Source organism: Ruegeria sp. AF3 (assembly GCF_056536285.1).
In genome coordinates this window covers 2423676-2512500 of the sequence record NZ_JBQFJM010000001.1, presented here as the reverse complement: position 1 = coordinate 2512500, position 88825 = coordinate 2423676, and the positions used below count along the sequence as shown (strand labels likewise).

Genomic DNA, 88825 nt, shown 5'->3' with positions numbered 1-88825 from the left:
GTTCAACATTCCCCGGCTGCAAAGCCTGACCCCCATGGTGCCGGAAGGCGCTTTGGTTCTGGCGATCTCGCAATTTGTTCTGTTTTCCGGGCCGACACCAACCGGGTGGCGGCATATCGGACAGACCGCCTTTCGGTGTTTCCGCCCTGAAAGGGCCGAGGCCTTTACCCTTAGACCCGGCGATGAGCTGTTGTTCAAGCCCGTTTCCCGCGACGTTCTGGAACACATCAAGGCCAACAACGAGGACGGCACAGGCGGCGCAACCTGTGAGGAGATTGCACCATGAGCCTGATCGTCCACCGGATTGGCCCGGCCTGCACCATTCAGGACCAGGGGCGCACAGGCTATCTGGATCAGGGGCTGTCCCGATCAGGGGCCGCGGACATTCTGGCCTTGCACGAAGGGGCGGCGTTGCTGGATCAAAGCCCAAACCTTGCGGCGCTGGAAATGGCCGGGATGGGAGGCGAGTTCGAGGCGACGCATAACATGCGCATCGCCCTGACTGGCGCGCGGATGCAGGCCAGCATTGATGGCGGCCCTGTGGCCTGGAACGCGTCGCACCAACTGATCGCCGGGCAAAGGCTGGTCATCGGGGCGACGCTAGCTGGAAACTATGGCTATCTGCATCTGGGCGGAGGTATCGATGCCGAGGTTTTTCTGGGGTCCCGCTCAACCCATCTGACAGCGCGGATAGGCCGGGCGCTACAGCAGGGTGACAGGCTGACCTGTGGACCGGATGCAGGCAACAGCGGGATGAAACTGGCTGCTGCCGAGCGGTTTTCGGGCGGGGTGCTGCATGTGATTGCCAGCTTTCAGACCCCTTTGTTTGATGGCGCAACACTTGAACGGTTTGCCCAAACCAATTTCCGGCGCGGCGCACGCGCCAACCGGATGGGCATGCAGCTGGACAGCGACGGCGACGGCTTTGCTGCCTCAGGCCAGCTGAATATCTTGTCCGAGGTGATCACCCCCGGCGATATCCAGATGACCGGCACTGGCGACCCGTTCATCCTGTTGCCGGAATGTCAGACCACAGGCGGGTACCCTCGTATCGCGACCGTTCTGCCATGCGATATGCCCCGCGCGGCACAGACACCCGCAGGCGGCGACATCCGGTTCGAATTTGTCAGCATGGAACAGGCAGAAGAAATGCACAAAGCGTTCCTGTCAGACCTTGCGCGTCTGCCCTCAAAAGTCGAGGCGCTGGTGCGTGATCCCCATGACATACCGGACCTGTTGTCCTACCAATTGATCGGCGGAGTGATCTCTGCCACAGACTAAGGAGATGTGCCAATGCCAAGCGTCGATCTGAATGCCGATATGGGGGAAAGCTTTGGCCCCTGGAAAATGGGCGATGACGAAAGCCTTTTGAAAATCATCACCTCGGCCAACATCGCCTGTGGGTTTCATGCCGGTGATCCGGATGTGATGGCATCAACGATGAAACTGGCGGCTGAAAACGACGTCGGCATCGGCGCGCATCCCGGCTTTCCCGATCTGCAGGGATTTGGTCGGCGGAACATGAAGCTGCCCCATGACAACCTCCGCAATCTGGTCCGGTATCAGTTGGGGGCCGCAATCGGCATGGCCAACGCGGTTGGCACCAAAGTACGGCACCTGAAACTGCACGGGGCGCTGGCCAATATGTGTTCAGCCGATATCGATATGGCGCGCGCCTGTTATCAGGGCGCATTGGATGTTGATCCCGATATCATCGTCATGGTGCTGGCCGCGACAAAACAGGAAGAGGCCGTGCGTGAGCTCGGGTGCAGCTGGGTGGGCGAGATTTTTGCCGACCGTGCATATAATGACGACGGAACACTGGTTGACCGCAGCCTGCCCGGCGCCGTCATCCACGATGCCGAGGTCGCAGGCCCGCGCATCCTGAACATGGTCCGCGAAGGTGCGATCATCACCGAAAGCGGCAAGCGGCTGGAAACATCCATCGACACGATCTGCCTTCATGGAGACGGCCCGACCGCGGTTCAAATCGCTCGCTCGGTTCGCGACAACCTGATCGGGGGCGGTGTCGAGGTCACGAAATTCACCCGCTGAACATCATGCGTTAACGTCGGCAACCCAATTTCACGACTGTTGCCCGTACAGCTCTCAGCGCCTAGCATGACGGGCAAGCACATGTTCTAAAACCTACAATTTCAAACGATAGCTCGCCCCGGTCGGGGTTCCGCGCAAGGAGGTAGTCGAATGTCCTTTGATCTGATGTCCTATCAACCCCGGGGCGACAAGAAGAACTCGGACTTCTTTGCGCAATACCTTCCGAAAATCTACGAGCGCCGGACAAGTTCGGGCATCGCCGATCAGGTCGGGCCAATGCGCGCAATCTGTATGCAGATCGAAACCGACGCGCTGTTCGATACCCTCGTCGAGCTTTACGTGATGACACCCTATCGCCACACCGCCAGCTATCTGGGGCAGACCCACAAATTCTCGATCCTGCATTCGCATCCCGACTATCCCGCACTGATCGTGATGGCCCCGCTCAGCCCGGGTTTCGAAGACTTTATTCCCCGCATCAATCGCATGTACCCGCTGGCCCGCAACACACCCCAAACGCGGTATGTTGGCGAGGTTTTCGCGGCCAGTGATCTGAAGGCACTGACCGGGACGCTTGAGGATCAGAACATCCGCTTCGAATATGCCGGAGACACCGAAAACCCGTTCTACACATTGAACGGCTTCCGGTTCACGACCCCTTCGGATTTCACCTGCAACCGGGTCGGATATTCGACACATGATTTCAACGACACAGACAGCCTGGGCCTTGGTGATCGCGTGTTGCTGAGTGACGCGGAACAAGCCCGGCTGGATCAGGCCGCCGCTTTCGGATCGGATAGCAAAATCGCGCCTTTGATGCTGGGCATTGATCATCTGGCGACGCGCGTGCTGGCGGGTGAGCGCGAGGATGCGATCCTCGAATTCCTGACCATGGTGCCCTACTATTTCTGGGGGGCCTACAACATCTTCGACATGAACTCGTCCACCAACGTGAACCGCAACGCCAATGTGGATGATGACAAGAAATCCCCGGCCAAGGTTTTCACGGCCAATAACACGCCGTCCTTCGTCAACTCATTCGCCAAGCTGCCGATGCCGACCGAAGATTTTGTGCGCAATTTTGGCCGTCGCCTGCATCACATGGCAGTCGAGATCAAGGATGGCGATCATGGCGCCGGGGAAAAGAATGTTGACTTTGTCGTGAACACGCTGAAGGACAAGGGCGTGCCGTTCCTGGCGCATGTAGTGGGCGAATGCAAAGACGACCCGAACCTGAAGCAGATCTTCTCAAAACACTCGAAGAACACGCTGCTGATCACCGAATATATCGAGCGGTGTCACAAGTATGACGGGTTCTTCACCAAGGACAATGTCGCCGCCCTGACCGCCGCCGCGGGACAGGACGAGCAATATCAGCACGGTCACGTCTTCGATTAAAAAAAGGCTGCGGATGACCGCAGCCCAGACCCAACAGGAGAGAATATGCCGGACCTTATGATGGCCCGATCATGAAACAGGTGACATTGCGGGCTTGCAGGCGGCGACACGCCAGATCGGCCTGTTCCCGCGTCATGCCTTGGAATGTCGCGTCAAAGCCGCGCGAGCTCTGACTGACCTTGCGCAGACTGCCATCCAGCGTGGTCATCTCCGACAGCGCCGTTTTCAGCAGAACCTTCTCGGCCTCGTATCGTGTGGTGTAGCGGCCCACATTGACCCCCCACAGATGCCCACCGGACGAAGACAGGCGGGTAACCACTTCCTGCTCGGGCTCTGGCTGGCTGACGGGCTCGGTCGAGGCCAGCACCAGATTGTCCGGGCGCAGCGCCGGTCGGGTATCGGATGTTTCAACTGGTGGGGCGGCTGGGGTTATATCCGCTTCGGCAATCGCTGCGGCAATGCCGCTGCTGATACGGTCGCTGTTCTGGTCTGCCGATGCCGCAACCGCACTTGCAACCTGTGTCGCGGCGCTGGGGCGCCCAAGCGGGCGCAGGCTGGATTTCGGTGCGCCGCTCAGCGCTGCGACCTGGGTATCGCCCCCCAACCCGGCATTGCCCGCATAAACCGGGCGCTCAGGCTTGCGAATGGGTGCGCGCGACGGGGCAAGGCGAAACCCCAGATCCAGCAGTTCCGCAACCTTGGCGTTCCGCGACTCTCCGGATTTTCCGCCAAAGACAGTTGCGATGATACGCTCATCCTTGCGTTTGGCCGACGCCACCAGGTTGAACCCCGCCGCACGTGTGTATCCGGTCTTTATTCCGTCCGCACCCTTATAGGCTGCCAGCAGGCGGCGGTTGGTGTTGGGAACAGTCTTGATACCGGCATCCGTCGATTGGCGCGAGAACAGGTTATAATACTGCGGGTAATCATACAGCAGATGCCGTCCCAGCGTGGTCATGTCGCGCGCGCTGGACAGGTGCCCTGCCTCAGTCAGACCATGCGCATTCTTGAAGGTCGTGCGGCTCATGCCCATCGCTTTGGCGGTTCGGGTCATGCGGCGGGCAAAGGCCGCTTCCGAGCCACTGATGGCAATGCCGATCGCCGTGGCCGCGTCGTTGGCCGATTTTACCGCAGCAGCACGGATCAGATAGCGGAACGCAATCGTCTGGCCCGCGCGCAGGCCCAGTTTCGACGGGGGCTCGGCCGCTGCCTTCTGGGTAATCCGAACGGGTGTATCCAGCGTGATCTCGCCGTTTCGCACCGCCTCAAACGCGATATACAGCGTCATCATCTTGGTCAGCGAGGCCGGGTGCAAGCGCGCATCCGCATTGCGTGAATGCAGCTCCTCGCCAGTTCGGGCGTCGATCACCATAGCTGCATAAGGCGCCGCCATGGACCTGAGCGGCGCAAACGCCAGCACACATAGCAACGCTATAAGGAAAAAGCCCATTCGGGCCGGAACTGTCCGCCGAATCTGCACGATCTTTGCCTCTGTCTGCCTCGCGCTGCCGGGTTTTCCCGGTCAGCAAAAATTATTTTATTGTCCCCAAGGCTATCACAGCGACCCAATGAAATAAACCGAAAGCTGAGGTTTTCGCAGTTTCGATTTGCTTCTGGGCTGAGGCTATATCTTGCGAAATTCCCCCTCAGAACCACCAAATGCGCGATAAAGGCGAAACTGCGTCAGGATGCGGCAGGGTTTATGTGAAACTGAGGCGAAAAGGCAACATCACTTCAGGTTGCCCAGCAGATCGGTCAGATCGCCCAAATCTCTCAACTCGCGGAATCGGGGGCTGTCGACAGGGGCTTCGGCATGTTCCACCTCCCAGACCAGACCGTGGGGCACGTAGACGCCCCAGCACCCGGCCTGAATCGGGGCTACGACATCTGACCGCATCGAATTGCCGATCATCATTGCGGCAGTCGGGCCATCACCATGACGGTCGAACACGAACCGATAGGTTTCGGGCGTCTTTTCGGAAACGATTTCCACACCATCGAACAGATCACCCAGCCCGGATTGGGCCAGTTTGCGTTCCTGATCGATCAGATCACCCTTGGTGATCAGGATAACCCGATACGCATCGGCAACACCTTCGACAGCCTCGCGGGCATGGGGCAACAGCTCAATCGGATGGGCCAACATCTCTTGCCCTGCTTCGATCAGCTGCCGGATGACCGACGCAGGAACGAGGCTTTCGGTAACTTCGATCGCAGTTTCGATCATCGACAGGACAAACCCCTTGATGCCATACCCATATCGCTGAATGTTGCGTTTTTCAGCAGCAAGAAGTCGCTCCATCAGGTGATCACGATTGGCATGATCGGCCAAGAGTTCAGCAAAACGAGCCTGCGTCAGCTGAAAAAACCGTTCGTTATGCCAAAGGGTATCGTCCGCATCGAACCCGATTGTCGTCAGCTTGGTCGTCATCCTGTTTACGTCCGCTTGCTCTTTTCACCGGCCATGCACACGTTATATAAGCGCCAAGATAAACCCCAAGCCTGAATCGGACAGTTGCACACGATGCTTGAAATGACCTGGATGATGTCTGACAAGCCGGACGACGACAGTGACGCGTCCGTCCTGGTACAGACACGCCCAAAAACCAAGCGTCCGCCTTTATACAAGGTCCTGTTGCTGAACGACGACTATACACCGATGGAGTTTGTGGTGCATGTACTTGAACGCTTCTTCGGCATGACCCATGCACAGGCGTTCGAGATCATGCTGACCGTTCACAAGAAAGGTGTAGCCGTTGTCGGGGTTTTCAGCCACGAGATTGCCGAGACCAAAGTTGGTCAGGTGATGGATTTTGCCCGCAGGCACCAGCACCCTTTGCAATGCACAATGGAACGCGAAGAGTAAGGCCTTTGGCCTGACGTTTTCCCTTCACTCAGCCGGAATTGCCCATGTCCCCTCGTCTGGAACTTGCCTTGCAAAACGGCCTGACGCTGTCCCCCCCTCTTAGTGTGATCTGCCCCACGCCCGACCATGATCTGTCTGCTCTGGGGGACGGTGCGCAGATTGTGCAGCCCTTCAAACCCTTTCACGACCATTTCGCCGCGCAGGGTTTTGCAACGGTGCCCGACGCGGACGGTCCTTGTCAGGACGCCATTGTCTTTCTGCCCCGCGCCAAGGCACTGGCACGGTCGCTGATTCAACAGGCCTGTGCGCGGGCGAGCGGCCTGGTTGTCATCGACGGTGCCAAGACCGATGGTGTGGACAGCATATTGAAGGATGTGCGCAAGCGGGTTCCGGTCGAGGGACCGATTTCCAAAGCACATGGTAAGATTTTCTGGTTTCAGGCCGATGATCTGGCCTTTGTGGACTGGGCCGCGCAGAAACAGCAGATGGTTGGCGGATACTACACGGCACCGGGTGTGTTTTCAGCGGACGGAGTTGATCCTGCCTCAGCCCTGTTACTGAAGACCTTGCCTGACCGGCTTGGCCCCCGCGTGGCGGATCTGGGGGCGGGATGGGGATATCTGTCTGCGGAGATCCTGAAACGCGGCGGGGTAACCTCGCTGCATCTGGTCGAAGCGGACCATGCGGCGCTGACCTGCGCGCGGCTTAATGTCACCCAATCCCAGGCGCATTTTCACTGGAGCGATGCCGTATCCTGGACCGCGCCGGAGCCTATCGACACCGTTGTGATGAACCCGCCATTTCACACGTCACGCAGCGCGGATCCCGCCTTGGGGCAAGGGTTTATAACCTCCGCCGCCCGCAATCTGACACGCAACGGAACCCTTTGGATGGTCGCCAACCGGCACCTTCCCTACGAAGCTACACTGAACGAACATTTCGCTCAGGTCGGTGAAATTGCCGGCGACAACCGGTTCAAGGTATTCCAGGCCTCTCGCCCTCGGCGTTAAGGCCCGTTAACCTGCGCCCCAATTCAGGAGGATTCGGATGTCCTTTTCCATCGCTGGCAAGACAGCAATCGTAACGGGCGGGGCAAGTGGCATCGGCCTGGCCATCGGGCGGCATTTCGCGGATGCGGGCGCAAATGTCATGTTTGCCGACATAGACGAAAAACGCCTGATCGACGAACTTGGAGAACAAGCCGAAGACAGCAATATCCGATATTTTGCGGGCGATCTGCGCGAAAAGCTGACCATTGCCAACCTGTTATCTGCGACGCTGGATGCGTTCGACCAGGTGGATATTCTGGTCAACGGTGCACGGCAAGTGATCCCGTCTGATCCGCTGGATCCGGATGACGATTCGATGCGCACCCTGCTGAACCAGAACCTGATGCCCGCCTTGCGGCTCAGCCAACTGGTTGCAAAGCGCATGATCAAGCAGGCCGACGGCGATCTCGAAAACCCGGCAGGGACGATCATCAACCTGTCCTCGATCGCAGCCCGACGGACCCACCCCGATCTGATGGCCTATTCCGTCTCGACCGCAGCACTGGACCAGTTGACCCGATCCCTTGCGGTCGCGCTGGCTCCGAAGCGGATCCGCGTCAACTCGATTGCGCTGGGTTCGGTCATGAGCGCATCACTGCAATCGACCCTCAAGGACAATCGCGATTACCGCGTCGATATCGAAAAGCACACACCCCTGGCCCGTATCGCCTCGGCCACGGAACTGACGGAAACCGCGCAATATCTTGCGTCTGATGCCGCCGGTTTCGTCACCGGGCAGATCCTGACAATCGACGGTGGCCGTACCCTGCTTGACCCGGTCGCGGCCCCTGCACATTAAGACCCATGTTCAAAACAGAAAAATCTACCGCCTCCGCCTGGTTTCGCCAATTGCGCGATGACATCGTTGCAGCGTTCGAAGCCCTCGAAGACAGCCACACCAACGGGCCGTTTGTCGATGCCGCACCCGGGCGGTTCGAGGTCAAGGAAACCAAACGCCAGTCGGACGATGGGTCAGACGCGGGCGGCGGGTTGATGTCGGTCATGCGCGGCGGGCGAGTGTTTGAAAAAGTAGGTGTCAATGTCTCGACCGTCTACGGCACGCTGGGCGAACGTGCGCAACAGGCAATGGCGGCGCGCAAAGGCATCCCCGGAATGACCGAAGACCCGCGCTTCTGGGCGTCGGGGATCAGCCTTGTGGCCCATATGCAGAACCCCCATGCCCCGGCGGTCCACATGAATACACGCATGTTCTGGACACCCCATGCCTGGTGGTTCGGTGGCGGCTCGGACCTCAACCCCTGCATCGAGTATGACGAGGACACCGCGCATTTCCATGCCACGCAAAAGGCGCATCTGGACCCGCACGGACCCGCCCATTACCCGCGCCTCAAGGAATGGGCTGACGAGTATTTCTATATCCCTCACCGCAAACGCGCGCGTGGCGTCGGCGGGATCTTCATGGACGACTATTGCACCGGTGACTGGCAGGCGGATTTTGCCCTGACACAGGATATTGGCAGGGCCTTTCTGCCCGCCTTCCTTCCCTTGGTTGAAAAGCGCCGCGTTCAGAACTTCTCAGAAGCGGACAAGACCACCCAACTGGTGCATCGCGGCCTTTATGCGGAATACAACCTAGTCTATGACCGGGGCACAAAGTTCGGTCTGGAAACCGGGCATGACCCGGATGCCGTTCTGATGAGCTTGCCGCCGATGGCAAAATGGGTCTGACGATCAGAACGGGTCCGTGATGAAATTGTCGTAGCAGTAGTTCTGCGCCGACACCGCCGACATGTTTGCTCCGACTTTCTTGACCGTGATCGAATAGCCGGGTTTCGTATCGACCCCCGGCGGCGGGGTCATGGAGAACTGCACTGTTCGCACGCCGGGTTCATACGCCCGCCAGATATAGATCCTCTGCGAGTTTGGAACGCCAAGTGTGCGAATGGCATAATCTCCGATCCCGCACCAATAATTGACAGGCGCGGATGATCCGACAGCCTTCACCTCGTAAACGCCGTTCGGCAAGGGCGTGATCTCGGTACGGAACTGCGGCCGGACTGACAGGCCGAACCCAACGGCCCCGGCCACCGCAGGCGCTAAAATAAATGTGGCAGCGATGAATGGCTTGAGAAAACGCATGATCCAGATATCCCAAAACAATGGCACCAATACCGATAGCATAACCACGACACCCTGCGAGTAAAGTGGGGCACACCAGCTACGCGGACACAGTTTTTTGGGGAATTCCCACTATTCATATCGCCGGAAACGAGTACACTACCCGAAAGCATTTATAACACATCAAACTATCGGCAATTCCGTTGACCAAGAGCTTTCCAAAAGACTGGTTCGATTTCCCGCCTGAGAAATATGCGGATCTGGGTGCGATGTTCTATCTCGCGGGGCTTACGAAAACGCACCAGAAACGTAATCTTGCGCAGGTTCTTTATGCGTTCGAAACCCCGTTTCGTCTGGGCCAATACCAGATCTTCAGACAGAATGGCTTTCCCCGCGGATTTGTCACTTTTGCCGGTCTCAGCCCCGAGGCCGAGTATCGCTATGCGGTGAAAGAAACCTCTCTGACGGACAAGGATTTTACCAGCGGGTCATCCTTTTGGATCATCGACCTTGTCGCGCCGTTTGGACAGACCAGTCAGATTGTTGATATCCTCAAGCAAGAGATCCCGCATCCGCGCGTGCGCACCAACCGAATGGACAGCGACATGACACGCAACCGGATTGTCGAATGGACGCGGGACGAAGCAGGCGAGGTTCATATGCGCCTGTACCGAAAAAAGGAATTTGAGCGGGTGTTGCAACAAGGCGAGGTCTAGTTGGTTTCAGTTCCGATCACTGGTGAATTGACCGGCGACGTGACCGGGTCCCCACCCAATGTGGCGATGGGGCAACCCACCCTGAACAACGGAAACTTCACGCCGCTGACCCAAACCTGGACGATTGCGACACCTCCTGCCAACGGCACCGCGACGATAGACCCAAATACCGGAGAGTGGACCTATACGGTCGATCCGACGTATTTCGACAGCCTCGACAATGGTGAAGTTGTCTTTGACTCCTTCTTCATCAGCGTCTCAGGGACAACGCAAACCGGTCCTGTCACACTTCCGTTTACCGGCTCTCCGGATCCGGTCGAAGTGGTCATAAGGATCGAAGGCGTCTGTTTCGCAGCTGGAACCCTGATCGAGGCTGAGGACGGTCCCCGTGCCATCGAGTCCCTGAACGTCGGGGACAAGGTGGCGACAGCCGATCACGGGTTGCAACCTGTTCGTTGGATCGAAAGCAGCACGATCCCGCCCGACCGATTGCGCACCGAACCTGCGATACGGCCCGTTCGCATCTCGGCAGGCAGTCTGGGGCCTAACACCCCCGCGCGAGACCTGCTGGTGTCTCAGCAGCACCGTATTCTGGTGAAGGGCCCCTGGGTTGAGCTGCTTTTCGGAACCGCCGAAGCGCTGGTTGCCGCCAAGCACCTGTGCCGATGGCATGGAATAGGGCTCGATACCTCGGTTGAAACGGTCGAGTATTTGCACATCCTGCTGGATCGGCACGAAATCCTTTCGGCGGATGGAGCACAAGCAGAAAGCCTGTTTCTGGGGGAAGAGGCGCTACATACACTTTCATCCGACGCGCTTCAGGAACTGGCCGCAATATTTCCCGACCTTCCCTCCTCTGGCTATCAGGGGTTTGGACGCGCCGCGCGCCTTATCCTGCTGGAACACGAAGCCCGCGCACTTGCCTGAGGTCAGGTGCCGGTCCCGATGCGGCCACCGACATTCTGCGGGGCCAGCGCAACCGTCTTGATCACGGCATGGCATGTGCTGCCGGGCTGCAAGTTCAACGCCGCAACCGACCGGCGCGTTACCCGCGCCAGAACAGTCCCCGCCGGTGTCCTGACCGACACGATCGCACCGGGACCTTCGCCCGACCGAATCGAGTCGACCGTCCCGCTGAGCACGTTCAATGCCGACAGACCCTCGGGCTTTTGGACGGACAGGATCACTTCCTGCGCCGGAATGCGAATTCGCAGATGGGCGCCGACCTCCTGCCCGATACGTGGCAGAAACAGACGCGCGCCATTTGCGTTCAGCTCGGTCAACCCGTCGGTGTGGTGCTTCAGCACCTGCACCTCCAGCACGGCACCGATCGCGCGCACACCTGCCGGTGCCACAGTCGGGTCAGACAGAACCTCGGACGCGGGGCCGTGGCGGACGACCCTGCCATCCTGCAAAGCGACAACCGATGTGGCCAGACGGGCCACCTCGTCGGCCGAGTGGGTCACATACAGGATCGGGACAGACACCTCATCCCTGAGACGCTCGAAATAGGGCAGGATCTCCGCCTTGCGGGCCTCGTCCAGCGCCGCAAGCGGTTCATCTGCAAGGATTAGTCGCGGGCTGGCCAGCAACGCCCTGCCTATCGACACTCGCTGTTTTTCGCCCCCTGACAACCCGGCTGGACGGCGGTTCAGAAGGTGGCCGATCCCCAGCATCTCGATGACCTTTTCCGGATCTTCACGCCGCGCGCTTTTGGGGGCGAACCAGCGGCCATAGGCAAGGTTCTGGCGCACGGTCAGATGCGGGAATAACCGCCCCTCCTGAAAAATATAGCCCAACCGCCTCCGGTGCGGCGGCAGCCAGTGCCCGCGTTCGGTGTCAAACAACACCCAGTCATCCACGGCCACCCTGCCCGCGCGCGGCCGCAGCAATCCGGCCACCGCGTTGACAATTGTGGTCTTGCCCGACCCGGAGCGCCCGAACAGCACGGTCACACCGGGTGGGGCGTCAAAACTAACCTCCAGATCGATCCCCGGCAGCTGATGGTGCAAACGAACAGACAAGCTCATGATCCGGCCACCCGCGCGGCGGCGCGCCGTCCCACATATTCCGACAGCAGCAACGCGCCCATGGCGATGACGATCGAGATCAGGACCAGCCTTGTTGCAGCAGCCTCGCCCCCCGGTACCTGCAAAAAGGCGTAAACAGCCGATGGCAATGTCTGCGTCTGTCCCGGAATATTCGACACGAATGTAATCGTGGCCCCAAACTCACCCATGGCCTTGGCAAAGGCCAGGATGGCCCCGGCGATGACACCGGGCAGGATCATCGGCAAGGTTACGGTCAGAAACACCATAGGCCGCGACGCCCCCAGCGTCGCCCCAGCCTGTTCCAGCTTCGGGTCAACCGCCTCGATCGACAGACGTATCGCCCGGACCATCAGCGGAAACGCCATGATACCTGCGGCCAGCGCGGCCCCAGTCCAGCGAAAGGCGACCACAATGCCGAACTCGGCCAAAAACCGCCCCAACGGCCCCTGAATGCCGAAAGTCAGCAACAGAAGATACCCCGTCACTACCGGCGGCAGGATCAAAGGCAAATGCACCAGACCATTCAGAACCTGCCGCCCGGGGAACCGCCAGCGGGCCAGAATGTAGGCAACAAAAATGCCGAACGGCAAAGTGGCCAGCGTCGCCCAGAACGACACGCGCAGCGACAGCTTCAGCGCTTCAGCTTCGGCGGGGCCCAACCACTCCAACGCGATCACCCGCCCGGCAGGGAAAATCCCTGCTCCTGAAAAATTGCCAAAGCCGCATCGCCGTGCAGATGATCCAGAAAAGCCCGCGCCGCACCTGTGGCATTACCTGTCATCGCCGCCGGATAGATGATCGGAGGGTGCAGGTCGGTGGGAAAACTGGCCACAACACTGACCCGCTGTTCCGCCTGCGCATCCGATCGATAAACGATCCCCAGAGGCGCGGCACCCGTTGCCACAAGGGCCAGCGCAGCGCGCACATTGTCGGTTTGTGCCACTCGGTCCTGCACCGCCTCCCACTGGTTCAGCCCCTGCAAAGCCGCCTTGCCGTAGATACCGGCGGGCACCGCATCGACCAGCGCCATGGCCAGAAAGCCTTCGCCCAGCACGGCCCTGAGGTCATGAACCACCCGAATGTCACCCAGAACAGGACGCCCCGCAGCGCCGATCAGAACCAGACTGTTGCCCAGCAAATCCGACCGTGTCCCTGGCCGCAACAAACCCTGCTGTTCCAGATAATCCATCCAGTCGGCATTGGCCGAGATGAACACTTCCGCAGGCGCACCCTGCTGAATCTGCCGCGCCAGCACCGAAGACGCTGCGTAAGACACGGTGACATCGTGACCCGTCCGCTCTGTGTATTCCGTCGCGATTTCGTCCAAAGCGGTCTTGAGGCTGGCTGCGGCAAAAACCAAAACCCCTTCTGCCCCGGCCCGGACCGGAGCCAGCACAAATGCGCCAAGGACCAGTGCCACCATCCAGATACGGCAGGCGAAGGGTAGGATCATGTGTGCTCCCGACCGGAAAGTTGCAGTCTCTTCGGGCATATCGGAGGCCATAGGGCGCTTGCAAGCGCCTTTGATCTTTTACACCCGCTGATCCAGATCAGGCGCTGGCAACGCACCCCGGCCAGCCTCGTCAACCTGTAGTCACCCCAGGCACGCGTTGATGGGGGCGGCATTTCCTATCCGCAACCCATCGCGGAATAAAAATCTCACAGACCCTCTTGCGCACGCCCGCTGGCTTGGCTACATGCAGCGTCACGGGTGATTAGCTCAGTTGGTAGAGCGCTTCGTTTACACCGAAGATGTCGGGAGTTCGAGTCTCTCATCACCCACCATTCCCTTTATTTTCAATGGTTTACTCAGGGTCTTGTAACGAGAACTTGGAGACCATTTGAGGATGAATGTAAGGGAATCGAAACCTCAAAACCGTGTTGGATTACCCAGAGGATTGTTCCTTAGAGGTAAAGGATACGCTCTTAGGGTAGCTGTACCGACTGAGTACCAAGACATTGTTGGCAAACGAGAGATCGTCCGAGGATTAGGAACTCAGGACCTAGCCGAAGCAATGAAGCGCCGTCCAAGAGTCCTTGAGGAAATCCTTGAAGCGATCACCGAAGGACAAACACCGTCTCAAGCAATTCGCCCAAACCTTCCGAAACAAGAGAATACTGTGAGAGATACCGCCGACAGGTGGTTAGCTGAATCGGACGGGATAAATAGCAGTACAAAGGTTAGATACCGCCAACACCTTAGGACATTTGAGGCGTACTCTGGAAACATACAGGTCACAGACATTAACCGCTCTCTGGCACTGGGCTTCATTGAGCACCTTAAGGCCACTCCCTCAAAGCGAACTGGGCAACCACTCTCGGGCCGCTCTCTTCAATCATGCCAATCTTGCTTAGCTTCTTATTGGCGTGTGCTGGACCACTGGGGGTTGGTTGATCCCGATATGCGGAACCCCTTTGGCTCTCTACTGAGACGTGTAGCCGGTCAAAGAAAGAAGAAGGACCCACGGGTTAAGAAACTGAGGCCTGTCACTAGAGGTGAAGCTCAAAAGCTGCTGCAGTACATCGCTCGCAATAATGGCCTCAAATATCAGTTCGAGATGTACGTCACAGTGAGACTGCTTTGGGTTACTGGATGCAGACTCAATGAAATCTGCTCGAGGTACTTAAAGGACATTGAGGACAGAGGGGATCACATCAAAATCAGCATCCGTCAGAGCAAGACAGAAGCCGGAATAAGGGATGTAATGATCGTTGGTGCTGAGGATTGTCAGCTACTCCGGGAAGCTACCAGAAGGGCAACGATAGTAGAGCCAAGCTGCCAAGAGAATGTCGGCAGATTGTTCCCTCGTATTGCTTTGGGTGGCTACGATAGACACCCCAGTCATTACCTTGGGAAAGCGCTCGAGAAAGCCCGGAAGAACCTTGAAGGCGATAATTCCAATTGGGATATGCACTCGTTCAGGAGGTCTGCTGTTTCGTCTCTAGTGAATGCTGGGGTCTCCCGAGAAGCAAGAAATCTCATCGTGGGTCACTCCAACAAAGACGACATCGGCATAAGTGTTTATGCGAAGAGAGCAGAGCTAAACGGGATTATAAGGAATACGTTCGAGGTGCTGTATCTGGAGCTTGGAGGGAGTCTCTCAGGGGCAGCTCCTTTGGACTGATCCAAGGCAAGCGGCCTTACACCGCCCCCTTAAAGAAAGCGTATCCGAATTTCGTTCGCCTACAGCCCCAGTCGGGCTTGGAGACAAATCTTCTGTCGGTGATAACGCGTTCGGAACACAGCTCTAAGATGACAAAACTTTGGGTCGCCGTGGAAATCACTGGCGGCCTTTTTTTGCACGCTTCAACAGGCAGGGGTCTCCAACTGTACCCTTGAGGAGCCGAAGCAGCTTCGACCGATGAGCGCCGACTCAGTCAGCCTTAGCAACCCCTCTAAATTAGCGAGACATTAAACCATGAGGCATGATCCTCTACCTTTTCACGATTCTACATCCCCAGTTCGTCCTGTTGTCATCTTTGATCGACCATGTGGTACCGGGAAGACAACTGAGATGATCAAGTCATTTGAACACCACAAGCATTACCTGATCATTGTCCCACTGCTTACTGAATGCGAACGCATCATAGAGGCAGCACAAAACCGGGGGATAACCTTCGAGCAACCCACAGCCGAAAAAGACACTGTATTCGATGACAGTGGACAAGAGATAGTCACCACTAGGAAAATCCACTCCCTACGGCGTCTGCTGGCTGAAGGCCAAAACGTAGTCACAACTCACGCGATGTTTGATACGCTGTCCGATGTCGTCTCAGAGGGATTATTGGATTCGTACGACATTCACATTGATGAAGTTCTCTCGGTCATAGATGCTAACTTCCATGTCCAATCGGAAGCATGGGATCGTCTCTTTATCGAGTCCGGACTTTGCACGGTGGACCCTGAGACATCAAAGGTATTCCCCACAGATGCTTGGGATACAGAGTATGCTGCTCTTGAGAAACACGTTTCCCTGAAGTTCTACAAGGCTGCCAAGTCTGGACGCCTCTTCAATGTCCAAAATGGCTTCAATGTAGCCGTACTTCCGGAGAAGCTCCTCAAGGTGGGGAAGTCTCTGAGGATTTACACCTATAAAGCTGAAGGGTCTATTATCGCTGCGTACCTAAGACACATAGGGATAACCACAGAACACAATAAGTTGGACAACACAGCCGAAAGTGAATTCGTCCGAGAAGTCAGAGACCTGATTACCGTTAAAGGAATTAAATCTCTCGATCAGCTTTCATTCAGTCACACAGATCAAACAGACAAAACCTCTGGCTCACCCGAAGTCTACGATAATCTGGTCCCTAAAGCGCTGTATACGTTGGCACGAAATGCACTTAAGGACGTCCCTCTTGAAAACATCTTACTAACTTGCCCAAAGGTAAAATGGTTCGCAGGCGGCAAAAGCCCAACAGTTGGTTCAGATGGGTTAGAAAAGGGAAAGTACAGTCCCGGCCCATACGCTAAAAGCTCTCGGCTTCAGGGCAGAAGTGGCCGTGTTCATTGGCTACCCAATACGACAAGAGGCACGAACAACTATAAAAACGCAACGCACCTGATCTATCTCTACAATCAGTTCTTGAATCCTAACATCCTGAGATTTCTCGGCAAAGAATTAGTTAGTCAGGACGACTACGCGCTCACCGAGTTAATCCAATGGGTTTGGCGATCTCAGATCAGAGACGGGAAACCGATCACTGTTTATCTTCCTAGTCGAAGAATGCGAAATCTGTTTCTCAATTGGCTATGGGAAGGAGACATCCCAACCCATGTATTACGCGGTGCATTCTGAGTGTCGTGATTATTGCAACTGAGGGAACACGTAACCAGTAGAAAGCACTTTTATATTGGAAGAGATTATCTTTGGAGAAGGTGAGAATGAAGCTGCTTAAACGTGATTTCCTCGGTTCCCAATGGCTCTTAGTCTTTGCCACTAGGAAGCGGCAAGAGGTTGTAAATTATTCTTATTTTATAGGTATTTAGAGCCTAATTGTTAATAAACTTCTTTATGTAACAATAAGTATGACCGAGGAACTTCCAATACAGAAGCTGTATATCAATTTCATTCTCGGAAACGTCAACCATACGACGTAGAGTTGCGCCCAACGCTGGTCACAGTGTTATTTAAGAGAACACAATAGAAGCTGATCCACTTCCATCTACTAAAATGCCCCCCAATTGCACCCCCAGTGTTCTCTCAGTAAGGCTCAACGCCCACCTGTTATCACCTGAGAGCACCAATAGGTGCTGCATCTAAAATGAGTTCCTCAGCATCACTTCTTTAAATGCGTGAGAGATATATTTCGTGACGCAGCTTGGGCTTTTTAAGTATCACCTACTAATAGGCGGTTCTACACGCGTGGCTGATTGTCTAGCTGCCCTTCTTGAGGCCCGTTTTTCTTTGAACTTGCGGTAGTCGCTCTTCATGCCAATGTATGCCCAACGCAATACAACTATCGGGAGTGACACAACGGCAGCGGCTCCAGCACCGAGTATTCCCTCACCAACGGCTTGCTTCCAATCCATGTAAATTTCTCAATATTTTTGGTGGCTTGCTGCAAAGTTAGCCAACACACTCAGGTTTGTCGAGCACAAGCTTACGGAGATCGGATGGTATCCTCTTGGACTCAAGGACGGTTTCTTTAGGGGCTAAGGGACCGCTTTTCAGAGGCAATAATAAGAACAATAAACCCCCTCCTTTTTGAAGTCGGTTTCCCAACCCCCCCACCCCTTCGTTTCCAACTAAAAACTCTGCCAATAGGCCACGGTCTATCGGCAGCGGTTGGGAAGCCCTTTTGCGCTGGGCAGTTGGCCAGAGAGAATTCATTTCAGAATGAAGAGGGGGCGGGGGTTCGGAAGGTAACAACAAAAAACGGCGGTAATGAGCGTTATTATTGTTGTTGTTTGGAAGTCGGCCACCTCACAACACATCGGATGGAAAGTTGACGGCAATGGTCGGATGACCGCTGTCAGCCCTATGTTGACGTCAGCGTAACACGCAGCACACGCCACGAACGCAGTTTCATGCCTTCGCCGATAGATGCAGCTTGGTCACTGATGGAGGGAGCGGGTAATTGGAGCACCACTTAGAAACACCTTGAACGAAGCTTATTGACTTCAGCATTGTTCAAGCAAAACGATGCAGAGGGAAAAGTTCAGATGGCAGCAAGTTCGAGAGCGTGGAGCGTCGTAGGTTGGAACGGCACCAAGAAAATATATGAGCAAACTTTTCGGCACTCTGAGTTTACGGACAAGCAAATGAAGTTGCTTCTTCAAAGATTGTTATGCCGGCAGTTGAGTGAGCAGGAAATCGTAAATGCAACCATGCGTCGCCGGAAGGGCGAGGGTTATGGTGTTCTGGAAGTGCAATCAGAGCGGACCAGTGATCGCTTCATTTTAAGCGTTGGCGATACGCCTCATTTTACTGCTGTAGTTTTAGATATTGATACTTGAGGTCATTGCGTACATTGGGTGCAGCGCGAAAGTGGCGGGAGGCGTTTTTTGTTCAGAAAGCTAAAAGTTGATCCTAATAAAAATTGGTGGGAAGTGCGCCGAAATTATTCGTTTTATATTTTTAAGCAGGTTGCTTTTGCTCTGAGGGGCAAAGAATTGGCATTCTTCATCGAACATCCTCTTGAATTAGTCTTTAGCTGGAAGGACCTAGACAACTGGCTGAAGGACCATGGCGTCCGTTTGGACGGCCCCTCTCAGTTCAATGGCATTATGCATTTTGATGGATTGACCGATGAAGCAAAGGACACGTTTCACTTTCGTGAAACAAGGGCATCTGCAATCTATGCCCTTCAGATGTGGTCTCATTTTCGTGGAGACAAACGAATGATCGGCACCATAGATAATTCAAAGATTGGATCTGAACTTTTGGGCTCCGATGGACAAACCTATCGCTGGCAAAATCCCAACTACAAGTATGTAGCGGACACCTATGATGGTCGGGTTGAATGGATTTATGGAAATGCCAAAATTTCTGATCCTCCGCTCACGGAGTACTTTGTTACAAAAAGAGACGACCTCTCCGCCTACTGGAAAAGAACTAGGTACGAGTTTGACCATGATCGGAGCAAGCTCACGGCTACAGGCGGCTGGCTAGGAGAACGTGATTGGCCAGCATTGAACTTGATTTTTCAATTTCCGCGAAATGCCAAACAGTATTCAAAATTCTATGATTGATCATTTCGCCTTGTCTCTAATTCTTCTTCTGACTGGGGACCCGACTTCTCTCCTACTTCTGGCGTAAGCCTCCAGTTGAGTTCTGGCCCCCTGCGGCGCTGTTTACACGCGTTTAAGGCAATAACCGCTTTGTCCGCTTTGCAGTCATTCCGATGGCCGCACAGCTCAGGTGCGCTCAGGCAACCCGAAGTTCTCTGTGACAGCATTTCCACTGCGTCTGCCATATGGGCAAGGTTCTGTGTCCATATGCTGAGGGTGGCGGAAATGGTGGCAATGAAGTCGATCTCGGCTTTTGGCAGGCAACTGCCTCAACGTCTAAGAACCTAAAGGATACCACCAGCATGATTATCGGATACGCAAGAACTTCTACACTGGAGCAACAAGCCGGACTTGAAGCCCAACAGACGACACTCTCGGAAGTTGGATGCGAGAAAATTTACTCAGAACAAGTCTCCTCTATTGCCCGTAGAGAGGCGCTCAGTGAAGCTCTCAGCTACTGCAGAGAAGGAGATGTCCTCATTGTCACTAAGCTTGACCGCCTTGCTCGTTCAGTCAGGAATTTAGGCGAGATCGTGGATGAGCTCACAAAGAGAGGCGTCGCACTGAGGGTACTCGATATGTCCCTTGATACGTCCACAGCTACAGGGAAGCTCATGTTGAATGTGCTCGGGTCCATCGCTCAGTTCGAACGAGAGATGATGCTGGAACGGCAGAGAGAGGGGATAGCCAAAGCTAAAGCTGAGGGTAAATACAAAGGTAGAAAACCAACGGCACGTATGAGGGCCTCTGAGGTTCTTCAGCTACTAGGGCAAGGCTACAAGAAGCACGAGATCGCCCAGCGCTTAAGTATTTCTCAGAGATCGGTCTATCGGATCGTTAATGAGGCTCATCAGTCAGTGGTTGTGGAAACCAGCTGCTGAAATGGACGCTAGTACAAACAGCTCTTGGTCGTCAGAACAGGCTTTCAATACCAAGGGCTGTTATTGCTTGGATGCAAGGAGAAACGTGACAAGGTTGCTCAGGTAGCGTCACGTTCAAACTCTTCTCCGGTATGCGTTGTTGATCTTTGTTTCTAGTTCCCGCTGCAACAGATCATATTGCCCTTTTGATCTACGTCGCGCTGTTTGCAGCCACGGCGTTTCCTTAATCTCCAATAGACGCGAGAACACTGGGGCCGCCGCCAAAACTTCCTGCTGTCGCTCTATGATCTCACGGACATTCTGCTGCGATGTTCTTTGGCTTTGACCCATACGAATACGGTGGCAGACTTCCTCATTTAAAAGCTCGTTCTGATCCAATATGTGCTCGTAGTCCACCTGCCGGTTCTCACCCGCTGTGTTAATGGCCAAAACACTGTTGTGGCCCAAGTGAATTGCGGTTTCTAGCAAGAACTGTTTTCGAATGTATTCGTTGCTTTTGTCCGAAAACAAAGCCTCCACCGTTTGGTGCTTTTGCAGGAATAGTTCAGTATTGGAAATAGCGCTGAAAGCGACAGCGCGTACCTCCATGCTCTTGTGCTGACAGAGCTTTAGTATGGTGTTCGAAATGTACTCATCTTTGGGGAACAGGTCACCCGCCACCTTAACGAACGCTCGTACTACATGCGGATCGTCTAGGTGGAAAGCCAAGAAATCGGATACGACGGACTTCAATTCTCGACTGTTCGCCGTGAGCTTTCTGAGATGGTAGAAAAGCGTTGTACGTTTTGTAAGATCGATTTTATCGGTGATTAGTTTTTTGCATAGAACTGTCGCTTCTTGTTCTGACAAAGCGTTACGGAAACGCTTAGCAAGACCTTCACTGCGATCAGATATCCACGCTGAAACGGCGTACGTGTCACCTTCCTTGAGCAGCTTATATATCTTGTTCGCTTCTTTGTTTCGAGACAATAATTCGTTTTCTTGAGTTCGTTTCTCAAAAATTGACTCTACAAGCGTCGCACCGGTGAAGACAGTTGTGTCATCCAACAGAACATCCATACCGGACGTATGACTCAGATCAGCTCCAGTAAAGTTGAACCCACGCAAATCGGAGTATGAGAAATCAACGTTCCGAAGGTTGCTGTGTCGGAAGTCAAATTGGGGGTCGAGGCCGATGGCAACAGCCATATCAGAAAAACAGCCTTCGAATTCTAGGATGCGATCTACACCATCCTGAAACTCATCGTCGAGCAGTTCGCTAAGGATAAAATCATTCTTCATCCGAAAGCTCGTGTTCAAACTCTGCTAAAACTATTTCGCCTGCGTACCTGCGATCTGTATAGGCCAAATTACTGAGCGATTTGCTTATGAAGATGTCGAGCATTCGTTTCTGATTTTCATTCATTCTGCCAAAGAACCGCTTTGACTTTTGATCGGCGAACATACCGTTTATGGCCAGATCGCGCTGCTTGACTTTTAGGCTCAGGACAGAGCGATTTCTGTTCGCTTGTTGAAGCAGCTTCGCTGAGAAAAGCACGTGGCCACAGAGATACGTGTCGTCCAAAATTTGCTGAGCTGGCTCGGCCACTTCCCATCTATCGTTTGGTCGCGCTTTCACTCGCAAATGTTGCCCGTCTTCTCGATACCTTATTGAGTTTGTAGTCGCTTTTTCAGACTCATGCCCTAGCTGACCTGCAATATGGGGTGTTTTGTTTGAGGAAGCATGTAACGCCCAACCAGCACTTCTCTTACCTTTATCAACGACGGTGGTTTCATTTGTCAGTGGGACAGTATTTTTCTTGCGTGGTTCGCCGAAGCGACTTTGGGTTAGAATTTCTAAACCCTCATTATCCACAGAGATAGTCAGTTTCCTAAAAGCAATCTCACAGTACTCATCCCCCAGCGGAACCTCATCGCTGGTCACACGCAATTCGACGATGCAATCAACACAACCCACTGAATCCTGAGAGGGATCAAAACGGACTTTGAACTCGCAAACTTGCTGGAAATTATTTGACACGGCAATGAACTGACATTCTGTTTTAATCGACCATACGCAGCTCTACTTTAGGCTGCAAGACCGCCTTGCTCATTACCAGCGACCGTCTAGGCGATAGTTGTTTATTGGTTAGCGAACTCTGCAACGGTCTGGCATCACCATTTCTAGCAACTCGCCAGAACAGTAAACTTGGAGTCTAGTGGTGGCTGAGACAGCATGACAATCCTCGGCGCGAAGACTTGGCAGCAACGAAAGTCGTCAAAATTAATAGTCCCATAGCGTTAAATCCATCAACGGCTTCTGTCCGGCCTAACCCAAACTCCCCTACCCGTACATGTAACAACTTGACCTCCGATTCCGTTACAGTAAGTGTCGTACTCGAACCACGAGGGTTCACCTGAGAAAACCGCAGTTGATGCTTTGGGAAAACACGCACAATCCGTCACGGGTGATTAGCTCAGACAGCGGAGCGTCTGTGTAACAGTTGGTAGAGCGCTTCGTTTACACCGAAGATGTCGGGAGTTCGAGTCTCTCATCACCCACCATCCTTTCCCCACAATGTATCAAGGTCTTACGCGACTGGCATCTATTGCTATGCTGCGCATGAAACCGTGTCCGCTGCGCATTGATCGCCCGGCAGTGTAAATAGCGTTTTCTTGATTAGTGACGCGTATCTCAGCATGATCCAAATATGTCGGTTGAAATGGACACGTGGCTTTACGACCTCGGACTAGGTCAGTACGCAGATGTTTTTGCGGTAAACGACATTGATGCGCGGGTTCTGCCACTGCTGACAGGCGACGACCTGAAAGAGCTTGGGGTAAGTCTTGGTCACCGAAAGATCATCCTTGCGGCAGTTCAGGATTTGGTTGGCTCTGGTCACCTGCCTTCATCAGCGCCTGCCGCAGGGGAGCCAACCCGCGAGAATACTCGGCCATCCGCCGTTGATGTCGTGCAGGGCGAAGCTGCACCGACGAAAAAGCCCATCGCGCCCGCGGCTGAACGGCGTCATCTGACAGTCTTGTTTGCGGATCTGGTCGGCTCGACAGAGCTGACCAACCGTTTTGATCCCGAAGACATGCGGGATCTGCTACAGAACTATCAGGATACCGTCGCGGGGGCAGTGAGCAGGTATGGTGGCTATGTCGCGAAATACCTTGGCGACGGTCTTCTTGTGTTTTTCGGCTGGCCAACAGCCTACGAAGATCACGCCATTCGCGCGATAAAGGCGGGGCTTGAGTGCGTCCACCGGGTTGAAGAGCTCAACACTCCTGACGGTGAGCGTTTGTCGGTCAGACTGGGTATCGCGAGCGGCGATGTCGTGGTCGGCGACACGATCGGCGAAAACTCGTACGAGGAAGGTGCCATGACCGGGCCGGCGGTCAATCTGGCGGCGCGGATACAGGAACACGGCCTGCCGAACTCGGTGGTTTTGTCTGCGGAAGAAACCGAAGCCGCCTTGCACAGGATATTCGAGTTCGAGACCCTTGGATCAACTCAATTGAAGGGGTTCAAAGACCCTCGGACCTTGTTGAAGGTCGTATCGGAACGCAGCGCGGAAAGCCGGTTTCGCGCGTCGTACAAGGATGACGCCGACAGTACCATGATTGGCCGGGACTACGAAAAGGGGATCCTGTTGCAATCGTGGCAGCGCGCCCAAAGCGGTCATGGTGAGGTCGTTCTGCTGTCGGGTGAGGCTGGAATAGGAAAATCGCGCCTGACTGAGGGGTTTCTTGCGGATGTCACGGCAACCGGACAGGCCGATGTGATAAGGCTGAACTGCTCTCCCTATCTGACCAGCAGTCCCTTTCATCCGGTCACCCAGCGAATCTCGCAGGATGCAGGTGTTGAACCGGATTTTGATGACAATCAAATTCTGGAGCATGTCAGGAAGCTGCTGGAAGGCCGGGAAGGTCTGGACTGGGAACAGGTTCTGCCTGTCTTTGCGGCGCTGGTCGCGCCGCGCAGCGCACTGGCTCGTGAAGTTCTCGAGATGTCGCCGCAGGAGCAACGCGACATAACGATCCAAACCCTGATCCATACGGTGCAGGTCCGGGCAAGCGTGCGCCCGGTTATTCTGTGTGTTGAGGATGCACATTGGATCGATCCCTCGACGCAAGCCCTGCTGGAGCGGTTCAAGGCGATTTGCACCGATCTTCCCCTGATGATCCTGATGACCCACAGACCCGGGTGGGACCTGACCCGCGATGACGGGGACACGCATGTTCAAACACTCCTGCTGCGCCGGTTTGGTTCTGCTGATGTCGCGGATCTGGTCCGCAATATCACTGGCAAGGATCCGGACGATGCCTTGATCGCGACGATCATCGAAAAGACGGACGGTGTGCCCCTGTTTGTCGAAGAATTGACCCAGGCGATCGTGAATGCTGATGAGCAGGGACAAGTCCGCATACCATCGTCGCTGAAGGGCGCCTTGATGGCGCGGCTTGATGCAGTTTCGCCCGAGGCCAAACAGGTCGCGTTGACGGGGTCAGTCATTGGGCGGGAATTTGAACCAGATTTGTTAAGGGCCGCGATGGGGCTGGAACGCGCAGATATCAATCTTCGCCTCGAAGAACTATCGCGAACGGGACTGATCTTTGAAAGCGGAAACAACCGTGGGCATTTCGTGTTCCGCCATGCCCTTATCCGCGATACGGCATATCAATCCATGTTAAGCTCTACCCGCAGGCAGCAACATTCAGACGTTGCCCGCGCACTGATCGCGATGCGATCTGCTGAAATCGAACGCCGGCCCGAGCTGGTGGCCCGTCATCTGTCAGAAGCAGAAGAATGGCGCGCCGCATTTGACAAATGGGAAGCTGCGGCTGAAATGGCGTTGGCCCGGTCAGCCAGCCAGGAAGCGATGACTAATGCGCAGGAGACGCTCAAAGCGGCTAAGCAGCTGAACTCGGAAACCGGCCGGGAAATGGTCAGGGGCTTGATCCTGGTTGGCCGCAGCCATGACAGCCAGGGTCAGTTGTCCGAGGCGATAGCGGTTCTGAAAAGTGCATCTAACGCTGCCCAGAAACTCCACGATGTGGAGCTGGCAGCCGATGCAGCCAATCATTTTGCTGACTCGTGCATGATGACGAGCAAGCGACATCACGAAGCGATTGACCTTTGTGAAAAGGCGCTAAAAGACCTGTCTGACAATGACGAAGTCAGGCGGTGCCGGTTGATGAGCCAACTTGCGCGGGCGTATATGTTTGTCGGCCAGTTTTCCGTAGGCACCCGCTTTGGTCAGCAATCCATGGAACTGGCGGCGAAGCTTGGGGATCATAAATCCCAGTTTTCGGTAATGATGATGCATTTTGGGGCGCCATTCGTTGCGCGCAACGGGCAAGAGGCACGACATTGGCGTGAAAACCTGGACGCCATGCATCAGGTAGCGGAACACCTTGGCAGTATTGATCAGGGCCGCGACCGGACGCTCAGCCTGTTTGTCGGCGCTGAAATGGCCGACCGCGACCTGTTGGACAACTCACTCGAATTGCTGACAGCGATTTCCGAAAAGGACAATCATCTGCAACTCTATTGGGTTCAAAAACACGCACGCGCCATGGTTGCAATCATGGACGGCGACTTTGTTCAGGCTGAAAAGCACGCCACCGAAGCGGTCAAGATCGGTCGAAAAACGCACGGCGAACATGTCGAGGGCGTTTTCGGCGTTCAGATGTTTACCATCCGCCGCGAGCAGAACCGCCTGCACGAGGTCGCGCCTGTGATTAAGAAACTGATGACCGACAGTCCCGAAGACATCTCGTGGAAGCCTGGTTTTGGCCTTATCGCAGCCGAACTGGGATACACGGAACCGGCTGAAAGAATACTGAATGAAATGGCGGAAAACGGCTTCGACCTGCCGCCAGATGCCATGTATTCAACAACTCTGTCCTATCTTGCTGACATCTGCGTGGCTGTCGGGCATCCGGGTCATGCCCAGACGCTTTACAGTATGCTGCAACCTTACGAAGACCTGACGATCACCGCAGGGGCAACCACAGTTTGCACAGGTGCCGCAGCCAGACGCTTGGGGAGACTGGCAACGGTGCTGAAAGACTGGGAAATTGCCGGGAAGATGTTCCGGAAAGCCATCGAGATTGACACGCGGATGAATTGCCCACCTTGGATTGCGCATTCCAAGGCAGCGTATGCATCAGCACTCAGACAACAGGGCCGCCCCAGCGATTTGGAACTGGCGTTTCAACTGGAAGGGGAAGCGTTGGCAATATCACAGAAATTGAGTATGGTTTCCCTTAAGTCAAAGCTCGAAGGGGTAGCCAGTTAAGGTCCGGAAAATGCTTGGGGGGCATAATGCCACGATACATCATTGAACGAAATTTTGCGGAACAGCTGAATATCAGCGACAACGACAAAATTCACATCAAAGAAATCAACGACGAAGTCGGCATTGAATGGATCTTTTCCTTCCTCAGCGCAGATAAGCGCAAAACATACTGCCTTTACGAAGCCCCGGATGAAGAAAGCCTGCGAAAAGCGGCCGAGCGTCTAAACATTCCTGCCGATGTCATCACGCCGGTAGATCGGATCGATCCGGGAATATTTGCCTGACGACCAGCTTTCCCCCACAACCAAGTATCCCCTTCTCAGGGCAATAACAAATTCACGAGGCAGCCGTGCGCGAAACCTTTCCTAAAACAAGGGAGGCTTAAGCATGTTTGACCTGAAAGCACTCGACGGACGTATCGCGACTGTGGATCAAGGCGATTTGGACGCGCTTGACACTTCACTGCGCGGTGGGGTCTACCTGCCGGGAACCCCGGAATATGAAGAAGCCAGGATTACCTGGAACAGCATGTTCGAGCGTTACCCCGCCTTCGTGATCCGTGCGATGGGGGCAAGCGATGTCCAGAAGGCAATAAACTTCGTCCGACAAGCAGGCCTCATGATGACCGTTCGATCAGGTGGACACCAGATTGCAGGGCACGCCGTCGCGGACAAGGCCGTCATGCTGGATCTGTCCCAAATGCGTTCGGTTCACGTGGACCCTGCCGGCAAAACTGTCCGGGTTGCACCGGGTGCGTTGCTTGGCGACGTTGATCGCGAAACACAGGCCCATGGTCTTGTTGTCCCCACAGGCATCAACTCGACAACCGGCATCGCAGGGCTGACCTTGGGTGGCGGTTTTGGCTGGACGACGCGGAAATTCGGCATGACGATCGACAACCTTCTGTCGGCAGAAGTCGTGACGGCGGATGGCGCGATCGTCACCGCCTCGTCCACGAGCCACCCGGAACTTTTCTGGGCCATTCGTGGTGGTGGCGGAAACTTCGGTGTCGTCACCTCATTCGAATTCCAGTTGCATGATCTTGGGCCCGATATCCTGTCCGGCCTGATCGTGCACCCGATCGAAAAGGCACCAGAGCTGCTTTCCGCGTTTGTGGCCATTGCAGACACCTCCCCCGATGAGCTCACCGTCTGGAGCGTGATGCGAAAAGCGCCGCCACTCCCGTTCCTGCCGGAAGAGTGGCACGGGCGCGAGGTGCTGATTTTCGCGGCGTGCTATAGCGGCCCGATGGATGAGGGTGAAAAAGCGATGTCGGCCTTGCGCGCGCTGGGTGAACCGATTGTGGATGTCATTTCACCGCACAGGTTCGTGGACTGGCAGGCGGCGTTTGATCCCCTGTTGTCGCCGGGCGTCCGCAACTATTGGAAAAGTCATGACTTCAACACGTTGCCCCCGGCCGCCATCACGGACCTGCTGGACGCGATTTCCACCCTTCCTGACCCAGCATGTGAGGTTTTCATTGCTCATGTCGGTGGCGCGATGGCCCGCGTTGAACCCGCTTCTACCGCCTACCCGCAAAGATCTGCGCATTTCATCATGAATGTCCACACACGATGGGAGGACCCTGACAAGGATGACACCTGCATCGGGTGGGCACGCCAGCTGTACGAACAGATGAAACCATACTCAACAGGCAGTGCCTATGTGAACTTCATGCCTGAAGACCAGGCAGACCACGTGACCGGCGCTTATGGTGTGAACGGCGAAAAACTTTCCAAGATCAAAGGAAAGTACGATCCCACCAATTTGTTCAGGATGAACCACAATATCCTACCAACGTAAGACAACCAGAGTGGCAATTCCCGAACTGCGTTGATGTTGGGACCGCTGTCTTAGCACCACTCAATTTTCTCGCTGTTCGGCTATCGCGCCAAGCGGTTCCTCTCACCTATGGCCGCGCTGGCACTCATGCCCTCTTGTCGTGCAGCTACCCTAGATGCTGTATCATTAGAGCGTTGAATTTACGGATCGCGAACGAAACCAACTTCCCTGATCCCGTTTCAAACACCTGTTTTACGCTTAAGCCTGCAATCTCGGTCGCTAGGAGCAATTCATCGAATAACCGCTTCGCTAATCGCAGAGCAAGTTTCCTTCGGCTTCTTGCTAGAACTATCCGATGGGCCCATTGCGGCGTCCGGTTCCCAAAACCTTCACCTCCAGCCAGTGGAACACCAAGGCAATTACGCCCGCTACGAGAATGTAGAATACGGCCAACAGGATAAGCGGTTCGTAGACGATAAACGTATCGGCGCGCACACGGGACGACACGGCATAGATATCAACCACGGTTATTGTGGCAACCAGCGGTGTTGCCTTTAATTGCAGGATGGTTTCACCGCCCAAAGTCGGCAGAACATTGCGGATTGCCTGTGGTAACCAGATACGGCGAAACATCGTCAGCCTTGGCATACCAAACGCCTTGGCCGCCTCCAGCTGTCCTTTGGCAACGCCCTTGAAGGCTCCGCGCATGACCTCACCTTCGTAACCCGCATAAGAAAGTGTCAACGCCAGCACCGCATAGGGCCAAGCCTGACGCAGGTACGGCCAAAGATCAGACGATCGTATCCATGGAAACTGCGGAAACAGAGAGCCGAGGCCATAATACAGCAGCCAAAGCTGCAAAAGCAGCGGCGTGCCGCGAATGATAGTGCAAAACGCCTTTGCAGGGGCCGCAAGGTACCATGGCCCAACGGCCTGCGCTAACCCAAGGGGTACAGCCAGTAAAAAACCAAGAACGATCGTAACAACCAGCAGCCAGAGCGTGGTCCAGATTCCCTGCAATGCAAGCGGCGCATAATTGGGTATCCAGTCCCACCGCAATGTCATCGCGCACCAAACCACGATCCCGGCAAAGATCAGCATCATCACGATACGATGGGGTTGCATCAGAGATCTGAGGTCGATCATCTGCTGCCTCCGTTCAGAGCGGGTTGGCCGCGACGGGCCCATTTCTCAATCCGCGCAAAGATCCCACCCGAAAACAGCGTAACCATCAGATAAAGGAAGCCCGCCGCCAGGAAAAAGGTAAAGTAGGCCCGCGTGCTGCTGGCCGCCTGGCGCGTTTCCAGTGTCAGCTCGTTAAAGCCGACAACGGCCAGCAATGCGGTGTCTTTGGTTGCAATCAGCCACAAGTTGGCCAGACCCGGTACCGCAAAGCTCATCATGGCGGGGATCGTGACGCGCCGCATGGTCATGAATGCCGGCATTCCGTAGGATTTCGCCGCTTCGATCTGACCGGGCGGAACCGCCTGAATGGCACCGCGCAGAATCTCGGTCGCATACGCGCCCTGAACGACGCCCAGCACCCAAATGCCTGCGGCAACGCCGTTGATCTCAACCCGGCCACCACCCATGGCAGCAGATATTTTGTTGATAATATCGGATCCCACGTAATACAGGATCAGGATCAGGACCAGTTCCGGCACGGCCCGGATCACGGTCGTGTAAATGGCAAGAAGGTCGCGCGTGACCTTCCCGCCGTAAAGTTTGCCATACGCTCCGAACAATCCGATCACGAGGCCCAGTGCATATGCGCCAAAAGCGATCTGCAAGGAGTGGGACAATCCGCGTAGCAGATTGGCCCCCCACCCCGGTGGCGAGAGCGACAGAAGCTCTGCGCTCTGCGCCAAACCTAGTGATTCCAGAAATCCGGTCACGGCAACGGCTTAGTAGATGCTGGTCGAGAAATAGTTCGACGTGATCTTCTCATGCGTGCCATCGGCAAGAATTGCCGCGATGCCCTTGTTCAACGCCGCAAGCAGGTCATCCTGCCCTTTACGGACGCCCGCACCGACACCACGCCCCAAAATGGCTGGATCGTCCTTCACGGCACCTTTGATTTCGCAGCAAGCACCGGCATCCGAATTCACAAAATCGGCCATCGCAATGCTGTCAGCTTGGGTGGCGTCGATCCGACCGGCAAACAGGTCCTGATTGGCTTCATCCTGAGTTTGATAGACGCGCAGTTCGGAATCCTTGAAGTATTCCTGCGCATAGGCTTGGTGGATCGTCGAAGCTTGAATGCCTATGACTTTACCCGCCAGCGATTCCGGGGTTGCTTCGATATCCATCGATTTATCGGCAACGATAACCGCAGGTGTGTTGTAGTAAGGATCGCTGAAATCAATGGTTTTCAACCGTTCCTCGGTGATCGACATCGAGGCCATGATGGCGTCGATCTGCTGTCCGGTCAGCGAGGGGATAATACCGTCCCAGGCCACCGGTGTGATAACACAGTCAAGTTCCGCGGCGGCGCAAACTGCATTGATGACATCGATCTCCCAACCAACCCAGTTGCCTGAGCTGTCCAGCGACGCGAAGGGCGGATAAGGCTCGGCCGCGATGCCGATCTTGACCTCTTCTGCACTGGCAACACCAGCCGAAAGGACAGCGGCGGCGAGACCGGACGCGAGCAGTTTTTTGACGTTCATTTTGTTACTCCCTTTGGTTCATTATGTTGTTTTTCTGGATCAGGCGACCGAGCTAAGGAACTGCTTCAATCGCTCTGACTTTGGATTTCCGAAGACCTCGGCAGGTGGGCCTTGCTCTTCAATGCGGCCCTCGAAAAGATAGACGACGTGGTTCGCGACTTCGCGCGCAAATTTCATTTCGTGGGTCACAAGCAGCATTGTGCGCCCTTCCGCTGCAAGATCCCGGATTACGGTCAGAACTTCGCCTACAAGCTCTGGATCAAGCGCCGAAGTTGGCTCATCGAAAAGCATTACGGAAGGATCCACCGCAAGCGCGCGTGCGATTGCAGCGCGCTGTTGCTGACCGCCTGACAGATAGGCCGGATAGGTGTCGGCCTTGTCGCCGAGGCCCACCCTCTTGAGCAGTTCATGCGCCCGCGCGATAGCCTCTGCCTTCGGCACCTTGAGGACATGCACGGGCACCTCGATCACGTTTTCCAGAAGCGTTCGATGTGTCCACAGGTTGAACTGCTGGAAAACCATCGCAAGCCGCGTACGGATACGTTCAATCTGGCGGCGGTTCGAGGGGCTGCCGTCGGCATGCATTTCAACCAGCTCACCGCCGATCGTGATCTTTCCCGAGCTTGGTGTTTCCAGAAAGTTGATACAGCGCAGCATCGTGGATTTGCCCGAGCCTGAGCCCCCGATGATTGCAACGACATCACCCTTGCTTGCTGTCAGCGAGACACCTTTCAAAACCTCCAGCGTGCCGAAAGACTTGTGCAGGTCCTCAACCCTTATCGCCTCTTCAGACGTGGTTGCTTCGCGTGCGGGTGTTGCTGCTTTGGCTGTGTCCATATCCAAGAATCTTCTGATTTCAGCTTGCAGTAAGCCTCGAATCTCGCAATTATGCAAGTGTATAATAATTCCGTACCATGGATGGCCCGGACGTGCAGGACGACAGCCGTAAATTTACACGTGAATCTGCCGAGTTTCGGCGCGAGGCGCTGATCCTGGCGACTTTGGACCTGATTGCCGAGATGGGCGTTCGGGGTGCCACTGTGCGTCAGATCGCGGCCCGCGCGAACGTGACCCAAGGGCTGATCCGGCACTATTTCTCATCCAAGGAGGAACTGGTTCAGGCTGCGTACGAACATCACATGAATACGCTGACCGATCAGACAGCTGCGTCGTCAGGGAAAGGCAGCGCAGTATCTCAGTTGACCAACTTCGTTGATGCGTCGCTGCGACCGCCAATCGTTGATCCAAGCGCTGTGGCCTTGTGGGCCGGCTTCCTGAACAAGGTGCAGCGTGATCCGAAAATGCAACGCATCCACCAGCAAACCTATAACTATTTCCGGGATCAGCTTGAAAAGCTGATCGTCGCCGCATTGCAAGAAACCGGACGTCCAGTCACCACGCCGCAAGCCGTGCAACTGGCCATTGCCTGCAACGCGGTTATCGATGGTCTTTGGCTGGAAGGCGGTGCGCTTCCAGATGAATTTTCCGAAGGTCAATTGGCGCAGATCGGATTAGATTCCGTCAGTGCTATCGTCGGTATCCCATTGATCAAAGAGGTGGAACAACCATGAAGACCACATCTGTGACAGAACGGTTAGCGGGCTTGGGTGGCGCCAAATGGGGCGTACATCTGAAAGCGCGCGACCTTATCAAGGCCGGAGCGGACATCGTCGAAATGACGATAGGTGAACCGGACGTGCCGGTGTCGGACGCGCTGGTCGAAGCCACCGTAACCTCACTGCGGGCCCAGCGAACGGGCTACTCCAATGGCCGTGGCGAAGCTGGCTTGCTTGACGCGCTTTCCGCCCGTTACTCGGCTTCCCGCAGACGTGTTTTCGGGCCCGAGAATTTTCTGTGCTTTCCCGGAACGCAGACCGCACTGTTCGCTGCCATGGCCGGCGTTGCCGAGGCCGGTGACGAAGTTCTGGTCGGTGATCCGATGTATGCAACCTACGAAGGGGTCGTGCGTGCTTCCGGGGCGGAAATGGTGCCCGTACCTCTGCGCCCGGAACACGGGTTTCGCATGCAGGCCAAAGATATCGCCGCACGCGTAACACCGCGCAGCCGCGCCATTCTTCTGACAACGCCACACAACCCAACGGGCGCGATCCTGACCGCCGAGGAGTTAACCGAGATCGGACAGCTCGCGATTGCGCATGATTTGTGGATTATCTCGGACGAGGTCTATGAAGAACTGATCTTTGACGGGGCCAGATTTGTGTCGCCACTGGCAGACCCGGAACTGGCGGATCGTGTCATAGGCGTATCATCCATCTCGAAATCACATGCCGCGCCGGGGTTCCGCAGTGGCTGGTGTGTCGGGCCAGCCGCGTTTTGCGAAGCGCTTCTGCCCTATTCCGAGACCATGCTTTTCGGCAATCAGCCCTTTATCGCCGATATGACTGAAAAGGCGATCCGCGACGGGTCCGAGGTTGCCTCCGGCATGGCCGCCCGTTTTTCAGCGCGCGCCACGCTTTTGGCTGATCGCCTCGAAGCAGAAACGGATCTGACCGTTCACCGGCCTCAGGCGGGAATGTTCGCCATGATCAACGTCTCCGCCACCGGGCTGGACGGCGAAGCCTATGCCTGGGACTTGTTGCAGACCGGGGTGGCTGTCATGCCGGGATCCGCCTTTGGGGACAGCTTGAAAGACTGGGTGCGAGTGGCCCTGACGATCAGTGACACCAACTTTGCCACTGCGGTGTCCCGCCTCATCGATCACGCCAACAGAAAATCACGCGAGGTTGCATGAGTGAAATGACCGTGGGCGAAGCATTGGTTGCAAGGCTTCGCCAAAAGGATGTGACCTGCGTGTTCGGAATTCCGGGCGTTCATACGGTCGAGCTTTACCGCGGGCTTGCAGGCTCGGGCATTCGTCACGTTACACCCAGACACGAACAGGGTGCAGGGTTTATGGCCGACGGCTATGCGCGCGCGTCAGGCAAACCGGGTGTGGCCTTTGTGATCACCGGGCCTGGATTGACCAATACATTGACGCCGATGGCGCAGGCCCGCGCGGATTCAATACCGATGCTGGTGGTGTCCGGTGTCAACAAAACCGCATCTCTTGGCAGGGGTTTAGGGCATCTGCATGAATTGCCAGACCAGTTGGGGCTGGCCAGGACCGTTGCGTTGCTGTCCGAACAAGTTTCCGCCACCAACGCTCTGGACCCGGTCTTGGACCGCGTGTTCCACACCCTCGCCAACGGTCGATCCGGACCGGTGCATATCGAAGTTCCGTTGGATATCGCAGCTTCAGATTATCAGGAAACACCGGTCGAACCGCCTGTCTCGGTCTCACCGATTGACCCGGCTTTGATCACCCAAGCCGCAAAGCAACTGGCCAAAGCGAAGAACGTTGTCATTCTGGCGGGCGGCGGCGCAAAGCATGCAGAGGCTGGATTGCAGGCACTGGCCGAAGCTCTGGATGCCCCCGTGGTGCAAACCGTCAACGCGCGCGGCCTGATGCACAGGCATCCACTGACCGTTCCGGCCAGCCCCAGCCTGAACGCGGTACGCGGCTTGATAGAAAGCGCCAATTGCATCCTTGCGCTGGGAACTGAGTTGGGGCCAACCGACTATGATATGTATGCCACCGGCCAAATTGCTGAAATGTCAGGGTTGATACGGGTTGATCGATGCAGCGAGCAACTGACGCGACATGAGGCAGCGCTCATCATTCAAGGTGACGTCAACTTGGCTGTATCAGCGCTGGTTGACGCTTTACCGCACAAGCCAAATCAAAGCGACGGTACGGAACGTGCAGGCAAAACACGTGACGCCGCCTGGGCGGAGATTGGTCCGGACTATCGCAAACAGGTAGAAATCCTCAACGCAATGCGCTCTGCGCTCCCGAACGCGCTAATGGTCGGAGATTCCACCCAACCGATCTATGCCGGCAATCTTTTCTACGACCACGACCGGGCCGGAGGCTGGTTTAACGCGGCAACTGGGTACGGCGCACTGGGCTATGGAATCCCCGCAGCCATCGGCGCTTCGGTCGCCGATCCCACAGCACGTGTGATATGCATCGCGGGCGATGGAGGCGCGCAGTTTTCTCTGCCTGAGATTATGGCAGCAGTCGACGAAGACCTGCCGGTCACCTTCGTGATCTGGAACAATCATGGATACCAGGAAATTGCCACGTCAATGCAGGATGCGGGCGTAACAGTCATAGGATGTGATCCCTCGCCTCCCGATTTTTCAGCAACGGCCAAGTCATACGGCATTCCATTCGCTTCGGTTCCAGCTGAACCGCAGGCTGTCGCACAGGCATTGCGCCAAACTGCCGCCCAGAACGGGCCGGTAATGATCGAAGTCACCACTCCGAAATTCGCAGCTCAGAAAGATTGAAACATGTCAGACCCAACCTTTGAGTTTTCCCGCGCCATCACCCGCCGTCCGGCTCCGACTATTGCAGGCGGGTTGCGTGCAGAAGATATCGGAAACCCGGATTTCGACGGGATGACAGCGGCGCATAAGGCATATGTGGCAGCACTGAAAAGCACCGGGGCCGAGGTAATCGAACTGGATCCCCTGAACGCGTTTCCCGACGCACAATTTGTCGAGGATACAGCCCTTTGCCTGCTGCAAGGTGCGATACTGATGCGACCTGGCGCACCTTCGCGGATGGGTGAAGTGGCTGAAATGGCACCGACCCTTCACGGCTGCTACGATACGGTTCTGGAAATCCAGGGCCCCGGCCATATCGAGGGTGGAGATATCCTTGTTACCGGTCGCGAAATTCTGGTGGGCCGGTCAGACCGTACCGACGCGGAAGGTGTCGCCGAGCTGGCGAAAATCACCTCGGAGTGGGGGCACAAACTGCGCGAGGTGTTCACGCCCGAGGGCGTCTTACACTTCAAGACAGATTGTTCACTGATGGACGCCGAAACAATACTGTCGACCCGACGGCTGGATGCCTCGGGCTGTTTCGAGGGCTACCGGGTGCTGCATGTTGCGGACGGAGAGGAAGCTGCCGCCAATGCGATCCGCTTCAACAATCTGGTGCTGATGGCCGCTGGCTTCCCACGCACAGCTGAGATGTTGGATCGTGAAGGGTATGAGGTTGTTGAAATCGACAACATCGACTGCGCAAAGCTGGATGGAGGAATGTCCTGCCTTTCGCTAAGATTTTAGGAGTGTAACCGGTAGCGTTCGATCCTTGGTGTTTCTTGCGAAAACTGTCGCCCGTACCGGTCTTTCCTTTCCCGCCATTCGCTCATAAACATAGGTGGCTGTCGATGATCTCGTCCGCCGAGTGCGACCTGCAACCGGTTGCAAGACTTTTGCGATGGTGCATAATGAAGCTCTGATGCAAAACACCTTGATATCTCTGACCATCAACGACCGGAGCCGCACTGCGTGAGCGTGACCCTGAAAGACGTCGCCGCCTTGGCTGGCGTATCGCGATCTGCGGTGTCGCGCACCTTCACCGAAGGCGCCTCGGTCTCTGCAAAAACACGCAGTAAAGTTGAAAAGGCCGCGCGAGAGCTTGGCTACAGCCCCAATGCCCTAGCCTCGTCCCTGACAACCGGGCGCACCAAACTGATCGGGTTGATTTCGAACAACTTTCACAACCCGATTTTTCTTGAGGTGTTCGATCAGTTTACCCGCGCCTTGCAGGAACGCGGGCTGCGTCCTTTAATCGTGAACCTGACGGACGAGACCGAGCCCGCAAACTCGGTCCGCATGCTGCGCCAGTATTCGGTTGACGCGGCCATCGTTGCGTCTTCGACGCTGCCGCCCAGCTTTGCCAAGGCGTTCCACGATGCGGGCGTACCAGTGGTGCATACATTTGGCCGCTCGGCCACCTCGCCCGAAGTGCATGTGGTGGGAATCGACAACGTCGAATGCGGGCGCATGGCCGCGCGAGAGCTTTTGGCGCGCGGATACAGGCGTGTCGGCTATCTGGGCGGCCCCGAAGATGCAACCTCGGCACTCGACCGGTATCGCGGGTTCATGGAAGAACTGGCAGATCATCCCGATATCGAAGTAAGCCATTGTTTCGCAGGGGCTTATTCCTTCGAAGCTGGCCGCGCCGAAATGTTGCGCCTGTTGGCCGGCACCCCGTCCGAGGCGTATTTCTGCGGCGATGACATCCTGTCTGTTGGCGCATTGTCCGCACTGGCCGATCACGGGCTGAAACCGGGTCAGGACATTGGAATCATCGGTCTGAACGACATGGAGATGTCGCGCTGGGAAAGCGTTAACCTGACAACGATCCACCAGCCGATCAAACAGATCATCACTTCATCAGTCGATCTGGTCGTTGAGATGCTGAAAGAGCCTCAGCGCTATCCCGAGGCCCGCATTTTCCCCTGCCGCGTGATCGAACGGGGCACATTGCGGCCCCGCCCCTGATCAGCGAAACATCGGCGGGCGCGCGTCCTGCCATGCGCCATCGGCCTTGCCCGACGCAACAGCCGCGTGGACGGCCGCAATGGACCGCAGCCCATCTGCCGCACCGGGCAGACCGTCGCGTCTTTCACCACGGATCGCATCCGCCAGATCGCAATAGATGTTGGCGACCGCCAGCGGAAAACCCTCGGGGTGCGCAATGGCGACACGCGACAGGCGTTGCACCTCGTCGTGCAGACCGCCCTCACCCTTTTCGATGATCTGAGTACGCCCGCCGACCGGAGTATAGATCAACTGATTGGGCTGTTCGGACGCCCACCGCAGCCCACCGGTTTCGCCAAAGACCTGAATGTCAAAGCCATGCTGCCGCCCGATCGCCACTGATGACGTCCAAAGCCGTCCAACCGTGCCGCCCTCCATCCGGAAGTTGATCATTGCATCATCTTCCAGCTCACGGCTGACGATGGTCGAGGCCATGTCGGCAGACAGGGTTTTCACCTGATCGTCACAGATGAAACTGGCCATGTGCAACGCATGGATGCCGCAATCGGCAAACTGCCCTGAAACCCCGGCCGTCGCAGGGTCATAGCGCCAGCGCACGCGCGGGTTATCCGCATCTGTGGCATCGCCATGATGGCCGTGGCTGAAATTGGTCACCACCAGACGCACCTTGCCGATATCGCCTGCGCGCACCATCGCACGGGCCTGACGCACCATCGGATAGGCGGAATAACAGTAGTTCACTGCACAGATCCTGCCCGAGGCTTCGGCCACGCGCACAATCTCTTCGCCCTCTTTCACCGTCATGGTCATCGGCTTTTCGCACAACACGTTAAAGCCTGCCTCAAGATAGGCCTTGGTAATCTCAAAATGGGTCGAATTGGGCGTCGCGATAGTTACCAGATCAATCCGATCCTCGCGGTCTTTTTCGCCCGCCAGCATCTCTTGCCAGTCGCCATAGGCACGATCGGCAGCAACACCCAATTGCTGCGCGTATTCGCGGCCCACGTCGGGCCGGTGATCCAGTGCGCCAGCCGCAAATTCGAACAACCCGTCTGCCTGCGCACCAAGGCGGTGTGCTGGGCCAATCTGGCTGCCTTCACCACCCCCGATCATGCCCCATCTCAACTTAGCCATGGTCATTGTCTCTCATTGGAATTGTCACGTAGAGCGATCAGAAATCGCTGATGTTCTGCCACTGCCGCTTATCGGACGAGGCCAGCGCAGCGGCCAGCACACGATTGACCTCATGCCCGTCGCGGAACGTGGGCCAGATCGCCTCGCCGGTATGGATGGCCTTTAGAAAGTCCTTGGCCTCGATGATGATCTGGTCCTGATAGCCGGTTCCGTGACCCGGACCCTGACAGAAGGGCTCATAATCTGGGTGCGCTGGGCCAGTCAGGATCTTGGTGAACCCGCGCGCGGCTTCGGGCCCTTCGCGCTTGTACAGCCACAGCGCATTCTGGTCCTCCTGATCGAACCGGATTGCGCCTTTTGTGCCTGATATTTCATAGGCATAGCCCATTTTCCGCCCCGTCGCGACGCGGCTGAAATACAGGCTTCCCATGACCCCGTTTTCGAACCGGCACATCATCTGGGCATGGTCGTCATTTGTTACCGCACCACCGGGGCGGGTTTTGTGAACGGTCTCAACATCAGCCATCACCTGCGCAATGGGCCCGACCAAGGCCAATGCGCCGTTGACCATATGCGGGGCAAGATCGCCGATTGTGCCGTTGGCCATACCGGTCGTGCGCCAGGTGGCCGGGGCCTGCGGATCTGCATAGAAATCCTCGGTATGTTCGCCCCGGAACCACGTGATGTCACCAATCGCGCCATCTGCAATCAACTGGCGGGCATATTGGCTGGCGGGTGTGCGGATATAGTTGAACCCCACCATGTTCACCGCCCCCGAAGCCTCTGCCGCGGCAACCATCGCCCGACTGTCTTCAAGCGATGCGCCCAATGGTTTCTCGCACAAGACCGGTTTACCCAAGGCAAAAGCTGCTTCTGCGATCTGACGATGTGTTGACTGAGGCGAGGCGATCACGATTGCCTCGGCCTTGGGGTCTTCAACCAACATGCACCAGTCATCGGTTGCCCGCTGAAATCCATAGGCCGCCCGGTAGCGTTCGGCACTGTCCGGGCTCGACGCGCAGATGACCTCAAGCCGGGGGCGCAACGCCGTGTTGAACACCGCTCCGACGGCCGACATCGCGACGGAATGGGCCTTGCCCATATAACCGCCACCCACGATTCCCACTCCGATTTCAGGCATCTGCCATGGCCTCGCACATTGTGTTTGCAACCGGTTGCAAAATCAGTATCGTGTGAATCGATTCAACGCAAGGTCCAAACTTTGCCCACCCACTTTGCCGGAGGACATGACGTGAGCGCTTTGATAGACGGTATCAAAGGAAACCGCTTTGCCGTTCTGGGGCGTGCGGGTATGGACCTTTACGCAGACCCGGTCGGTGTCAAAAGCGAAGATGCCGATACGTTCCATGCCGATCTTGGCGGCTCGTCCGCGAATATCTGTGCCGGTCTGGTCAAGCTGGGCAGCCAGGCATCCTTGATCACCTCCATCTCGGACGATGCAATTGGTCGGTTCTGCCTCAACCGGTTGCAACATTACGGGGTAGATACCTCTTATATCCGCGTGTTGGGGGGCGAGTATCGCACCTCTCTGGCCCTGTATGAAAGCCGGACCGAGAACTTTCAGAATGTCATCTACCGAAACGGTGCGATCGATTTTCAGGTTACTGACGCGGATGTGGACAGGGTTGATTATTCGTCCTTCTCGGCCTTGATTTCGGCTGGCACCGTCTTTGCGTCCGAACCCTCGCGCAGCGCCACGTTCCGAGGGTTTGAAAACGCGCGCAAGGCTGGTCTTCCGATCATTTTCGATGTTGATTACCGCCCCTACAGCTGGCCTTCGCCGGAAATTGCCGCTGACGTTCTGTCCCGCGCGGGCGAAGCCAGTGACCTGATTGTCGGCAATGATGAAGAGTTCGGCTTCATGGCCGGAGGTCTGGAAAAGGGCTTTGCCAAGGCACAGGACCTTGCCAAGAAACCGGGCCGGGTTGTCATTTACAAGATGGGCGAAAAAGGCGCCGTGACGCTGGCGGATGGGCAAGAAATCAAAACCGGGATCTACCCAGTGGACGCTATCAAGCCCGTCGGGGCTGGTGACAGTTTCATGGCAGGGCTTCTGGCTTCGATCGCGGCGGGGCACTCGCTGAAAGACTCGGTGATGCGCGGTTCCGCCTGCGCATCCATTGTCGTATCCAAACCCGGCTGCGCCCCCGCTATGCCCACGACCCCCGAACTGAACGCGTTCCTCGCCTCTCACCCCGGCCCGACCACATAGGAGTATCCCATGCATATCGCGCCCTATGACAATCAGAACAAGCCCATCGTTGACGCCGGCGATCCGACCGTTCCGCTGAACTATTTCAACATCGTCAAACTGAAAAAAGGCGAGGCGTTCGAATACCGGGTGCCGGGCTACGAGACCTGCATCGTCCCTGCAACCGGCAGCGTCGATGTGGATGTCGAAGGCGTTTCCTTCCCCAGGCTGGGCAACCGGGGCGAAGATGTCTGGGATGGCGAGCCCGAGGGCGTCTACGTACCCGTCGGCGCAAAGGTGCAGATGGTCTGCCTTTCTGACGCGACCGAGGTGTTCATTGCCGGTGCGAAATATGACAAGGTGCTGGACCCGTTCGATGTGCGCGAACACGACCTTGTGCAATATGGCAGCGACGACACCAAAACCCACCGCAAGATCAAACACATCCTTGGCCAAAAGCAACACGACAAGGTCGGTCGCCTGCTGGTCAGCGAGCTGTTCACCGTCGGTCAGGGCGGCTGGTCGGGCTTTCCCAGCCACAAGCATGACACCAACCGCCTGCCGGACGAAACCCGCCACGATGAGACCTATAATTTCCGGTTCAAGCCCAACTGGGGCTCGGGCCTTCAGATGTTGCAGCGCGAAGATAACCAGCCGGGTGACGCCTATCACATCGTGGATGGATCGACCGTTTGCATCGACAAGGGCTATCACCCCTGCTGCGTTTTGCCGGGGTACGAGATGTATTATTTCACCATTCTCGGCGGCCTGACCCAGCGTTCTCTGGTGCAGTATTTCCAGCCCACACATGCCTATCAGATCGAAACCATTCCCGGCATCAAAGACATGATTGCGAAATTCAAATGACCCTCGTCACGCTGAAAGACGTCCTGCAACCCGCTTATGAACAGGGCTATGCCGTAGGCGGGCTGGTCACACTCGGCTGGGAAGATATGCGCGCCTATGTGGCCGCGGCCGAGGCCGAGAATGCGCCCGTGATCCTGCAAGCCGGACCCAGCTGCCGCGACCACACTCCGCTGCCTGTACTGGGCAAGATGTTCCGGCATCTCGCCGAAAACGCTTCGGTTCCGGTCGTTGCGCATCTGGATCACGGCTATACGTTCGAAGACTGCAAGATCGCGCTCGACAGCGGTTTTACGTCCCTGATGTTCGACGGATCGCGCAAGCCCCTGCGGCAAAACATCGATGAAACCGCCGCAATTGCCGAGATGGCCCATGCGGCAGGGATTTCCTGCGAAGGCGAGATTGGTTTTGTCGGGTACTCGGGCGGTGAAGGATCAAACGGCACCGACCCGGCAGAAGCCGCCCAGTTCGCACGTGAAAGCGGTGTGGATGCCATGGCGATATCGGTCGGCAACGTCCACCTGCAACAAAACAAGGAAGGCGGTCTGGACGAAGCCCGCATTGCCGAGATCGACGCCATGACCACAGTGCCTCTGGTTATTCATGGCGGGTCGGGCGTGCCGGTAGATCAGCGCATGAAGCTGTCCCGCGAAACCTCGATCTGCAAATTCAACATCGGAACCGAGCTGCGCATGGCCTTCGGCAATGCCCTGCGAGACGCTGTCAATCGCGATCCCGAACGATTTGACCGCGTGACCATCCTGAAAGAAACCCACGATCCGGTCGAAGCCGCCGCGCGGATGGTCATCCGTACCTTTGGCGCGCCGCCGCAACGTTGACGCGCGCTTTCGTCCTCAGATCGAACCCCCCTCGACCATGAAGTTGCCCGCGCTGCACATGGCGGCGTCGTCCGAGGCCAGAAACAGCACCATGCGCGCGACATAGACAGGCTCAATCGGATCGGGCAGGCATTGGCGGTCGACCTGTTTGGCCAGCGCCTCGGGCGTGACCCACAGGTCTTTCTGGCGGTCGGTCATGATCCAGCCCGGCACAACCGTGTTCACACGAATGCGGTGATCGCCCAATTCGCGCGCCATGGTGCGCGTCAGGCCGTGCACCGCCGATTTGGCGGTGGCATAGGCCGGAAAACCTGCCCCGGCCTCCCACCAGGAATTCGATCCGATATTGACGATCGAACCTGCGCCCTTGGCGATCATACCCGGGGCCACAGCCTGAATGGCAAAGAACATATGGCGGATATTGGTCGCCATCCGCTCATCCCAATAGTCAGGCGTGACTTCGCGCCAATCATGGCGGTCATCCTGGGCAGCGTTGTTGACCAGCACATCCGCCTCGCCCAGTTCCTCGACCAGTTGCTCCATCGCAGCCCGCATCGCTTCGATATCGCGCAGATCGCATTGCACAAAGGCGTGTTCACCTTCCAGTTCCGCCAGCAGAGCAAGGCCGGCATCCGCATTGATATCCAGAAACCCGACCTTCGCCCCTTGTGCCGCAAAGGGGCGAACGGTTTCCGCACCAATCCCCCCGGCCCCGCCCGTGATGATAACCGTTTTGCCCGCAAGGCTTGGGTAATTGGCGAAGTCTTGGCTCATCCGTCACGCTCCATGATCCATTCGACCTCGGGGGCCAGGGCAAACCGCCATTTGCGCAGGGGGCCCGCCATGACGTTCAGGTAATACATCTCAAACCCATAGGGCGCGCCGCAAGGATGATGGCCACGCGGAACGATCACAACATCGCCATCGGAGACGGCCATCGTCTCATCCAACTGGCCATCATCGGTATAGACCCGCTGGATTCCGAACCCGTTGGCCGGGTTGAGGCGGTGATAATACGTCTCTTCCAGATAGGTGATGCGGGGAAAATCATCCTCATCATGTCGATGACTGGGGTAAGAGGACCAGTGCCCATTGGGCGTAAAGACCTCGGTCACCAGCAGACTGTCGGCATAATCCTCGTTCTCCATCGCGATATTGTTGATGTATCGCGTATTCACACCCTTGCCGCGTTCGGTCAGGGTGATGCCATCCGGCCCGATCCGGCGCGCTTTGTGGCCGCCCTTGCCCGGGGCCGAGCAGACCGCCACAACACAATCGGTTTCCGCCACAGCCTCCCACTCGGTTCCGTTGGGCAGATACAGGCTATGCGGCGGTGTCTTTTCGAACACGTTCATCCGACCGCCCAACACGCCCCAGTCCTGCCCAGCCCCGGTGATCCGCGCCTTGCCTTCGACCATCACCAGAATGACTTCGCGGTCTCCTGTCGCCTCGGCCGCCCTGTCGCCCGCTTGCAGATGATAGAGCCCAAAACCCACATATTGCCATCCGGCATTGTCCGGGGTGATGTCATGTACCTTGCCACGGGTTCCAATAGGTTTCTTCAGCAGATCTGCCATTCTTGTTCTCCTTATTGGGCGGGCCTAAACGGCCCGCCTGTGTTGCCCTCAGGCCGCTTGCCGTGCTTGCAGGGCCAAAAGCGCGGCAGACAGCTGAGCCTCGGCCCACCCTTCCGATACGGCCCGGTGCAATATGTCGGCCTGGCTTTCGGGCGCGTTGCCACCAATCGGCGGGTCGGTGTCCAGATTGGTCGGGAACGGATAGCCCTCAGCCGTTGCAGCAATCGCCGCATTCAGCTCTGCCGCACTCAGCGCCCCGCGTTGTTTCAGGGCGACCAGCGACGGAAACACCGCCTGCGACATGGACTGCCGGTCAACCATCTCCATCGCGCGGCCAAAAGCGGATGAGACCTGCAACAGGTTCGCCATCCGCTGAATATCCGTACTGCTGTTTTCCCCGGCAGCGTGGAACAGCGCCGGGTTGAAGAACACCGCATCCCCCTTCGCAAGGGGCAACTGAATGTAGTTCTCTTCAAAAAACGCCCGGTGTGCCGCATCGTGAAAGGCCAGATATCCCGGCGCATAAAGCTGCGAAAAGGGCAGCAGTTTGGTTGGGCCGCTTTCCACGGGCATGTCACAATGCGCAACCGCGCCTTGCAAGGTCAGCGAGGCCGCCACCAGATGGGCATGGGCCGGATACCGGGCGGCACTGTCGGCTGTTTGAAAGCCCAGATGGTAATCCCGATGCGCCTGCTGTGCCTTGCCGCCGGGGCGCACCTGATTGATCTGCGCGGTCATTTGATAGTTCGGCCCCAGCCACGCCTCGCAAACCGCTGCAATGGCCACATTCCCGAAATAGAGTGCAAAACCCTCGGGGTCGCGCAAGCACTGTTTCTGCAACGCGTTCCATATCCGGTCATTCGCGCCCGAGGCCGCGAAGTGGTCGCCTTCTCCGGCCCCGCCCTGACGTTCTTCCTCGATGATCTGCTGGAACACAGCCGTCGCCCGGTCGATCACGGACGTATTCGCAAATGCGCCTTTTAGAACGATCACACCCGCAGATTTGTCCAGCACATGCGCCCATTCCGCCAGCAGCGCTTTTCTTTGATCTGCCTTCTCCAGCGCCGGGCGCAGAGCGTGCATATCATAGATCGGAACGTTCTTTTGCACCAATGCGGCATGAGGAACCGCACCGGCTGTCAGGTTTTGCGAGGTCAACACCTTGAATTCATCCAGATCACAGGATTCCCGGTCAAAATAGCCGACATATCCAAGGTCTTGATGTACCATGACAAACTCCTCTTTCATGGCTTCGGTGTTGCCCCGAGGGGCGGTGATTAAACGGTGATCTCCAACCCTGCCTTGCCGCAAACCTCGACGATGTGGTCATAGCCCAGTTTGGAGTACTCATAGGGCGGCGCCTTGGCGGGGTCCTGCTCGGCCTCGACCACGATCCAGCCGCTGTAATCCATTGCTTTCAACGCGTTGGCTACGGCTTGAAAGTCGATGCAGCCATCACCCGGCACGGTGAATGCGCCGGCAATTACGGCATCCAGAAAGCTGCGATTGTTCTCGCGCGTGTCCTGCACGATGTCTGGGCGGATGTCCTTGAAATGCACGTGATGCACCCGGTCGCCCCAACGGTTCAGCGTGGCCATCACATCGCCGCCACCAAACAGCAGATGGCCCGTATCGAAACACAGTTTCAGCTCGGGGCCGGAACCCTGCATCAACCAGTTCACCTCATCTTCGCTTTCGATGATCGTGCCCATGTGATGGTGATAGGCCATCGGCATACCCTGATCTGCCATCCATTTGGCAAGCTCGGTCAGCTTGGCCGCATAGGCCAGAACCTCGTCTTTGGACAGCTTCGGGCGGTCATTGACCGGCGTTCCGATCTGCCCCTGAACGGTATTTGAACACTCGGCGTAAACGATGCAGGGGCTGTTCAGCGCAACAAATTGTTCCACCTGCTCGCGCACGATGGCGACCTCGGCCTCAAGGTCATTGACCAGAGTACTGCCCGAACACCAACCGCCACACAGCGCGATGTCGTTTGCGTCCAGATAGGCGCGCAACCCTTCGGTGTCGCCGGGCATCCGCTGGCCCCGTTCAACACCGGTATAGCCGATCTCGCGCGCTTCTTTCAGCGCCTGCTCCATCGTGTAGGCTGCGGTCAGGTCCGGCAGATCGTCATTCTGCCAGGCAATCGGAGAGATACCGATCTTCACGCTCATTTCGTGTTTCTTTCCTTGATGGCGACCTCATAGGCCGCACGTTTTTCGTTTACTTCCGGATGGATGCTGACCTCGGGCACCGCCACTTCCCACCACGTTCCGCCATATTCGGTCGATGGGTAGGGATCGGTGTCGATCACCACCACATAGGGGCCTTTGATGTCACTTCGCTTGGCCAGTGCCTCCTCAAGCTCGGTGATCGAGCTGACCTTGAGCGCGGTCGCCCCCATTGCTTCGGCATGTTTGGCAAAGTCGATCACCGAATTTTCGCCGCCGATTGCGTGATCCAGCAGGTTGTTAAACTCGGCCCCGCCGGTTCCCATCTGCAAACGGTTGATGCAGCCAAAGCCGCGATTGTCGGTGACCACAACGGTGAACGAAATCCCCATCATCGCCGCCGTCGCCATTTCCGAGTTCGCCATCATGTAAGTGCCGTCGCCGGTAAAGCAGATCACGTCGCGGTCGGGCTGGGCCATCTTGATGCCCATCGCACCGGCGATCTCATACCCCATGCAGCTGAAGCCATATTCCATATGATAGGCACCGGGGCGCGGTGCCTTCCACAGCTTGTGCAACTCACCCGGCATCGTGCCCGCGGCACACATGGCAACGGTGTTTTCATTGGCCACCCGCTGCACGGCACCAATCACCTGCATATCCGTGGGCAGCGCATTGGTGTCTGCGGGCGCGTCGGTCAATGCGTCGACCTTGGCAAACCATTCCGACTTCAGCGTTGCAGGCATATCAGGCGCGCGGTAACCGCCCAACGCGTCGCTCAGTTCACCCAGTCCAACGTGGGCGTCAGACTGCAGCGGCATCGCGCCGTGCTTTGCCGCGTCATAGGCGGCGGTGTTCAGGCTGATCAATTCCCGCTCGGGGTTCGCGAACAATCCCCATGACCCGGTGGTGAAATCTTGAAACCGGGTGCCGACGCCCAGCACAAGATCCGCCTCGGCGCAGATATCGTTGGCAGGCTCACCGCCGGTGACGCCAATCGGGCCAAGGTTCAGCGGATGATCCCAGGCCAGCGCGGATTTACCAGCCTGCGTCTCGGCCACCGGCACATTGTGCGCCTCGGCAAAGCGCTGCAAAGCGGCGGTCGCGTCCGAATAATGCACACCGCCGCCGGCCACGATTACAGGGCGCTTGGCTGCCTTAATCGCGGCCACGGCACGCGCCAGTTCCCCCTCATCCGGACGAATTCGGCGCTGAAACCAGACGCGCGGCTCAAAAAAGCTTTCGGGATAGTCATAAGCCTCGGCCTGCACATCCTGACAAAAGGCCAGCGTCACGGGACCGCAATCCGCCGGGTCCGTCATGGTGCGGAAGGCACGCGGCAGCGCCGTCAACAGATGCTCCGGCCGGGTGATGCGGTCGAAATAGCGGCTGACCGGTCTGAAACAGTCATTCGCACTAATAGTTCCGTCCGAGAACACTTCGGGTTGCTGCAAAACCGGGTCAGGGCCACGCGTGGCGAACACGTCACCGGGCAGCAACAAAACCGGCAGGCGGTTCACATGGGCCAGCGCAGCAGCGGTAACCATGTTGGTGGCCCCCGGCCCGATGGACGAAGTGACCGCCATCGCCCGCCTGCGACCCAACTGCTTGGCATAGGCAATCGCACAATGTGCCATGGTCTGTTCATTATGACCGCGATAGGTGGGCAGGCTGTCTTTCACACCGTGCAGCGCCTCGCCCAGACCAGCCACATTGCCATGGCCGAAGATCGCCCAGACACCTGCGATAAAGGGCTCTCCGGCCTCGTTCATCTGCGCGCCCAGATAGCGCACCAGAGCTTGCGCCGCGGTCAGTCGGACTGTCTTGCTCATCATGATCCCTTTCAACTCAGCCCCGCCTTTGGCGGCCTGCGGGTTTTCTCATTTGCGAAGGTGCCAGCTTTTGTATCAAAGCCTGAAAACAGAGAGGCGTCACGTGCCACCGCCCGATGGATGCCCCATTGGGACATCCAAATTCTGTACTCTAAACCGTGCCGCCCAGCGATCCCTCAAGCTCGGCCATTTCCTGACCGCCCGCCATCAGGTCCTGCAACTGCTCTGGCGTGATCTCGCCACGCGTTGCTGTGCCCAGCGTTTTGCCCCGGTTCAAAACGGTGAACCTGTCACCCACCGCCAGCGCATGACGCACGTTGTGGCTGATGAAAACCACGCCGACGCCCTGACTTCGCACCTTGTCGATGGTGGCCAGCACGTTCGAGGTCTGGCGCACACCAAGGGCCGAGGTCGGTTCGTCCAAGATCAGGATCTTGGCACCGAAATACACGGCGCGGGCAATGGCGACGGTCTGCCGTTCCCCCCCAGACAGGGTGCCAACGGCCTGATCCGGCCCACGCAGGTTGATGCCCATCTTGCGCATCTCTTCCATGCAGACCTCATTTGCGTGTTCAACATCGAACCGCTTCAGCAGACCTTTACCCTTGGTCGGCTCGCGCCCCATGAAAAAGTTGCGCGTGACGCTCATCAGCGGGATCATCGCAAGGTCCTGGAACACGGTCGCAATGCCTGCCTCCATCGCATCCCGAGGGGTGTCGAAATGCAGCGGTTTGCCCTCGAAAAAGATCTCGCCCTTGGTGGGTTTATGTACCCCGGACATGGTCTTGATGAAGGTCGACTTGCCCGCGCCGTTATCGCCCAGCAGGCAGTGGCATTCACCCGGCTTAACGTCAAAACTGACGCCCGCCAATGCGATGATGTTGCCAAAGTGCTTCTCGATATCCTTCATTTCCACGATGGGGGCCTGATCGCCTGCCGCATCGCCATGGTGGAACTTGGTATCTTCGGTCATATCAGCGCTCCCCGGTTACGCGTTTGCGGATCGCGTTGTTGAACAGAACGGCAATCAGCAGCATCGCGCCCAGGAACACCTGGAACCAGTCCTGATCGAAATCCGTATAGGTCAGTCCGATGACAACCATGCCAAAGATGATCGAACCAAAGAACGCCCCGATGGCCGAGCCATATCCGCCCGTCAGCAGACAGCCCCCGATCACGGCAGCGATGATCGCCTCGAATTCTTTCTGGAAACCACGCCGTGCGTCGGTCGAGCCCGCGTCGATCACCGTAATGATGGCCACCAGTGCAGCGCAACAGGCGGTCAGCATGAACAGAGACACCTTGATCTTGCTCACGGGAACACCGGAATTCGATGCCGCAGTGCTGTCACCGCCCGCCGCGAAAATCCAGTTCCCCGCCGGGGTTCGCAGCAACACATAGGTGGCGGCCAATGCCAGCACAATGAACCACAGGATTTCGACCGGAACGCCGGGCACCTTGGGTGCTCCGCTTTTGAAGGTGTCGATCATGCCGTTGGCCGCCAGCCAGGCAAACAGGCTGCCAAAGGCTTCACCCGAAAAGAACGGCGCCAGCCAGTCGTTTTCAACCACGTCACGCACACCGCGCAACTGGGTCGACCCTCCGGTCGCCGCTTTGAGGCCAACAAGGGACAAGCCACGCAGAATGAACAGGAAAGCCAGCGTCACGATAAAGGACGGCAGGCCAGATCTTATGACGATATTGCCGTTCACTGCTCCGACGAATGCCGCGAATACAAATGTCATGGGGATCGCAATGATCAGTGGCAGATGCCATGTCACCACGCAGACGCCGAAGAACAGGCCCGCAAACGCCACCATCGATCCGATGGACAGATCAAACTCACCACCGATCATCAAAAGCGCTGCGCCGATTGCCAGAATACCCAGCTGTGCCGCAGGTGTCATGAAATTCATGACCCCGGCCAGGGTAAACATCGAATCGTCTGCTGTGATGGCAAAGAAGATGACCACCAGAACGACACCGGCCATCGCACCGAGTTCGGGCCGTTTCATGAGCTTGGTCATGAAAGGTTCTTTCTTGACCCTTTCGTCCCCGGCGATTTGCGCTGAGTCACTCATCGTTTCCTCCCACTTGGGTGGGAGCGGCGCCACCGCGCCGCCCCGTTTAGTTCAGGTTGCGGTATGGATCAGCGGATGCCCTGCGCGGACAGCTCGATCACCTGCGCGGCCTTGTCCTGAGTGATCAGGTTCGGACCCGAAGGAACGTTGCCACCGGGCATCAGGCCGTATTTGGCGTGCAGGCCCATGAAGTTCACCGACAGATACCCTTGCAGATACTGCTGCTGGTCAATGGCAAAGGCCGCGTCGCCATCCGCAATCGATTGCAGGAAGTTGGCCGACAGGTCGAAGGATGCAACATTCACATCACGGCCCGACGCTTTGACAGCGGCAACAGTCGGCTCACCGGCCGAGCTTGCACCCAGCGCCATGACCGTATCGACGGCTTCGTTTGCAGCCAGAGCAGCCGAGACCTTCGACTCGATTTCCGACGGATCGTTCGAGGTTGGCAGAACTTCGACATTACCGCCAAAGCCTTCCGCGAAACCTGCGCAACGCAGGTCCAGCGCAACGTTGCCCACTTCGTGGTTCACGCAGATCGCGGTTTTACCTCCCATCGAAGCCAGTTGTTCACCTGCAGCTTTCCCAGCGTCAAACTCGTCCTGACCCACGTGCAGCAACGCACCCAGCTGTTTCGACACATCCGATCCCGAGTTGATCGAGATCACCGGGATTCCAGCGGCAACGGCACGTTCGATTGACGGGCCAAGCGCATCCGCATCCGGGATCGAAACGATCAGGCCATCAGGTTCCTGGTTCACCGCTGCGTCGATCAGCTGCGACATGGCCACCATGTCGAAGGTTTCCGGCGCGCGGTATTCCACATTCACACCGACATCCTTGCCAGCCTGTTCAACACCGTTCTTCACGACGTTCCAGAATGCGTCATTGGCCTGGCCATGCGATACGACCACGATGTCCTGCGCAAGAGCGGGCGTAGCCAGGGCCAGTGCCCCCGCGGCAAGTGCACCTTTAACGAATTTCTTCATTTCAGTTTCCTCCCATTGGTTCAGTCTGATCTTCTGTTGGGGTACCGGCCCCAATCATCCGGCTGTGCCGAATCTCAGTGGCTGCGGCGCAGGGCCGAGCTGTCGTTAGTTTGAAGAATTTTGGTCATTTTGCAACCGGTTTCAAAATTTCCTCCATCCGGACGGGCTTTCCCGTCTGCGCTGACAGGGTCGCGGCCTCGGCCATCGCCAGCGCCGCCACACCATCCTGCAACGTGACGGGAACGTTGGAACCGCCGCTGACGGCATCAACAAATGCGGCCCATTCCACGCGATAGGCCGGCATGTAGCGTTCCAGAAAGAAATAAGTCGGCTTTGCGCCCACAACGCCATCTGCCGTCGATTTCACGACGGTGTTTTCCAGCATGTTATGCGCCTGCAACAACCCTTCCGAACCCAGCACCTCGACCCGCTGATCATAGCCATAGGCCGCCCGGCGCGAGTTCTTGATGACCCCAATCCGGCCGTCTGCGTAAGTCATTGTGACCACAGCCGTATCCACATCGCCTGCCGCGCCGATATCCGCATCCACAAGCGACGATCCCACCGCCGTGACGGTCTGAGGCACATCCCCCATCAGAAAGTTCGCCATGTCAAAATCGTGGATCATCATGTCCCGAAACAGTCCTCCGGACACTTTTACATAGCTGACCGGAGGCGGTGCCGGGTCAAATGACGTGATCGACAACAGTTCGGCCTTGCCGATTTCACCTGCGTCCAAACCGGCCTTCAAAGCTGCAAAATTAGGATCGAACCGCCGGTTAAACCCGATCATGACAGGTTTGCCGCGTCCCGCGACGGCTGTCAGACAGTCTTGCGCCCTCTGAAGGCTCAGATCGACGGGCTTTTCGCACAGAACGGCTTTGCCAGCGCCCGTGGCCGCCTCGATCAGGTCGGAATGCGTATCCGTCGGCGTTGCAATCAGAACCGCGTCAATTTCGGGATCAGCGATTATTTCTTCTGAACTGCGTGCCTCGGCCCCATATTCATCCGCGAGGTTGTTCGCCGCTTCGGGCAGCGCATCGGATACGGCACACAACCTGCTCCCCGGATGGGAAGATATGGCCTGCGCATGAACACGCCCAATACGCCCGGCACCCAGCAATCCGACCCTCAACATGCAGCTCTCCCGAATCTTGTTGTTGTGCGTAACAATGATTTTCTTTGCAACCGGTTGCAATATATTTTTTGCATCGCCCCCGGTTTTGCCAGCGGCTCCCGCAGCCTCAACGCGAATACCGCGCAAAAACCCGGTCTGATCTCAACAGGATTACCCCGACCGACACGCATTTTCCGCGCAAATGCCAGCCTACGGGAATCCCCCAATATCGCCGCCCGGTGAATCACGTTAGATTGTACTTAAGGAACACATACTACCACTCTGTGACCCCTTAGAGGGGCTGGCATGACCCCCTCGTCCAGCCCCTCATACCACACCAAACAGCCACAAGATCACATCGCGCCGACCAAAGCAGGCGCATGTCCGGTATTGATCTGGTTTGACAATGGCGATCCCTGAAGGACTCGAACCCTCAACCTGCTGATTAGAAGTCAGCTGCTCTATCCAGTTGAGCTAAGGGACCGCTGCGCCCTTCTTGCGGTTTTTACCCGCGGGGTTCAAGAGGCAAGCGCATGAATGCGCTGTTGGGATCGTCAACATACCCAAAGATAGGCCCGCAATAGGAATATCCCAGCGACTCATACAGCTTGCGGGCGGCATCATATTCGCGAAGATGGCTCGCCCCGGTCTCAAGAACCAAAGCCTCGCACCCCTCTGCGCCAGCCTGTTCAGCCAGATGCACCATCAGCACGCGCGCCAGCCCGCGCCCTCTTGCCTGCGCCAGAATATGCACTGATTTTACTTCGGCGGTTCCATCGGGCAGCGCTTTCAGCGCACCGCATCCCAATGGCTGCTGTCCGTCAAAAATGGCCCAGAACCGCACTCCCGGCCCAGCCAGTGCTTGGGCGTCCATCGTGTGGTTGCTTTCCGCAGGTCCCGCAGTTTCGCCATGGGCAAAATGCGCCTCGACAATCGGGCGCAATACGTCCGATGTCGGGTCAGCCTCGCGGATTTCGATCATTCAGTGCGTCCAGGGGCCACGCCGGTCGGTTGCGAAGTTCTCGCCATAGCCCCGCGCGCGCAGATTGGGCTTGCGCTTGTGCGGCTCGCTGACCTGCGCATCGATACCGTGGGCCTTGGCATAATCCAGCGCCTCTTCCCGCGTGTCGAACTTCAGGCGTACCTGAGCCTGCGTGTCACTGGACGACGTCCAGCCCATCAGCGGATCAACCTCGCGCGCCGAGGCTGGGGCGTATTCCAGAACCCATTTGCGGGTCTTGGCCATCCCCGAGGTCATCGCATTTCTTGCGGGCTGGTAGATCCGTGCGCGCATGTCGCCTCTCCGTACTCACTTGGCTGAGCCCGTTTATGCGTCAGAGCGCGCCCGGGGGCAAGATTGCAATTGTCGCGGCCCTCGCCTGCGAACTCATGCCAGAAACTGTCATCAGGTCGGAATAGGGTCTCGCCAAACATACGCAAGAACAACACGCCGTCTCACCCGTCGCACGGCCTCAGACCGCATAGCGGGCAATGAATCCGGATCGGCCCTTGCAGTTGGACAAAATAAGAACAAATGTAAGGGCCTGACGCCCGGAGCCTACCAATGCCTTACGCCCATTCCGACAAGACCCAACTGACCACCGAAGACGTGCGCGCGCGCCTGAAACTGGAAGGCGGCAAGCAATTCGTGATGCATACCGAATTCAATCCGGCGGGCGATCAGCCCACGGCGATCAGGGAACTGGCGGGCGGCGTGCTGGACGGGGAACGCGATCAGGTGCTGCTGGGCGCGACCGGGACGGGCAAGACCTTCACCATGGCCAAGGTGATTGAAGAAACCCAGCGTCCGGCCATCATCCTCGCCCCCAACAAGACATTGGCGGCGCAGCTATATGGTGAGTTCAAGGGCTTCTTCCCCGAAAACTCGGTGGAATATTTCGTATCCTATTACGACTATTACCAACCCGAAGCCTATGTGCCGCGCTCTGACACCTACATAGAAAAAGAATCCCAGATCAACGAACAGATCGACCGGATGCGCCACTCGGCCACGCGGGCGTTGCTGGAACGCGATGACGTGATCATCGTCGCCTCGGTCAGCTGCATCTACGGTATCGGCTCGGTCGAAACCTACGGGGCGATGACGCAGGATCTGAAGGTCGGTCACGAATACGACCAGCGGCAGGTGATGGCCGATCTGGTGGCCCAGCAATACCGCCGTAACGATCAGGGGTTTCAGCGCGGCTCGTTCCGGGTGCGGGGCGACAGTTTGGAAATCTGGCCCGCCCACCTCGAAGACCGCGCCTGGAAACTGTCCTTCTTCGGCGAGGAACTGGAACAGGTCACCGAATTCGACCCGCTGACCGGTGAAAAAACCGACACGATGGACCATATCCGGGTCTATGCGAATTCCCACTACGTGACGCCGAAACCGACGATGCAGCAGGCGATCATCGGGATCAAAAAAGAACTGCGGATGCGCCTCGACCAGCTGGTCGGCGAAGGCAAACTGCTCGAGGCGCAGCGGCTGGAACAGCGCACCAATTTCGATCTGGAAATGCTCGAGGCCACCGGCGTCTGCAACGGGATCGAGAACTATTCGCGCTATCTGACCGGCCGCGCACCGGGCGAGCCGCCCCCGACCCTGTTCGAATTCATCCCCGACAACGCCATCGTCTTTGCCGACGAATCCCATGTCAGCGTACCGCAGATCGGCGGCATGTACCGGGGCGACTATCGGCGCAAGTTCACGCTGGCCGAACACGGGTTCCGCCTGCCGTCCTGCATGGACAACCGGCCTTTGAAGTTCGAGGAATGGGATGCCATGCGCCCGCAATCCGTCTTCGTCTCGGCCACCCCCGCCGCGTGGGAGCTCGACCAGACCGGCGGCGTCTTCACCGAACAGGTGATCCGCCCCACCGGCCTGCTGGACCCGCAGGTCGAAATCCGCCCCGTGTCGATGCAGGTCGACGACCTGCTGGACGAGGTGCGCAAGGTCGCCGCCGATGGCTATCGCACGCTGGTCACAACGCTGACGAAACGCATGGCCGAGGATCTGACCGAATACCTGCACGAACAGGGCATCAAGGTGCGCTACATGCATTCCGATATCGACACGCTGGAACGGATCGAGATTCTGCGCGACCTGCGTCTGGGCGCCTTCGACGTGCTGGTCGGCATCAACCTGCTGCGTGAAGGGCTCGACATTCCCGAATGCGGGCTGGTCGCCATTCTGGACGCCGACAAGGAAGGCTTTCTGCGGTCCGAGACCTCGCTGGTCCAGACCATTGGCCGCGCCGCGCGCAACGCCGATGGCCGGGTGATCATGTATGCCGACAAGATCACCGGTTCGATGGAACGCGCGCTGGCCGAAACCGACCGCCGCCGCGCCAAGCAGATGGCCTATAACGTGGAACACGGCATCACGCCCGCGACCGTGAAAAAGAATGTCGAGGATGTTCTGGCCGGGCTGTATGCGGGCGACGTGGACATGAACCGCGTCACCGCCACCATCGACAAACCGATGCACGGCGCCAACCTCGAGGCGCATCTGAACGGGCTGCGCGACCAGATGCGCAAAGCCGCCGAGAACCTGGAGTTTGAAGAGGCCGCCAATATCCGGGATGAAATCAAACGCCTGGAAGCGGTCGATCTGGCCATCGCCGACGACCCCATGGCCCGCCAATGGGCGGTCGAGAAAGCCTCGGAGGACGCGGTGAAATCGCGTGGGCGGTCTACGGCTGGTCGGCCGGGGCAAAGGGGTGGGAATGTGAAGCGGAGGAAGCGGTAGGTTTAAACGCAACTGATGGTTGCAATTTGCCTAAAAGCAAGAAATCTATCTTCTTAGACAATCGGTTTAGGAAAGTTTTTTGATCACGCTTCTTATTGCAGTTGGGCTGCTCGGAACCATTTCACTCCTATCAATGGTTTGGGTATGGGTAAGTGTGCTCGCAGGATGGCGCGAAGCGTCGCCCGGCAGAAGTTTGTCAATGCTATGGTTCGTGCTCCTTTTGATGATCATCTGGGGACTTGGAGTAGATTCGGGCGTCGGTAGCTCACCAGTGCTGGCACTCACTATTTGGCCCGCCGCAGTCCTGTTTTTTCTAGGAACCGCTTTAACCGCGAGACTTTTCATTTTTATCATTGCGGCGTTGATGTTGCTGGTTTTGGTAGCCGCAGCCGCTTTGATCATGCCGGGCAAAGCAAAAGTGCCGATTATAATTGTTGGCGCAATGCTTACAGTGATAGGTCCGGTCGCGTTGCAAAACCTGCAAGTGCAATGGCAAATGAAAAGATATGCGAAAGCATCCGAGTTACGCATCATAGAACGTTCGTCATTGTTCAAGTCCATTCGAGTGCGCTCCGACAATTACCAGCCCCCACATGGCGTAGCCTGTGACAGCGAGAATTGGCCGTTTCTTTGGAGTTATCGACACAGAGACTGGATCGCACTGCCGTCCAACACCCGTTACGGCGGTGATACTAAGGAAAGAGTTATGAGCGTTTGCCTGAGTAGGTAGGTCACATCCCACACTCCACCCTTGCACCCCGCTCCACCCTCCTCCACGTTTGAAATCACAAATTGTGTTTCCAAGCGGTTGCCATGACGAACCCGAACACCCTGGCCAGACCGCATGAGGTCCAAATCGCTGTTCTCTCCAACTAAAAGAAAGGGCGGGAACCCCCGCCCGAACCGTTACCCCTTATCCCAATGGGCAATCACGTCGTACCCAACCGGCGTCGGCGGGCCTTCCATGAATTCAGCGAAATGGCCCCACAGCTCGGCCACTTTGGGCGCATTCGCGTTCGAGGTCGCTTCGCTTTCGACAACCGAGATCACATAGCCCGAACCATCCTCGTTCATCACATTGGTAAAACTGTGCATGCCGGGCATACCCATGATGTCGGATTTCAATTCATTCATCTTCGCCGTCGCCGCCTCGCGCGTACCGGGCTTCATTTTGTATTGGGTAATTCGTGCAAACATCACTATCCTCCGTCGTCTGGCAAAATTGCCATGTAACACGGCCGGAACGGCCCCGCCGCGCGTACCCTAGCACGACGGTCCGAAATCTCGCATTGATACCGGCGATTTGCGCCGATTTTCAACCATACACCGCACTGCATCCGGGCGGCTGTCCCTTCAGGGTTGCAGCCTCGCCCCCAGTGCGGTTGTTTTTGCACCGATGGATGCTTGATCCCAATCAATGTCGAAACGCGAATGCGTCGGCAAAGTGGGTCCCATGCAAACACAGAACCCAACCGGAATTGACGCCTACAAACCCGCCCAGATCGCCGAGCTGGTTGAAACCGCCGGTGTTGCCAAGGCACATCTCACGGTCAGCCAGACACTGACTCTGGCGATTCTCGCGGGCGTGTTCATCGGCTTCGGCGGGGCCGCCTATACCATGGTCATGACCGGCGTTGACCCGGGGTTTGGACCAGCCCGGTTTCTGGGTGGGGTCGTGTTCTCGCTGGGCCTGATCCTTGTGGTCGTCGGCGGGGCCGAGCTGTTCACCGGAAATGCCCTGATGACCATCGCGGCGGTGGACCGGAAAATCTCGCCGCGCGCCCTGCTGCGCAACTGGGGCCTCGTGTATCTCGGGAATTTGGCCGGGGCCATCGCGCTGGCTCTGGCCTTCGCTGCAACCGGTTTGCTGGACGGGCCCATGGGGGCCACCGCATCAGCAATCGCAAATGGCAAGGCCGACCTCTCGGCCACCCAAGCCTTTACGCGCGGCGTTCTGTGCAACGCGCTGGTCTGCCTTGCCGTCTGGCTGAGCTTCGCGGCCAGATCGGTGGTGGGCAAGGTCATGGCGGTACTCTGGCCCATTGCAGCATTTGTCCTGTTGGGGCTCGAGCATTCCGTCGCCAATATGTACCTGCTGCCGCAGGGCGCGCTTGCGGGTGCCGACCTCGGTTTTGGCGCGGCCATGGGTAACCTCTTCTGGGTCACGATCGGCAATATTGTCGGCGGCGCAGGCGGCGTCGCGCTTGCCTATCGCTTTGCCTATCTGCGCAATACGCCCGGCTGAGCACGCGGTTTATCAGGTTTAGGGCAGGGATATCCCCACACTCCACCCTTGCACCCCGCCCCACCCTCCTCCACGTTTGAAATCACAAATTGTGATTCCAAACGGCTGCCATGACGAACCCGAAAAACCTGCCCAGCTCGCATGAGGTCCAAAGTGCCATTCACAGGGTGCGCGGCACCCGCGTGGTGCTGGCCGAGGATCTGGCGCAGTTCTACGGAAAATCCGTCAGTGCCTTCAATCAGGCCGTCTCGCGCAACACCAACCTGTTCGAAGGCTACCGCTTTCAGCTTTCCGATGCCGAGGTTGCCGATTTGCAATCACAGAATGTGATTTCAAAACCCAAAGGCCGCGGCGGGCGGCGGGTCAATCCGTGGGTCTATACCGATTACGGCGTGGCCATCGCCTCGGCCCTGTTCAAGGACCCGCGCGCGATCAAGATCACGCGGATGATCACCGAAGCCTTTGTCGATGGCGCGAACGCCCTGGCCGAGACCCCGCGCAGCGTGCCGGAAATCCTGCCCCCCGAACAGGCCCCTGCCCCGCTGCTGCCCAATGGCGACCAACTGCGCGAACTGGCTGAAAACATCCTCGATTCCGGCCAGCAGAGCCTTGTCGATTACATCGCCAACCCCACCACCAAACGCCAACAGGCCGTGGCGGTGATCATGAAGACGCTGGCCGAAACCGCCGGGGAAGAGGTCCGCACTCAACAGGAACGCCTGCGCCTGCGTATCGCCGAACGGCTGGCCACCGGCGATTATGCCAGTGACGACGACCGCAAAGGGTTGTTGGAATTGCTACAGGCGATGAAAGGTTAGCCCTTTCCCGCCCCGAGAATTCAGGGGCGCACGAACTTGGCGCTTCCCACCGACCGTTCGCGCGGCTTCGGCTGGTCCTGTGCCTGCACGGTGGTCGCGCGTGGCAGCTCCAGCTCGGCATACCCGCAGGCCACCCCGTCACCATCCGGGTCGTTGCGCTCATGATAGCCCGGCTGCCCTGCGCGGAATGGCCCGATCCCCATGGCCTGTGTCGCATCACATCCCGCCAGCGCGATCAGGTGGATCACCGCCTCGTCCCGCTCATAGCCCGAGGTGCGCAGAAAGACGCCCGTGGCAATCAGCGCGGTCGTCAGCGGCAGCAGCAGAACCATGACCAGTATCCGCAGCGGGGACAGCGCCTGCCGCCGCGCCGCCTCGGCGCGCTGGTGTCGTTTGGCCGAGCGCGGGTTCAGATCAGGTGCTTCCTGCGTTGGTTTCTTGAACAACATGCCCAGACCCATAAGGGCAATATGTGGCAAAGCCGAGGCAACACAGTTCCACCGGGTTCAAAAAATCTGGCCCGGCCCGAAACCGCCGCCCGCACAGGCACAACGCGGCTTACTGTCAGTGATGCCCGGCCGTCACCGGACCACATGCACCGCGCAAGGGGCGTGGCGCACAATATGGGACGCGGTGGATCCCAGCAGCAGATCCTGCATCCCCGGCCGGTGCGAGGCCACGATGATCAGGTCCGGGTGATGCGCCTCGGCCCAGTCCAGAATGGTCCGGCCGGAATGCCCTTCGATCACGACGCCCGTGGCATTCGGCAATTGCGACGCCAGCGTATCAAGCTCTGACTGAATCGCCTTTCGGGCCTCGGTCAGATATTCGGACGGCATGTACGAGATTGCATAATTTGGAATATGCTCAACCACATGCAGCAATGTGACCTGCGCGTCCGGCGTGGCCAGAACCCGGGCCAGTTTCAACGGCCCGGACGTGTCTCTTTCAGCATCGAAAGAGATCGGAACGAGAATGTTGTGATACATAGCATGCGCCTCCGTTTTGCAGGCTTACTTTGAAACAGACATGCACGGCGGGCTTTGATTCAGGTCAGGTAGAGCCAAATGTCTCTGCAACGTCATACATGACCGGCTCAAAGCTCTTGCACAGCTCGTTGATCTTGCGGTTGCGGTCGCGCATCTCGGCGGTCCGCAGCATGGCCAGGAAATCCTCGCGGCGTTGCCATTGCGAATAGTTGGCAATCCGGGTTTGCGCATCATTCACATGAAGCCCGGCAGAAACAAAGCCGGGCTGCTTCGAGATGAACTCGGAATAGGCGTCGGTCAGCGCCTCCAAAAGGTCCTGACAGGTGCCGGGCGTCATTTCAAACGTGGTGATAACTGTCTGAACACTGGCGTTTTTGGCGATTTTCGGCATCGGGATTCTCCATTTCTTTCCCCAAGCCTAGCACATCAGATTGAAACGTCGCCTATTTCCTTGCCGCTGCGCCAATCCGCGCTTTTCTGCGCCCGTTTGTCAGGCGGCTGGCCACCCGGTATGGGCGACCAGCCGCTGTTTCAACGCTCCATGCGCATCGTGACCGAGACTTCGCCTTTCAGGTGATCCGGCCAGCGCAGAATAAGACTGTCACCACTGGCCCCCTGTTCGGTCAAAACATGAGGGACCGAATAGACAAGGTTGTTGAACACCCCGGTCAGCGACCCGATGGCAGTGACCCCATCGCAGCCGCGCGCCTTGCCGCCAAATGGCAATTCCCCGTTTGCCGAAACAGACCAGACATTCGCGACCGAGTTCTGCTGGCTGCGGACGCGCAGCGGGTTCGATGATCTCTTGGCAATCCCGTGATAGGTATTGTTCTCGTAGGTCACGTTCGAATGCCTGTTATTGTCCAGATCGGCAAAAGATGTATCGACCCGTTCCGCCCGATCAATCGAACCGCTGGTGGCACGGAACTTGTTGCCGGTCACCGTCACGCCATTCAGGTAATGGCCAGCGCCATAGGGGCGGATGATAATATAGCTGAACCAGGCCGGTGCATCGCTCGAGAAAAAGATATTGTCCGTGATGCTCATCGAACTGAACGAAAACCCGCTGGTATAGGTGGGCGCCGCATCCCGTTCATTGGTCCATTCGATAAAGCAGTTGTCGACATAGTTCTCGGCAATGGTCGAGGTGTTGTAGGTGCCGATCATGATCAGCCCTGCGGTACGGACCCCCTGCGGGATGCCGTCGCCCTGAAAGAAATGGTTGCCCAGAACCAAGTTGGTACCGCCGCCCAGAACGGCAAAATGCTTGAACCGCACCGCCTGATTGTGACGCAGCTTCACATCGTTCGAGTTGGTGTTCAGCCCGATGGAATTCCGGTCCGTCACGTCAAGCGCTTCTTCTGAGGACAAGAACTGGCAATTGTCGATCAGCAGCCCCTTGCACCCCGTCGCGGTCGAGGTCAGGCCCCGATCCTTCGGGCGACTGATAAAACAGTCTTTCAACGAAAACGTACTGCCCGAGGCCGCCAGACGAATACCGCTGCACCGGCTGTTGCACTGAAACTCGATCTGTTCCATGCCGAATTTCCGCAACGTATCGAAACCGCTGAAATCCAGCAGGTATTTGAACGACTGAAAGGTAAAGGTCTGGGTACCGGCGGCGTCATAGATGGGTGCACTCAGGGTTATCTCACCGGCACCTATGTTTTTCGAGCGCACGTAAACCTCACGCCCGACACCACTGCCTTCAACCAGCGATCCCACGGGAATATTGGCCACATTGGCGACATTGGTCAGGCGTGTCTTGTCCGACGGGTCATAGGTGGCGACAGAGGTGAAGGTTTCGGTGTCCCAGGCGGTACCGCTTTTGACATCGAACTGCCCGTTGCGGATCACGCGGCGCGTGGAAAAGCCGCTTTGCTTGTTGGGAACCGCAGCGGCCATGTCGATTGGCGCGGAAACGGAAATCTTGCGCCCGCCAAGATCCAGCGAGTCGTGGTCCGAGTTGTTCAGCAGCGCCTGAAACGCCTTCTTGAAGGCCAGCTCCTCATCTCCGAACGCCTCGATATATGCGGGCAGATGGAAATCCTTGGTCAGCAACAGCATCTTGTCATCCGGCATGGTGACGGTGCCTTCGAATTCAATCTCCGCATCGATGCTGGTGTTTTCCGCAAGGTGATAGGTGCCTTGCGGAACAAAGACCCGGCGGCCACCGGCCGCCTGATCCGCCGCCTCAAACGCAACCGAGTCATCCGTCACACCGTCACCAACGGCACCAAAGTCTCGCACATCGACCAGGCTGATCATCTCGCGCAGAAAGAACCCGGTGACATCGGTGATCTCAAGATCATCGACACGCACCAGCGCGCCGTTGGCCCCTTCGATATCCAGGCCGAAATGCCCGTAAAGGGCGGCAAGCCCCCAGGACATGTCCACGCCCGGGCGCTGGCCGGTGCCGACAATCGCGGTGATCTCGTGTACCGTGCCATAGCCCGACAGCTGGGTGGCAGGCCCCTGTTCCACAAGACCGGCCACATGCACATCACCCGCGCCACCGGCCCAGGCTGCGATGCGCACCGACGGCAACGGGCCACTGATCGCCTTGACCCGGGCTTTGATCTGCAAATAGCAACCGGGCAGGATCGGCGTCTGCCCCATGTAACGCAATTGCTGCGTTGTGTTGACCTTCAGGATTTCAAGACAACCGGCAAAATCCGCATCCGCCGGAACAAATACGCCCGTGCCGGACCCGCCATATGTGGGCGATCCGGGTGTTCCGTCCCCCGCAGACCAAACCGTCAGACCATTCGCGAATTGAGGCGGCATGAACACGATGCCGTCGGTGATTGCCTTGTTCATTGAAAACCCTTTCCCAATCGCGTCGCGCAAATCCGGCGACGCGTCCAAACCCCGTGTTCAGGTCCGCCCCGAACGCGACAGTCTGGATATCGAAAAGGAATTAATCACGGCTCATATCACCGTGACGGTGGTGTTGCCTCAGGCCGCAGGGTCAGCGGCACCCAACAGTTGCACCCCGTTGATCTTCCAGCCTTCCGTCAGCGGGATCATCTGATAGTCCAGAAGATGCACCCGCCCGTTACCGTCCGTAATCATCACCTTCTGCCACAGCGCGCCATCAACCTCGCGCAGTTCCAGAAAACGCACATCGGCAGGACGCCAGACCATGGGATAGCCATTGCGCACCATCGCGCCGAAATTGTCGGGGTTTCGAAACAGACGCTGGATGCTGGGGCTGGCAAAGGTGAAGGCGGTCGCAAAGTCATCCGCCCGGAAGGCCTGTATCTGCGCCGCGATATTGGCCTCGATCTCGGCACTCTGCGCAAACGCGCCCGACGCCAGCCCGGCGCTCAGGGATAATGCAAGCAATAATCGACGCATGGGGCCACCTCCTGTGCCAAGGATAGCCCCATGCCGGTTCAGGTCAAATCAGACCAGCTCTCCGGCCAGTGCCTTGTCGATCAGCGCGATGGTCTCGGGCACGCCGTAAAGCGCGATAAAACCCCCGAAGCGCGGCCCTTGCGAGGCCCCCAGCAGCACCTCATAAAGCGCCGAGAACCATCCTTTCATCGGATCAAACCGCTCGCGGCCGATGGCATAGACCACCGATTGCAACGCTTCATCCTCGGTCGGGCCATCATACGCCTCAAGCGCCGCTTTCAGCGCTTCCAGCGCCTCGCGCTCCTGATCCGTCGGCGCGCGATGCTTGCGCGTCGGCTTGACGAAATCGTTGAAGTACCGCACGGCGAAACCAGCAGCCTTGTCCAGATCGGGATGGCTCTCTGCCGTTGCCTCGGGCGCATAGCGGCGAATAAAGCCCCACAGCGCCTCCTTGTCTTCGGCACCGGAAACCGATGCCAGATTCAGCAGCATCGCAAAGGGAACGATCAGGGTCGATTCCGGCACGTCGCCGCCGTGAATATGCCAGACCGGGTTGTTCAACTGGGCCTTCAGGTCCTGCCCCGGATAGGCGCGCAGCTGCTGATGATACTCATCATAGGCTTTCGGGATCACGTCGAAATGCATCCGCTTGGCCGTCTTGGGCTTTTGGTACATGAAATAAGCCAGCGACTCGGTCGGCGCATAGGTCAGCCATTCGTCAATCGACACACCATTGCCCGACGATTTCGAAATCTTCTGTCCGTTCTCGTCCAGAAACAGCTCATAGCTGAAATGCTCGGGCGCGCGGCCACCCAAGGCCCGGCAGATCCCGTCATAGATCTTTTCGTTGGTCGCGTGTTCCTTGCCGTACATCTCGAAATCAACGCCCAGTGCCGCCCAGCGCGCCCCGAAATCCGGCTTCCATTGCAGCTTCACGTTGCCGCCGGTGACGGGAACGGTCCATTCCTTGCCGTCTTCATCATCGAAGGTAACGGTATAGGTTTCGGCGCAGACCTTTTTCATCGGCACATACAGAACCCGCCCGGTTTCCGGGTGGATCGGCAGGAAGATCGAATAGGTCTGCTGGCGTTCTTCCCGCAGGCTTTTCAACATGATGGCCATCACGTCGTCGTAGCGTTCAACCGCACGCTTCAGAATCTCGTCGAACTGGCCCGAGCGATAAAAGTCGCGTGCCGAGTAGAACTCGTATTCGAACCCGAAGGTATCAAGGAACCGGCGCAACATCGCGTTGTTGTGTTCGCCAAAGCTGTCAAATTCGCCAAACGGATCAGGAACCGAGGTCAGCGGGCGCTGCAAATGCTCTTCCAGCGCCTCGGGGTTCGGCACGTTGCTGGGAACCTTGCGCATCCCGTCCAGATCGTCCGAAAAACAGATCAGCTTGGTCGGGATATCCGACAGCGCTTCAAAGGCGCGCTTGACCATTGTGGTCCGCGCCACCTCGCCGAACGTGCCGATATGCGGCAGGCCCGACGGGCCGTATCCGGTTTCAAACAGCACATACCCCTTTTCCGGAGCACCTTTCTGATAGCGTTTAAGCAACCGGCGCGCCTCTTCAAAGGGCCAGGCCTTGGACGACATCGCGGTTTCGCGCAGTTCAGACATTTCAATGTGCTCCATTGGGGAAACGGTCGCGGCTGCACCACGCAACCCGACCGGCTCCTCCTATTGTGCCAGTGCAGCATGAGTCAATAAAGCACCCGTGTTTTAACTGCCCGGAACCCGTGGAAAACCGCCTTGTCACGGGGTTTTGCCGCTAAATGACTGTACTGCCCGCCCTCAGCCTCTGATCCACGCCCGGAGCGTCCGCAATCCCGTACCGGTTTTTCCATCCGCAAGCCTTACTCCAGCCACACTCATAAGATGGGTTTGGCGCGCGAAACATAAAAGACACGGGCGACAGGCTTTGACCTGACCCGGATATTTCACGTGTTTGCATTGCGGTGCTACGATGGAAAGACGCCGGGAAACCTCCCCGGACCAAAGGAAACGAGATGCGACGCGAAACCACCAACCTGATCCGCTTTGTGCTCGAGGATATCGTCCCGCCGATCCTTCGCGACAGCGCCGCTTTTCACTGGCTTGCGCGCCGTGTCTGGGGGGAACACATTACCCGGCTGGCAGCGTTCCGCGAACGCGCGCCTTTTCTGACGGACGAAGAATACGAAACGCTCTACCGGGAACACCCGCGCGTGCATGATGGTACTGACAATTCCGACGCCTGCATTGACCGGATCGCCAGCGACATTGTTGGCAACAGCATCTGCGACGTCGGCTGCGGCACCGGGGCTCTGCTGCAACGCATCCGCGCCCTGCGCCTGGACATCACGGCCATGACCGGTGTCGATTTCGTTATCGATGACGCTGAAGCCATCGAAAACATCAGATATGTTGCCGCCCGGATCGAAGACCTGCCTTTTGAGGATAACAGTTTCGACACGGTCATCTGCACCCATGTGATCGAACATCTGCTGGATTACCGCCGTGCCATCGCTGAATTGCGCCGGGTCGCGCGCAAGCGGGTTATCATCGTGGTCCCGCGCGAACGGGAATATCGCTACAGCTTCAACCCGCATTTCAATTTCTTTCCCTACACCCACAGCTTTCTGCGCGCCGTGCATCCCAGCCCCAGCCTTCACACCTGCGAGGATATCGGGCGTGACATCTATTACTGCGAGGATCGACCGGCCGAGGAATCCACCGGAAAGCCCCTCAAGGATCAGGCTGCATGAGCGCAACCGCACCCACAGCACTGGTCTGGACCGGGCTGCTTCTGACACCTGTCATGATTTCGGTCGGACAGGTATTGTTCAAACTCGCTGGCGGGCGGATCGAGGGTCGCACCGCGACCGGTGCGATGGGGCTGTTGCATACCCTGCTCGACCCTTTCTTGCTCGTCGCGCTGGCGATTTACGGCACTGCAACGATACTCTGGATTTACGTCCTCAGGCATGTGCCGCTGTCGCAGGCCTATCCGTTCATGGCCCTCAGCTTTGTCTTGGTCCCCCTCGCCTCGTGGCTGTTCTTCGGGGAAACGCTGGGGCTGCGCTATTGGATCGGGGCGGGCCTTTTGCTCAGCGGTATGGCGATTATGAACACCTGACCGGTTCAACCTGCCGCACAGTTGGGGCAAAACAAGATGTTGAACCTGCCCTGCCCCCCTTCTATCCTGCGCCATTGACGAACCCCAAGCAGGATGCACCGAATGACCGAGCAAGTTCCCCACCCGATGTCCCCACAGGATTGCCTTGTGGCGATCATGGTTGCGATCTCGGCCTCCGACGAAAACATCCGAACTGCCGAGCTGGTCAAGATCGAGGTCGCCGTGAACATGTTGCCGGTCTTCGCCGGGTACGACATCGACCGGATGCGCCACGTGTCGCAGGTCGTGTTTGACCTGTTCGAACAGGAAGACGGGCTGGATGCGCTGTTTGGCCTGATCCGGGACAACCTGCCCGAACGCCTGAACGAAACGGCCTATGCTCTGGCCTGTGACGTCGCTGCCGCTGACGGAACGCTGGCCGAAACCGAACTGCGCCTGCTGGAAGAAATCCGGTACGAGCTGAACATCGACCGCCTGCACGCGGCCGCGATCGAGCGCGGGGCCAGGGCGCGCCATACCGTCTGACGCCCGCTTCAGGCGGGTTTCAGGTTTCAGCTTCCATAAAGTGACCCCCAGCGCTCCAGCAAAGCGCGCTGCAATTTTCGCGATCTGCTGTTCCAGCTGCGTGCACCGTCCGGGCGCTCACGCTGCGCGCGTGGGATCGTTGCGCGATGGTCCACGTCGGCGGTGAATATCGCAAAGGCCAGATCGACCCCGTCCGCAGTCGTCAGGAAACCGCCCAACCCGGATACAAAGTTCAATGTCCCTGTCTTGGCATCAACCTTGATCGGGTGGTTCTTGACGGGCCGCCCGTTCCGGTCGGTCAGTGCAAAAGGTTTCATCAAGGGCCGCAACATCCCCGACTTCTGTGTTGCGACAAGGGCCGCAACCAAATCCTCCGGTACCATGCGCGAGGCATCGCTCAGACCCGAATGATCGACCATGGCGATTCCTGTCACGCCGAAACGACTGGCGGCCCACCGGTTCATCTCGGCTGCCGAATCCGCCAGGGTGTGCGGGTTAACACCGCGCGCCCTGGTCGCGGCCAGCCCGACCATCTCGGCCGTCAGGTTGGTCGAGTATTTCAGCATCCCGCGCAGGACACGATCCAAACTGTCGCTGCGATGCACCACAAGATCGACACCCTGCACGCTCTGGCGTGTCACCTGAACGCGCTTCAAAACGATCCCGTTCGACCGCGCCAAGGTGCGAAATACATCGCCCGCGTACAAAGCGGGCTTGCGCACCGGCAACCAGCGGGCCCCGCCATTGCCCAGCGCGCCCTTGGCCACGGTCCAGCGATCCTGCCGCGCGCTTGCCTGATAGGTATAGATCGGCAGGCTACGATCCTCGACCCGCATGGCCGAGACATCCACCGCAGGCACATAACGCTCGCTGCGGGCATCCATGGTTATGTCATAGCCACTCCCTGCGCGTTTCCATTCGAAATGGACGCGATTGAAGTTCAGGGAAATGCCGCTGACGGCCGGGCTATAGCCCACATGATCCGGCTGCTCGGGATCGATGCTGAACACATAAGGCAACGCCCCGTCGTAAACCCTGAACGCGCCGCGCACTTCGATAATCCCGGCCTCGCGCAAATTGGCCGCCATCGCGGCCAGCGCATCCGTATCCAGCAGCGGGTCGCCGCCCCCAACCAGAATCAAATCGCCGTGCAAAACGCCCTTCTCGATCCGGCCATCCGCCACCAGACGGGTCTCGAACCGGTGTTCCGGCCCCAGAACGTCCAGCGCATAAAGCGCGGTCATTGCCTTTCCGACGCTGGCCGGGGGCAGACTTGCGCCCTCGCCAAACACTTCCAGCTGCGCCCCGGTCGCCACATCCGCAACCGCAAACACAACCTCGCCCTTCAGGCCTGCTGCGGCCACCAATCGCTCGGCACCGCTTAATATGACCCCGCGCGCCTGCGGCCTAAGCGATACAAGCGGCGCCTGCGCAAGGCCCGCTGCCGGGATCAGGGACGCCCCTAATCCCCCCAGAAATAAACGACGTGAAAAACGACCAGCCATAGCCGAATTAAAATCCCACAGATCAAAAGCACACAACCACCGTGTTAGATTATGCGCCCGTTGGGGCTATTCCGGCAACACTTCTGCGCCCCATTCGCCGCGTGTCCGGAGTTCGGTCGAACTGACATCGATCATCGGCACGTTCACGAAACACCAGGCCGGAGCCTGCGCCTGCCCCAAAAGGTGCCGCGCCTGCCCGTCAATCCGGTACTTCGCATAAACCCGCGCCGCAGGTGACATCCGGGCCGAGATCCGCTCACCCGGCCGCGCCACCACGCCCACCGGCACAGTGTCCATGATCAGCCGCCAGTCTTTCCAGCGATGAAACTGCGCCAGATTGTCCGCGCCCATCAGCCAGACAAACCGCACCTGCGGGTAAAGCCGCCTGAGCGCTGTCAGAGTGTCCGCCGTTGCCCGCGTTCCGACCAGCGCCTCGATATCCGTCACGTCGACCTTCGGATGCTGCATCACCTGCCGCGCTGCCGCCATGCGCCGCGCGATCGGCGCAGGCCCCCGCTCTTTCAACGGATTGCCGGGTGACACCAGCCACCACGCCCGATCCAACCCAAAGGCCTTCATCGCCTCACGCGTCACATGCACATGGCCCTGATGCGGCGGATCGAATGACCCGCCGAACAACCCAACGACCTGCCCGGGCCGCGCGTAAGGGATGTCGTACCGCTCCATAATCTGCTGATGTTCAGAACTGAGGGGGGTTGTCAATCAATCGGTTGCACGGCGTCGCCCAGCGCAACCCGCCCCGGCCTGACAACTTCGGCGCACCATCCCCCATGCCCCCGCACGGCAGAATAGCCGCCCTTGCCCAGCGCCTCTTCCATCCGGCTGCATGGCGCACAGATCACGGTAAAGCGCAAAACCGCCTCACCCACCTGCACCTCACGCCCCTTGAGCGCGGCCAGATTGATCCCCGAAACCACCAGATTGCGCCGCAGGGGTTCGGGCGCAATCGGCCCACGCCCCAGGTAGGACCCAATCGCCGCCAGATGCTCCCGCTGGATCAAAGAAACCGCCCGCTTACCCGTACGGCCCCGGTCACCGTCGAGCCCATCGGCCGAGACCACCGCCTCCCTCACCACCTCCACCCCAACCCGCCGCTCGGGCCGGACGCCAATCCACTCCACCCGCCCCGGTTGCGCCCAGCCTGATATCAGTTCCGCCAGTTCCACCACTTCATGCCCCTCATACAGCCCGGCAAACCTAGCCCATGCAGATACGGGACGAAATTCACAAAACCACCAGCTTGCCCCGCCCGCCCCGCTCGGATATCCAGCGTTTCAACCCAATTTCCCGACCCAGAGGACGCGACATGGCCGCCTATCAATATGTCTACCACATGCAGGGTGTCTCCAAGACCTATCCCGGTGGCAAGAAGTGCTTTGAAAACATCCACCTGAGCTTTCTGCCCGGCGTGAAAATCGGTGTTGTCGGCGTCAACGGCGCGGGTAAATCGACGCTGATGAAGATCATGGCCGGGCTCGACACCGACTTCACCGGTGAGGCCTGGGCCGCCCAAGGTGCCAAGGTCGGTTACCTGCCGCAGGAACCGCAGCTGGATGAATCCCTGTCGGTCCGTGAAAACGTCATGCTGGGCGTGGCCGCGAAAAAGGCCAAGGTTGACCGCTTCAACGAGATTGCCATGGAGATCGCCGAGAATTACTCGGACGAGTTGATGGAGGAAATGACCACCCTGCAGGACGCGATCGACGCCGAGAACCTCTGGGACCTCGACAGCCAGATCGACGTGTCGATGGAGGCACTGCGCTGCCCGCCGGACGACGCCAACATTGCCAACCTTTCGGGCGGTGAAAAACGCCGCGTGGCGCTCTGCAAGCTGCTGCTCGAAGCGCCCGACATGCTGCTGCTCGACGAACCGACCAACCACCTCGACGCCGAGACCATCGCCTGGTTGCAACAGCACCTGATCGATTACAAGGGCACCATCCTGATCGTCACCCACGACCGTTATTTCCTCGATGACATCACCGGCTGGATCCTCGAACTCGATCGTGGCCGCGGCATCCCTTACGAGGGCAACTACTCCGCATGGCTGGAACAAAAAGCCAAAAGGCTGGAGCAGGAAGCCCGCGAGGACAAGTCCAAGCAGAAGACCCTGCAACGCGAACTGGAATGGATGCGTCAGGGTCAGAAGGCCCGTCAGGCCAAATCCAAGGCCCGGATTAACGCCTATAACGAGCTGGCCGAACAGTCCGAGCGCGAAAAGCTGACCCGCGCCCAAATCGTCATCCCCAACGGCCAGCGCCTTGGCGGCAAGGTGATCGAGGTCGAGGGCCTGTCGAAGCACATGGGCGACAAGCAACTGATCGAAGGGCTGGATTTCGCCCTGCCCCCCGGCGGCATCGTCGGCGTCATCGGCCCCAACGGTGCCGGTAAATCGACGCTCTTCAAGATGCTCACCGGTCAGGAACAGCCCGACAGCGGCACCATCACGCTGGGCGACACGGTCGAGCTGTCTTATGTCGACCAGTCCCGCGACGACCTGAAAGACAACGACACAGTGTGGGAGGCGATCACCGGCGGCGCCGAAATCATCCAACTGGGCGACGCGCAGGTTAATTCCCGCGCCTATTGCTCGTCCTTCAACTTCAAGGGCGGCGACCAGCAGAAAAAGGTCTCGCTGCTGTCAGGGGGTGAGCGCAACCGCGTCCACATGGCCCGCCTGTTGAAAGAGGGCGGTAACGTCCTGCTGCTGGACGAACCCACCAACGACCTCGACGTCGAAACCCTGCGTGCGCTGGAGGACGCGCTGGTCGATTTCGCCGGTTGCGCCGTCGTCATCTCACACGACCGCTTCTTCCTCGACCGGATTTGTACGCATATTCTGGCCTTTGAGGGCGACGCGCATGTGGAATGGTTCGAGGGCAACTTCGAGGACTATGAAGAGGACAAAAAGCGGAGGCTCGGGCCGGACGCACTGGAGCCCAAGCGGTTGAAGCATAAGAAGTTTGTGCGATGAGGGTTTGAACCACATCTCTAAGGACAGGAGTGAGTAGGCTTCGACCACACCGATTAAACCCACCTACACGAACTATGATGTTAAATCTGGGCCTTCCGTTGCCGCTTTTTGAGTACTGATGGTTCGACTATTTAGCTTCTGCCTAGCTCAGCATGTAGCATAAGTCCTTCCTCATACACTATCCTGTCGAGTTCCTTGATCATGTCCCCAAGGAACCCGACAGTACTAAGTTGAAAGGCCCGCGCGATTTCTGATGGCCTCTTGCCCTCGACGCTTCGAGAAAAAAGATCCGGCGAAATCGAATTGAAATCTTCATCTCCATTTATATCCTCCCAAATTTTCAATGTTCTTCCATACAATTTTTCTCTTGAGATAAATGTTACTAGTATACTTTGCTTTCCCCCAAACCTTACAAAGAATAGACCATCCAATGTTGGTATTGGCACCGTCGACTGATGACCTAGAAGGTTTATAGTTGAAACCCATCCAGAAATTTTTCTGATAAATCCCCTAACCTCCCTAAGTGATTTTGCGCCACCCCTTAGATACAATCGCTGCAACGCGTGATTTGAAATGACAGAATGTGGGCTTTCGCAATGCGTCCAACGGCCCAAAGTTTCTTGGTCAAAAAAGTGATTTCGCAAAACTAAACGTGGAAAATCCCCCTGTTCTTGGTGCGCAACCATAAATCTAAGTTTGCGATAGTTTTTTTGGCATTGAAATCCAAATATTTCGTCTTGAAAAGGTCTCCTTAGAGACAAAACCAATCTCTTTCGGTCTCGTTGGCTGTTGTCCTTCCAATTCAATTTTCTCATTATTTTTTCTGAAAACCTAAGGAAATCGCCTTCAAACAACTGGCACTCCTCAACGATTTGACGGGCATGACCTTTCGCCAAATAATCTTTCTCTTTCAATAGATAACTCCATGATTCTGCTGATCTCACCAGTCAGATGGCTAACAGCGCATTGCAATTCAAGACGTGATAGCAAACGTAAGATGAGCACTCGCACCCCTGACGCCAACTGGTAGGCCGGGCTTCAGCCCGGCACCCCTCGAAACACCCACACCTTTACCAACATCCACCGATGAATGGCCTCAAAACCCTTCAATCGATCTGAGGGGAATGGTGGATGCCGGGCTGAAGCCCGGCCTACGGGGTGTTCTTTGTATCACGGCTCTCCGAATGCGCCGTCTGTCACACCGCCGCTCCATTCCGGATCAACCCGGCCTGCGCGGATATCACGATGAATCGACGAATACGGCCAATCGGTTGGATGCTCCACCAACCCGTGCTTGACCGGGTTCCCCCAACAATACGCCATATGATTACGATAATCCCGTTCGTCCCGAATGGTATGCTCCCAAAACCGACGCTGCCAAACCGCCCCTTCGCGTTTGTTGGCCCGTAGGCCGGGCTTCAGCCCGGCATATCTGCCGGATGTCACAACGGGCAAAACTGTCGGTACCGGTGCCGGGCTGAAGCCCGGCCTACGGTTTGTCTTGTTCACATCCATGGTGAACCGCGCCTTGATCGCACCCCACCGCGTGGAATAATCCGCATCGCCCGGCGGCAAGGTCCACACCGCGTGCAGATGATCGGGCAACACCACAAGCGCATCGCACCAAAACGGACGCTCCCGCTGCGCTTCGGCAAAAGCCGCGCGCAGATGTGCAACCTCGCGGATCAACAGGTCCGATGACCGGTCGGCCAGCGAAACCGTAAAGAAATATCTGGCTCCGGGAATGCGGACGCGGCGATAATCACTCATGCGCGCAAGGTGGCGCAGGTATGACTACCAAGTGGTTAACACACACCTTTGCAGGCAACCGTCGAAAGTCGGATGCTCCACCGACCCCCGGTGTCCCATATCACAGCATTCAAGGATGGTTGCAGACGCGGCGCTTACCCGAACCGGTTGCCACGCAGCCGTCCGACACCGAACAGCCCCGTCAGCGCCCCAAGCAGCAGCAGCCAACTGGCCGGAAGCGGCACGGCCGAGACGTTCACGTCCACCGGCGTTTCTTCGGACCCGGGCTCCTTGCACCACAGCTCGCAGAACTCAGGCCCGGATTCTTCCTCGACCTCTGTCCGTTCAGTCAGTATCTCGGGCAAATACTTGGGTCCACCAAGCTCGACAAGACGACGACGTATTTCCTTACGGCGCGGGTCCTCTTTCGCGAAGATTGGCGCCTTCAGCTCGTGTTCAAATTCGAACATGTTGTAGAGTTTGAGCGCGCCTTCACGCGCGCCCGGCATCGAACCCTCTGTCCCAAATGGAACAGTCAGGGCTTGCGAGGCTCCGGCCCAGCACAACAGCGTTATCGTGTATACAACTTTCATATCCGCCCCCACGGCTGCCAAATAGTATAGCATCGGATCGCTGATTTTCCAAACATAGTGATTGGCAAATTTAAACCGTCAGTTGTGAGCGCCCCCCCGCTCAACCGATCAGAATGGCGCTGGTCGTGAACACGTGCCTGCAACCAAAAAGTGTCCCCCTCCCGCGCAGGCGTGGTACGTGGTGATCGCTCCGCATGGCCGACCGGAAAGTTGTGGGTCCGGGTTTCTCATTGCCGTCGCGCGCGTCAACAGACAGAGTGACCAGAGCACCCAGAATGCTGTCAAACATCGCCAAAATCAGCCTGAAACCCATCAGCGGATTCTTGTACAAATCAAGCTATCTGCCCTCTGGCACTAGTACAATCCGTACAAACCACTCTTGCCACAGGCTTACCTCAATGCCATATGCAGGGTGCTAACGTTTTTCTATTTCGACCTACTGTCTCCTTCTACGGCGCTCAGTCTATCGATACAGACATACGACGCCAGGCTGCCGCAACTCCGTGGGCAGCACCAAACAGGAGACACGGATATGCCAGCAGGCACCGTAAAATGGTTCAACACCACTAAAGGCTACGGCTTTATTGCGCCCGAAGATGGCGGCAAGGACATCTTCGTCCACATCTCGTCCGTCGAACGCTCGGGCCTGACCGGTCTGGCCGACAACCAGAAAGTCACGTACGAACTGCGTTCGGGTCGTGACGGCCGCGAGAGCGCCGACAACATCCAGCTTGCATAAGCTCTTGAAAGGGTGAGAGAAATTCCTCACCCTTTTGTTCAACCGCTGCCGTTTCAGGTGGCCGATTGATCACATCACGGATGCGTGATGCTTGCCCCAGAATTGACCAAATAACATATCATGATGAAACTGGTTCTTGGGTTTCATTGGTCAATTGATGAGGGTTTCGATGATTACACGCCGAGTTTTTCTGGCCGGAACAGCAGCCACGCTGCTGCCGGGCATCGCCAGCGCCAAGAAAGCGGTCGAGTATGATCCGACACCGCAATTCGTGCGCATCAAAAAGCAGTTCCTGCCCGGGCAGCTGCTGGTCGCCCCCCGTTCATTCTATCTTTACTATGTCACCGAACCACGCAAAGCGATCCGCTATGGCTGCGGTGTCGGCAAGGCAGGTCTGGAATTCACCGGCACCGCTACTATCGATGTGAAAAAGGAATGGCCGACCTGGCGCCCGACCCAAGAGATGATCCAGCGCGATCCGGTGGCCTATGCAAAATTCAAGGACAATGACTATGTCCAACCGGGAGGTGGGGATAACCCCCTCGGCGCGCGCGCGATGTATTTGTTCCAGAACGGTGTCGATACCTATTTCCGAATCCATGGCACGACCCAGCCACAAACCATAGGCAGGGCGGTGTCAAACGGATGTATTCGGATGCTGAATGAACATGTCATCGATCTGTATAACCGGGTCCCTATCGGAACGGTGGTCACGGTCGTCTGATCGCCACAGCGGGGATGGCTAACCTTCCCCGCCCGCCTGCGTCACAAGTTGCAACACAGAGGGGCCCAGCGCTTCGACGATCTTCGCCACCCCGGCCGCATTTGGATGAATGCCATCCGATTGCATGAAGTGCGATACGGCCGCGGGATCACCCTCCGCTGCAAGCCCTTCAAAGAAACTGCTGAAAAACAGAACTTCAAACTCCTGCGCCAGTACAGGGTACATGCCATCGAATGCCTGCTTGTATTCAGCGCCGTAGTTGCCCGGCGCCTGCATTCCGATCAACAAGACAGGAACCTTTGTATCGCGTGCAACCTGAAGTATCTTGCGCAGATTGGCTTGCGAAACTGCAGGATCGATCCCGCGCAACACGTCATTCCCGCCTAAGGCAACAATCAGTCCGTCCACATCGGGTGTCAGGGTCCATTCTACCCGCGCAGCGCCACCCGCCGTTGTATCGCCCGAAACACCTGCGTTGATAACGCGAACATCTGCGCCCCGCGCCTGCAACCAACGGTCAAGCTGGGGAACAAACCCGTTCTCTTCCACCAGCCCGTAGCCTTGCGTCAGCGAGTCCCCAAGGGCTGCGATCAGCACCTGATCGGCTGTGGCCGCAAAACCGCAGAACACAAATGGACTTGCCATCAAAACCTTGCGCAATACGGTGTTCACTCCATATCCCAAAAACCGCTCCTTTATCGGGAAGACCCATGACGCCTGCTGTTCTCGCTCTTCAGAATGCCGCTTTATCGCTGGATGGCAATGCCGGGCGGGTCGATATTTTGCATGACATCACGTTGACCGTGAACAGGGGGGAATCGCTGGGGCTGATCGGGCCATCGGGGTCGGGAAAATCGTCGCTGTTGATGCTGATGGGTGGGTTGGAACAGGCAACAAGCGGTCAAATCTTGGCCTTGGATCAGAATTTGACAAGCATGGACGAGGACGCCCTGGCGCGGTTTCGGCGCGACAACATGGGCGTGGTGTTTCAGAATTTCCACCTGATCCCAACGATGACCGCGTTGGAAAACGTGGCGACACCACTGGAACTGGCAGGGCACAAAGATGCGTTTCACCGGGCTGAGACGGAACTGAATGCCGTGGGATTATCGCATCGCCGCGATCATTACCCAGCACAGTTGTCGGGTGGCGAGCAGCAACGAGTTGCTTTGGCGCGCGCATCGGCACCACGCCCCAAGATCTTGCTGGCGGACGAACCAACCGGGAATCTGGACGAGACAAACGGTGCCGCGATTGTTGATTTGCTGTTCGGGCTTCGACGCAAATATGATGCGACGCTGGTTCTTGTAACGCACAGCCGTTCACTGGCTGAACGATGTGACCGGGTGATCAGGCTGCGCGACGGCAGGATTGCCGAAATGACCCGGCAGGAGGCCGCAGAATGAGCCTTCGGCTGGCCGCGCGGCTGGCCCGTCGAGAGCTGCGCGGCGGACTTCGCGGGTTTCGCATCTTTCTGGCCTGTCTGGCCTTGGGCGTCGCAGCCATCGCAGCCGTCGGATCGGTGCGTCAGGCGATTCAGACCGGGCTGACCCGTGAAGGCGCATCCCTGCTGGGCGGCGATGCCGAGCTTGAGTTCACCTATCGTTTTGCTACTGAGGCCGAGCGCCTCTGGATGCAGCAGTCATCCGAACAGGTGTCAGAAATTGTCGATTTCCGCTCGATGGCGGTTGTGCCCCGCGACGCCGGGCCGGAACGTGCGCTGACCCAGGTCAAATCCGTCGATAAGGCTTACCCGCTCATCGGATCGGTCAAACTGGAGCCGGGCATCACGCTGGACGACGCCCTGAATGGCAGGTCCGGATTACCCGGTGCCATTATGGAACCCGTTCTGATAGACCGGCTTGGTTTGTCGGTCGGTGATCACTTCGCGCTTGGCACGCAAGAGTTCATTCTGATGGCCGCACTTCGGAATGAACCCGACGGCGCCGCGGCTGGTTTTGCCTTGGGGCCACGTACAATGGTGCGCACCGAAGCGTTGCAGGCATCTGGCCTTCTGGAACCCGGAACGCTTTTTTCGACCAGGTACCGGCTGACCTTGCCCCAAGACGCAAACCTGTCGGAGGTGTCCGCAAGAGCCAGCGCGGCGCTTGAGGGCTCGGGGATGCGCTGGAGCGATGCGCGCAACGGCGCGCCGGGCATATCGGAATTCGTCAACCGCCTGAGTGCCTTTCTGGTCCTAGTCGGGTTGTCAGGGCTTGCCGTTGGTGGCATCGGTGTGTCCGCCGCCGTGCGAGCCTATCTGAGTCAGAAAACGGAAACCATTGCGACATTGCGGACATTGGGGGCGGATCGCTCCACCATTTTTCAAACTTACATGATTCAGATCGGGGTGCTGTCCCTGACTGGCATTGTAATTGGGTTGGTACTGGGCGGGATGGCACCGCTTTTGCTGGCACCGCTGCTGGAATACCAGTTGCCCGTTCCAGCAGTGTTTTCTCTGTATCCGCAACCGCTGATAGAGGCTGCGCTTTATGGCCTGCTGACAGCATTTCTTTTCACGCTCTGGCCGCTGGCCAGAACCGAAGATGTGCGCGCCGCAACCCTGTTTCGCGATGCGCTGAGTGCGGCTCGTCCCATCCCACGCGCAATTTACGTCGTGGCAAGCGGGATTGGATTGGCGTCCCTGATCGCGATTGCGTCCTGGTTCAGCGGCTCAACGCGCCTAACCCTGTGGACCAGCGGCGGACTTGCGGGCGCACTGATCCTGCTGGCGCTCGCAGCCCATGCCATTCGCAAACTGGCACGGGCTGGGACACCTTTGGCGCGGGGCCGCCCTGCCCTGCGATGGGCTTTGTCCGCCATCTCTGATCCGCGTGAGGGTGCGGGGTCAGTGGTTTTGTCACTTGGTCTGGGTTTGTCAGTGCTGGCGGCGGTTGGGCAGATTGACGGCACGCTGCGCAACGCGATCTCCGGCAATCTGCCGGATGTCGCGCCCTCATACTTCTTTGTCGATATTCAAAAAGACCAGATGCCCGGTTTTACCGAACGGCTGCAAACCGATCCTGCTGTCAGCCGCATTGAAAGCGCACCAATGCTGCGGGGCATCATCACCCAGATAAACGGTCGCCCTGCGCGCGAGGTGGCCGGAGATCATTGGGTTCTGGAGGGAGATCGCGGCGTCACCTATTCAGCCCGCCCCCCGGCAAATGCACGGGTGACAGCGGGGGAGTGGTGGGCAGAGGATTATTCTGGCGCACCACAGATCAGCTTTGCAGCCGAAGAAGCCGAAGAGATGGGTCTGAAACTGGGCGATCAGGTAACTGTCAACATCCTGGGGCGGGATATCACCGCAGAGCTGACCTCAACCCGAGAGGTGGATTTTTCCACAGCGGGTATGGGTTTTGTCATGTCGATGAACCCGTCGGCACTGGCGGGTGCGCCACACAGCTTTATTGCGACGGTATATGCAGAAGAACAGGCCGAGGCCGCCATTCTGCGAGATCTTGCAGGCCAGTTCCCGAACATCACGGCCATCCGTGTGCGCGACGCAATTGACCGTGTTTCGGGCCTTTTGGCAGGGATCGCCGCCGCAACCTCGTATGGCGCGGGCGTGTCTTTGTTGACAGGATTCCTGGTGCTGATCGGGGCGGCAGCCGCCGGCGAACCCGCCCGCAGATACGAGGCGGCAATCCTCAAGACGCTGGGGGCTGACCGTGGCCGCATCCTGCGCAGTTTTGGACTACGCTCGGTCCTGCTGGGCGCCGCAGCGGGCTGCGTCGCCTTGCTGGTCGGCATCCTGGGCGGATGGGCTGTGGCCACCCATATCTTCGACACAGGTTTTACCGTGATCTGGTCTTCGGCCTTTGGCATCGTTCTGGCCGGTGTCGGCGTCACGCTCTGCGCAGGTTTCGCATTCGCGCTGCGCCCTCTCTCTGCCCGGCCAGCCCGAATTTTGCGGGCCAGCGACTAAGGTCAGCGTACGCAGGCCACGGGCTGCAACAGCTTCAGCAACGGGTCGTTGTCACAAACCAGCGCATCCAACGACACTTCGTCCAGAGATGCATAGAAAACTTCCGCCGCATCCTGCAATGCCAGCCGCAGCCTACAGGCATCGGTCAAAGGACAGGTGTTGTCCGCATCCGCAAAACACTCGGCGATGGGCAAGGCCCCTTCGACGTGCCTGAACACCGCGCCGATCCGGATTTGGCTTGCCGGACGCGCCAACGACATACCGCCGTTGCGGCCGCGCTGAGTGCTCAGGTAATTCAACTGGCTTAACTGGTTGATCACCTGAGCCAGATGGTTTTCCGAGATGTTGCAGACTTCGGCGATCTCGGCTTTGGTGACCAGCCGGTCCGGGTGTGCGGCGCAATACATCAACAGGCGCACAGCGATATTCGTCCGTTTGGTAATCCGCATGAGGGCCTCCCTGAATAAAAGATGAAGCCTTATTGCATGTCGCGGAAAAAAGCGGTTTGACATACATCAATCGACCCAAAGGACACCTCTCGCATGGCCGACCCCTATTTCTTTGGTTATGGAAGCCTTGTGAACCTCGCCACACATGATTTTCCCGACCCCCGCCCAGCAAAACTGAAGGGGTGGAAACGCGCATGGCGACACACTGATCTGCGCCCGGTCGCGTTCCTGACAGCTGTCCCGGACCTCGAGTCTGAGATCGAAGGCATGATCGCGCATGTCCCCAAGAACGACTGGGCTGCGCTGGATGAACGGGAATGGGCCTATGACCGAATTCCGGCAACCCGGTCGGTTTCACATCCGCTGAAACATGAAGTTGAAATAGCTGTCTACGCCGTCCCGCAGGATCGGCACAACGAGCCCAGCAACCGCCATCCCTTGCTGCTCAGCTATATCGACGTTGTTGTTCAGGGTTATTTGCGGGCGTTCGGAGAAGACGGGGCAGACCGGTTCTTTGCAACAACCAGCGGCTGGGATGCCCCGATCCTGAATGACCGGGCCGAGCCACGTTACCCGCGACATCAACAACTCAAACCTGTCGAGCGTGATTTTGTCGATGACCGCCTGACCAGTTTGTCGGTTCGGATTGAACAACCGGTTTGACGACAAAGGGCCACGCCGAGGGCGTGGCCCTTAAATGTCGTGTACTACCGCGTTAGCCGCGCGCGCGGATCACCTGCAGCAACGGCAGCAACGCCGCCATTTCCGGGCCACGTTCTGCACCTGTCAACGCCTTGCGCAGCGGCATGAACAGGCCTTTTCCCTTGCGGCCTGTTGCCTCTTTCACGGCGTTGGTCCAAGCTCCCCAGGTTTCACCATCGAACGGGCCTTCGGGCAGCAGCGACATGGCCTTAGCGATGAATTCGCGATCTTCATCGGCAACCAACGGTTCGGCGCCGTCACGGCACAGGTCCCACCACCCTTTGAGGTCGGCCAAAGTGGTGATGTTTTCCCGCGCCATGGCCCAGAACGGTTCGGCCATTTCGGCAGGCACCCCGGCATCCGCGACAGCATCGGCCACATTCGCCAGCGGCAGCGATTGCAGGTATTTGGCGGTCAGCGGGAACAGGTCCTGCACGTCGAACTTGGTCGGCGCGGCACCAAACCGGCTCACGTCAAAGCCGTCGATCAACTCGGCCATATCCGAGCGCAGCTCGACCGGATCGGACGAACCCAGTCGCGCCATCAGGCTCAGCAGTGCCATCGGCTGCACGCCCTGTTCACGCAGATCGCGCAGGGCCAGCGTACCGAGGCGTTTCGACAGAGCTTCGCCCTGCGGGCCGGTCAGCAGCGAGTGATGCGCAAAGCGCGGGCAATCCCCGCCCAGTGCCTTGATGATCTGAATCTGGGTCGCAGTGTTGGTCACGTGATCCGAGCCGCGCACGACATCAGTCACGCCCATTTCAGTGTCATCCACCACCGACGCAATCGTATAAAGAACCTGCCCATCACCACGGATCAGAACCGGATCAGAGACCGAGGCCGCATCGATCGAGATGTCGCCCAGAATTCCATCGGTCCACTCGATCCGTTCGTGATCCAGCTTGAAACGCCAGACACCGTTGCCACGTTCAGCGCGCAGCGCATCCTTCTCGGCATCCGACAGGTTCAGCGCGGCACGGTCATAAACCGGCGGCTTGCCCATGTTCAGCTGTTTCTTGCGCTTCAGGTCCAGCTCGGTGGGCGTCTCAAACGCTTCATAGAACCGCCCCATCGCGCGCAACTTGTCAGCCGCTTCGGCGTAGCGATCCAAACGCTCGGATTGACGCTCGACGCGATCCCAGTGCAAACCCAGCCACTCAAGATCCTGTTTGATGGCATCGACATATTCCTCTTTCGAGCGTTCGGGGTCGGTGTCATCGATGCGCAGGATGAACGTACCGCCCGACTTGCGGGCGATCAGATAGTTCATCAGGGCGGTGCGCAGGTTGCCCACATGGATGTAACCGGTGGGCGACGGGGCGAAACGGGTGGTTGTCATGGGTGTCTCCTGTTGGCGCGGCTCTTGTCACATGGGCGCGTTTTTGTCCAGCCGCCGCTTGATCCATCAGGTGATTCAACGCGGTTCCACAGGCCATATCCTGCCAAGGTCGTCCAACCCGGCGCGAATGAGTTTCGACAGAACCTGCATGTCGATATCCGCCAGCTTGTTCACATACAGGCAGGACTTGCCCAACTTGTGCTTACCCAACCGGGCCAGAATGCCGCCAAAATCCGCGTAACCCGGCATGATATAAATCACCAGCGCCGACTTGCGCGGGGAAAATCCGGTTGCCAGAAAATCGCCCTCTCGGCCCGAGGCGTAGCGATAGTGATAACGGCCATACCCTATCATCGACGGCCCCCACATGACCGGATCAAATCCGGTGGTAGCCCGAAACAGGTCGTCCAGAGCGCGCGTCTCTTCGGCCCGACGTTCTGATTGGACCGAATTAAGGAAGTCTTCTACACTTTGATCCGTTGGAACGGTTTTGTTCTGCGATCGCGACATGAACAAAAATTAACACGTATTGTTCATCCATGCACCCTGCGTGGATGTCGTAACATCTGGTCAGAATCTCACACCGTTCTAGTTTTTCTAAAGGTGTTCTGACAGGGAGAACGATAATGACGATCAAACTTACTCGCCGCGCCGCCTTGGGAACTGCTGCCGCCTTACCCTTTGCCACGGCAGCAGCGCCGGTTTTGGCCGCAGGCTCTGACGCCAAGGCCAACTCGACCATCGCCAAGTCATTCCATGTCGGCGACTTTACCGTCACGACCTTGCTGGATGGCAGCCTGCCCCGCGATGGCGCCCAGGATATCTTTGGCGGCGGAGCGTCAGATGAAGACTTCGCAAAGGTTTCGGCCGAGAACTTTATTCCCGCCGACACCGCCCAATTCTTCTTTACCCCCTCACTGGTCAACACCGGATCGGAACTGGTATTGTTCGACACCGGTCTGGGGCAAGGCGGCATTCAGGCCGCTTTGGCCGATGCAGGTGTCAGCCCGGATCAGATCGACGTTGTCGTGCTGACCCATATGCATCCAGACCATATTGGCGGCATGACAACGGATGGCGCACCAACCTTTGCCAACGCACGCTATGTGACCTCGGCAACGGAATACGATTTCTGGTCCGCGCAAGAGGCCGGAAACAATGTCGGTGATCTTGTAGCCGCAAAAGTCACACCGCTGGCCGAGAAGATGAGCTTTATCGGCGATGGAGAGCAAGTGGCGTCGGGCATAACTGCGGTTGCGGCCCACGGCCATACCCCGGGTCATACGGTTTATCATCTGGAGAGCAACGGACAGCGCCTTCTGCTGACAGCGGACTTGGCCAACCATTACGTGTGGTCATTTGCCCATCCGGAATGGGAGGTTCGGTTTGACATGGACAAGGCCGCCGCAACCGCCGCGCGCCGAAATGTTCTTGGCATGCTGGCAGCCGACAAGGTGCCGATGGTCGGCTATCACATGCCCTTCCCTGCCGCGGGCTTTGTCGAGACACGGGGCGAGGGCTTCCGCTTTGTTCCAGTCAGCTATCAGATGATGGGCTAAGCCCCTAGTAACCCGGATCCGGTCGCACTTTTGAGCCGTCAGTGAACCGAGACAGACGGAACGCGGTCGGATCCACACAAGGGGTTGAATCAGTGACAAGGTCCGCTGTCAGGCGGCCGGCGCCGGGACCGATGCCAAAGCCGTGGCCGGAAAAGCCCGTGGCGATATACATACCCGGCATGTCATCCACGCCCGAGATTACGGGAATGGCGTCGGGGGTGACATCAATCATACCCGCCCAACTTTGGACGATTTCACTATCCAGCAAGGCAGGAAATCCTTTTCGTGCACTGGCCCAGGCTTGTCGCAAAAACTTCTGCGAAGGTTCAGGATCCAAAACCCGGCACAGCTCGAACGGGGTTATGTCGGTCGGCAACCATCTTCTGTTTTGACGGGCCTCGATAGCCCACTGATTTGACCAGCGAAAGCGCAGGGATTTCCATTCCTGCGCAAAGGCAAAGCGAAACTGCAACCCCAGCCGGAAACTGTCCGGTACGATATCGACCGTGTTCTGATGTCCGGACGCGATGGTGTGCCCCCCATCAGCGCGCTTTCGGATCGCAACATCATCCGACCATAGCGCAGTTTCGGGTCCATCTTTCACCGGAGAAGTCCGCAGAACCGTATTCAGAACCTTAAGCTGCGGCAGGTTGATACCTGCATTTCCCGCAAACAAACGCGACCACGCGCCCCCCGCCAGAACCACGCGCCCGCAGGCGACCTTGCCGCGCTCGGTGAATACACCAGCGATACGCCCATCCTGAATGTCCACACTTCGCACGGCGCAACCTGTCATGATTACAGCACCCAGACGCCGTGCGGCTTCGGCTATGGCCGGGGCGGCCCATTGCGGCTCGGCGCGCCCGTCCTGCGGCATGTACAGGGCAGATGTCAGGCCGGTTTCATGCCCGTGCAACAACTCTGCCAACTCGCGTCCCGACACCATTTTTGCCCCGGTCTGCAATCCTTCTACATGGCGCATCCAACGCTTCAGATTGACTTCGCCCCGCTTGCCGGACGCGCCAAAAAGAATGCCGGATTGCGTATATCCGGTATTGCCATCCAGGCGGGCATCAAGGGTCGGCCATATCCGCAACGCCTCTTGCATCAGGGGAATTTCGCGGGGGTCTCGCATACCCAAACGCACCCACCCCCAATTGCGCGAGCTTTGTTCAGCCGCAATCTGTCCCTTTTCGCACAAAAGGACGGAAGCGCCGCGCTCTGCCAGTTCCAGCGCTGTTGAAACGCCGATTATGCCGCCGCCAACAACGACGACATCAACAGATTTGGGAAGGGCAAGATCGGATTCTACGGGGTTCGGTTTTGGTGCCGTCATAAATACGCATTACTCTGTCGCCTGAACCCGTATGGGGACCAAGGTCTAGAAGTTTGGCAACACAAATTGTCGCAATGTTGGCACTATTTATGACGCCTGTGGCCCAGACGCCAACGGCATCGAAAATCCTCAGCACATCACGCTGCGCCGGACAGTTCCGCCCATTTCTGACGCAGCTTCGCGGTCAACCCGGTGTCTTTTTGCACGGTCTGGGCGGTTACGTCCTTCTGCGGCAACAAGCTTGGAAACTCAGCCCGAAGCGACGCCGCTGCCTGTTCGTCGGACAGCCGCTGTTCATTCAGGACACCGGCAATCGCCGCTTCCAGCTTTTCCTCATCCAACTCCTGCGGCGGAGATTCCATCGTCCGCCGTTTCAAAAGAGCATGATGCGATCTCTGATATTCACTATGCATGTCAAAACCAAACCATTTACTCAGACATCCAACCCCGGATGCGCCACACATTATCAAAATCAGCTTGCGACTTTGAGAATTGCGCCGCATCCGCCCCACATGGGGCAATTTTCAAGCCAAAATGTGGCAGAAACTTGGCGCAACAGCAAGTCAGAGGCCGGTTTTAGCGCCCCTGGCGGATCAAAGAAGAAAAATATGAAAACAATAGGCGCGCTAAGCCTCTCACAGTTTCCAATTCAGCGCGCGAATTGCGGCAATCAAGGGCGATCACGCCAGCGATTCACAATCGGATACCGCCGGTCCAGCCAGAACGCGCGGTTGCTCAGGCGCGTACCGGGGGCGGACTGGAACCGTTTATACTCGCTGATATAGACCAGATGTTCGACCCTCTGAGCATCTGCTTCGTTGTACCCGGCGGCGACGCAATCCGCGATCGATCCGTCCTGATCAACCAGGATCTCAAGTATTCCGTCCAGCACCGGGTAATCCGGCAGGCTGTCGCTGTCTTTCTGATCTTCGCGCAGTTCCGCACTGGGCGGTTTGTCGATGACAGAGGGACGGATCACTTCGCCTGCAGGGCCCATCATCCAGTTGCGGTGATTGGCATTGCGCCAGCGGCAGGTTTCAAACACACGGGTCTTGTACAGATCCTTGATCGGATTATAGCCGCCGTTCATGTCGCCATAGATCGTGGCATAGCCCACGGCGACCTCGGATTTGTTGCCGGTGGTCAACAGCATTTCGCCGAACTTGTTCGAGATCGCCATCAACAACAACCCGCGCAGGCGGGATTGAATGTTTTCTTCGGTCAACCCTTCATCCAGCCCTGCAAACAACGGGGCCAAAGTACTGGTGACGGCTGCGCGGCTGTCCGAGATCGGCACGTAGTCATAATGCACGCCCAGCGCTTTGGCGACCGCCTCGGCATCGTCAAGCGAGGCCTGACTGGTGTATTCCGACGGGAGCATCACGCAGCGGACATTTTCGGCCCCGATGGCATCGACCGCAATGGTCGCGACCAGCGCGGAATCGACCCCGCCGGACAAGCCCAGCAGCGCCTTTTTGAATCCCGTTTTCCCCATATAGTCGCGAAGGGACTGCACCATCGCGCGGTAATCCTGCTCCCACTCATCCGGTTGGGGCACGATTTCGCCTGATGCGATCCGCCAGCCGTCTTCGCCGCGCTCAAGATCGACATGCGAGAGCAGCTCGTCGAAAACAGGCATCCGGAACGCCAATTCCCCGCCCGGGTTTAGGCCAAAACTGGCACCATCAAAGACCTGATCGTCCTGCCCGCCCACCATATTCAGGTAGATCAGCGGCAGGCCCGTTTCGACCACGCGCGCGACCATATGGTTCAGTCGCACATCGTATTTATCCCGGAAATAGGGCGACCCGTTGGGGATCAACAAAAACTCGGCCCCGGTTTCCTCCAGCGTTTCTGCCACGTCCGGGTGCCAGCTGTCTTCGCAGATCGGGCTGCCAATCCGGAAATTCCCTACCGAATACGGCCCACCCAGAGGTCCCGCATCGTAAAGGCGCACTTCGTCGAACACCGTCTCGTTCGGCAGGTGGTGCTTCAGAACCTTGCTGGTGATCCGGCCACCCTTCAGGATCAGGTAGGCGTTGTACAGCTTTCCATCATCGACCCAGGGACCACCTACGGCAATTGCAGGACCTTCGGCGCATTTTGCAGCCAGCGCTTCAACCGCAGACATGGCTGCGCGGTGGAATACCGGTTTGAGAACCAGATCCTGCGTGTTGTAGCCGGTGATGAACATCTCGGGGAAAGCCACCAGATCCGCGCCCGCTGCCTTGCCTTGTTCCCATGTCGCAAAGGCCTTTGCTGCGTTGCCTTCGATATCGCCAACGGTCGGGTTCAGTTGCGCCAGAGTGATGCGGAAACGGTCGGCCATGCTGCCCTCTTGCCTCGTAAGTCCTATTGCCATTTAGCAGATCACCGCGCGAGTAAAAGACCAATGCGGCAAAAGCCGTTGCTCTGCCTGCAACGGTACCTTAGTTTTGCGCAAGAGATATCACCAGCGACGACCGGGCAGACAGGACCAGAAATGAACGTGATCCGAAACTCAATTTTGGCAGCGGGGATGAGCCTGGCAGCTGCCACTGCTTTCGCGCAGGACGGGACTGTCATCGTCAAGGATGATGAAGTTGGCGGTGTCTATGAAGGCACTTACGAGAACGGGTTGCGGCACGGGACAGGAACGTATCGGCTGCCGAATGGGTTTGAATACACGGGGCAGTGGGTAGAAGGCGAAATTCAGGGTCAGGGTACGACACGCTACCCCGACGGGTCAGTCTACGAAGGCATGTTCGCCAAGGGTCAGCCCGAAGGGCGCGGCAAGATCATCTATGCCAATGGCAGCAGCTACGAGGGCGATTGGTCCAAAGGGTCAATCAACGGCACCGGCATCGCTGAATTCGCGAACGGCACGCGCTATGAGGGTGAGTTCAGGAACGCTCAGCGACATGGCAAAGGCGTGCTGAGTTTTCCCGACGGATATATCTATGATGGCGACTGGGTCGACGGTGAGCGGCAGGGCAAGGCCAGGATCACCTATACGGATGGCAGCGTTTACGACGGCGACGTCAACGCAGGTTTGCGCGATGGAACCGGCACGCAGACGATGCCCGACGGAATGGTGTATTCAGGGGATTGGTCCGGCGACCAGATCACCGGGACGGGCAGCCTGACTTATTCCAATGGCGATATATACGAAGGCGAACTTCAAGAAGGGCGCCGCTACGGTAAGGGCAAAGTGACCCACGCGCAGGGGGATGTGTACGAAGGCGATTTTGTCGACGACCGTCGCCACGGCAAAGGAACGTTCACCGGAACAGACGGCTTTGTGTATACCGGCGACTGGAACGCCGGGCAGATTGAAGGCCTAGGCGAAGTGACCTATCCGGATGGCTCTGTCTATGTCGGCGATTTCGTTGCCGATCTGGCCGAAGGAAACGGCAGCATCACCTATCCGGACGGATCGACCTATGAAGGCGAATGGATCGCGGGTGTTATCGAGGGTCAAGGCACGGCCACGTATACCAATGGTATGATCTACAAAGGCCAATTCAAAAACGCGCAAAGCCACGGCAAAGGTGTGGTTACGCGCGCAGATGGCTCGGTATATGACGGCGACTGGGTTGAAGGTGTGCGTCAGGGCAAAGGCAAGGCGACCTATTCCGATGGCACGGTCTACATCGGTGATTTCCTGAACGGAAAACGGCATGGCAAAGGCGAAATCGTAACCCCCGCCGGGTTCAAATATTCGGGCGACTGGTCGGACGGAAAAATCAACGGCGTGGGTACCGCCACCTACTCGAACGGCGACGTGTATGAGGGCAGCTTTGTTGACAACAAACGGCAGGGCAGTGGGACGATGCGCTATGCCAACGGCCAGGAGGAAAGCGGTGTCTGGGAAAACGGCGTGTTGCCGGACCAGACCTCGGACCAGCAGAGTGACGCTGACACCCCTGCCCCGCAACCCAGCCCGGATGCAAATACTGAGGCAACCGGAAGCTCGGACGGGTGAAGGCTCACCACGGGACCGGCTTACCGGCCCAATCATAGAACCCACCGGTATCAGCCAGCGTTAACCCGCGTATCACGTTCAACAGGTTGTCGGCGGCTGCTTCAGGTTCGACGGCAGGATGACGACCCAGGTATTTGTTCGTGAACTCTGTTTTTACCGTGCCGGGGTGAAGGGCGACGCAA

The 88825-nt window shown here is 57.6% G+C and carries 89 protein-coding genes and 3 tRNA genes (2 of these 92 only partly in view); 44 read left to right on the top strand and 48 right to left on the bottom strand.

Features of this window, described 5'->3' with window-relative positions:
• The 4 genes from ACR3FC_RS12675 to ACR3FC_RS12660 all read left to right on the top strand — a co-directional run.
• Window positions 1-286, top strand: the final stretch of a protein-coding gene (locus tag ACR3FC_RS12675) for a 5-oxoprolinase subunit B family protein (protein ID WP_480475358.1). The gene continues 464 nt to the left of window position 1, outside the view; 286 of the gene's 750 nt are visible here — the last part of the coding sequence; its start codon lies beyond the left edge, outside the window; its stop codon occupies window positions 284-286.
• Window positions 283-1281, top strand: a complete 999-nt coding sequence (locus ACR3FC_RS12670) for a 5-oxoprolinase subunit C family protein (protein ID WP_480475356.1) — start codon at window positions 283-285, stop codon at window positions 1279-1281. The genes ACR3FC_RS12675 and ACR3FC_RS12670 overlap by 4 nt, the downstream gene beginning before the upstream one ends.
• A gap of 12 nt (window positions 1282-1293) precedes the next feature.
• A complete protein-coding gene (locus ACR3FC_RS12665; RefSeq protein ID WP_480475354.1) occupies window positions 1294-2055 on the top strand; it encodes a LamB/YcsF family protein in 762 nt (253 codons plus the stop codon).
• A gap of 150 nt (window positions 2056-2205) precedes the next feature.
• Window positions 2206-3453 (top strand): hypothetical protein, encoded by a 1248-nt coding sequence (locus ACR3FC_RS12660; RefSeq protein WP_480475352.1) that lies wholly within the window; start codon window positions 2206-2208, stop codon window positions 3451-3453.
• 55 nt (window positions 3454-3508) lie between these two features.
• Here ACR3FC_RS12660 and ACR3FC_RS12655 read toward each other — a convergent pair whose 3' ends face one another.
• A complete protein-coding gene (locus ACR3FC_RS12655) occupies window positions 3509-4903 on the bottom strand; it encodes a D-alanyl-D-alanine carboxypeptidase family protein (protein ID WP_480475350.1) in 1395 nt (464 codons plus the stop codon).
• Window positions 4904-5182: 279 nt separating this feature from the next.
• On the bottom strand, window positions 5183-5884 hold the full coding sequence (locus tag ACR3FC_RS12650) for an HAD family hydrolase (RefSeq protein ID WP_480475348.1): 702 nt from the start codon (window positions 5882-5884) through the stop codon (window positions 5183-5185).
• A gap of 93 nt (window positions 5885-5977) precedes the next feature.
• On the opposite strand from ACR3FC_RS12650, the gene clpS reads away from it, so the two are divergent.
• The 4 genes from clpS to hemF are packed head-to-tail and all read left to right on the top strand — an operon-like array spanning window position 5978 to window position 9057.
• Window positions 5978-6319: an ATP-dependent Clp protease adapter ClpS gene (gene clpS, locus ACR3FC_RS12645; RefSeq protein ID WP_480475346.1), complete on the top strand. Its 342-nt coding sequence runs from the start codon at window positions 5978-5980 to the stop codon at window positions 6317-6319.
• Window positions 6320-6363: 44 nt separating this feature from the next.
• Window positions 6364-7329: a class I SAM-dependent methyltransferase gene (locus tag ACR3FC_RS12640; RefSeq protein ID WP_480475344.1), complete on the top strand. Its 966-nt coding sequence runs from the start codon at window positions 6364-6366 to the stop codon at window positions 7327-7329.
• 37 nt (window positions 7330-7366) lie between these two features.
• Window positions 7367-8167 carry an SDR family NAD(P)-dependent oxidoreductase gene (locus tag ACR3FC_RS12635; RefSeq protein WP_480475342.1) on the top strand — a complete coding sequence of 267 codons (801 nt, stop codon included), beginning with the start codon at window positions 7367-7369 and terminating at the stop codon, window positions 8165-8167.
• Window positions 8168-8172: 5 nt separating this feature from the next.
• Window positions 8173-9057 (top strand): oxygen-dependent coproporphyrinogen oxidase, encoded by an 885-nt coding sequence (gene hemF / locus ACR3FC_RS12630; protein ID WP_480475340.1) that lies wholly within the window; start codon window positions 8173-8175, stop codon window positions 9055-9057.
• Between the two features lie 3 nt (window positions 9058-9060).
• On the opposite strand, the gene ACR3FC_RS12625 is transcribed toward hemF, so the two are convergent.
• Window positions 9061-9510 carry a hypothetical protein gene (locus tag ACR3FC_RS12625; protein WP_480475338.1) on the bottom strand — a complete coding sequence of 150 codons (450 nt, stop codon included), beginning with the start codon at window positions 9508-9510 and terminating at the stop codon, window positions 9061-9063.
• 140 nt (window positions 9511-9650) lie between these two features.
• On the opposite strand from ACR3FC_RS12625, the gene ACR3FC_RS12620 reads away from it, so the two are divergent.
• Together ACR3FC_RS12620 and ACR3FC_RS12615 are read left to right on the top strand one after the other, a co-directional pair.
• On the top strand, window positions 9651-10163 hold the full coding sequence (locus tag ACR3FC_RS12620; protein ID WP_480475336.1) for a toxin-activating lysine-acyltransferase: 513 nt from the start codon (window positions 9651-9653) through the stop codon (window positions 10161-10163).
• A 39-nt stretch (window positions 10164-10202) separates the two neighbouring features.
• Window positions 10203-11090 carry a Hint domain-containing protein gene (locus tag ACR3FC_RS12615; protein WP_480475334.1) on the top strand — a complete coding sequence of 296 codons (888 nt, stop codon included), beginning with the start codon at window positions 10203-10205 and terminating at the stop codon, window positions 11088-11090.
• A gap of 2 nt (window positions 11091-11092) precedes the next feature.
• On the opposite strand, the gene modC is transcribed toward ACR3FC_RS12615, so the two are convergent.
• The 3 genes from modC to modA are packed head-to-tail and all read right to left on the bottom strand — an operon-like array spanning window position 11093 to window position 13667.
• Window positions 11093-12193: a molybdenum ABC transporter ATP-binding protein gene (gene modC / locus ACR3FC_RS12610; RefSeq protein WP_480475332.1), complete on the bottom strand. Its 1101-nt coding sequence runs from the start codon at window positions 12191-12193 to the stop codon at window positions 11093-11095.
• Window positions 12190-12882, bottom strand: coding sequence for a molybdate ABC transporter permease subunit (modB, locus tag ACR3FC_RS12605; RefSeq protein WP_480476900.1), 693 nt, complete (start codon window positions 12880-12882; stop codon window positions 12190-12192). Before modB ends, modC begins: the two co-directional genes overlap by 4 nt.
• Before the next feature lie 5 nt (window positions 12883-12887).
• Window positions 12888-13667, bottom strand: coding sequence for a molybdate ABC transporter substrate-binding protein (gene modA / locus ACR3FC_RS12600; protein WP_480475330.1), 780 nt, complete (start codon window positions 13665-13667; stop codon window positions 12888-12890).
• A 256-nt stretch (window positions 13668-13923) separates the two neighbouring features.
• Here modA and ACR3FC_RS12595 point away from each other — a divergent pair.
• The 6 genes from ACR3FC_RS12595 to ACR3FC_RS12570 all read left to right on the top strand — a co-directional run bounded on the left by ACR3FC_RS12595 (window position 13924) and on the right by ACR3FC_RS12570 (window position 20329).
• A tRNA-Val gene (locus ACR3FC_RS12595) sits at window positions 13924-13999 on the top strand.
• Window positions 14000-14061: 62 nt separating this feature from the next.
• Window positions 14062-15339 (top strand): tyrosine-type recombinase/integrase, encoded by a 1278-nt coding sequence (locus tag ACR3FC_RS12590; RefSeq protein WP_480475328.1) that lies wholly within the window; start codon window positions 14062-14064, stop codon window positions 15337-15339.
• A 390-nt stretch (window positions 15340-15729) separates the two neighbouring features.
• Window positions 15730-17013 (top strand): hypothetical protein, encoded by a 1284-nt coding sequence (locus ACR3FC_RS12585; protein WP_480475326.1) that lies wholly within the window; start codon window positions 15730-15732, stop codon window positions 17011-17013.
• 1331 nt (window positions 17014-18344) lie between these two features.
• A complete protein-coding gene (locus tag ACR3FC_RS12580; RefSeq protein ID WP_480475324.1) occupies window positions 18345-18674 on the top strand; it encodes a hypothetical protein in 330 nt (109 codons plus the stop codon).
• A 48-nt stretch (window positions 18675-18722) separates the two neighbouring features.
• On the top strand, window positions 18723-19409 hold the full coding sequence (locus ACR3FC_RS12575) for a hypothetical protein (RefSeq protein ID WP_480475322.1): 687 nt from the start codon (window positions 18723-18725) through the stop codon (window positions 19407-19409).
• 341 nt (window positions 19410-19750) lie between these two features.
• Window positions 19751-20329, top strand: coding sequence for a recombinase family protein (locus tag ACR3FC_RS12570; RefSeq protein ID WP_480476898.1), 579 nt, complete (start codon window positions 19751-19753; stop codon window positions 20327-20329).
• Window positions 20330-20443: 114 nt separating this feature from the next.
• Here ACR3FC_RS12570 and ACR3FC_RS12565 read toward each other — a convergent pair whose 3' ends face one another.
• Both ACR3FC_RS12565 and ACR3FC_RS12560 read right to left on the bottom strand, forming a co-directional pair.
• Window positions 20444-21610: a pentapeptide repeat-containing protein gene (locus ACR3FC_RS12565; RefSeq protein WP_480475320.1), complete on the bottom strand. Its 1167-nt coding sequence runs from the start codon at window positions 21608-21610 to the stop codon at window positions 20444-20446.
• On the bottom strand, window positions 21600-22349 hold the full coding sequence (locus ACR3FC_RS12560) for a hypothetical protein (RefSeq protein WP_480475318.1): 750 nt from the start codon (window positions 22347-22349) through the stop codon (window positions 21600-21602). Before ACR3FC_RS12560 ends, ACR3FC_RS12565 begins: the two co-directional genes overlap by 11 nt.
• A 425-nt stretch (window positions 22350-22774) precedes the next feature.
• Here ACR3FC_RS12560 and ACR3FC_RS12555 point away from each other — a divergent pair.
• The 4 genes from ACR3FC_RS12555 (at window position 22775) to ACR3FC_RS12540 (ending at window position 28419) form a co-directional block, all read left to right on the top strand.
• Window positions 22775-22873, top strand: a tRNA-Val gene (locus ACR3FC_RS12555).
• 146 nt (window positions 22874-23019) lie between these two features.
• Window positions 23020-26616, top strand: a complete 3597-nt coding sequence (locus ACR3FC_RS12550) for an ATP-binding protein (protein WP_480475316.1) — start codon at window positions 23020-23022, stop codon at window positions 26614-26616.
• A gap of 26 nt (window positions 26617-26642) precedes the next feature.
• Window positions 26643-26900 carry a DUF4242 domain-containing protein gene (locus tag ACR3FC_RS12545; protein WP_209504668.1) on the top strand — a complete coding sequence of 86 codons (258 nt, stop codon included), beginning with the start codon at window positions 26643-26645 and terminating at the stop codon, window positions 26898-26900.
• A gap of 103 nt (window positions 26901-27003) precedes the next feature.
• On the top strand, window positions 27004-28419 hold the full coding sequence (locus ACR3FC_RS12540) for an FAD-binding oxidoreductase (RefSeq protein ID WP_480475314.1): 1416 nt from the start codon (window positions 27004-27006) through the stop codon (window positions 28417-28419).
• A 327-nt stretch (window positions 28420-28746) separates the two neighbouring features.
• Here ACR3FC_RS12540 and ACR3FC_RS12535 read toward each other — a convergent pair whose 3' ends face one another.
• From ACR3FC_RS12535 to ACR3FC_RS12520, 4 genes are read right to left on the bottom strand one after another with little or no spacing between them, the layout of a single operon-like run.
• Entirely contained in the window at window positions 28747-29544 is a 798-nt protein-coding gene (locus ACR3FC_RS12535) for an ABC transporter permease (protein WP_480475312.1), read from the bottom strand.
• Window positions 29541-30293, bottom strand: coding sequence for an ABC transporter permease (locus ACR3FC_RS12530; RefSeq protein ID WP_480475310.1), 753 nt, complete (start codon window positions 30291-30293; stop codon window positions 29541-29543). Before ACR3FC_RS12530 ends, ACR3FC_RS12535 begins: the two co-directional genes overlap by 4 nt.
• Window positions 30294-30302: 9 nt before the next feature.
• Window positions 30303-31067, bottom strand: coding sequence for a transporter substrate-binding domain-containing protein (locus tag ACR3FC_RS12525; protein ID WP_480475308.1), 765 nt, complete (start codon window positions 31065-31067; stop codon window positions 30303-30305).
• Between the two features lie 39 nt (window positions 31068-31106).
• Complete coding sequence (locus ACR3FC_RS12520; protein ID WP_480475306.1) at window positions 31107-31904, bottom strand: ABC transporter ATP-binding protein; 798 nt, start codon at window positions 31902-31904, stop codon at window positions 31107-31109.
• A 77-nt stretch (window positions 31905-31981) separates the two neighbouring features.
• On the opposite strand from ACR3FC_RS12520, the gene ACR3FC_RS12515 reads away from it, so the two are divergent.
• The 5 genes from ACR3FC_RS12515 to ACR3FC_RS12495 all read left to right on the top strand — a co-directional run bounded on the left by ACR3FC_RS12515 (window position 31982) and on the right by ACR3FC_RS12495 (window position 37430).
• The gene (locus tag ACR3FC_RS12515) at window positions 31982-32638 is read left to right on the top strand and encodes a TetR/AcrR family transcriptional regulator (RefSeq protein ID WP_480475304.1); all 657 of its coding nucleotides are present in this window, start codon (window positions 31982-31984) and stop codon (window positions 32636-32638) included.
• Window positions 32635-33819: a pyridoxal phosphate-dependent aminotransferase gene (locus ACR3FC_RS12510; RefSeq protein ID WP_480475302.1), complete on the top strand. Its 1185-nt coding sequence runs from the start codon at window positions 32635-32637 to the stop codon at window positions 33817-33819. Before ACR3FC_RS12515 ends, ACR3FC_RS12510 begins: the two co-directional genes overlap by 4 nt.
• Window positions 33816-35420, top strand: a complete 1605-nt coding sequence (locus ACR3FC_RS12505; protein WP_480475300.1) for a 5-guanidino-2-oxopentanoate decarboxylase — start codon at window positions 33816-33818, stop codon at window positions 35418-35420. Before ACR3FC_RS12510 ends, ACR3FC_RS12505 begins: the two co-directional genes overlap by 4 nt.
• Before the next feature lie 3 nt (window positions 35421-35423).
• A complete protein-coding gene (locus tag ACR3FC_RS12500; RefSeq protein ID WP_480475298.1) occupies window positions 35424-36206 on the top strand; it encodes an arginine deiminase family protein in 783 nt (260 codons plus the stop codon).
• 225 nt (window positions 36207-36431) lie between these two features.
• The gene (locus ACR3FC_RS12495; RefSeq protein ID WP_480475296.1) at window positions 36432-37430 is read left to right on the top strand and encodes a LacI family DNA-binding transcriptional regulator; all 999 of its coding nucleotides are present in this window, start codon (window positions 36432-36434) and stop codon (window positions 37428-37430) included.
• On the opposite strand, the gene ACR3FC_RS12490 is transcribed toward ACR3FC_RS12495, so the two are convergent.
• Complete coding sequence (locus ACR3FC_RS12490; RefSeq protein WP_480475294.1) at window positions 37431-38564, bottom strand: Gfo/Idh/MocA family protein; 1134 nt, start codon at window positions 38562-38564, stop codon at window positions 37431-37433.
• Window positions 38565-38601: 37 nt separating this feature from the next.
• On the bottom strand, window positions 38602-39705 hold the full coding sequence (locus tag ACR3FC_RS12485; protein WP_480475292.1) for a Gfo/Idh/MocA family protein: 1104 nt from the start codon (window positions 39703-39705) through the stop codon (window positions 38602-38604).
• 111 nt (window positions 39706-39816) lie between these two features.
• Between ACR3FC_RS12485 and iolC the strand changes: the two genes are divergently transcribed.
• The 3 genes from iolC to ACR3FC_RS12470 are packed head-to-tail and all read left to right on the top strand — an operon-like array spanning window position 39817 to window position 42479.
• Complete coding sequence (gene iolC / locus ACR3FC_RS12480) at window positions 39817-40797, top strand: 5-dehydro-2-deoxygluconokinase (RefSeq protein WP_480475290.1); 981 nt, start codon at window positions 39817-39819, stop codon at window positions 40795-40797.
• Window positions 40798-40806: 9 nt separating this feature from the next.
• Window positions 40807-41643 (top strand): 5-deoxy-glucuronate isomerase, encoded by an 837-nt coding sequence (locus tag ACR3FC_RS12475; RefSeq protein ID WP_480475288.1) that lies wholly within the window; start codon window positions 40807-40809, stop codon window positions 41641-41643.
• The gene (locus ACR3FC_RS12470) at window positions 41640-42479 is read left to right on the top strand and encodes a class II fructose-bisphosphate aldolase (RefSeq protein ID WP_480475286.1); all 840 of its coding nucleotides are present in this window, start codon (window positions 41640-41642) and stop codon (window positions 42477-42479) included. Before ACR3FC_RS12475 ends, ACR3FC_RS12470 begins: the two co-directional genes overlap by 4 nt.
• Before the next feature lie 15 nt (window positions 42480-42494).
• Here the strand turns inward: ACR3FC_RS12470 and ACR3FC_RS12465 are convergent, their stop codons facing one another.
• The 9 genes from ACR3FC_RS12465 to iolG form a co-directional block, all read right to left on the bottom strand.
• Window positions 42495-43253: an SDR family NAD(P)-dependent oxidoreductase gene (locus ACR3FC_RS12465; RefSeq protein WP_480475284.1), complete on the bottom strand. Its 759-nt coding sequence runs from the start codon at window positions 43251-43253 to the stop codon at window positions 42495-42497.
• On the bottom strand, window positions 43250-44056 hold the full coding sequence (gene iolB / locus ACR3FC_RS12460) for a 5-deoxy-glucuronate isomerase (RefSeq protein ID WP_480475282.1): 807 nt from the start codon (window positions 44054-44056) through the stop codon (window positions 43250-43252). The genes ACR3FC_RS12465 and iolB overlap by 4 nt, the downstream gene beginning before the upstream one ends.
• A 48-nt stretch (window positions 44057-44104) precedes the next feature.
• Window positions 44105-45286 (bottom strand): phytanoyl-CoA dioxygenase family protein, encoded by a 1182-nt coding sequence (locus ACR3FC_RS12455; protein WP_480475280.1) that lies wholly within the window; start codon window positions 45284-45286, stop codon window positions 44105-44107.
• 47 nt (window positions 45287-45333) lie between these two features.
• Entirely contained in the window at window positions 45334-46233 is a 900-nt protein-coding gene (gene iolE, locus ACR3FC_RS12450; RefSeq protein WP_480475278.1) for a myo-inosose-2 dehydratase, read from the bottom strand.
• Window positions 46230-48062: a 3D-(3,5/4)-trihydroxycyclohexane-1,2-dione acylhydrolase (decyclizing) gene (gene iolD, locus ACR3FC_RS12445; RefSeq protein ID WP_480475276.1), complete on the bottom strand. Its 1833-nt coding sequence runs from the start codon at window positions 48060-48062 to the stop codon at window positions 46230-46232. Before iolD ends, iolE begins: the two co-directional genes overlap by 4 nt.
• 151 nt (window positions 48063-48213) lie before the next feature.
• On the bottom strand, window positions 48214-49035 hold the full coding sequence (locus ACR3FC_RS12440) for an ATP-binding cassette domain-containing protein (protein WP_480475274.1): 822 nt from the start codon (window positions 49033-49035) through the stop codon (window positions 48214-48216).
• 1 nt (window position 49036) lies between these two features.
• Window positions 49037-50143, bottom strand: a complete 1107-nt coding sequence (locus tag ACR3FC_RS12435; protein ID WP_480475272.1) for an ABC transporter permease — start codon at window positions 50141-50143, stop codon at window positions 49037-49039.
• A 68-nt stretch (window positions 50144-50211) separates the two neighbouring features.
• Window positions 50212-51132, bottom strand: coding sequence for a sugar ABC transporter substrate-binding protein (locus ACR3FC_RS12430; protein WP_267364100.1), 921 nt, complete (start codon window positions 51130-51132; stop codon window positions 50212-50214).
• A gap of 124 nt (window positions 51133-51256) precedes the next feature.
• Entirely contained in the window at window positions 51257-52270 is a 1014-nt protein-coding gene (iolG, locus tag ACR3FC_RS12425; protein ID WP_480475270.1) for an inositol 2-dehydrogenase, read from the bottom strand.
• Between iolG and ACR3FC_RS12420 the strand changes: the two genes are divergently transcribed.
• Window positions 52223-52492: a hypothetical protein gene (locus ACR3FC_RS12420; protein ID WP_480476954.1), complete on the top strand. Its 270-nt coding sequence runs from the start codon at window positions 52223-52225 to the stop codon at window positions 52490-52492. The two genes, iolG and ACR3FC_RS12420, sit on opposite strands and share 48 nt — an antisense overlap.
• Before the next feature lie 164 nt (window positions 52493-52656).
• On the opposite strand, the gene ACR3FC_RS12415 is transcribed toward ACR3FC_RS12420, so the two are convergent.
• From ACR3FC_RS12415 to ACR3FC_RS12405, 3 genes are all read right to left on the bottom strand, one after another.
• Window positions 52657-52733, bottom strand: a tRNA-Arg gene (locus ACR3FC_RS12415).
• 21 nt (window positions 52734-52754) lie between these two features.
• Window positions 52755-53231, bottom strand: coding sequence for a GNAT family N-acetyltransferase (locus ACR3FC_RS12410; protein WP_480475268.1), 477 nt, complete (start codon window positions 53229-53231; stop codon window positions 52755-52757).
• Window positions 53232-53543, bottom strand: a complete 312-nt coding sequence (locus ACR3FC_RS12405) for an ETC complex I subunit (protein ID WP_209507877.1) — start codon at window positions 53541-53543, stop codon at window positions 53232-53234.
• A 270-nt stretch (window positions 53544-53813) separates the two neighbouring features.
• Here ACR3FC_RS12405 and uvrB point away from each other — a divergent pair, with 270 nt between their 5' ends.
• Both uvrB and ACR3FC_RS12395 read left to right on the top strand, forming a co-directional pair.
• Window positions 53814-56000: an excinuclease ABC subunit UvrB gene (gene uvrB / locus ACR3FC_RS12400; RefSeq protein WP_480475266.1), complete on the top strand. Its 2187-nt coding sequence runs from the start codon at window positions 53814-53816 to the stop codon at window positions 55998-56000.
• 79 nt (window positions 56001-56079) lie between these two features.
• A complete protein-coding gene (locus ACR3FC_RS12395) occupies window positions 56080-56730 on the top strand; it encodes a hypothetical protein (protein WP_480475264.1) in 651 nt (216 codons plus the stop codon).
• A 176-nt stretch (window positions 56731-56906) separates the two neighbouring features.
• On the opposite strand, the gene ACR3FC_RS12390 is transcribed toward ACR3FC_RS12395, so the two are convergent.
• Complete coding sequence (locus ACR3FC_RS12390; RefSeq protein ID WP_209507883.1) at window positions 56907-57197, bottom strand: antibiotic biosynthesis monooxygenase family protein; 291 nt, start codon at window positions 57195-57197, stop codon at window positions 56907-56909.
• A 256-nt stretch (window positions 57198-57453) separates the two neighbouring features.
• Between ACR3FC_RS12390 and ACR3FC_RS12385 the strand changes: the two genes are divergently transcribed.
• Complete coding sequence (locus tag ACR3FC_RS12385; RefSeq protein ID WP_480475262.1) at window positions 57454-58245, top strand: formate/nitrite transporter family protein; 792 nt, start codon at window positions 57454-57456, stop codon at window positions 58243-58245.
• Window positions 58246-58355: 110 nt separating this feature from the next.
• Window positions 58356-59063 (top strand): ORF6N domain-containing protein, encoded by a 708-nt coding sequence (locus tag ACR3FC_RS12380; protein WP_480475260.1) that lies wholly within the window; start codon window positions 58356-58358, stop codon window positions 59061-59063.
• Window positions 59064-59083: 20 nt separating this feature from the next.
• On the opposite strand, the gene ACR3FC_RS12375 is transcribed toward ACR3FC_RS12380, so the two are convergent.
• The 6 genes from ACR3FC_RS12375 to ACR3FC_RS12350 form a co-directional block, all read right to left on the bottom strand.
• On the bottom strand, window positions 59084-59542 hold the full coding sequence (locus ACR3FC_RS12375; protein ID WP_480475258.1) for an excalibur calcium-binding domain-containing protein: 459 nt from the start codon (window positions 59540-59542) through the stop codon (window positions 59084-59086).
• 102 nt (window positions 59543-59644) lie between these two features.
• A complete protein-coding gene (locus tag ACR3FC_RS12370; protein ID WP_480475256.1) occupies window positions 59645-60052 on the bottom strand; it encodes a universal stress protein in 408 nt (135 codons plus the stop codon).
• Window positions 60053-60116: 64 nt separating this feature from the next.
• Window positions 60117-60443 (bottom strand): antibiotic biosynthesis monooxygenase family protein, encoded by a 327-nt coding sequence (locus ACR3FC_RS12365; RefSeq protein WP_480475254.1) that lies wholly within the window; start codon window positions 60441-60443, stop codon window positions 60117-60119.
• Between the two features lie 140 nt (window positions 60444-60583).
• A complete protein-coding gene (locus ACR3FC_RS12360) occupies window positions 60584-62872 on the bottom strand; it encodes a glycosyl hydrolase family 28-related protein (RefSeq protein ID WP_480475252.1) in 2289 nt (762 codons plus the stop codon).
• 138 nt (window positions 62873-63010) lie between these two features.
• Window positions 63011-63412, bottom strand: a complete 402-nt coding sequence (locus ACR3FC_RS12355) for a DUF4864 domain-containing protein (protein WP_480475250.1) — start codon at window positions 63410-63412, stop codon at window positions 63011-63013.
• Window positions 63413-63460: 48 nt separating this feature from the next.
• Window positions 63461-65035, bottom strand: a complete 1575-nt coding sequence (locus tag ACR3FC_RS12350) for a lysine--tRNA ligase (protein WP_480475248.1) — start codon at window positions 65033-65035, stop codon at window positions 63461-63463.
• Between the two features lie 389 nt (window positions 65036-65424).
• Here ACR3FC_RS12350 and ACR3FC_RS12345 point away from each other — a divergent pair, with 389 nt between their 5' ends.
• From ACR3FC_RS12345 to ACR3FC_RS12335, 3 genes are all read left to right on the top strand, one after another.
• Window positions 65425-66162, top strand: coding sequence for a class I SAM-dependent methyltransferase (locus tag ACR3FC_RS12345; RefSeq protein WP_480475246.1), 738 nt, complete (start codon window positions 65425-65427; stop codon window positions 66160-66162).
• A complete protein-coding gene (locus tag ACR3FC_RS12340; protein ID WP_480475244.1) occupies window positions 66159-66533 on the top strand; it encodes an EamA family transporter in 375 nt (124 codons plus the stop codon). The genes ACR3FC_RS12345 and ACR3FC_RS12340 overlap by 4 nt, the downstream gene beginning before the upstream one ends.
• A gap of 102 nt (window positions 66534-66635) precedes the next feature.
• On the top strand, window positions 66636-67058 hold the full coding sequence (locus ACR3FC_RS12335) for a tellurite resistance TerB family protein (RefSeq protein ID WP_480475242.1): 423 nt from the start codon (window positions 66636-66638) through the stop codon (window positions 67056-67058).
• Between the two features lie 26 nt (window positions 67059-67084).
• On the opposite strand, the gene dacB is transcribed toward ACR3FC_RS12335, so the two are convergent.
• From dacB to ACR3FC_RS12320, 3 genes are all read right to left on the bottom strand, one after another.
• On the bottom strand, window positions 67085-68563 hold the full coding sequence (gene dacB / locus ACR3FC_RS12330; RefSeq protein ID WP_480475240.1) for a D-alanyl-D-alanine carboxypeptidase/D-alanyl-D-alanine endopeptidase: 1479 nt from the start codon (window positions 68561-68563) through the stop codon (window positions 67085-67087).
• 66 nt (window positions 68564-68629) lie between these two features.
• Window positions 68630-69250, bottom strand: a complete 621-nt coding sequence (locus tag ACR3FC_RS12325) for a nicotinate-nucleotide adenylyltransferase (protein WP_480475238.1) — start codon at window positions 69248-69250, stop codon at window positions 68630-68632.
• A gap of 32 nt (window positions 69251-69282) precedes the next feature.
• A complete protein-coding gene (locus ACR3FC_RS12320) occupies window positions 69283-69753 on the bottom strand; it encodes an MOSC domain-containing protein (protein WP_480475236.1) in 471 nt (156 codons plus the stop codon).
• Window positions 69754-69890: 137 nt separating this feature from the next.
• On the opposite strand from ACR3FC_RS12320, the gene ettA reads away from it, so the two are divergent.
• On the top strand, window positions 69891-71558 hold the full coding sequence (gene ettA / locus ACR3FC_RS12315) for an energy-dependent translational throttle protein EttA (RefSeq protein ID WP_480475234.1): 1668 nt from the start codon (window positions 69891-69893) through the stop codon (window positions 71556-71558).
• Between the two features lie 131 nt (window positions 71559-71689).
• Here the strand turns inward: ettA and ACR3FC_RS12310 are convergent, their stop codons facing one another.
• The 4 genes from ACR3FC_RS12310 to ACR3FC_RS12295 form a co-directional block, all read right to left on the bottom strand.
• Window positions 71690-72472 carry a hypothetical protein gene (locus ACR3FC_RS12310; protein WP_480475232.1) on the bottom strand — a complete coding sequence of 261 codons (783 nt, stop codon included), beginning with the start codon at window positions 72470-72472 and terminating at the stop codon, window positions 71690-71692.
• 256 nt (window positions 72473-72728) lie between these two features.
• On the bottom strand, window positions 72729-73328 hold the full coding sequence (locus tag ACR3FC_RS12305; protein ID WP_480475230.1) for an REP-associated tyrosine transposase: 600 nt from the start codon (window positions 73326-73328) through the stop codon (window positions 72729-72731).
• Window positions 73329-73462: 134 nt separating this feature from the next.
• On the bottom strand, window positions 73463-73933 hold the full coding sequence (locus ACR3FC_RS12300) for a hypothetical protein (protein ID WP_480475228.1): 471 nt from the start codon (window positions 73931-73933) through the stop codon (window positions 73463-73465).
• Between the two features lie 67 nt (window positions 73934-74000).
• A complete protein-coding gene (locus ACR3FC_RS12295; protein ID WP_480475226.1) occupies window positions 74001-74213 on the bottom strand; it encodes a hypothetical protein in 213 nt (70 codons plus the stop codon).
• Window positions 74214-74432: 219 nt separating this feature from the next.
• Here ACR3FC_RS12295 and ACR3FC_RS12290 point away from each other — a divergent pair, with 219 nt between their 5' ends.
• Both ACR3FC_RS12290 and ACR3FC_RS12285 read left to right on the top strand, forming a co-directional pair.
• A complete protein-coding gene (locus ACR3FC_RS12290) occupies window positions 74433-74639 on the top strand; it encodes a cold-shock protein (protein WP_209506380.1) in 207 nt (68 codons plus the stop codon).
• 169 nt (window positions 74640-74808) lie between these two features.
• On the top strand, window positions 74809-75363 hold the full coding sequence (locus ACR3FC_RS12285) for a L,D-transpeptidase (RefSeq protein WP_480475224.1): 555 nt from the start codon (window positions 74809-74811) through the stop codon (window positions 75361-75363).
• An 18-nt stretch (window positions 75364-75381) separates the two neighbouring features.
• Here ACR3FC_RS12285 and ACR3FC_RS12280 read toward each other — a convergent pair whose 3' ends face one another.
• The gene (locus tag ACR3FC_RS12280) at window positions 75382-76008 is read right to left on the bottom strand and encodes an arylesterase (protein WP_480476896.1); all 627 of its coding nucleotides are present in this window, start codon (window positions 76006-76008) and stop codon (window positions 75382-75384) included.
• Between the two features lie 65 nt (window positions 76009-76073).
• Between ACR3FC_RS12280 and ACR3FC_RS12275 the strand changes: the two genes are divergently transcribed.
• Together ACR3FC_RS12275 and ACR3FC_RS12270 are read left to right on the top strand one after the other, a co-directional pair.
• Window positions 76074-76769 (top strand): ABC transporter ATP-binding protein, encoded by a 696-nt coding sequence (locus ACR3FC_RS12275; protein WP_480475222.1) that lies wholly within the window; start codon window positions 76074-76076, stop codon window positions 76767-76769.
• Entirely contained in the window at window positions 76766-79294 is a 2529-nt protein-coding gene (locus ACR3FC_RS12270; protein ID WP_480475220.1) for an ABC transporter permease, read from the top strand. The genes ACR3FC_RS12275 and ACR3FC_RS12270 overlap by 4 nt, the downstream gene beginning before the upstream one ends.
• Window positions 79295-79296: 2 nt before the next feature.
• On the opposite strand, the gene ACR3FC_RS12265 is transcribed toward ACR3FC_RS12270, so the two are convergent.
• Complete coding sequence (locus tag ACR3FC_RS12265) at window positions 79297-79743, bottom strand: RrF2 family transcriptional regulator (protein WP_267366061.1); 447 nt, start codon at window positions 79741-79743, stop codon at window positions 79297-79299.
• Between the two features lie 93 nt (window positions 79744-79836).
• Between ACR3FC_RS12265 and ACR3FC_RS12260 the strand changes: the two genes are divergently transcribed.
• Window positions 79837-80406 carry a gamma-glutamylcyclotransferase family protein gene (locus tag ACR3FC_RS12260; protein WP_480475218.1) on the top strand — a complete coding sequence of 190 codons (570 nt, stop codon included), beginning with the start codon at window positions 79837-79839 and terminating at the stop codon, window positions 80404-80406.
• Window positions 80407-80458: 52 nt separating this feature from the next.
• Here ACR3FC_RS12260 and gltX read toward each other — a convergent pair whose 3' ends face one another.
• Window positions 80459-81784: a glutamate--tRNA ligase gene (gene gltX, locus ACR3FC_RS12255; protein WP_480475216.1), complete on the bottom strand. Its 1326-nt coding sequence runs from the start codon at window positions 81782-81784 to the stop codon at window positions 80459-80461.
• Between the two features lie 75 nt (window positions 81785-81859).
• Window positions 81860-82294 carry a DUF1801 domain-containing protein gene (locus ACR3FC_RS12250; protein WP_480475214.1) on the bottom strand — a complete coding sequence of 145 codons (435 nt, stop codon included), beginning with the start codon at window positions 82292-82294 and terminating at the stop codon, window positions 81860-81862.
• A gap of 116 nt (window positions 82295-82410) precedes the next feature.
• On the opposite strand from ACR3FC_RS12250, the gene ACR3FC_RS12245 reads away from it, so the two are divergent.
• Window positions 82411-83343 (top strand): MBL fold metallo-hydrolase, encoded by a 933-nt coding sequence (locus ACR3FC_RS12245; RefSeq protein WP_480475212.1) that lies wholly within the window; start codon window positions 82411-82413, stop codon window positions 83341-83343.
• Between the two features lie 4 nt (window positions 83344-83347).
• Here ACR3FC_RS12245 and ACR3FC_RS12240 read toward each other — a convergent pair whose 3' ends face one another.
• The 3 genes from ACR3FC_RS12240 to ACR3FC_RS12230 form a co-directional block, all read right to left on the bottom strand.
• Complete coding sequence (locus ACR3FC_RS12240) at window positions 83348-84679, bottom strand: NAD(P)/FAD-dependent oxidoreductase (RefSeq protein ID WP_480475210.1); 1332 nt, start codon at window positions 84677-84679, stop codon at window positions 83348-83350.
• Between the two features lie 137 nt (window positions 84680-84816).
• Complete coding sequence (locus ACR3FC_RS12235) at window positions 84817-85041, bottom strand: hypothetical protein (RefSeq protein ID WP_245220582.1); 225 nt, start codon at window positions 85039-85041, stop codon at window positions 84817-84819.
• Between the two features lie 308 nt (window positions 85042-85349).
• The gene (locus ACR3FC_RS12230; RefSeq protein WP_480475208.1) at window positions 85350-87008 is read right to left on the bottom strand and encodes an NAD+ synthase; all 1659 of its coding nucleotides are present in this window, start codon (window positions 87006-87008) and stop codon (window positions 85350-85352) included.
• Window positions 87009-87161: 153 nt separating this feature from the next.
• On the opposite strand from ACR3FC_RS12230, the gene ACR3FC_RS12225 reads away from it, so the two are divergent.
• A complete protein-coding gene (locus tag ACR3FC_RS12225) occupies window positions 87162-88643 on the top strand; it encodes an MORN repeat-containing protein (protein WP_480475206.1) in 1482 nt (493 codons plus the stop codon).
• 4 nt (window positions 88644-88647) lie between these two features.
• Here the strand turns inward: ACR3FC_RS12225 and ACR3FC_RS12220 are convergent, their stop codons facing one another.
• On the bottom strand, window positions 88648-88825 hold the final stretch of the coding sequence (locus ACR3FC_RS12220; RefSeq protein ID WP_480475204.1) for an SDR family NAD(P)-dependent oxidoreductase. The gene runs 488 nt beyond the window's last position; only the last 178 of its 666 coding nucleotides appear in the window; its start codon lies off the right edge, out of view — the gene reads right to left on this strand; its stop codon occupies window positions 88648-88650.

Excerpts from the sequence above, each read along its gene's own strand:
- ACR3FC_RS12670 (WP_480475356.1), top strand. The coding sequence starts at position 283 with ATGAGCCTGATCGTCCACCGGATTGGCCCGGCCTGCACCATTCAGGAC.
- ACR3FC_RS12665 (WP_480475354.1), top strand. The coding sequence starts at position 1,294 with ATGCCAAGCGTCGATCTGAATGCCGATATGGGGGAAAGCTTTGGCCCC.
- ACR3FC_RS12660 (WP_480475352.1), top strand. The coding sequence starts at position 2,206 with ATGTCCTTTGATCTGATGTCCTATCAACCCCGGGGCGACAAGAAGAAC.
- ACR3FC_RS12655 (WP_480475350.1), bottom strand. The coding sequence starts at position 4,903 with ATGGGCTTTTTCCTTATAGCGTTGCTATGTGTGCTGGCGTTTGCGCCG.
- ACR3FC_RS12650 (WP_480475348.1), bottom strand. The coding sequence starts at position 5,884 with ATGACGACCAAGCTGACGACAATCGGGTTCGATGCGGACGATACCCTT.
- clpS (WP_480475346.1), top strand. The coding sequence starts at position 5,978 with ATGCTTGAAATGACCTGGATGATGTCTGACAAGCCGGACGACGACAGT.
- ACR3FC_RS12640 (WP_480475344.1), top strand. The coding sequence starts at position 6,364 with ATGTCCCCTCGTCTGGAACTTGCCTTGCAAAACGGCCTGACGCTGTCC.
- ACR3FC_RS12635 (WP_480475342.1), top strand. The coding sequence starts at position 7,367 with ATGTCCTTTTCCATCGCTGGCAAGACAGCAATCGTAACGGGCGGGGCA.
- hemF (WP_480475340.1), top strand. The coding sequence starts at position 8,173 with ATGTTCAAAACAGAAAAATCTACCGCCTCCGCCTGGTTTCGCCAATTG.
- ACR3FC_RS12625 (WP_480475338.1), bottom strand. The coding sequence starts at position 9,510 with ATGCTATCGGTATTGGTGCCATTGTTTTGGGATATCTGGATCATGCGT.
- modC (WP_480475332.1), bottom strand. The coding sequence starts at position 12,193 with ATGAGCTTGTCTGTTCGTTTGCACCATCAGCTGCCGGGGATCGATCTG.
- modA (WP_480475330.1), bottom strand. The coding sequence starts at position 13,667 with ATGATCCTACCCTTCGCCTGCCGTATCTGGATGGTGGCACTGGTCCTT.
- ACR3FC_RS12590 (WP_480475328.1), top strand. The coding sequence starts at position 14,062 with ATGAATGTAAGGGAATCGAAACCTCAAAACCGTGTTGGATTACCCAGA.
- ACR3FC_RS12585 (WP_480475326.1), top strand. The coding sequence starts at position 15,730 with ATGATCAAGTCATTTGAACACCACAAGCATTACCTGATCATTGTCCCA.
- ACR3FC_RS12570 (WP_480476898.1), top strand. The coding sequence starts at position 19,751 with ATGATTATCGGATACGCAAGAACTTCTACACTGGAGCAACAAGCCGGA.
- ACR3FC_RS12565 (WP_480475320.1), bottom strand. The coding sequence starts at position 21,610 with ATGAAGAATGATTTTATCCTTAGCGAACTGCTCGACGATGAGTTTCAG.
- ACR3FC_RS12550 (WP_480475316.1), top strand. The coding sequence starts at position 23,020 with ATGTCGGTTGAAATGGACACGTGGCTTTACGACCTCGGACTAGGTCAG.
- ACR3FC_RS12545 (WP_209504668.1), top strand. The coding sequence starts at position 26,643 with ATGCCACGATACATCATTGAACGAAATTTTGCGGAACAGCTGAATATC.
- ACR3FC_RS12540 (WP_480475314.1), top strand. The coding sequence starts at position 27,004 with ATGTTTGACCTGAAAGCACTCGACGGACGTATCGCGACTGTGGATCAA.
- ACR3FC_RS12535 (WP_480475312.1), bottom strand. The coding sequence starts at position 29,544 with ATGATCGACCTCAGATCTCTGATGCAACCCCATCGTATCGTGATGATG.
- ACR3FC_RS12525 (WP_480475308.1), bottom strand. The coding sequence starts at position 31,067 with ATGAACGTCAAAAAACTGCTCGCGTCCGGTCTCGCCGCCGCTGTCCTT.
- ACR3FC_RS12520 (WP_480475306.1), bottom strand. The coding sequence starts at position 31,904 with ATGGACACAGCCAAAGCAGCAACACCCGCACGCGAAGCAACCACGTCT.
- ACR3FC_RS12515 (WP_480475304.1), top strand. The coding sequence starts at position 31,982 with ATGGATGGCCCGGACGTGCAGGACGACAGCCGTAAATTTACACGTGAA.
- ACR3FC_RS12510 (WP_480475302.1), top strand. The coding sequence starts at position 32,635 with ATGAAGACCACATCTGTGACAGAACGGTTAGCGGGCTTGGGTGGCGCC.
- ACR3FC_RS12505 (WP_480475300.1), top strand. The coding sequence starts at position 33,816 with ATGAGTGAAATGACCGTGGGCGAAGCATTGGTTGCAAGGCTTCGCCAA.
- ACR3FC_RS12500 (WP_480475298.1), top strand. The coding sequence starts at position 35,424 with ATGTCAGACCCAACCTTTGAGTTTTCCCGCGCCATCACCCGCCGTCCG.
- ACR3FC_RS12490 (WP_480475294.1), bottom strand. The coding sequence starts at position 38,564 with ATGGCTAAGTTGAGATGGGGCATGATCGGGGGTGGTGAAGGCAGCCAG.
- ACR3FC_RS12485 (WP_480475292.1), bottom strand. The coding sequence starts at position 39,705 with ATGCCTGAAATCGGAGTGGGAATCGTGGGTGGCGGTTATATGGGCAAG.
- ACR3FC_RS12475 (WP_480475288.1), top strand. The coding sequence starts at position 40,807 with ATGCATATCGCGCCCTATGACAATCAGAACAAGCCCATCGTTGACGCC.
- ACR3FC_RS12470 (WP_480475286.1), top strand. The coding sequence starts at position 41,640 with ATGACCCTCGTCACGCTGAAAGACGTCCTGCAACCCGCTTATGAACAG.
- ACR3FC_RS12465 (WP_480475284.1), bottom strand. The coding sequence starts at position 43,253 with ATGAGCCAAGACTTCGCCAATTACCCAAGCCTTGCGGGCAAAACGGTT.
- iolB (WP_480475282.1), bottom strand. The coding sequence starts at position 44,056 with ATGGCAGATCTGCTGAAGAAACCTATTGGAACCCGTGGCAAGGTACAT.
- ACR3FC_RS12455 (WP_480475280.1), bottom strand. The coding sequence starts at position 45,286 with ATGGTACATCAAGACCTTGGATATGTCGGCTATTTTGACCGGGAATCC.
- iolE (WP_480475278.1), bottom strand. The coding sequence starts at position 46,233 with ATGAGCGTGAAGATCGGTATCTCTCCGATTGCCTGGCAGAATGACGAT.
- iolD (WP_480475276.1), bottom strand. The coding sequence starts at position 48,062 with ATGAGCAAGACAGTCCGACTGACCGCGGCGCAAGCTCTGGTGCGCTAT.
- ACR3FC_RS12440 (WP_480475274.1), bottom strand. The coding sequence starts at position 49,035 with ATGACCGAAGATACCAAGTTCCACCATGGCGATGCGGCAGGCGATCAG.
- ACR3FC_RS12435 (WP_480475272.1), bottom strand. The coding sequence starts at position 50,143 with ATGAGTGACTCAGCGCAAATCGCCGGGGACGAAAGGGTCAAGAAAGAA.
- ACR3FC_RS12430 (WP_267364100.1), bottom strand. The coding sequence starts at position 51,132 with ATGAAGAAATTCGTTAAAGGTGCACTTGCCGCGGGGGCACTGGCCCTG.
- ACR3FC_RS12420 (WP_480476954.1), top strand. The coding sequence starts at position 52,223 with ATGAACACGCCCAATACGCCCGGCACCCAGCAATCCGACCCTCAACAT.
- iolG (WP_480475270.1), bottom strand. The coding sequence starts at position 52,270 with ATGTTGAGGGTCGGATTGCTGGGTGCCGGGCGTATTGGGCGTGTTCAT.
- ACR3FC_RS12410 (WP_480475268.1), bottom strand. The coding sequence starts at position 53,231 with ATGATCGAAATCCGCGAGGCTGACCCGACATCGGACGTATTGCGCCCG.
- ACR3FC_RS12405 (WP_209507877.1), bottom strand. The coding sequence starts at position 53,543 with ATGCGCGCACGGATCTACCAGCCCGCAAGAAATGCGATGACCTCGGGG.
- uvrB (WP_480475266.1), top strand. The coding sequence starts at position 53,814 with ATGCCTTACGCCCATTCCGACAAGACCCAACTGACCACCGAAGACGTG.
- ACR3FC_RS12390 (WP_209507883.1), bottom strand. The coding sequence starts at position 57,197 with ATGTTTGCACGAATTACCCAATACAAAATGAAGCCCGGTACGCGCGAG.
- ACR3FC_RS12385 (WP_480475262.1), top strand. The coding sequence starts at position 57,454 with ATGCAAACACAGAACCCAACCGGAATTGACGCCTACAAACCCGCCCAG.
- ACR3FC_RS12380 (WP_480475260.1), top strand. The coding sequence starts at position 58,356 with ATGACGAACCCGAAAAACCTGCCCAGCTCGCATGAGGTCCAAAGTGCC.
- ACR3FC_RS12370 (WP_480475256.1), bottom strand. The coding sequence starts at position 60,052 with ATGTATCACAACATTCTCGTTCCGATCTCTTTCGATGCTGAAAGAGAC.
- ACR3FC_RS12365 (WP_480475254.1), bottom strand. The coding sequence starts at position 60,443 with ATGCCGAAAATCGCCAAAAACGCCAGTGTTCAGACAGTTATCACCACG.
- ACR3FC_RS12360 (WP_480475252.1), bottom strand. The coding sequence starts at position 62,872 with ATGAACAAGGCAATCACCGACGGCATCGTGTTCATGCCGCCTCAATTC.
- ACR3FC_RS12355 (WP_480475250.1), bottom strand. The coding sequence starts at position 63,412 with ATGCGTCGATTATTGCTTGCATTATCCCTGAGCGCCGGGCTGGCGTCG.
- ACR3FC_RS12350 (WP_480475248.1), bottom strand. The coding sequence starts at position 65,035 with ATGTCTGAACTGCGCGAAACCGCGATGTCGTCCAAGGCCTGGCCCTTT.
- ACR3FC_RS12345 (WP_480475246.1), top strand. The coding sequence starts at position 65,425 with ATGCGACGCGAAACCACCAACCTGATCCGCTTTGTGCTCGAGGATATC.
- ACR3FC_RS12340 (WP_480475244.1), top strand. The coding sequence starts at position 66,159 with ATGAGCGCAACCGCACCCACAGCACTGGTCTGGACCGGGCTGCTTCTG.
- ACR3FC_RS12335 (WP_480475242.1), top strand. The coding sequence starts at position 66,636 with ATGACCGAGCAAGTTCCCCACCCGATGTCCCCACAGGATTGCCTTGTG.
- dacB (WP_480475240.1), bottom strand. The coding sequence starts at position 68,563 with ATGGCTGGTCGTTTTTCACGTCGTTTATTTCTGGGGGGATTAGGGGCG.
- ACR3FC_RS12325 (WP_480475238.1), bottom strand. The coding sequence starts at position 69,250 with ATGGAGCGGTACGACATCCCTTACGCGCGGCCCGGGCAGGTCGTTGGG.
- ettA (WP_480475234.1), top strand. The coding sequence starts at position 69,891 with ATGGCCGCCTATCAATATGTCTACCACATGCAGGGTGTCTCCAAGACC.
- ACR3FC_RS12305 (WP_480475230.1), bottom strand. The coding sequence starts at position 73,328 with ATGAGTGATTATCGCCGCGTCCGCATTCCCGGAGCCAGATATTTCTTT.
- ACR3FC_RS12300 (WP_480475228.1), bottom strand. The coding sequence starts at position 73,933 with ATGCTATACTATTTGGCAGCCGTGGGGGCGGATATGAAAGTTGTATAC.
- ACR3FC_RS12295 (WP_480475226.1), bottom strand. The coding sequence starts at position 74,213 with ATGGGTTTCAGGCTGATTTTGGCGATGTTTGACAGCATTCTGGGTGCT.
- ACR3FC_RS12290 (WP_209506380.1), top strand. The coding sequence starts at position 74,433 with ATGCCAGCAGGCACCGTAAAATGGTTCAACACCACTAAAGGCTACGGC.
- ACR3FC_RS12285 (WP_480475224.1), top strand. The coding sequence starts at position 74,809 with ATGATTACACGCCGAGTTTTTCTGGCCGGAACAGCAGCCACGCTGCTG.
- ACR3FC_RS12280 (WP_480476896.1), bottom strand. The coding sequence starts at position 76,008 with ATGGCAAGTCCATTTGTGTTCTGCGGTTTTGCGGCCACAGCCGATCAG.
- ACR3FC_RS12275 (WP_480475222.1), top strand. The coding sequence starts at position 76,074 with ATGACGCCTGCTGTTCTCGCTCTTCAGAATGCCGCTTTATCGCTGGAT.
- ACR3FC_RS12270 (WP_480475220.1), top strand. The coding sequence starts at position 76,766 with ATGAGCCTTCGGCTGGCCGCGCGGCTGGCCCGTCGAGAGCTGCGCGGC.
- ACR3FC_RS12265 (WP_267366061.1), bottom strand. The coding sequence starts at position 79,743 with ATGCGGATTACCAAACGGACGAATATCGCTGTGCGCCTGTTGATGTAT.
- ACR3FC_RS12260 (WP_480475218.1), top strand. The coding sequence starts at position 79,837 with ATGGCCGACCCCTATTTCTTTGGTTATGGAAGCCTTGTGAACCTCGCC.
- gltX (WP_480475216.1), bottom strand. The coding sequence starts at position 81,784 with ATGACAACCACCCGTTTCGCCCCGTCGCCCACCGGTTACATCCATGTG.
- ACR3FC_RS12250 (WP_480475214.1), bottom strand. The coding sequence starts at position 82,294 with ATGTCGCGATCGCAGAACAAAACCGTTCCAACGGATCAAAGTGTAGAA.
- ACR3FC_RS12245 (WP_480475212.1), top strand. The coding sequence starts at position 82,411 with ATGACGATCAAACTTACTCGCCGCGCCGCCTTGGGAACTGCTGCCGCC.
- ACR3FC_RS12240 (WP_480475210.1), bottom strand. The coding sequence starts at position 84,679 with ATGACGGCACCAAAACCGAACCCCGTAGAATCCGATCTTGCCCTTCCC.
- ACR3FC_RS12235 (WP_245220582.1), bottom strand. The coding sequence starts at position 85,041 with ATGGAATCTCCGCCGCAGGAGTTGGATGAGGAAAAGCTGGAAGCGGCG.
- ACR3FC_RS12230 (WP_480475208.1), bottom strand. The coding sequence starts at position 87,008 with ATGGCCGACCGTTTCCGCATCACTCTGGCGCAACTGAACCCGACCGTT.
- ACR3FC_RS12225 (WP_480475206.1), top strand. The coding sequence starts at position 87,162 with ATGAACGTGATCCGAAACTCAATTTTGGCAGCGGGGATGAGCCTGGCA.